Consider the following 114158-nt stretch of genomic DNA (forward strand, 5'->3'; position numbering starts at 1 on the left):
CAACTTTGGCGAGTTCGAGTTCTGGTTCGCCATCCTCAAAGTAGCCGTGATCGTCCTATTCCTCGGAGTTGGTGCAGCGCTGCTCCTGGGCATGCTCCCCGGCGTCGAGTCTCCCGGCGCGCAGAATCTCACCGGGAACTTTGCGCCGCAGGGTCTGGGCGGCGTTGCTGCTGCCCTGTTCGTGGTGATCTTCGCGTTTGGCGGAACGGAGATTGTGTCGGTGGCGGCAGCCGAAACCGAGGACCCGGAGCGCAGTGTGGGCAAGGCCATCCGCACGGTGGTGTGGCGGATCCTCGTGTTCTACATCGGCTCCGTCTTCGTCATCGCCGCCGTCCTTCCCGCCACCTCCAAGAGCCTTGCCTCCCCCTTTGCCGGCGTCCTGGACGCGGCCCGGATCCCTGGTGCGTCCACCGCCATCACCCTGGTGGCCGTCGTCGCGCTTCTCTCCGCCCTCAATGCCAATCTTTACGGCGCCTCCCGCATGGTTTACTCGCTGGCCCAGCGGGGCGAGGCTCCCCGTGTCCTGACCCGCCTCAACCGCGCAGGCGTGCCGCTGCCCGCGGTGGCCGTGTCCGTGGCCTTCGGCTTCGTGGCCACTGTCCTGGAACTCCTGTTCCCGGACCGTATCCTGCCTGCGCTGTTCCAGCTGGTGGGATCGACGTGCCTGGTGGTCTGGGGCAGCGCCCTGATCTCCCAGCTGATCCTCCGACGGCGGGCAGACCGCGACGGCACCCCGCTGCCCCTGCGGATGAAGGGCTTTCCCGGCCTGACCATCCTGGGCCTGGTGCTGCTGGGACTCATCTTCGCCGTCGGGTTCAGCGCCGACGCCAGCCGCGTGCAGCTCTTCAGCACTTTCGCCCTGATCGCCGGCATCGCACTGGCGTGCGCCGTTGGCGCCCGGCTGACCGGCGGGAGGCAGCCCACCAACCGGTAGAGTGGTGCGTACCTTTCCAAGGAAGTCGCACCGACGCGCCGGGCCCGCCCAGGCGCCGTACCTGATTGGGGAACTGACACCATGAGCGGCAGGCACAGCGGCCAGCAGCAGGCGCACACCGTTGAGGGCACCGACCCGCAGATGTATGTGGCGGTCCACGAACCCGCGGCCGACGCAGGGCTTCGGCCCGTCTTGCTGCTGCATGGCTTCTCCTCCTCATCCAAGCTCAACTGGGAGGACACAGGCTGGGTCTCGGCCCTGCTCGACGCCGGCCGACGGGTGATCACGGTGGACCTGCCCGGTCACGGCCGCAGTGGTGCGCCCGAGGACATGGACTCCTACTCCCCCAGCCGTATCCGTGCGGACCTGCTGCAGGCAGCGTTCGACGCCGGCGCCCGGCCCTTGCAGGACGGCGATCCTTCCAGCGGGCTGGACGTGGTGGGCTATTCCCTGGGCTCCCGGCTCGCCTGGGAGTTTGCGGCAACCCAGCCCGAGCTGGTGCACCGGCTGGTGCTTGGCGGCCCCAACGACTCCGACCCCCTGGCGGCCTTCGACCTCGTAGCCGCCCAGGACTATCTGGCAGACGGCACGCCGATCAAGGACGAGTCCACCGCCCAGCTGCTCAAGATGGCGCTGCTGCTGCCCAGCAACAACATCTTCGCGCTCCTGTCGCTCGTGGAGGCCATCAAGGCGGAGCCCTATGACCCGGCCGAAGCGGTCCCCCACGTTCCCATGCTGCTGGTGGCTGGAGACAAGGACGAACGGGCGGCGACGTTGCCCAAGCTTGCCGAACTCGCCGGCAGCGCGGGGTCCATGGCCGAACAGGTGATCCTTCCGGGCCGGAACCACACCAACGCCATCACCAGCAGGGCCTTCAAGCAGGCCGCCATTTCGTTCCTGGCCGTCTGAGCGATACCAGTCTGCTGCCGCCGGAAACCAGACAGCAGCCCTTGAACGTTTGCTGACGACGGGCCGCGGCGGTCAGCGACAGAGCGCCGGGAAGGAAACATGGGGACGCGTTTCGAGGACCGCACGGAGGGCGGACAACGCCTTGCCGCTGCCCTGGCCCAGTTCCGGGAGCGCCCGGACACCGTGGTCCTGGGCCTGGCCCGCGGGGGCATCGCGGTCGCGGCGGCTGCGGCAACGGCGCTGGGCCTGCCCCTGGGCACCGTCCTGGTGCGCAAGCTGGGGATCCCCGGGCACGAGGAAACCGCGTACGGCGCCCTGGCCCTGGCCCGGGGCCGCACGGTCCGGCTGATCAATAAACCGCTGCTGGAGCGGGTCCTGGAACATGGGGTTTCCCGGGAATCGCTGAACGCCGTGGAAGACCGCGAACGGGCCGAACTGCTCCGCCGGGCGGGGCTTTACCCGGGGGCCGGTATGGACGTAGCGGACAAGACCGTACTCCTGGTGGATGACGGCCTGGCCACCGGCGCCACGATGCGCGCCGCCGTCGAGGCCGTGCGGGAAGGTGGCGCTGCTGCGGTGATTGCCGCCGCCCCCGTGGGTTCGGTTGATGCCCAGGCGTTACTGGAGCGGGTATGCGACGCGGTGGTCTGCCTGCACCTGCCCGGCAAGTTCCGGGCCGTGGGGAGCCACTACCGGCGCTTTCCGCAACTGAGCGACGACGACGCAGTCAGGCTGCTGGCACAGTAGCAACACCTGGACAAACAGCAGGCCCGGACCAAGCGGTCCGGGCCTGCTGTTTGCGCGCTTGGCGGCGGGTGGGCGGGCCCACGCCGTCCGGGTTCCCTGGCCGAAGCGAAGCAAGGCTAGGGTGACGGTGGCTGGGCCCACGCCGTCCGGGTTCCCTGGCCGAAGCGAAGCGAGGTTAGGGGGACGGTGGGGACTAGTGGTGGCTGCTGACGCCCAGCGGACGGCCCTTGGTTTCTTTGGCCAGCACCACGCCGACGGCGGAGATGACGCAGAGGACCATGATGTAGATGCCGATTGAGCCTGTCCACTTAGTGGACTGCAGCAGCGATTCCGCGATGGTGGCTGCAAAGGCTCCGCCCAGGATGGCGCCGAAGGCGTACCCGATGGAGATGCCTGAGTAGCGGACGTTTGCGGGGAACATCTCGGCGTACATGGCGGACATGGGTCCGTAGGACAGGCCCAGGCCAATGGTCAGGACGAAAAGGGCGACGCCGTAGAGCATGATGTCCTTGGTGTCGATCAGGGCAAACATGGGGATCATCCATGCGAAGACGATGGCGTAGCCGATCAGGAACGTCTTGACGCGGCCAATGCGGTCGGAGAGCCAGCCGCCCACCAGGGTGAAGATCAGCCAGCCGAAGGAGGCCAGAGTGGTGGCCAGGAGAATCTGCGGCGTGGGCATCTTCAGCGTCTTGGTGGCGTAGGAGATGAAGAACGCAATCAGCAGATAACCGGCTGCGTTGTTGCCGATGAAGATCAGGGTGGAGTACAGCACCGGCAGCTTGTGGTTCCGGATCAGTTCGCCCAGGGGCGCCTTGCTCTCCTTCTTGCGCAGCGCCATCTCCTGGAAGACCGGGCTTTCGGCGACGGCCCGGCGGATCAGGTAGCCCACCACGATCAGGACGATGGAGAGCAGGAACGGCACGCGCCAGCCCCAGGCAGCGAAGTCTTCCTTGGACATGCTGGTGTTGAGGAAGAACAGCAGGCCGGTGGCCAGGATCATGCCCACGGGCACGCCGATCTGCGGGTAGGCGCCGAACAGTCCGCGGCGGTTGACCGGCGCGTGCTCGACGGCCATGAGGGCGGCACCGCCCCACTCGCCGCCGGCGGAGAAGCCCTGGATGACCCTCAGCAGGATCAGCAGCACGGGAGCCCAGGCGCCGATCTGCGCGTAAGTGGGCAGCATGCCGATCAGGGCGGTGGCCGCGCCCATCATCACCAGGGTGAAGACCAGCATGGCCTTCCGGCCCAGGCGGTCGCCCAGGTGACCGGCGATGACGGCGCCGAGCGGACGGAACAGGAAGCTGATGCCGATGAGGGCAAAGGAGAGAATCTGGGCCAGGCCGGGGTTGGATTCGTTCAAGGGTGCGAGGAACAGCGGTGACAGCAGCGTTGCGGTCAGCTGGGCAAAGATGAAGAAGTCGTACCACTCGATTGTGGTGCCGACCAGGGTGCCGGCGAGGACCTTGCGCTCCTCGCGCCGACTGCTGGGACCAGCGAGGGTGTCCACCTTGGAAGGTGTGGTCATTGAAACTCCATTGTTTATTGGGCAGCAAGCCACCCGGACGCCTTCAGAATTACCGACAGAACGGTCAGTTAGTTAGTAGGGTACTACGAAAACGTGATGCGGAACACGGACTTTGGGGATTTTTAGCGGCCAAGCAGCCGCGGAAGACATGTTCTATATTTGAACTGCAAGTTCGTATTGAGGACAATACCGCCTCCCGGGGAGCGAGACAAGGGTCACGGATGGGGCGGCCTGCAACCTAGGATGGACAACATGACTCCTCCAGCAGCGGCAGCCCAAGCCGGAGCTGCGCCGCAGGCTTCGCCTTCCCAGACCCTGTCGCGCGGCATCCGTGCGCTCGAGATCCTTGCGGCCGCACCCGGCCCGCTGACCATCGCCGAACTGGCCGAGGCCATGGGTGTCCACCGTTCGGTGGCGTACCGGATCCTGCGCACCTTGGAAGACCATTCCCTCCTGGTGCGGGACGACGCCGGACGGGTCCAGCCCGGGCCTGGCCTGGCGGTCCTGGCGCGCGGCGTATCCCGCAACCTTCAGAGCGCCGCCCTCCCGGAGCTCACCCAGCTGGCAAACTCGCTGGACATGACGGCTTTCGTGGCGGTCTGGGACCACCACGACTGCATCACGCTCGTTACTGTCGAACCGAGGCATTCGGGAGCCAGCGTGGCCCAGCGTCCCGGCACGCGCCACCCCATCAATGCGGGGGCGCCGGGTATTGCCATCCAGTCGGCCCTCACCGAACCGGAGTGGGACCGGCTGGACACCGGTATCCCCTACCGGCCGGAGGCGTTGGAAGCCCGGAGGAGGGGCTACTCAGCCAGCCATGACGAGGTCATCGCCGGGGTCTCCTCGCTGGCAGCCCCGGTCCGGGTGCCTGGCGGACGTCCGGCAGCCCTCGCGGTCGTCTACATCCGTTCCGCCCAAGACCCGGAAGCCGTGGGGGCCGCCATCGCCCAGAGCGCGGCACGGATCGAGAGCCAGCTCGCCTAGCAGTACACGCCACGGCAAAACAGCGGCCGGACAGGCGGTCCAGGGTGCGCCGTGCAGGCTGCGCTGTCAGTCCTTTCGGCGGAGCACGACGGCGGCTCCCCCGCCAAGCAGCGCAAGCGTCACCGCAGCACCGACCGGGACAAGGAACGCGGCGCCGGGCCCGTACAGCTGCGCCAGCTGTCCCCCAACAGAGGACCCGAGGGCCGTTCCGGCGACAATCCCGCTGGCGAGCGCAGTCATGACCGTGCCCAGCCTGCCGGCGGGTGCCACCCTCCCGCCCACGGCGAAGACGGTGACCATCACCGGGCCCACCGGCAGCCCGAGGAGCAGCAGGACCGCCGCCATCGTGGGCAGCGACGACGGCACCAGCAGCAGGACGGCCAGTGCTGCCATCAGGACAGCACACAACACCCAGCGCAGCGGCAGGCCCGCGCGGCGGGGCCAATAGGCAACTGAGAGGGCCGCGGCAGCCGAGCTGAGGCCCATGACGGCGTACAGCAGCCCCGCTATTTCGGTGCCGGCGAGCCCGGCGGCGAATGCGCTCAGGGCAGCCTGGGTGGAGCCGAAGAATGTCCCCATGCAGCCCATGGCAAAGACCGGCAGGGCCACCACCCACGGCAGCTTTGCAGGGCCGCCCGCACGGCGACTCCTGCCCGGGGAACGACGGGCGGCCGGAACCGCCCGGTGGGTGGGATGGACGGCGAAGCCGGGCACCAGCGTGATGGTCAGGGCCGCGGCCAGTGCCAGCGGCAGCCACGGTGCAACAAGGCTGGCCAGGATTCCCACCAGGGCCGGCCCCAGGACGAAGGTCACCTCATCCGCGGTGCTCTCGTAGGAGAGTGCCGTATCCAGGTCGCGGGCAGGATCGGAGGGCGGAGCCGTACCATCCGCGTTGCCCGTCAGGGACATCCACCGTACGCGCGCCAGGGGTCCCACCTGCGGGCTGGTGGCGCCGGCTGCGAAGGCAACCGCCAGGACAGCAAGCGGGAAATCCCCGGCTGCAGCAGTGGCGTTGGCGGTGAGCACCAGGGCCAGTACGGCCAGGGTATTGAGCACGGCGGAGAGCAGCAGGATTGGCCGCTGTCCGCTCCAATCCGCCAGGGATCCCAGCAGCGGGGCGCCAAGGGCCGAGCCGATGCCCACCGCGCCGGCGGCTGTTCCGCCGGCGGCAAAGGACCCGCTGACGGAAGTGACCAGGGTAAGCGTGCCCATGGTCAGCATGGCCAGCGGAAGTCTCGCGAAGAGCCCCAGGGGGATGAAGCTCCGGCCTGCGAGCTGCGGGAGGCGCGAAAAGCGTCCGGGCGCCGGCCCTGGCACCGGGTTCGAGGCGGAGACGCGGGCGGGGGTGTCGCTGGTGCTTGAAGGAGAAATTTGTGGAGTCAATTCCGGGCTCGCTCAGTAAGTGCGCATCGTCCCTCCTCCCGATGCGCGCAACCCGGTAACGCGTAACAGTATATCGGCCACGGTCAGACGAGCGCGTCCAGGCTTTCGGAGATCCGCAGCGTGGAACCGTTCCGGCTCTTGTGTACCTGCAGCTGCGTGCCGATCCGCTGTTTCATCTCGGCCACATGGCTGACAAGCCCCACTACCCTGCCGCCGTCGCGGAGCCCCTCAAGGGCATCCATCACCTGTTCCAGCGACTGTTCGTCCAGGCTTCCAAAACCCTCATCCACGAACAGGGTCTCGATCTCGACTCCTCCGGCCTCCTGCTGGACAACGTCCGCCAGGCCCAGGGCCAGGGAGAGCGACGCCATGAAGGATTCGCCGCCGGACAGGGTGGACGTGTCCCGGTGGTAGCCGGTCCACTGGTCCACCACTTCGAGTCCCAGCCCTGACTTCGCACCCCGGGCGGCTTTGGCGTCCGTGTGCTGGAGCAGGTAACGGCCATCGCTCATAGCCACCAGCCGTTCGGACGCGGCGAGGGCCACCTGTTCCAGCCGGGCGGCCAGCACGTAGCTGTTGAGGCTCATCCGGTAGGTGTTCTCGCCCCGGCCGGACGCGGCATCAGCCAATCCCGTGAGCATTTGTGCCTTCTCCGCAGGCTGCCGTGACGAGCAGGCCAGCGCCCCGTATTCGGCAGCAATCGACGTCAGCGAGGCCACGCAGCGGGCGGCCAGGCCAGCAGCCAAATCGGCCTCCCGGGCTTCGTTCTGGGCAGCCGCCGCTCCGGCGCGCAGTCCTGTCAGCCGTTCCTCGTCCACTTGGAAGCCCTCCGCGGCCTCAGCCAGTGCCAGCACGATGTCCTCGGACTCGAACAATCCGGCCACCCGGGCGGCCTCGTCCTGGGCAGCACGGATTGCGGCGTCCAGGGCCGCGGCCTCAGAGGCTCCAAGGAGCTGGCCGCGGACGTCGGCGACAGTGGCGAAGCCAGCTTCCGGCAGGGCACGTTCAAGGTGTTCCTGCGCTTCGCCGGCCTGCAGCAATGCAGCATCCAGGCGTGACTGGGCTTCGACCGCTTTACCCAGGACCGCCACGGCTTCCTCAAGTGCCCGCAGGCGGCGGTCCAGGCTCCGGTGGCCGCCGCGCAGGCCTGCCAAACCTTTGTCCAGGGAACCAGCCTGTTCAGCCAGCTCGGCAAGGGAAGCGGCAACCCGGGACCGGTCCGCCTCCGCTTCTGCCACGCCGGACCGGGCCTGCCCGAGGCCAGCATCCAACGCTTCGAGCCGCTGCCGCCTGCTCCGGAGTTCCTCCATTGCCTGCTCGGCATCGTTTGCGGCGGCGAGGGCAGCATCCGCTGCAGCGCGCGCTTCTGCCGCAGGGGTGTTCCCGCCTTGTCCGGCGAGAACAGCCACCGCCTGCTCAGCCTTGGCAAGTTCAGCCGTAACCGCGGCGTGCGCTGCCTCTGTGGCCTCGAAAATGCCGTGGGCTTGTTCCTCTTCCTGGGCCAGGCCCGGCCCTCCGCTGCCTGCATCTGCGGGACTGGGATGGTGCCCGCTGCCGCATACGGCACAGGGTTCTCCGTCAACCAGCTTCGCGGCCAGTTCGGATGCGGCATTGGCCAGGCGTTCCTCCCGCACGTCCAGCCAGCGGCGCTTGGCCTCCAACAGGTTTTCCCGCGAGTCTGAGTGGCGGGCTTTGACGAGGCCCAGGGCTTTGACGGCGGAACCGTGGCGCCGGACCACATCCAGCAGTTCCGCGGCGGCGGCAGCTTCCTTGCGGCGCAGCGCGGCGTCGGTGGACCGGGTTTCCAGCCGGTCCATGCCGTCCACCAGCTGTTCGCGTTCCACCAGCAGCTGCGAGACGGTGTTGCCCAGCGTCTCCATGTCCTGCTGGAGTTCCTCCTGCTTCCCGGACAGAACCCCGTGCCGCATTCGGAGGTCCCGGAGCCTGTCCTCGTCCGGCAGCCGTGCCTCGACTACCGCCAACAGCGACCGCAGCCGGCCCAGTTCTTCCGCGGCCCCTGGCACGCTGCCCTTGGCGGCAGCGCCATGTTCACCGGCTGCGGCGGTTCCGGCGGAAGTTACGGACTCCAATCCCGCACCGGCAGCTTCCGCCGCCGGTTCCAGGCTGAGCTGTGCCAGTTCCCCGCCATCGCCGGCGGCCAGCCGGAGCAGCGTCATGGCGGATTCGGCCGCGGCCGCGGCACTGCGCACCTTGGCCGATGCGGCGTCCACGGCTTGCAGCTGTCCCTGGAGGACTTCGGCCTGGCGGTGGCGCCCGAGCCGGGACAGAAGCTCCTCCAGCCGTTGGGCCCCTTCTTCCACGGCCTGCTGCCGCTCGATGGCGGCCTGGAGTTTCCGGTTCCTCCCATCCCGCGCGGCCTCCTGTTCCGCCTCGTTGCGGCGGTCCTGGCTGGCGGCCTCGGCGGCAGCGGCGCGGTCCCTGAGTTCGGCGAGGCGCAGCGCGGCGGAATCCTGCAGCCATGCGAGGCGGCGGGGGACGTCGGCGGCGGCCGGGGCGCCTTCCTCCGGGAGCTGCAGCGGAGCGGCTTCAGTTTCGGCCCGCGAGGCCAGGAGTCCGAGTTGCCCGGACAGGACCGCCACGTCCTCCCGGGCTGCAGCGGACTGCCGGGACAGTTCCTGTTCCAGGGCCTCAAACCGCTGGGTGCCGAAAAGCTTCTGCAGCAGGTCCAGGCGGTCCGAAGCCTTGGAGCGGAGGAAGGCAGCGAAGTCACCCTGGGGCAGCATCACCACGCGGGTGAACTGTTCGCGGTCCATGCCCAGCAGCGCCATGATTTCGGCACCGGCTTCATCATTGCGGGCCGACTTTTCCACCCAGGCCCCGTCCACCCGCTCCCGGAGCAGTGTTTTGGCCTGTTGAACTGTGAAGCCGTTCTTACCCCTGGCACTGGGCTTCTCCCAGGCCGGGGAGCGTGTCACCTCGAAGCGGCGGCCCTGCGCGGAAAACTCACAGGTGACGGCAGGTTCCTGCCCGGGCTCCGCGTGATCGCTGCGCAGCCGCTTGCCGTCCTGCCGGGCTCCCGGGACAGACCCGTAGAGGGCAAAGCAGATGGCGTCCAGCACACTGGTCTTTCCCGCACCTGTGGGCCCGTTCAGCAGGAAGAGACCGTGGGCGCTGAGCCGGTCAAAGTCGATGTCCTCGGTGCCTGCGAAAGGGCCGAACCCCGAGATGCGCAAATGGTGGATCCTCACCGCGATGCCTCCAGCAGCCTGATGTTTTCCAGCGCAGCGGCGAGCGCGGCCTTTTCCGCCTGGTCCGCGCTCCGACCCCTCACGTGTTCCAGGAAGCCACAGCAGACAGCCAGGTCGTCCGGTGCACCGGCAAGCCTGCTGCTGTAGCTCGCCTGCGCAGCGGCTGACGCGCCCTGGGGATCGAATGCCAGGACCAGGGTGTCCGGAAACCGGGTGCGGAGCCGTTCCATGGCACGGGCGGGACGCTGGGCGTCCGTGAGGGTGATTTGGCAATAGGCGGCTTCGGCCCAGGTGTGGGCGGGTTCCGCCAGGAGGTCCTCCAGCTCTCCCCGCAGTACGGCCAGGGCACGTGGGGCTTCCCATTGGACCGCTGACACCGAGGTGAGGCCCTCCGGACCGATGTCCACGAGCCAGGCCCCTTTCTGGTGCGTTGACTCCGAGAAGGAATAGGCCAGCGGCGAGCCTGAATACCTGACGCCTTCCGAGAGCTGCTGCCGGCCGTGCAGGTGGCCCAGCGCCGTGTAGGTGAAGCCGTCAAACAGGTCCAGCGGCACCGCGCCGACCCCACCGATGCTGAGGTCCCGCTCGCTGTCCGAACTGATGCCCCCGCTGGCGAACGTGTGGGCCAGGACCACCGAATGGACGGTGGCGGACTCCGACCTGCGTGCGATGTCCTCCCGGATCAGGCCGGTTGCTGCGCGGGTGACCTCGAAATGGCTCGCCGTTGCCACCCCGAGCTGCTCACTGACGAGCCGGGGCTCAAGCCACGGGATGCCGTAAAGCGCCAGCACGGCTTCCCCACCGGCCGCATCCCTTCCCATCGGAAGCAGGAGAGGCTGGGCCAGGTCTTCCACCCTGGTGCGCAGGTGTACTCCCCCGCGCTCCAGCAGCCGGGAGGCGAAGCCGAGCCGGATGGCGGAGTCGTGGTTGCCGCTGGTGAGGACCACTTTGGCCCCCGCGGCAGTGAGCCGGACCAGGGCGTCGTCAAGCAGGTGGACCACGTCCACGCCCGGCAGTGCGCGGTCGTAGACGTCCCCGGCAATCAGGACGACGTCAACGCCGTCCCGCTGGACCGCTGCCACCAACTGGTCGACAAAGGCGCGCTGGGCGTCCAGCATGCCGACGCCGTGGAACGAACGGCCAAGATGCCAGTCCGAGGTGTGAAGTAACCGCATATTCCTAAGCTATCGGCAGCCACTGACACTTCAGAAAAACGCCGCGGTGCAGAGTATCGGTGGAGTGTCAGGACCGTTTGCCGTCGAAGAACTCCTGGGCCTCGCTGACACGGGACTTCTCCCGCCGCCCAGCCGTGGCTGGCGTACCGGCACCGGCCCTGGGGGCCGCGGCGCCGTCGTCGTCATTGCCCAGGTTGGCCCCGTCCAGGCTGTCCGCGCCGGCACCGTCCGCATCAAGGCCGTCGGCGTCGCCGTCGCCCGCCTCCGGGGCGTCCGGGCCCCGCCGGTTCCCACCAGCCTCGTCGTCCTCGGAAGCTGCGGGCGCCGCGCCTGCAGCAGGCTCAGCGCCCGCGGTGATGCGGAATGCCAGGCCGGCGATGGCGGCCCCTGCCAGCGGCGCCACCAGGAAGACCCACAGCTGCCCCAAGGCCCAGCCGGAGCTGAAGACGGCGGAGGCCAAGGCGCGGGCGGGGTTGAAGGGCAGGTTTCCCACTGACTGGCCCACCTGGAGAAGGGCCGCGAAGGACAGTCCCACGGCAACGGCAGCCACGGTGCGGTTGCCGCCGCGGCCGGCTGCGCCGAGGAAGACTGCCACGATGATCGCGGCGCCGAGCAGTTCCAGGAGCACGACGGCGGCGAGGGGCGCCTGGATGATGGAGTGGTCAGCAAAACCTGCTGCCACGGTGTCGAAGGCCGTGCGGCTGTCCGGAATGCTGGGCAGGGTCCGGAGGATGCCGAACAGGGCGAGGGCACCCACCAGGGCGCCCACCACCTGCGCGGCGGCGTAGGCTGCGGCAGCACCGGCACGGATCCGCCCGGCGAGAAGGTGTCCCAGGGTGATGGCGGGGTTGAAGTGGCCGCCGGAGACATGTCCGAAGGCGAGCATCGCGGCGGTGGTGGCCAGCCCGGCAGCAAGCGCGGCGGGCACAGGGCTGGACTGCGGAATGCTGAACAGGGGCACACCCAGCCCGGCCACGGCCAGGAAGAGGCTGCCGAAGGCCTCGGCCACCAGGCGGGGCAGCAGGCCGCCGGGGGCGGTGTCAGTACCGCCGGGCTGCAGTGCGTCGCGGGCTGGGACGGGGGTGCTCATGGGGAAACCTTACGTGTGGGAGTCAGGTGGTTGCTGGCGGACTGGCCACGGCAACCCGAGCAGTATTCCAGCCAAGGCTGTGCGTTTGCTGGACATCAGCTGTTGACGGTGCGCCAGAGCCAGGGGTTGACCGGCGCCCGTGCGGAGGACGGTACATTGACAGCATGAGCACTGACCCCGGCATTCCCGCGCCCACCCTCAAGTCCCGGATCCACGGCTGCCTGTTGGGCGGAGCGCTGGGAGATGCGCTGGGCTACGCGGTGGAGTCTGATTCGATCGCCGAAATCCGGGAACGCTTCGGTGCCCAGGGCCTGACCGGGCTTGGGGACCTGTCCGGCCCCCGCCACTTTTCCGATGACACCCAACTGACCCTGTATACCGTTGACGGCCTGGTGGAGGCACTGGAATGGGCCAACGAGGGAGTGGGCGCGGACGTAAACGCCTGCCTTTGGCTGGCCTACCTGCGCTGGCTGGCCACCCAGGGCGAGGACGCCGGGCCGTCCGCACCGGTACCCCAGCCCCGTTGGATCGACGGCAACGAGGTGCTCCGGCAGCGGCGGCACCCGGACAAGGACTGCATCAGCGGGCTGGCCACCGGCGAAATGGGAACCAGTATCCGCCCCGTCAACCCCGGCGCAAAAGGCCCCGGTACGGTGATGCGGTCAGCCCCGTTTGGGCTGATTCCACATATCACGCCCGACGCCGTCTACAAGCTGAGTGCCGACGCCGCCGCCCTGACGCACGGGCATCCCGCGGCCCACCAAAGTGCCGGAATCTTCAGCCTTCTGATCCATCGGCTGGTGTCCGGGGAGGCGCTGCGGGACGCTGCGGCCGCAGTCGCTGCCCACGCCGGCACCCTTCCGGAGGCCGCGCCGGAACTGCCGGAGCGGCTGCAGGCCGCCATCCGCCTCGCGGAGACGCCGACTGTTGCCCCGGAGGAACTGGTGCAGGCACTGGGCGAAGGATGGCTGGCGGAGGAGGCCCTCGCCGTCGCGCTTTACGCCGTGCTTGCCACGGTTCCGGCCGGCGCTGCGGACGCGCAGCCGGACAAGCATTTCCGGGACGCCTTGGCGGTGGCCGTGAACCACAGCGGCGGCAGCGATACGCCAGGCTCGCTGGCGGGAAACATCCTGGGCGCCCTGTACGGGGAGGACTGCCTGCCCGCGGAATGGGTTGAGGTCCTCGAAGCTCCGGAGGTCATCCGGGGCATGGCAGATCAGCTGGTGAAGGTTACGACCGGCGAAGGCTGATGTTGTTGCAGGCCTCGCAGACGTCCTCCGGGATCAGTCCACGGCGCTGCAGGAACCCGAAGATGGTGCAGCCCAGGCAGAATCCTGCGAAGGCCTCCAGTGACGCCGCGACCACCAGGACGCCCAGGAGCGTCCAGGCCGCCGGTGCCGCGCCTGCAGCGAACAGGAGCAGCGCTGCGGTGGACACTGCTGCGCCGATCCCCTGTGCAAAGCGCTTGGGCGGCCCGGAAACAAGCCGCACCTTTCCCAGCCGGGGAGTGATGACCTTCACCGAGAGCAGCGCCAGGGGCGAAATCCGCGGGCCGAAAAGCAGCCGGAGCCAGAACCCGACGGCAATGGCCAGCAGCCCCCACCCGGAACCTGCCACGGCGGTGACGACGGCGAGCAGCACCACGAGCGCGGCGGTGACACGGGCAGCGTACTCATTGACGGGATTGGGAAACGCGAACAGGGAGGACATGACGCAAGAGTAGGAGGCTGCCGTCAGGCGGCCAAGCTTTGTTGCGCCGGATTACCGTGGGCGCCCCGGCCCATGCCGGGTCAGGGCGAACCGGTCAGTGCATGGGGCTCAGGCGCTGACCGCAGGTGCCAGTGCACCGTTCCAGCTATCCGCACCCGCAGCCTGCGGACTTCCGGGGACGTCCCCGCCCACCATCTGCAGGAACTCGCCCTCGGACAGCACCTCGATGGCCTGTCCCCGCTCGTGCAGTTCCAGGACGCGGCGCGCCTTTCCGGTGAGCCTGCCCGAGCGCAGGTCGGAGGCAACAAACCCGTCCCCCACCACCAGGACCGTGGTGCGGGCCGTGACCCGGCTTTCCGTCCGGGCGCCGCACCGGGCCGAGCGGAGCTTCGCCTCCGGGCGGTCGATGGAAAGTTGCCCGGTGAACACAACTGTCTGGGCGTACAGCGGGTGGCTGGCTTCGGCGTCCGCATTGGGCTCGGGGTTGGCCCCTTCCTCGGGCCAGCCGGACTCGAACCGTCGGACCAGCGCGGCGCCGTTGCCCGAAGCGCCGGCGACCGCCGCGAGGGTGGGCTTGGACAGCCCGCCCCTGGCGGGATCGAAGGCGTGCTGGCGCGGTACGGCCAGGCCCAGCGAAAGATAGAGCTCGGCGATGCTGTTGGCACCGTTGCGGGCGGCGATGTCAATGAGGATGCCGGCGCAGGCACGGGCATCCTCCGTGGCGTCGTGATGGTTCACCAGCGGGACGCCTGCTTCCTCGGCGGCAAACGGGAGCGAGTTGGAGACCAGTGAGTAGCAGCGCCGGGACAGCATGACGGTGCAGACATAGTCATAGGCGGGGCCGGGCAGGCCGGATACTTCCAGTGCCGAGCGGATCACGCCCAGGTCGAACGCGGCGTTATGGGCCGCCAGTACGTCGTCTCCGATGAAGGCACCAATTTCAGGGAACAGCTCACCGAAGCGGGGCATGCCGGCAACGTCGGCTGGAGTGATCCCGTGGATCCTGACATTGTGGTGGTCGAAGTGGTCGTACCCGGACGGTGGACGCATCAGCCAGGAGGCCTCTTCGACGATCCTGCCGCCCCTGACCTTCGTCAGCCCCACGGAGCACGGGGAGCCGCGGAAGCCGTTGGCCGTTTCGAAGTCGATCGCCGTAAAGTCCAAACCCACGGCCCCTACCTTACCGCCGCGGATGTCCCACCCGGGGAGGGACAGGCCCGTCAAGTACCCTTGAGGGGTGAACTTTCCTGTGATGAATGACCTCGCGGTGTCCATGCTGGCCGGCGCGGGACCGGTCCAGCCAAGAATGGCTTCCTTCCTGCCCGATTGGCTGAACCCCCAGGTCTTCCTGGCCGATCCGGCGCTCGCCCCCTGGGTGGTCCTGCTGGTGTGCGGAATCATCTTCGCCGAGACAGGCCTGCTGGTGGGATTCTTCCTGCCGGGCGACTCCATGCTGTTCACCGCCGGCCTGCTGGTGGCCACGGACACCATCAAGTTCAACATCTGGCTCCTGGCCCTGCTGATCGTGGTCTCGGCGATCATCGGCAACCAGACCGGCTACCTCATCGGGTCCAAGGCGGGGCCCGCCATCTTCAACAAGCCCAACTCCAAGCTGTTCAAGCGGGAGAATGTGGAGAACGCCCACGCATTCTTTGAAAAGCACGGCGGCAAGGCCCTGATCCTGGCCCGCTTCGTGCCCATCATCCGCACGTTCGTTCCCGTCATTGTCGGCGTTGCACAGATGAGCAGGCGGAAGTTCTTCCTGTACAACGTCATCGGCGCCGTGCTCTGGGGCGGCGGTGTCACGCTGCTCGGCTACCTGCTGGGCGACAAGGTGCCGTGGGTCCGCGACAACCTGGACATCATCTTCATTGCCATCGTGCTGGTCTCGGTGATTCCCATCGGCATCGAGGTCCTGCGCGGCCTGTCCGCCAAGCGCCAGGCACAGGCCTATGGCACCGACGCCGTGGACGAGTTCATTGAGGAGCACGGACCGGAAGAGGACCAGAAGACGCCCCGCAACATCCACGGCAGCCGGCCGGAGTAGCAACGCTCCACCCTCCAGTGGCAGCAAAAAAGGTGCGCACCCCATGCGGGTGCGCACCTTTTTTATTCTCCTAGCCCGCCGCTTCCAGGGCTGCCACGATCGACGGCAGCAGGGCCCGGAACGCCTTGCCGCGGTGGCTGATGGCGTTCTTTTCCTCCGCGGACAGCTCGGCGCAGCTGCGGTCCTCCCCGGCCGGCTGCAGCACCGGATCGTAGCCGAATCCGCCGGCTCCCCGCGGTTCGCGCAGGAGGATCCCCTCAAGCTGCCCGTACTCCACCACTTCCCTGCCCGGGCCGTCGCCATCGGCCGGCAGGGCGAGGGCGGCAGCGCACACGAACGCCGCCCCGCGGTGTTCGTCCGGGACATCGGACAGCTGGTTCAGCAGCAGTTCCAGGTTGGCGGCATCGTCTCCGTGCCGTCCGGCCCAGCGGGCAGAGAAGATACCCGGAGCACCGCCCATGACGTCCACGGCCAGCCCGGAGTCGTCGGCAATGGCCACCAGGCCGGTGGCACCGGCCACTGCCCGCGCCTTAAGCAGCGAGTTCTCGGCGAACGTCACGCCGGTTTCGACGACGTCCGGCGCACCCGCCGCAGCGGCGTCCACCACCTGTGTATCGACGTCGAGCCCGGGCACCTGCCCGCGCAGCAGTTCGCGGAGCTCCCGGAGTTTGCCTTTGTTGTGCGTGGCGAGCACCAGCCGGGGCGCCGCGCCGCTCACAGGGTGTCCGCCAGGGTCTCGCGCTGGATGGCGGCCAGCTGGGCCGTTCCCAGCAGCGCCAGGTCCAGCAGCTGGTTCAGCTCGTCCCGGTCGAACGGGGCACCCTCTGCGGTTCCCTGCACCTCAACGAACTTGCCCGAGCCCGTGACCACCACGTTCATGTCGGTTTCGGCCCGGACGTCCTCCACGTACGGCAGGTCCAGCATGGGGACGCCGTCGATGATGCCCACGGACACGGCCGCGATGGTATCGATGAGCGGCTGGGCATTCCGGGCGATGAGCTTGTTGTCGCGGGCAAACCGGATGGAATCGGCCAGGGCTACATACGCGCCGGTAATGGCTGCGGTGCGCGTGCCGCCGTCGGCCTGGAGGACGTCGCAGTCCAGCACGATGGTGTTCTCGCCCAGGGCCTTGGTGTCGATGATGGAGCGCAGCGAGCGTCCGATCAGCCGCGAGATCTCGTGGGTGCGGCCGCCGATCTTGCCCTTGACGGATTCGCGGTCGGACCGGGTGTTGGTGGCGCGGGGCAGCATGGCGTACTCCGCCGTGACCCAGCCGCGGCCCTCGCCTTTGAGCCAGCGCGGAACGCCGGCCGTCAGCGAGGCCGTGCACAGCACCCTGGTGTTGCCGAACTCGATCAGTGCGGATCCTTCAGCCTGGTTGGACCATCCGCGGGTGATGCTGATGGGCCGTAGCTGGTCGGGGGCACGGCCGTCGGCGCGCACAATGGGCACTGCAGTTGCTTCAGATGTCATGGCTCTAGCTTATCGAGTGCCGGTGCGGCCGGTGGCGGTGCAGTGGGTGCCGGCAAGGACAACGCCGCACAGCAACGCATGCCGGCTAGATGGTGTAGTGCACGCCTGCCACTGCCACGGCAACGTCGCCCGGGAACACCGGGCGGGCTTCGGCCATGACGGTGGTCTGGGAGGTCCACACCGGGATGTGGGTCAGCAGGAGCCGCCGTGCACCGGCAGCTGCTGCCGCTTCCCCGGCCCGTTTGCCCGTGAGGTGGACGTCTTTGATGCCGTCATCCCGGCCTTCTTCGAAGGCTGCCTCGCACAGGAACAGGTCCGCGTCCTTGGCAGCTTCCTCGAGGCCGGCGCAGGAATCGGTATCACCGGAATAGGTCAGGACGCGGGATACCGGGGCGCCGTCCTTGCCCGGTTCCACCACTTCCACCCGGAGGGCGTAGGCCTCCTCGATGGGATGGTTGACGGTGAACGGGGTGACGGTGAAGGGGCCCACAGTCACCGGCTTGCGTTCGGCCCAGTAGGTGAAGTCGAACTCCTCATGCATGCCCGGGTCCAGGTCCAGCCCGTAGGCGGTGGCCATGCGGTCCGCCGTGGCGGCGGGGCCCCACACGGGAATCCGGCCGCGGCCCCAGCCTCCGGGCTTCCAGCGGATGGCCACGTGCAGGCCGCACAGGTCCATGCAGTGGTCCGGGTGCAGGTGGGTGAGGAAGATCGCGTCGATGTCCTCCAGGTCCGTGTACCGCTGGATGGCCCCCAAGGCACCGCTGCCGAGGTCCATCACCACCTTCCAGGTCCGCTCGCCGTCAGTGGCGGTCAGGAGGTAGCACGACGCCGGCGAGCCGGGCCCGGGGAACGAGCCCGTGCACCCCACGATGGTCAGCTTCACTGGGCGGAACCCCCACCGCGGCGCGCCCCGGCGAACCCGCCGCCCACGAAGTTGGAGATCCTGGGGCGGTTGCGTGCGCTTTGCGCGGCGGCGATCATCTCAGGAGTAATGCGCGCCAGGCTCCCTGTGGGGTACTGGGCGGCCACATGGTCCACGTGCCGGACCGAGAGTACTTCCGGGCCCAGGAACCGCCGGGCGAGCGCCTCGAACTGCCCGGCGTCGCCGGTGGCTACGAAGTGGTGCTCGGGCGGGGCCTCGGAGATCCGCTGCAAATTGTGGGTGGCGAGGGCCCGGTAGACGTCTTTGGCGGTCTCTTCGGCGCTGGACACCAGCGTGACGTCGGCGCCCATGACGTAGGAGATGACGCCTGTCAGCAGCGGGTAGTGGGTGCAGCCCAGCACCACGGTGTCCACGCCGGCTGCCTTGAGCGGGGCAAGGTATTCCTCCGCGACGGCCAGCAGGCCGGGACCGGTGGTGATGCCGGCCTCCACGTAGCTGACGAACTCGGGACAGGCCGCGGAGGTGATCTCCAGGTCCGGTGCCGCGGCAAACGTATCGTCATAGGCGCGCGAACCAATGGTTGCGGAGGTCCCGATCACGCCGACCTTCCCACTGCGGGTGGCGGCAACGGCGCGCCGCACCGCGGGCTGGATGACCTCGATGACCGGGATGCCGTACTTGGCGGTGTACCGCTCACGGGCGTCCCGCAGGACAGCGGCCGACGCCGAATTGCAGGCGATGGTGAGCAGCTTGACGCCGGAGTCCACCAGTTCGTCCATTACGCCCAGGGCGTTGGCCCGCACCTCCGCGATGGGCAGCGGCCCGTATGGGCCGTGCGCGGTGTCCCCCACATAGAGAATTGACTCGTTGGGCAGTTGGTCGATGATGGACCGGGCGACGGTGAGGCCGCCAACGCCGGAGTCGAAGACGCCGATGGGCCGGGCTTCAGGGGCGGCGTCCGCCAGGTCGCTTGCGGCGGCCGCGGGCTCTGTTTCCGCCGGTGGTTCCGCGCTGGAGGCTGTTGTCATGGTTATTCGAGGATAGGTGGTCCCGGAAGCGTCAGTCATCATCTTGTGTCCGGCGACTCGTGTCTGCTGTATCACAGCGGACGGCCTCCCCCTGGCCGCCGAGGCTCACCGGCGGGATTCCATGGACTGCAGCATGGCCTGGACCAGGGACTCCTGCAGCCAGGTGGTGAAGTTGTACACCAGCGCCAGGTAGCTCTCCACGTCCTCGGCCTGGGACCAGTCCTGCATGCGGTGGACATGCTCGGCGTCGGCTTCGTCCCTGATGTCCAGCCGCTCTGCCAGCACAAGGCGCACATCGTTCAGCGCCATGGACCAGTGCTTTGCGCCCTCGGGCGTCAGCACGATCTCGTCCTTGTCCAGGTCCAGCGCCGCCGCACGCAGCGCGCCGATCTTTGTTTCCCGCAGTGAACGCTCGGTGAGTTGGCGGAACTCAAGGGACGCGCCGCCGTCGTCCTTGGCCACGTTGGGCAGCAGCCGCTTAACGGCACGGTCCGTTGGCTCGGCCACGTCCATGTCGAGTCCGATCAGCGCCGCAAGCGGGTCCTGCCCGGCGCGGTCCTCCGGCTGGAGCATGGAAATGACATCGTCAATCAGGCTGCGCAGCAGGTCCCGTTCGGCCGGTTCCAGGAAGCCGGTGATGCCTTTGAGTCCGTATTTGAATGCCTTAGCCACGCTTCCCCTTACCCTGGCCCGGACCGCCGGACTTGCCCGAATTGCCGCCGGGGCCGCCGCTGGCCTTCTCCACCGTGGCCCAGAGCCCAAAACCATGCATGGCCACGGCGTGGCGCTCCACCTGTTCCTTGCTGCCCGACGCAACGATGGACCGGCCCTTCTTGTGGACCTCCATCATCAGCTTGTTCGCCTTGGTCTCCGAGTAGCCAAAGTAGCTTTGGAACACGTAACTGACGTAGCTCATGAGATTGACGGGATCGTTCCAGATCACCAGGTTCCAGGGGATGTCCGGCGCGGTCAGGGAGTCGGTGGACTCTGCTGTGCCGGTCCGGATGCCCTCCTGTGTATCAGGGCCGGGCGCAACGCTTATGGTCATCTGTCCATTCTATGGGGCTGGCTACTAGAGTGACTGTCGTGAGCACCTCAGCCGGCTGGGACCATCCCCGCACGTCCTTTTACACCGACCACTACGAGCTGACCATGCTGCAGGCAGCCCTCCATTCGGGGGCCGCGCACCGCAGGTCGGTTTTCGAGGCGTTCGCGCGGCGGCTGCCCGACGGACGGCGCTACGGCATCGTTGCCGGCACCGGACGGCTCCTGGAGGGCATTGCGAACTTCCGCTTCGGCGAGGCCGAACTGGAGTTCCTGGAGCGCACGCACGTGGTCAACCGCGAGACGCTCGAATACCTGGCCAGCTACAAATTCTCCGGGGACATTTGGGGCTACGCCGAAGGCGACGCGTACTTCCCCAACTCCCCCATCCTGATCGTGGAGGCGTCGTTCGCGGAGGCCTGCATGCTGGAGACCTACCTGCTCTCGGTGCTCAACCACGATACCGCCATCGCCTCCGCCGCCTCGCGCATGGTGAGCGCGGCGGGCGGCCGGCCCTGCATTGAAATGGGCTCACGGCGCACCCATGAGGAAGCCGCCACAGCCTCGGCGCGGGCCGCCATCATCGCCGGCTTCGACAGCACCTCCAACCTCGAGGCGGGCATCCGCTACGGCGTGAAGACCGTGGGCACCGCCGCCCACTCCTTCACCCTGCTGCACGACACGGAGCGGGAGGCCTTCGAGGCCCAGATTGCCTCGCTGGGCGAGGGCACGTCCCTGCTGGTGGACACGTACGACGTTGAAAAGGCCGTCCGCACGGCCGTTGACCTGGCAGGGCCCCGGCTGGGCGCCGTCCGGCTGGACTCGGGCGACCTGGTGGCCCAGGCGCAATGGGTGCGCCGGCTGCTGGACGACCTCGGCAACGAGCACACGAAGATCGTGGTCACCTCCGACCTGGATGAGTACGCCATCGCAGCGTTGCAGTCAGCCCCCGTGGACTCCTATGGGGTGGGCACCTCGCTGGTGACCGGCTCGGGCGCACCCACGGCCAGCATGGTCTACAAACTGGTCAGCCGCACGGACGATGACGGCAACTTCGTGTCTGTGGCCAAGGCTGCCAAGAACAAGGCCAGCGTGGGCGGCCGCAAGTACGCGCTGCGGAAGCTGGACGAACGCGGCCGCGCCACCGCCGAGGTGGTGGGCGTGGGCCACCGGCCGGAGGACGACGGAAACGACCGGCCGCTGCTGCAGCAGTTCATGAAGAACGGCGAACTGCTTCCGGGCTGGACCGGACACGAAGGCGTGCTGCGCGCGCGGCAGCGCCATGCGGACTCCATGGCGGAACTGCCGCCCGTGGTCAACCGCCTGCAGCGCGGCGAGCCCGCAATCCCTACTCTCTACGAAGACAACTGAGGAGCACTGATGGCCCGCGCTTTGATCATCGTGGACGTCCAGAACGATTTCTGCGAGGGTGGCTCGCTCGCCGTTCCGGGCGGGGCGGCGGTGGCCGGGGCCATCAGCGAGTACCTGGACGCCCATCACCGGGAGTTCGATTACGTGGTGGCCACCCAGGACTGGCACATCGATCCCGGCAGCCACTTTTCGGAGACGCCGGATTACAAGGACAGCTGGCCGCGGCACTGCGTTGCCGGCACCCGCGGGGCTGAGCTGCACCCGGACCTGGACACCGAATATGTGGACGCGTACTTCCGGAAAGGCCAGTTCGCCGCCGCCTACTCCGGCTTCGAGGGCCTGCTGGCGCCGGAGGACGCCGTCCCCACGGGCGAACGCCAGGCCGGCGGGCTGCCCGGCGGCGATGCCCTCGAATCCGACGAGGACGCCATCGGCCTCGACGACTGGCTGCAGAGCCACGACGTGGAGGACCTGGTGGTGGTTGGCATCGCCACCGACTACTGCGTGAAGGCCACGGCACTGGATGCCGTCCAGGCAGGGTACGGCGTCACGGTGGTGCGGTCGCTGACCGCCGGGATCGCCGAGGACCTGGAAGACACCGTGGCCGAGCTGGAACTCGGCGGGGCCGATATCGCCTGAGCCGCTACTTGCGGCCGACGAACCAGTCCTGGAGCTTGCGCAGCCGGGACTTCAGCTGTTCCTCGTTGGCCTGTGCCACGGGAGGGCCGCCGCAGACGGTCCGCAGCTTGGTGTGGACTACGCCGTGGGGCGTGCCGGTCCGCGCAGACCAGGCCGCCACGTTCTTGGCCAGCTCGTTGCGCAGGTCCATCAGCATCCGGTGGTCGGGCACTGCCGGTGCGGCACTTTCAGTGGACGCGGCAGGAGCCTTCCGGTTCCGCCGGTTTAGCTGCTCGTGCTGGCGTTGGCGCAGGAGCATGCCCACCTGCTCTGCATCCAGGAGCCCGGGGATGCCCAGGAAGTCCATCTCGTCGTCGGACCCCACTTCCCCGCCGGTGCCGAACTCGCCGCCGTCGAACAGGACCCGGTCAAAGGAGGCCTGGGAGTCCAGCGCCTCGAACTTGCCCTTGGTCAGGCTGTCCGAGGCTTTCTCCTCCCGGTTGGCCTCTTCCATCAGCGAGTCTTCCGGATTGAAGAGGCCGTCGCCGTCTTCCTTTTCCGGCCGGTCCAGCGCGTGGTCCCGCTCCATCTCCATGGAGTTGGCCAGCGCCATCAGCTGCGGGACGGAAGGCAGGAAGACCGACGCCGTCTCGCCCCGTTTGCGGGCACGCACGAAGCGTCCCACGGCCTGGGCGAAGAACAGCGGGGTTGACGTGGAGGTTGCGTAAACGCCCACGGAGAGCCGGGGCACGTCAACGCCTTCGGACACCATGCGGACGGCCACCATCCAGCGCTTGTCGCCGGCCGAAAATTCCTCAATCTTGCTGGAGGCCTTGGCGTCATCGGAGAGGATGACGGTGGGTGATTCGCCGGTGATCCTCTTCAGCTGGCCGGCATAGGCGCGGGCGTCCTCGTGATCGGTGGCAATGACCAGGCCGCCGGCGTCGGGCACGGTGCGGCGGACTTCGCTGAGCCGTCTGTCGGCACCGGCCAGGACGGCAGGAATCCATTCCCCCGCCGGGTTAAGCGCCGTGCGCCAGGCGTGAGACGTGATGTCCTTCGTCACCGCAGCCTCGCCAAGCGACGCAGCCATTTCCTCGCCGGCGCTGGTACGCCAGCGCATCTGGCCGGAGTAGGCCATGAACATCACGGGTCGCACCACGTGGTCCCGGAGCGCGTTGCCGTAGCCGTAGGTGTAGTCAGCCTTGGAGCGCCGGATGCCGTCCCGGTCCTCCGCGTACTCCACGAACGGGATGGGCGAGGTGTCCGAACGGAACGGGGTACCCGTCAGGGACAGCCGGCGCACGGCGGGATCGAACGCTTCGCGCAGCCCGTCACCCCAGGAGAGCGCTTCGCCGCCATGGTGGATCTCGTCCAGGATCACCAGGGTGCGGGCAGCCTCTGTCTTGGCGCGGTGCAGCATTGGCTTGCTGGCTACCTGGGCATACGTGACGGCAACGCCGATGAAGCCACGGCCGTGCTGGCCGTCGGAGTTCTTGAAGTTGGGGTCGATGGCAATGCCCACCTTCGCGGCCGCGTCCGCCCACTGGCGCTTCAGGTGGTCCGTGGGCGCAACGATGGTCACGCGGTTCACGGCACCTGAATCGATCAGGGTGGAGGCGATCCGGAGCGCAAAGGTGGTCTTACCGGCACCGGGGGTTGCCACTGCGAGGAAGTCGCGGGGGCTGTTCTTCAGGTAGAGGTCGAGGGCTTCCTGCTGCCAGGCACGGAGTTTTGGGGCGGTTCCCCAGGCTGCACGTTCCGGGTAGGCCGGAGGCAGGGTGGGACCGCCAAAGAGCGTCTCCGTCACTACTTGTTATTGCCCGAGCCGCCCGGACCCTTCCCGCCGTCGTTGCCCGGGCGGAGGCCATCATAGACCTCCTTGCACTCGGGGCAAACGGGGAATTTCTTCGGATCCCGGCCCGGGGTCCAAACCTTGCCGCACAGGGCAATGACGGGCTCCCCGGTCATGGCGGACTCCATGATCTTTTCCTTCCGCACATAGTGCGCGAAGCGCTCCCGGTCCCCCGGTTCCACTTCCTGGCGCAGTTCCTCGCGCTCAATGGTGGCCGTGGACGTTCCAGCCCCGGAAAGCTCGCGCATGGGGTCGTTTTCGAGAGGGTCCGTCATGCTAGTCATGCCATCCATCTTAGCCGTTCCGCCGGCCGGGCGTTCGACGGCGGCACGCCCACGCCGGACTCCGGCACCGCCCGCCGTCGTACTTTTTGCTCCCTGGCGAGGCACCCGCAGGCCTTGTTACAGCCCCTGCCAGGCGGGCTTGTTTTCGTAGGTATGGCGGTAGAAATCCGCCAGTTTCAGGGCCGAGGCAGCGGCCTCGTCCAGCAGGACAGTGGCGTGCGGATGGAACTGCAGCACGGACGCGGGGCAGATGGCGGCCACGGGACCCTCCACGAAATCGCGGACGGCCTGGGCCTTCTGCGCGCCCGTGGCCACGAGGACCACGTGGCGTGCTGCCATGATGGTGGCCAGGCCTTGGGTGATGACGTGGTGCGGAACCTCCGCGAGGCTGTCGAAGAACCGGGCGTTGTCCCGGCGCGTCTGTTCGATCAGGCTTTTGATCCGCGTTCGGGAGGCGAAGGAAGAGCCTGGTTCGTTGAAGCCGATGTGCCCGTCGGTGCCCACGCCCAGCAGCTGCAGGTCCACACCGCCGGCGGCAGTGATGGCTTGTTCGTAGCCTTCGCAGGCAGCGGGGACGTCAGCGGCCATTCCGTCGGGGCCATGGACGTTCTCCGGCTTGATGTTCACCCGGTTGGTGAATTCCCGGCGGACCACCTCACGGTAGGACTCGGGGTGGCCGGCGGGCAGGCCCACGTACTCGTCCAGCGCAAAAGCGGAGGCCCTGCTGAAGTCCAGGCCCTGTTCATGCCGGGCGGCGAGCTCGTCGTAGACGGGCAGCGGCGAGGAGCCCGTGGCCAGGCCCAGGACAGCGTCGGGCTTGCGCCGGATCAGCTGTTCAATAGCGTCGGCAGCGAGCTTTCCGATCTGCCTGCTGCCGCCAAGGATCACTATCTCCATGGAGTTCCTTTCCTTGAGCTGTCATCGGTTGACGGTGACCTGTGCCAGAAGCTCGGGTCCGCGCGTGTCGAGCCACTTGCCGCCCAGCCGGACACCGGCCAGGAAGAGGATCAGGCCCAGGACAATGCCCGCCGCCAGGGTGAGCCAGCCGAACAGGATGTTCCCGGTCACTGCGTTTGCTATCAGCAGCGCGGCCTCGGGCAGGACCAAAACGAACAGGACCAGCATTCCGACGAACTGCACGGCCATGGTCTGCCCAACGTTGCCGGGGGGCTTCTTGAACGGGCTGTCCCCGGGCAGCGGGACAATGACCGTATAACGGGCGGACACCACCGAGGACAGGCCCAGGCCGGTGAAGAGAATTCCCAAGCTGAGCCCCAGCTGCCCGGGCAACGACACCCAGTTGCCGGTGAACGCCGCGTAGCCCACCGAGAACACCAGCACCACCGGCAGGGCGAACGTCAGGCACGCCAATGCCCTGCCCAGCCTGTCAGCCACGCCGCGAACGCCGGTGGCGAGGTGCAGCGCAAACGCCGTGTTGTCATAGGAGACGTCGGCGGAGATTGACCAGGCCAGGATGAAGGCGGCCAGCGGGGCCAGGAAGGCCAGGCTGCCGTAGCTTCCGGTTTGTGTCCCTTGGAACGCCAGCACCACTGGCAGCAGCGGGATTACCACCAGGGAGCCGGAGTAGCGCGGGTCCCGGAGCCAGTAAGTGAGCGACCTTGCCATCACGGCACCGGCGGGTGTGGCAGGCAGCACGCCGAACAGCCCCAGCCTTCCGCGCCTGCGCTTCCCGGCGCCGGCGTAGGGCGGCATGACCAGCGCGCGCTCAAGCAGCAGCTTCCAGCACCAGGCAAGGGCGCCCAGGACAGCCACCGAAAGCAGCAGCTTCACTCCGGCCTCCGCAGGCCGCCCCGACGCGATGTCACCGCCGAGGGCCCAAGGGGCGCCAAGCGGTGTCCAGGACAGGGTCCGCGCGAACTCGGGCAGGAATCCGGTGGAGGCGGAGATGCCCCGGCCAACGCCTGCCACGATCGGGCCCAGCAGGACCAGTGGCACCATGAACGCGATGGCACTGATGTCCTTGAACCGCCGGGAAGCGGCAAGGCTTGCCGTAGCTGTGGTGACCACCTTGGCGAGGACCACGCAGGTCACGACGCCAAGGAATGCGCCGATCAGGGCTGCGAGCGCGGGCAGCAGCCCGCGGGACCAGGTGGCCACCGTGGACAGGGCCACGAGCATGGTGGCCAGCCCCGGAATGCCGATCAACCCGCCGAGCGCCAGGCCGGCGAGCATCTGCTTCATGGGTATGGCGAAGGTGGTGAAGCGGGCCGGGTCGAGGGTCATGTCCGTGGCCGAGGCCACCACCGGAACCACTCCCCAGCCCAGCACGGCGGCGGAACCGCCCAGGACCACCGCCGTATGGGCGGTCACGGGTCCGGCCGCCCTGAGCAGCACGAGCGCAATGACCAGTGTTGCCACGACTCCCAGCGCGTAGAGCCCCGCGATGGCCATGCCCACCAGCTGCCAGGGGCTCCGGCGCAGTCCGTTGCGCAGCAGCGTGAGCTTGAGCCTCAGAAGGTGCGCAACCATTCCAGCCCTTCCGTGTGGCTGTGGCCGCCCACAAGCTGCACAAACCGGTCCTCGAGGGACATGCCGGCACGCACTTCATCCACGGTTCCCGCTGCCAGGATCCGGCCCCCGGCCACCACGGCGACGTGGTCGCACATGCGCTGCACCAGGTCCATCACGTGGCTGGAGACGATGACGGTTCCACCGGAGGCGACGTACCGGTCCAGGATGGAACGGATGTTCGCTGCCGACACCGGATCGACGGCTTCGAAGGGCTCATCCAGTACCAGGAGCCGCGGGGCGTGGATCAGGGCGGACGCCAGGGCGATCTTCTTGGTCATGCCGGCGGAGTAGTCCACCACCAGCGTGCCGGCATCCTGGGTAAGGTCCATGGCTGCCAGCAGCTCCCCCACCCGGGCGGCCACCACCGCCTTGTCCATGCCGCGCAGCAGCCCGGCATACGTGATCAGCTGCTCTCCGCTGAGCCGGTCGAACAAGCGGACACCGTCGGGCAGGATGCCCATGAGCCGCTTGGCTTCCAGCGGGTGCTGCCAGACGTCCACACCGTGCACCACGGCGGTGCCGACATCGGGGCGCAGGAGGCCGGTGGCCATGGAGAGCGTGGTGGTCTTGCCTGCACCGTTGGGTCCCACGATGCCGAAAAACGAGCCCGCCGGGACTTCCAGGCTGATGCCGTCCACCGCGATTTTCCCGCCAAACCTTTTGGCCAGCCCGCGGATGGAAAGGGCCACCGTTGGCCCGGGATTCGGCGCCTGGCCGGGGATGGGAGCAGTCATGAGGCCAGCCTAGTCGGCGGACCACCGCCGCGGGGGTGCGAAACTTACGGAATGGACATCGCGTTGGGTTTGCTGGTGATCGTTGCCGTGGTGTGCGCCGGCAGCGCCCTGGGCCGCAAACTGAATATCCCCGTTCCCCTGCTGCTGGTGCTGGCCGGGGTGGCGGGATCGTTCCTGCCGCTCATTCCGCCGGTTGAGCTGAACCCGGAGCTGGTGTTGGTTGGCCTGCTCCCGCCATTGCTGTATGCGGCGGCATTCCGCACGTCGCTGTTCGACTTCAAGACCAACCAGCGTTCCATCGGACTCCTGTCCGTGGGATACGTCATCTTCGGAACCCTGGGCGTGGGGATGGTGGTGTGGTGGCTGTTTCCGGAGATCCCATTGGCGGCCGCCTTCGCCCTGGGCGCCGTGGTGGCGCCTCCAGACGCGGTGGCCGCCACGGCCATTGCCCGGAAAGTGGGAATGCCCCGCCGGATCGTCAACATCCTGGAAGGCGAATCGCTGGTCAACGACGCCACGGCGCTGGTGTGCCTGCGGGCTGCGGTGGCGGCCATCGCGGGCTCGGTCTCCGCGCTGGACGTCGCCGGCGGGTTCGTGGTGGCCGCCGGCGGCGGCCTGGCGGTGGGCCTCGCCGTCGCGTATATCCTGACTGAAATCCGGAAACGGATCAGCAACGTGGCCATCAACACCTCCACGTCGCTGATGGCCCCTTTCGTTGCGTACCTCCCGGCCGAGGCCATCCACGCGTCCGGTGTGCTCGCCGTCGTCGTCACCGGCCTGGTGATGGGAACCAAGGCACCGTCCATGCCCAACGGCGCCGCGCGGCAGAGTGCCAGGAGCAACTGGGACACCATCCAGTTCCTGCTGGAGAACGCCGTGTTCCTGCTCATCGGCCTGCAGGTACGGACCATCATCGAAAGCGTCCAGGACGATTCACTGGGCGCGGGCAGGGTGTGGCTTGGCTGCGCGGTGATCCTGCTGACGGTGCTGGTGCTGCGGCCCGTCTGGGTCTTCCCGGCCACCTACGTGCCCCGCCTGATCCCTTCCGTGCAGCGGGCGGACCCGGCACCGCCCTGGCAGTTCCCGGCCATCGTGTCCTGGGCCGGCATGCGCGGCGTGGTCACCCTGGCCGCCGTCCTGACCCTCCCCGATGATTTGGAGCACCGCAACGTGCTGGTCCTGGCGGCCATGGTGGTGGTGGGTGGCACGCTGGTGCTGCAGGGATTCACGCTGCCCGCCCTGGTGCGGGCGCTGGGGATGCCGGGGCCGGACCGGCGGGAGGATGCCCTGAACCAGGCCTCGCTGATGCAGCTGGCCACGGCGGCGGGAATGGAGCGGCTGGAACAGCTGCGGCGCGAGAGCGACCCGCCGGAGGTCATGGACATGCTCCGGCGCCGGACGCAGGAACGCGGGCTGGCAGCCTGGGAGCGCCTGGGCCGGCCGACGGCCGAGGCCACCACCCCCAGCCAGCGCTACGCCCAGCTGCGGATGGCCATGCTGGAGGCTGAGCGGGAAAAGGTGCTGGAGCTCAGGCGGGGCGGGGACTTTGCCCATGAAGTGCTCAGCGAAGCCCTGGAACGGCTGGATGTGGAGGAGTCCATGCTCGATGCCTCCCTCAATGAGCTCGATTCCGCCGCCGAGGGGGGCGGCGGCGAGGGGTTGTCCCAGCCGGGCGGCGTGTGCGACCACCTGACGGCGGCCATGCCGGCGCCGGTCCCCGACAGCCCGGCCTGCGCAGGGTGCGAACGGGAGGGCACCTCGCCGGTGCACCTGCGCATGTGCCTGGCCTGCGGGACCATTGGCTGCTGCGACTCCTCCGCGGGCCGCCACGCCAGCCGCCACTTCAAGGAAACGGGCCACCCAGTCATGCGCAGCGCAGAGCCGGGCGAAGACTGGCGCTGGTGCTACGTGGACGAGCTGCTGGGCTGACCGGGTGCAGTTGCTCTCATCCCGTGCCGATGCGGGCTATTGACTCCTGGTTCAGCGTGCCTTGCGGATCCGGATGGGGCCTTTTGCCGTGGCGGGATCGACGACGGATCCGCCCTGGGTGATGTGCACCTGGCCTTCGTCAACCAGGCGCCGGGCAGCCTCCCGCGCCGGTTCCATGAGGTGGCGCCAGTCGTCGCCGCCCACGGCCCTGGCGGCATCGGATGGGCAGATGGTGGAGGTTGCCGCCCTTGCCGCCAGGAGTTCCAGGATCTTCGCTTCCAGCTGCCCTTCAACCGGGTTTTGCTGATCATTCCCGCCGCTGCGCGCCATGCCGGTCTCCCTGGGTCAACAGATACGGCTTAGAAGGTGCGCCGCGGGACAGCCCGCTCGTACTGGGGCGGCCACGGTAGGTCGTGGCCCAGCTCGAAGGCGGCGCGGAGCCACCAGTGCGGATCGCGCAGCGCGGCCCGGGCGATGAAGACGCCGTCGGCCTGCCCGGTGGCAACGGCGTGCTCCGCCTGGCCGGGCGTGGTCACCAGGCCCACCGTGCCGGTGGCGATGCCGGCCTCTTCACGGATGGCGGCCGAGAAACCGGTTTGGTAGCCGAGCCCCGGCTTGATCTGCTGGTGGGCAACAGCTCCCCCGCTGGAGACATCCACCAGATCCACACCGTGGGCAGCTGCCTCCCGGGCCAGCCGGACCGACGCCGCCTGGTCCACGCCGCCCGGCGCCCAGTCGGTGGCCGAGACCCGGAGCAGCAGCGGCATGGAATCCGGAATTACTGCCCTGACGGCATCAACCACGGCCAGCATCAGCCGGTTCCGTCCTGCCTCATCCCCGCCCCATTCGTCCTCACGCTGGTTGATCAGCGGACTCTGGAACTGGTGCAGGAGGTAGCCGTGCGCCCCGTGGATCTCCATGGTGTCAAAACCGGCATCCACCGCACGGACAGCGGCGGCGGCAAAGTCGTCGATGACGCCGCGGATCTGCTCCACCGTCATGGCCGCGGGCGCCGCGTAGCCCTCAAAGGACGTGGTGGACGGGCCCACAGTCTCCCAGCCGCCCTCGGACGCCGGAACGCTGCCGTGCTTGCCGGAAAAAGGCCAGTACGTGGAGGCTTTCCGGCCGGCATGCGCCAGTTGCACGCCGATTTTGGTGCCGGCCACGCCGTTCCGGTGGACGAAGGAAATGATCCGCTCCCACGCCGCCGCCTGCTCGTCGTTGTAGAGGCCGGCGTCGCGGGGACTGATCCGGCCCTCGGCGTTCACTGCCGCGGCTTCGGTGAGGATCATTGCCGCGCCGCCCACGGCAAAGCCGCCCAGGTGCACCAAGTGCCAGTCGTGTGGAACGCCGGGGGCGTCGTCGGGATCGCAGCTGTACTGGCACATGGGCGACACCCAGCCCCGGTGCTGCAGCTCCATGGAGCGCAGGGTCAGCGGCTGGAACAGGGCCGGCATTAGAACAGCACCCGTGCGAGCGCCTGGCGCGCCTTTGCCACGCGCTCGTCACCGGCACCCACCACGTCGAAGAGTTCCAGCAGCCGGACGCGGGCGGCCTCGCGTTCGGGACCAAAGTTCCTGCCAATGAAGGCCACCAGGCGGTTCAAGGCGTCCTCCACGTGCCCGCCGGCCACGTCCAGGTCGGCCACGCCAAGCTGCGCGTCCAGGTTGTCCGGCTCATTCGCGGCGAGTGCGCGCACCGCGTCGCTGTCCTGGGCGGACACCGACTGCAGCCGGTCCATCAGCTCCACCTGCGCCAACCCCGCCTTGGCTTCATGGTCCGACGGCATCTCCTTCAAGGCCTGGCGGTAGGCTTCGGCGGCCGCTGCGTAGTCGCCGGCTTCGATGGCGTCGAACGCGGCCTGGTGCAGCGGTGGCAGCGGCGCAGGCTCCTGGGCGCCGGACGCACCGGCGTCCAGGCTTCCGTTGACCCCGTTTGCTGCGGCGACCTTGAGGAGTTCGTCGAAGAGGCTCCGCACCTGCTGCTCGTCCGCCGCGCCCTGGAAGAGCGGCACCGGCTGTCCCTTGAGGACGGCAACGGCGGTGGGAACGGCCTGCACCTGGAAGGCCTGGGCAAGCTGCGGGAAGGCTTCGATGTCGGCCGCGCCAAGGACCAGGCGGCCGCCGTAGGAGGCCACCACGCGGTCAAGGGTGTCAAGCATCCTGCTGGACTCCGGCGAGTAGGGGGCCCACAGGGCAAACACCACCGGCACCTGCGCGGACAGCTCAACCAACTGCTGGAAGTTCGCTTCGGTGACGTTGACCTTGAGTTCCGGTCCTTCGTCAGGGCCGCCAGGCTGCGCCCCCTGGGGAGTCCCGGCCGCGGGCCCGGAAGGAGCCGGGCCGGACGGAGCTGCGGGGCGCTTCAGCGAAGAAAGGTCGACGGCGCCGCGCAGGTTAAGCAGGTTGGCAGCGGCAGGAGGGACTGGGCGGGAAGCTGGCGAACTCATGTTTCCCACTCTAGCCACTCCGGCCGCTGCCGGTGGTAATACGGCCAGGCCCTACTTGAAGCTGGCGCCGACCAGGCCGCGGGTGGCGGCAATGAGCTTCATGGGGTCCGTGGATCCTGCCGGGGGCACGTAGACCGCCATGGATTCGGCGAAGCTTAGGACCATCCCCGTGGTGGTTTCCTTGCCGCCGGCCAGGGCTGCGGCGTCGTCACCGATGCTCAGCTTGTCGCCGGCTGCCTTCGGGGTGCCCTCGAAGCCGAAGTTGATCCGGCCCAGCACCAGGGCGCCGCCGTCAGCAGTGCGGAAAACCACGGTGCTGTCCGGAGCCACCTTGTGCGTGAAGGAAAAGTTGCCGTTTTCGCCGGACTTCACCACCTCAGCCTGGTAGGACAGGGTGTCGGCGATGTACGGCGAGGACTGGCCTTCGACGAGCTTGTCCTTGAAGGGCGAGTCCGCCGAGGTCAGGCGGTCTGCAAGTCCGGACATCGCTTCCTCCCCGCTGTAGAGCAGGCCGGACTTGTCTGACGCGGCAAGGGTCTCAGTGCCGCCGCGGTTGATGTTCGGGAATGTCGTTCCCGGCTGCAGCGGAGTGGTTTCCGTCAGCTTGTAGTTCTCGCGCGGCGACTGCTGGACCAGCGTCAGGATCTGCGGAACCACGTTGCCTTCACCCTGGGTGACGGCCAGCACCGAACGCGGCCAGTCCCGGTCGCTAGTAACCACGTAGGTCAGCAGCTTGGTGGAGCGCACCGGCATCCGCGGTTCATAGGAGCCAACCTGGGAGCGGATCTTGTAATTCTGCGTGCGGATCTCCAGTTCGGGTCCGCCCACCCGGCCGGCAAGTTTCGCCGCGTCCTTGGCTGCGTCCCCGGCATCGGTGGCGCTGGAGACCTGCTCCAGGATCCGCCGGAACTGGGCGTCGAGCAGCACCGGCACACCGGCTGATTCCTTGGCCGATGACGAGGCACTGCCGGAAGGCTGCGGGCTGGGGCTGGCCGCCTGGGCGGCGGTGGCGGAACCTGCCAGCACGGCGGCAGCAACGGCGGCTGCCACCATGGTGGCCTTGGAGGAGGAAGAGGACGACGACGGCGCCTGGTTTTGGCTGCCGGCGTTCGGTGTCCCCGGGTTCAGTGCGCCTTCGTTCTGTGAGCCGGCATCGGCGGACTTGGCATTGCGTGCACGGGCACGGCGGGCGTAGCTGCTGCTGCCGCCGTCGCTGTTGTGATCATCGCTGCCGTGACCGTCGCTTGCGCCGTTCTTCCGGCGGCCTGCCAGCAGCGCCAGGACGATTCCGGCCACGATCAGCAGGCTGCCCAGGACCATCAGCGGCACAGCCCAGGGGGTGGAGGTGTCATTCGGGAACGTCATGGACACGGAGGCAGGCGCCGGCTTGGTGCCGTCGGAGGCGAGCAGGAGGGTCCACTCGCCGTCGGCCGGCGGGGTCCAGGTGTACTCAAGCTCACCGCTGGCGTTCTCGTTGGTCACCCACAGGTCCGAGCCGGCCGGGTTTGGGGCGGCAGCCTCGCCGTCGGCGTGGTCAACCTGGAGGGACTTTTCGTCCTCGGAAACCCCGGTGATGGTGTTGTGGGCCGTCTTCCCAACCCAGGCGCTGACGTCGTCGGGCCGGCCTGATGCCAGCACGAAGTTTCCGTCACCCTGGATGTTGATCTTGACGGTTCCGCCATGCAGGGTGCGCAGCTTCTGGTCAATGACCGTCAGCGGTGCGGCGGCGGCATCGGCCGGCGCGGAGGCGGTGAACGTCTCGGATGGAGCCCAGATGGTTCTCTGGCCGATACCGGCCAAAAGTGTCAGGAGGCCGAGCAGCACAAGTGCGGCTGCAGTCTTTAAACGCAAGGGAAACACCTATCATCAGCGGGGGTTTGCCTTCAATAGTAACCTTTTTGTTACCAGGGGCCCCTTTCCGGATCTTCCACGCCTTTCCCTGCAGGTCCCCGCGCAGCGCCTTCGGCGGGTGGTGGCAAGCCTGCTGATAGTGTTTGCGATGATCATCACACCGGCCCGCGCAGGCGGAGCCACGCACGGAACAGGCCCCTAGAACCAGTGACTGACAAGACGGACCCGTCCTCGGCGGCAGCCGCAAATCCCGGGGAACCCAAGGGCCCTGCCCCCGCTCCGGCGCCTCCCCTCGGCATGGCGGCAACCGCCCGACGCAGGGGTACTGCCGCGGCCGCCCTTGGCCAGGTGGTCCGCCGGCTTCGGCAGCCCCTGCCCGGGGCGCAGCCCAGGCTCCGGTTCGAGATGCCCCCCGAATACACGGGGCAGGTTCCGGAGGCGGAGCACGGCGGTGACGAGGAGCCGCAGTTCGGCCACCCCGGTCCACGCATGTCACCGCAGCATCCGCTGTACATGGGCTTCATGGGGACTGTCGGCGTGGGCCTGGCACTGCTGGTCTACTGGATCGGCTCCCACACCACCCAGCTGCTGCTGTGGATCGTGGCGGCGCTGTTCATCGCCCTGGGCCTGGAGCCCGTGGTGGGCTGGCTGGAGAACCGTAAGATTCCCCGGCCCGCCGGGATCCTGGTCTCGGTGGCGGTCCTGATGGGCGCCGTCGTCGGATTCTTCGCCACCCTGATTCCCACCATCGTTGAACAGGTCTCGGAAATTGTGCGGCAGGCACCGGACTGGATGCACAACTTCATGGATTCGGATTTCTTCCGCAGCCTCGATGACCAGTTCGGCGTACGGGACCGCATTACCGAGGAGGTCAACAAGTTCGTCAACGACCCCGCCGCGATGGGCGGCATTTTCGGCGGCGTGCTGGGCTTCGGATCCACCGTGGCCAACGGGCTCTTCGGCGCCCTCATCGTCCTGGTACTGAGCCTGTACTTCCTGGCAGCGCTGCCGGCCATGAAGAAGTGGGGCTACCGCCTGGCGCCGCGCTCACGCCGCAAGCGCGTCGCTGCCCTCTCGGAGGAAATCACCCGTTCAGTGGGCAACTACGTGATCGGCCAGGCCTGCGTGGCCCTGCTCAACGCCACCTTCGCCTTCGTGGTGATGTCCATCGTGGGCGTCCCCTTCGCGCTGCTCCTGGCGTTCGTGGTGGTCCTGCTGGCCTTCATCCCGCTGGTGGGCGGCATGATCGCAGGCATCGTGGTGACCCTCGTATCCCTCACGGAGGGCTGGCAGGTGGCAGCCATCTACGCCATCTGCTACTTCGCTTACCTGCAGTTCGAGGCGTACTTCATCTCACCCCGCATCATGCAGAAGGCAGTCGCCGTGCCCGGTGCGGTGGCGGTGATCTCGGTGATCGCCGGCGGCAGCCTCCTAGGCGTCCTCGGGGCCCTGATCGCCATCCCCACCGCCGCCGCCGTCCTGCTGCTGGTCCGGGAAATCTACATCGTCCGGCAGGACCAGCACTAAGGGTTCGGCAAAACCAGTACTGAAACGCGGTGTCCCCTGACGCTGGCCGTGGAGCTGTCCTGGGGCGTGCGGGCTAGGCCCCGGCAGTCGCCGTCGGTCCGTCCCATTCCTGCGGCAGCTCCGCTCCGGCCTGGCCGGGACTGACCTGGGCCACGATGTCGTTCAGGACCCGGGCAGCGTACTTCTCCCCCACCCACAGGTGCTTGGCCCCGGCCACGCCCACCACCCGGGCCTGCGGCACCATGCTGAAGCGGGCAGTGGCCTCCGCAGGCTGCAGGAAGTCATCGTGCTCCGGCACCAGGACAGTGAGCGGCTTGCCCGATTCCGCCCACAGCTGCAGGTGCTTGTCCGTTGCGCGGTGCAGCGGCGGCGACAACAGCACCGCACCCTCGATCTGGGCCGCCACGGGTTCAATGGCGCCGTACATCAGCGCCAGTTCCGTGCCGAAGGACCATCCCACCAGCCAGCGGTTGGGCAGGCCGCGTTCGACGGCGAAACGGACCGCCGCCTCCACGTCATGGCGTTCGCCGATCCCTTCCTCAAAGCCGCCGCTGCTGGTGCCGCGGGGAGAAGCGGTACCGCGGGTGTTGAAGCGCAGCACCGCGATGCCGGCCAGCGCCGGCAGCCGGTAGGAGGCCTTGCGGTACACATGGGAATCCATGAAGCCGCCGTGCGTCGGCAGCGGGTGGAGCGTGATCAGCGTGGCTTTTACCGGGCCCGATTCGGGCAGCGCCAACTCCCCCACCAGGGTGTGGCCGTCCTCGGTCTGCAGCTCGATGTTCTCGCGCCGGGCAGGCAGGACCGTGGAGGCACGGATGGGAACGGGGCCCTGGGCCTGGGTGAACTGGTACGACGCCGGATCAAAAGTCATGCCTGCCAGCTTAGCGACAGCGGGGGCATCCGACGTTCCGGCCACGTCAGCGGTAGCGGTAGCTTCTCGTCAGCCAGCAGTTGGTGTGCCAGTGCCGGCGTTCGGCCAGGCCTGCGGCGGCGCCAAAGAGGTGGTCGTCCTTCCAGACCACGAGGTGCGCGACACCGGGCAGCACCGCTGTGGAGCACTCCGGGCAGATGTAGGTCTTCTCGGCGTTCTTTGCGGTCATGGTGCGCACCATCCACTCACCGTCCGGGGCGCTTTCCCGGCGGGCTATTCCCGCCCGCGCACGTTCCAGGTCCAGTTCGGGGACGTCGCTGTTGCTTTTCCGCCCTGCGCCCTTGCCGGAAACGGGCCCCCGGCCGGAAGCGGGACGGCGGGGACGGTTGGAGCGCGGCATGTATCTATTCTGCCCCAGCCGCGCCACTGATCCTGGACCGCTTCCCGCAAGCTGCGTCCCGCCGTCGGGCACCACCTGCCGGACCCCACGCGATAGTCTGTACGGCGTGCGTCTTGTCATAGCCCATTGCTCCGTTGATTACGTCGGCCGGCTCAAAGCCCATCTCCCCCTCGCCACCCGGCTCCTGCTGGTCAAGGCGGACGGCTCCGTGCTGGTGCATTCGGACGGCGGTTCCTACAAGCCGCTGAACTGGATGAGCCCGCCGGCTTCGCTCCGGGTATCATCCCCGGACGAGGTGGACTTGGAGCTCGGGGTGGTGGAGCAGTGGACCGTGCAGTCGGCCAAGACAGATGACCGGCTCATCATCAACATCCACGAAAAGATCAGCGAGTCCTCGCACGACCTCGGGGTGGACCCCGGGCTGATCAAGGACGGCGTCGAAGCGGACCTGCAGCGGCTGCTGGCCGAGCAGATTGAAACGCTGGGCCAGGGCTATTCCCTGATCAGGCGCGAGTACTTTACCGCGATTGGCCCGGTGGACATCCTGGCCCGGGACGCCGATGGTGCCACGGTGGCCATTGAACTCAAGCGCAGGGGGGACATCGACGGCGTGGAGCAGCTCACCAGGTATCTGGAACTGCTCAACCGCGACCCCCTGCTGGCACCGGTGCGCGGCATCTTTGCCGCCCAGCAGATCAAACCGCAGGCAAAGGTGCTGGCCAATGACCGCGGGATCGACTGCGTAACGCTTGACTACGACGTGATGCGCGGAGTTGACGACAGCGAATCGCGGCTCTTCTAGCCATTTCCTTTGTTGCTTCAGGCACCTAAATAGCAGCATCCGAAGCAGGTCTCTTCGTCACCTGTTTTTTACCTAAATTTTCGCCTTTTTGCTGTTCGGGCCGTTGACCTGCGGGAACAGGCATGAAATTCTTATCTCAGTCTTTGTGTAGGTGTTTTTCATGCTCGCAAGACATGTTGCGAGCGCGAAGCTCCTGCAGCGCCGGGCCCCTTTCCGGGCGAGGCAATCCAGGATTCTTCTCGCGGAGTGACCAAGGGCGGCACGAGGTGTGCCGGTCTTAAAAAGTTCCATAATGAGGAGAAATAAATGGCACAGGGAACCGTCAAGTGGTTCAACGCTGAAAAGGGCTTCGGCTTCATCACCCCGGATGACTCCGATGGCGATGTCTTCGTTCACTACTCCGAAATCCAGACCGGCGGCTTCAAGACCCTCGACGAGAACCAGCGCGTTCAGTTCGAAATCGGCCAGGGCGCCAAGGGCCCCCAGGCCACTGGCGTAACTGTCGTCTAAGTAATCCGCCCGGCCGCTTTCCGCGGCTGTCAGCGACAAATGGTCCCCGGCAATTCTGCCGGGGACCATTTTGCATTTGCGGAAATACCGCGGCGGAAATGCCACATTACTGCCGGGCACTTTCCGGCCGGGCATTTGCAGGCCGGGCATTTGCAGGCCGGCTGGACGGCCTCAGGTGACCAATTTGCGGACCAGGCGGGCGCCCTGTGCCAGGGACAGGCCCGGGAGGTAGGCCCGGGTCAGCGCGCGGCCGATGGCGGGCAGGTGCAGCGGGTCCTGGTAATACAGGTAGAGCGCCCGATACTCCGGCTTGAATCTCGATTTGAACGCCGCCAGGGAGCGGAAGCCATAGACCGGTTCAAGCGCGTGGCCTACCAGGTCCAGGATCCTGACGAGGTTCTGCGCGCCCTCGTCGGTGGCGCCCGCTTCCGTGCTTTCGTCCGCCGTCCCCGTATCGTCCACGGCGTCTCCCGTCCCCGGCTGCATGTCCGGGCGGCTGGCCAGCGGGGAGCCGGACAAGGAGATCATGTCCACCGAGTCCCGTAGCTCGAGGACAGCCGAGGCGATCAGGAACTCCATCACGCCCGGGAATCCCTCGCTGCCGCGGCGCATGACGTCCAGCGTCCGGCTGACCAGCCGCCCGCCGTCGTACACGGGCAGCCAACTGGTCACGCCGTGGACCGTGCCGTTGCCGTCCACAGCCAGGCAGCAGAGGACTTCCTCGTCATCGACCTCGTCCACTCCCCCAAGCGTGAAGCCCATTTCCGGAACCGATTTGGTGGCCGCCCACTCCTCGGACACTTCGTTCAGCCGCGACCGCAGCGCCGGCGGCAGCGAGTGGTACGAGCCCCAGACCGCGTGGACGCCCAGCTTCGCCGCGCGGTTCAGGGCGGTCCGGACGTTCTGCCACTCTTTGCCCTTGAACTCGAGCTCATCCAGCGCCAGCCGGGTCTCCTGGGCAACGGCCACGCGGGAAAAACCACGTTCCCGGAGCGCCGGCCACATGGTGTCGTCGCAGGAGTAGAGCGCCGGCACCAGTGCCTGGCTGCGGCAGTAGTCCAGGAATCCCTCGGTCACTCTCTGCTCAGCCCCGCGGTCGCCGATCGCACCGCCCAGGGTCAACGCCACGGTCCCATGCTGTTGGAACGCCATTCCACCTGCACCGTCGGGGCTGAACCAGTAGGTGTTGGGCTCCCAGAGTGCCATCCATGACAGCGGGCCGCCGCCCTGGTGGAGCAGGTCCCGGGCGCGGTCCCGGTCCTGCCGCCCGAAGTTGAGGCCGTGGTGCCGGCCCACCAGAACCCACCACACGGCCACCAGGGCTACCAGCCAGAACACCGGACCCGAGTAGGCGAACAACAAGGCTTCTGCGCTGTCCTGCTCGGGGAAGACCCGCCGGAAATGCTGGGGAATGGGCACCGGAACGTACTGCCGGGCCAGCTCGGCGAAGAGCCCCAGCAAGCCTCCGTCGCGGGCCAGTCCCCCGGACCAGAACCAGGCCACGGTGTAGGAGCCGGCCAGGGCAAGCCAGGTTCCGCAGACCACGGCACCGAGCACGCGCCGGGCGCCGGGACGGGTCTGCACGCGGAACTGCCTCCGGTTCAGCCACAGGACGACCGCCAGCAGCAGCGGGACAACCACCAGGGGAAGCACGTGCGCGAAGGCCGAGGACAGCGGCGTGGCATGCGTGCCCTGCAGGCGGGACGGGACAAGGGCGAACAGGGCAAGGTAGACGGCGGCCAGGGCCGTAACGGCCAACTGGATGGCCAGGGCGATGTTGAGGGCAAGCCGGCGGCCGCGGCGCATGCCGTCCGCGCAGATCAGCAGCAGGATGACCGGCACCACCGCCAGCGCCAAACCGAACGGTCCGGCAAATCCCGCCCGCCCTGTTTCCAGGCAGGACGCGTCAACTGTGGCGCCGCAGTTGAACACCAGCTGGCTGAGGGTGGGCATCGGACTCAGCACAACGTCGCGCAGCAGGGCCAACGGTCCCGTGGGCGCCCGCGTAATGCCGGTCAGGATCGGTCCCACGGCAAAGACCGCAACGGTGAGGGCCAACAGGTTCCTGGTCTCACGGCCCGTGGACCGGTGGCGGTGCAGGCGCCCCTGGTCCCCCTGGATCCACCAGCCGGCCAGGAGGCCAAGGAGCGCGCCGATAAGGCCGATCACCGTCTCGGCATGTCCCACGTAAAGAACCAGGAGGATCGAAATGGACAGCACCACGGTGCGGAGCCGGCGCTGCCACAGCAGGGTGATACGGGCGCTGGCAGCCAGGCCGGCGGTCAACACCGGGGCGTAGGGGCCAATCAGGTTGTCATCGGCCATGGCGTCCAGCCAGCCGTCCCCCACATATCCCGCCAGCTGGGTCACCAGGAGGAACACGGTGACGGCCGCGAACTGGCCGCCGAAGAACAGACCGACGGCGGCCCGCCAGCCCAGCTTGCGCTCGGCAAGTCCCAGCAGCAGGACCATCATCAGCGACGCCGCGATGTAAGCCAGCGGGTTGGTGGCGAAGAAGAGGCTGGTGAACAGCGACCACCACTGCCCGCCGCGCAGGCCGGGGCCGCTGACGGAGGCAAGCCCCAGGAGCTGCTCCGGCGGGCCGTCCAGGAAGCTTCCGGTCAGGGCGGCGGTGGCGAGGAAGGCAACAACCACCCCAAGCGTGAACGGCATGGACTTCAGCGTGCGCAGCGTCTGCTGCACCGCAGGGCGTCCGACGGCGGCCCACATCAGGGCGGCCGTGCGGTTGGGGTTCCTGGTGGTCACCACTGCATCCCCCACTGGCTGCCAAGGAACTGCAGGGCGTCGGCAAAGCGCTTGGATGAAGTGTCCCAGGAGTGGCCGGTGTGCTCCACCACGTGTGCCTGCACTGTGAAGCCGGCGCCCTGCGCTGCCGCGGCAAGCGTCTGGAGGTTGGCCACGAACTCCGGATCGTTCTGGCCTGCGGTGAGGTACATGCCGTGGGACTCGAACCGTTGGTGTTTCATAATCTCCAGTGGAGTCTGCCGGGTGAATTCGTCGGGGGTTCCGGGGAAGGCTGCGTCGATGGTCTTCTGGCGTTCCTTGGCAATTGCCGGCTCCGCTTCGCTGGAGAAGGCCAGCACGTCCGCGTAGATCTCAGGATGCCTGGTTCCCATTTGCACCGCGCAGGTGCCGCCGAAGGAGAAGCCGCCGATGGCCCAGTGGCTGTGGTTGGTGTCCACCGCCAGGGTGGAACCTATCCACTGTGGCACGTCCTGTGAAAGGTACGTGTCCGCTTTGGCGATGCGGCTGTCCATGCACATGGTGTTGGCGGACTGCGAGCCATTGGGATCCGGGATGACCACCACCGGTGACACCCCGCCATGGGCGGCGGCAAAGGAGTCCATATGGCCGCGAATTGCGCCGCCGGTGAGCCAGTCGGCGGGACCGCCGGGCTGCCCTGCCACCAGGACCAGCACGGGCAGGGCGGGGCGGTTGGCTGCAAAGTAGGCCGGCGGAAGATAGATGTAGGCGTCGCGGGTGTTCATTCCGGACAACGTTCCTGGAATCGTGGACTTGCGCAGTTCGCCTCCGGCAGGCAGCTCCCCCTGCGGCTTCCAGCCCTGCAGCGGCACGCCGTCGGGCCCCCCGGGGTGGCGCATGAGGTCCTGCTCCAGCACGGGAATACGCGCCAGTGCCGTGCCCAGCAGGTCACTGACGGTCCTGTTGAGGCCGAAGTAGGCGTTGATCTGGATCGCGGACAGCAGCACCACCAGCAGCGCGGCGAGGACCCCTCCCCCGCGGCCGCCCCAACTCGTCCGGGGCAGCCGGAGCAGGCACAGGAGCAGTGCCGCCACACCCGGAACCAGCCACAGCAGGACGGGGTCGGGCAGGTCCTCGGGGAAGATGGTGAAGATGTTGATCAGCGCCCAGTGCACCGTACCAACCAGGGCGAAGGCGGCTGCCGCGGCGATGAGGATGCGGACAGCCCAAGCCCGGACGCGATGGACCGGAACCATGGCGGCGCGCCAGGGTGGCACCAGGAGATAGGCGGCGCCGCCCATTCCCAATACCAGCACGGTTCCGTAGAGTGGACCGTCGGTGAGCCGGATGTCTAAAAGCCAGTCCACGTTGGCTAGCGCCAGGTCCCCACGCCAATGACAGGACCTGCTTCCAGCCAGGATGACAGTCCCGTGTAGGCGTCGAACTTCATGGCCAGGTGCAGGTCCTGCCCCTCGTAGCGGAGTTCGACGATCACCACGTCCGGCTGGACCTTCACCGCCTCCGCTTCGGTAGGCTTCCGGCGGCCCAGCAGCTCCAGTGAGCTGCGTTTAAATGTGTACTTGGGGCGGACGCTCAAGGAGATGAGCCTGAACCACTCGAGGTCATTGTCCTGATAACGACAAACCCCCATCTGCCAGCTGTTTCCAGCTACGCAAATGGAGGCGTCCACCGTGCCGAGGGCACGCCGCAAGTTGAAGCGGCGTACCCCCGAAAGGCACAGTGCAAAAATCAGCAATCCGAACGCGATTGCCAGTGCGATGAACGAAATACCCGGTGCGTCCATCAAGGTCGTGCTAGCGGATCCCAGCGGTAGCCGAGCCGCCCAACTGGGCGTTGTCAGCAACGATCACCACGCGGTTGTTGTCGACGGAGAAGAACCCGCCGTCGACGTCCACCGCAATACGGTCCCCGGAAACCGGCTGGATTGCCAGTTCACCCTCGGCCAGGATCGCCAGCAGGGGCGAGTGGCCGGGCAGGATTCCGATTTCACCATCGCTGGTGCGGGCCTTGACCATCTTGGCCGCTCCGGACCACACAAAGTGGTCCGCTGCGACAATCTCAACCTCAAGCTCAGCCATATTACTTGGTCTGTTCCTGGATCTTGGCCCACTGGCGCTCGACGTCGTCGAGGCCGCCGACGTTGAAGAACGCCTGCTCCGCGATGTGGTCGAGTTCGCCGTCGCAGATCGCCGCGAAGCCTTCAACGGTGTCCTTGATGGAAACCGTGGAGCCTTCAACACCGGTGAACTGCTTTGCGGTGTAGGTGTTCTGCGAGAGGAACTGCTGGATGCGGCGTGCACGCGACACGACGATCTTGTCTTCTTCGGAGAGTTCATCGACACCGAGGATGGCGATGATGTCCTGGAGTTCCTTGTTCTTCTGCAGGATCTGCTTCACACGGACGGCCGTGTTGTAGTGGTCCTTGCCGATGTACTGGGGGTCCAGGATGCGGGAGGTGGACGTCAGCGGGTCGACGGCCGGGTACAGGCCACGGGAGGCGATTTCACGGGAAAGTTCCGTGGTGGCATCCAGGTGCGCGAAGGTGGTGGCCGGCGCGGGGTCGGTGTAGTCATCTGCGGGAACGTAGATGGCCTGCATCGAGGTGATGGAGTGGCCCTTGGTGGAGGTGATGCGCTCCTGCAGGAGGCCCATCTCGTCCGCCAGGTTGGGCTGGTAGCCCACGGCCGAAGGCATACGGCCGAGGAGGGTGGAAACCTCGGAACCTGCCTGGGTGAACCGGAAGATGTTGTCGATGAAGAGCAGCACGTCCTGGTTCTGCACATCGCGGAAGTACTCTGCCATGGTCAGCGCGGACAGGGCCACGCGGAGGCGCGTTCCCGGCGGCTCATCCATCTGGCCGAAGACAAGGGCGGTGTCCTTGAGGACGCCTGCCTCTTCCATCTCAACCCAGAGGTCGTTGCCCTCGCGGGTACGCTCGCCAACACCGGCGAACACGGAAGTACCACCGAAGTTGCGGGCAACACGGGTGATCATTTCCTGGATCAGAACGGTCTTGCCTACGCCGGCGCCGCCGAAGAGGCCGATCTTTCCACCCTTGATGTACGGGGTGAGGAGGTCGATGACCTTGATGCCGGTCTCCAGCATCTCGGTGGAGCCTTCCAGCGAAGCGAAGCTGGGAGCCTTGCGGTGGATGGGCCAGCGTTCGCTGACATCCAGCTCCGACTCGGCAACGTCCAGGGGCTGGCCCAGCACGTTGAAGATGTGGCCCTTGACGCCGTCGCCGACGGGAACGGAGATGGGGGCGCCGGTGTCCACCACGGAGGTGCCGCGGACAAGGCCGTCGGTTGCCTGCAGGGAGATGGCGCGGACGAGGTTGTCACCCAGGTGCTGGGAGGTCTCGAACGTGATGGTCTTGGTCTCACCGTTGAGAGTAATCTCGGTGGTGAGGGCGTTGTAGATCGACGGGATTGCGTCAGCCGGGAATTCGACGTCGACAACCGGGCCGATTACGCGCGCAATACGGCCGGTGGCACCGGCCGTTGCGGCTACGCGTTCGGTAGCAGTGGCAGTCATCTCTCTCACTTCACTCAGTAGATGGCGTGGGGTTAAGTTTATCTGTGGTGGTGCTGGTTCCGCGTAAACCGGGGCGTTGGAGGCTACGACGCAAGGGCGTCGGCACCGGCAACAATCTCGGAGAGTTCCTGCGTGATTTCGGCCTGGCGGGCCGTGTTGCGCAGACGCGTGTACTTCTTGATCAGTTCCGTTGCGTTGTCGCCTGCCGACTTCATCGCCCGCTGGCGGGCGGCCAGCTCCGATGCAGCGGCCTGCAGCATCGCGGCAAACAGTCGCGATTCGATGTAGCGCGGCAGCAGTGCGTCAAGGACCCGCTCGGTTTCCGGCTCGAACTCGTACAGCGGCAGCAGCTCCGATTCGGAGGCGGCTTGCTCTTCCACTACCTCCAGCGGCAGGAGGCGGATGACCGTGGGCTCCTGCGTAACCATCGACTTGAAGCGCGTGTACACAACGTGGATCTCGTCCACGCCGCCCTCAGCGAAATCGGTGGCGAAATCGTGGAGCAGTGCCTCGCCGATTTCACGGGCGGTGCTGAACTCGGGGGCGTCGGTTCCTCCGGTCCAGACCCGCGCGTACTCGCGGTTCCGGAAATCGAAGTAGGCCTGGGCCTTGCGGCCCACGAGGTAGGTCTTGACTTCCTTGCCTTCGGCGTGGAGCAGCTCGTTGAGACCTTCCGCCTGCTTGAGGACACCGGCAGAGTAGGAACCAGCCAAGCCACGGTCCGAGGTGATTACCAGGACGGCGGCACGGCGGATCTGCTCCGGCTCAGTGGTCAGCGGGTGGTCGATTTCGCTTTGGCTGGCGACAGCAGAAACGGCGCGCGTGATCGCGTTCGCGTAAGGCAGTGAAGCTGCTACGCGCGCACGGGCCTTCCCGATGCGCGAGGTAGCGATCAGTTCCATCGCCTTGAAGATCTTGCGCATCGACGTGGTCGAGCTGATCTTCTGGCGGTAGACCCGGATCTGGGCTCCCATACTTATCCTTTCCTAACATTCCGTAGCCGGTGTGCCGGACCCTGGGGCCCGGCACACCGGCGGTGCGGAATTAGCGCTTCTGCTTGACGATCTTTTCCTGGTCGACTTCGCCCTCGGAGATAGCGTCATGCTCCTCGTGGCCGGCGCCTACCAGGTGGTTGTCACCCTCGCCGAAGAAGCCCTTCTTGAAGTCCACGATCGAGGACTTCAGAGCGGCAACGGTGTCGTCGTCCAGCACGTTGGTCTGGGCCAGCGTGGTCAGGATCGAGGACTTGTGGCGCAGGTGCTCCAGGAACTCGGCCTCGAAGCGGCTGATGTCCTCGACGGGAACGTCATCCAGGTAGCCGTTGGTGCCGGCCCAGATGGAGACGACCTGGTCCTCGACCGGGAACGGCGAGTACTGGCCCTGCTTGAGCAGTTCCATCAGGCGGGCGCCACGGGTCAGCTGCTGGCGGGACGCTGCATCCAGGTCGGACGCGAACATCGCGAACGCCTGCATGTCGCGGTACTGTGCAAGGTCCAGCTTCAAGGTGCCGGAGACCTTCTTCATGGACTTCACCTGGGCGGCACCGCCAACGCGGGAAACCGACACACCCACGTCAACAGCGGGACGCTGGTTGGCGTTGAAGAGGTCGGACTGCAGGAAGATCTGGCCGTCGGTGATGGAGATGACGTTGGTCGGGATGTAGGCGGACACGTCGTTCGCCTTGGTCTCGATCAGCGGCAGGCCCGTCATGGAGCCGGCACCGAGCTCGTCGGAGAGCTTGGCACAACGCTCCAGCAGGCGGGAGTGCAGGTAGAAGACGTCGCCCGGGTAGGCTTCGCGTCCCGGCGGACGGCGCAGGAGCAGCGACACGGCGCGGTAGGCTTCGGCCTGCTTGGACAGGTCATCGAACACGATCAGGACGTGCTTGCCGCCGTACATCCAGTGCTGACCGATGGCCGAGCCGGCGTACGGTGCCAGGTACTTGAAGCCTGCGGGGTCGGACGCGGGAGAAGCCACGATGGTGGTGTACTCCAGCGCGCCGTTGTCCTCAAGGGTCTGGCGGATGGCGGCAATCGTGGACGCCTTCTGGCCGATGGCAACGTAGATGCAGCGGACCTGCTTGTTGACATCGCCCGAAGCCCAGTTGGCCTTCTGGTTGATGATGGTGTCGATCGCAATGGCGGACTTGCCCGTCTGGCGGTCGCCAATGATCAGCTGGCGCTGGCCGCGGCCGATCGGGATCATCGCGTCGATGGCCTTGAGGCCGGTCTGCATCGGCTCGTGGACCGACTTGCGCTGGGTCACGCCGGGGGCCTGAAGCTCCAGTGCGCGGGTGGTCTCGGCCTTGATCTCGCCGAGGTCGTCGATGGGCACGCCCAGCGGGTCGACAACGCGGCCAAGGAAGGCATCGCCAACGGGAACGGACAGAACCTGCCCGGTCCGGTGGACTTCCTGGCCTTCTTCGATGCCGGTGAAGTCGCCGAGGATGATGACGCCGATTTCACGGACGTCGAGGTTCTGGGCCAGGCCCAGGGTGCCGTCCTCAAAGCGCAGCAGCTCGTTCGCCATGACCGAGGGAAGGCCCTCAACACGGGCGATGCCGTCACTAGCGGTGGTTACGCGGCCGACCTCTACGCGCTCTGCGTTCCCGGGTTCGTAGGACGCCGCGAACTCGTTCAGCGCATTACGGACGTCGTCGGCGTTGATGGTCAATTCGGCCATCTGCAGTCCCTGCTCTCCTGTTTGTGATCACCGCAAACGGTGACCGGGGTTTCTATCAGTTGTGTTGTGCTTGTCCGGCTAGCCGGCCAGCTGGCGTTGCAGTTCGCCCAGCCGGGTGAGGACCGAAGCGTCGAGCACCTCGTCACCTACCTGGACGCGGATGCCGCCAATGAGCGCCGGGTCAACGTTGATGTTGACCTTCAGTTCCCGCCCGTACAGATTGTTCAGGCCTGCCTGGAGGCGTGCCAGCTGCGTCTGCGACAAAGGACGGGTCACACTGACCGTTGCAATCCAGCGCTGCTGCCGCTTGGCCGCCAGTTCGGCAAACCGTTCCACAAGCCGGGTGGGCTTGATCCCGCGGGGCTGGCTGACTGCCTGCGTGATGAGGACTTTGGCTTCCTCACTGACGCCGGGCACCAGCTTCTCGGCGAGGGCAGACTTGGCTGCTGCGCTTGCCTGCGGTTCGGACAGAGCACGTTGTACCTCGTGGCTGGAGGCAACAGCCTGGTTGAAGGAAAACAGATCGTTTTCCAGTTCTTCCAGGCCAGTGATTCCGGAGGCAGAAACGGCCGACTTGTTTTCAGCAACGGAAATGACCACCGTTGCGGCAAGAGTCTCGAGTGCATCGCCGATGTCACGCGCCGATGCCCAGCGTGAGCTGGCCAGTCCGCCCGCGATCTCAGCAGCATCAGCGGAGACTTTTCCGCCAACCAGCTGCCTGACCAGCGCCGACTTTTCGTCACCGCTGCGGGAGGGGTCAGTCAGGGCACGGCGCAAGCCAGCCGAGCTGTCCACCATTCCCAGAATTCCGAAGAGTTCCTTTGCCAGCTGCAGCGACGCCGTAGGAAGCTTCGCTTCCAACGCGGCCAGGGCTGTTGCCAGCGATTCGCTCGATACGCCTGCCATTACTTAGCTGCACCTGCGTTCTGGGACTCCAGATCTGCCAGGAAGCGGTCCACTACCCGTGCTGCCCGTGCGTCGTCGTCGAGGGACTCGCCCACGATGCGGCCGGCAAGGGTGGTGGCCAGGGTGCCTACCTCAGAGCGCAGGGACACAACGGCCGCCTGGCGTTCGGATTCGATCTGCGCGTGGGCCTGTGCGGTGATGCGGGCAGACTCTGCTGCCGCCTTCTCCTTGAGATCCGCGAGGATCTGGGCACCTTCGGCGCGGGCTTCCTCACGGATGCGGTTGGCTTCGGTGCGGGCGTCGGTCAGCTGCTGCTTGTACTCTTCGAGTGCAGCAGACGCCTCAGCCTGGGCCTTTTCAGCCTTGGCGATGCCGCCTTCAATGGCCTCGGCACGCTCGGCGAAGGTCTTCTCGAACATCGGGACAACGTACTTGACCACGATGAAGAAGAGGATGGCAAAGCCCACGAAGACAACCAGCATTTCCCAGGCATTGGGAACAAGGGGGTTGACGTCGCCTTCAGCGGCGGCTGAGATGATCAGCTGATGCATATTTCACCCGTCCTTATCTACTCGGTTCTGAATGTTCGCTGAAGTTCTGAAGGTTTACTTGAGAACGAAAGCGAAGACCAGGCCCAGGATGGCGAGTGCTTCGGTCAGCGCCAGGCCAAGGAATGCGATCGGCTGCAGGACGCGCTGGGCTTCCGGCTGGCGTGCAACGCCGTTGATGTAGGCAGCGAACACGAGACCCACACCGATACCACCGCCGATAGCCGAGAGGCCATAGCCGATGAGGTTGAGGGAGCCGTTGATGGAGCCTTCCATTTTTTTTCCTTTCAAGATGCCGCTTTGTGCGGCAGGTTGTTTGGGTTGCTTCATCCCCGCGAGGGGAAGACTGTGGTGTGCCGGCGGAGCATGGCTCCCCCGGCGGGGTGCCTAGTGGCTGTCGGCGTGCAGCGCGCCTTCGATGTAGATCGCGGTCAGCAGCGTGAAGACGTAGGCCTGCAGGACCATGATCAGGGCCTCGAGCATGTACATGGCGATGGCACCGGCCAGGACCAGGACCGAGGTGCCCTTCAGCAGGACGTTCTCCTGCATGATCAGGTACTCGATGCCGGAACCGGCGATCATCACGATCAGGTGGCCTGCGAGCATCGTGGCGAACAGACGGAGGCTGTGCGTGACGGGCCGGACCACGAAGTTGGAGATGATCTCAATGGGGATGACGATCGGCAGGATGTACCACGGAACGCCCGACGGGACGGTGGCCAGCTTGAAGTAGCGCAGGCCGTTCTTCTTGATGCCGATGGCGATCCAGGTGATGTAGACCAGGCCGGCCAGCACGTACGCTCCACCCACGTGCGAGAACGTGGGGAGCTGGAACACCGGGATGGCGCCGTAGATGTTGTTGACAAGGATGAAGAAGAACAGGCTGAAAAGCAGCGGGACGTACTTGATGAAGTCCCTGCCGCCGATGATGTCCTTGGCAATGCCGTTGCGGACGAAGCCGTAAGCGGCCTCGCCGGCGAACTGGAGCTTGCCGGGTACCAGCTGCTGCTTGCGTGCGGCCAGCACGAAGAAGACGGCGATAAAGACGACAGAGAGGAGGACCAGCAGCATCTGCTTGGAGAATCCTTCTGCGGCACCCCACGGCAGGATTGCCGGCAAATGCATTTCGTTAATACCAGGAGGAGTGAACTCTCCTGAATCTTGGGCCGGGAGCGCAAGCGCGATCAACGCGTTTCCTCTCTGCAGTGTCCATCATTGGGCGTTGGGCGGGGTCCGGCAGCCTGACAGCCTGCTGTTCCCCCTGTGAAATTATTTGGCATTATCTTCTCCGTCCTGGGACGGTGCGCCGGGAGCATGGCGCTCATCAGCATTTTTGCGGGAACTGGTGAGGCCGTGCATGTGGGAAAGGTAGAAACCTCCGACGGCTCCGAGCAGAGCGCCTGCGAGCACAATCCAGCGCGTTCCCCACAGATAATCCAGTCCCCACCCTATCAAACTCCAGACGATGATTCCGCCAATGATGTAGCTGAATACAGCCATTCCAGCGTTGTAGCCGCCATCGTTGGAAGGGTCGGAAGCAGCGGGAGCGGAGCCTTTGGATCCCCGTCTGCCGTGAGCGCCGCCCGCGGACTTCTTCGGGTCACGCATCGGCTGCTCCCCTGTCTTCTGGATCGTTGTAGATCTGGAGGCGGGCCCGGCTGAAGCCATGGATCTCCGCAGCCTGCCAAAGGACGACGGCAACCACCGCGCCGATGATGAACCACCGGCCGTGGAGCCATACCGGAGCGCCAATGGCGAACAGGACCACCGCAAAGCCCACTACCTTGATGAAGTAGGTGGCGACGAACACACCGATCGCCCCCGACGGGTTGCTGCGTCCCACGAAGTGCCCCACCAGCAGGCTGATACCAAAGAACAGCATCACCAGCAGGCCACCGAGGACGCTCGATATGGCGCCGGCGAACCCGTTAAGGAGTGCGGCCGGGATGGCACACAGCACAAGCCCCACCGACGCGGCAATGGAACTGCGCTTGAGCAGGTTCAGCCACAGTGAGGGCGTGGGACCGGAGGCGCCAACGGGACCATTGCCGGATGCAGGTCCGGACTCGGCGTTGGAGGTCATTCGATCCCAATCGTCGGCACCACATGGCACATCGCCAGGAGGCAGGGGGTGGAGTGGCAGCTTGGGCTGCCCCTAAATTCTACATGAGATAGAAATAATTCAGAACCGGCGTTACGCCGTCGTTTCCGCATTTCCCCGCGACAGGTAGGGCCACGCCGTGACCAGTCCCATGACGAGCGTGGCAAAGATGTCCACCGCGAGCACGATTTGCCAAGGGAAGATTGCGAAGGCCAGGCCGCCGAACGAGAGCACTGCCGTCCACAGGTACATCAGGATGACGGCGGTGCGGTGCGAATAGCCGATGTCCAGCAGCTTATGGTGCAGGTGGCCGCGGTCCGCCGACCACGGGGAACGTCCACGGGCCGTCCTGCGCACCACGGCAAGTCCCAGGTCCAGCAGCGGAAGGAACAAGACGGCGAACGGAAGCAGGATGGGGATCACCGTTGAGATGCCGTTGGCGCGGTCGTAGAGGCCCGAGGAGATCTGCCCCGTGGACACCACACCGGCCGAGGCCATGAGCAGTCCGATCAGCATGGCGCCGGAATCGCCCATGAAGATCTTTGACGGAAACCAGTTGTGCGGCAGGAACCCCAGGCAGCCGCCCACCAGTACGGCCGTGATGAGGGTTGCCAGGTCCGAGTAGTCCAGCAGTACCGCGTTCCGGTGCACCCAGTAGGCGGTGAAGAAGAATGCCGTGCCGCCGATAATAGCCACCCCGGCGGCGAGGCCGTCCAGTCCGTCGATGAAGTTGAAGGCATTCATGGTGGTGACGATCAGCCCCGCTGTCAGCACCACGCGGAGCGTTTCGTTTTGCAGGTAGATGGGCTCCGGAACCCACGGAACGATGGTCATCCGGACACCCCAGAGGGCCACCGTCAGGCCGGCTGCGCTTTGCCCGATCAGCTTGACCCACCACCGGATGTCCAGCAGGTCGTCCGCCACGCCCACCAGGACGATCACGGCCGCGCCGGCCAGGACACCCCAGGGGGAGAAATTGTTCCGGTAGATGTCCTTGACGAAGAACGACTGGCTGGCCACGACCAGCGCCACCATGATGCCCAGGAAGATCGCGACGCCGCCGAGCCTGGAGACGGGGATGGAGTGCATGTCCCGGCTGCGGATTGGCAGGTGCAGCTCAAGCCTGTGGCCCACCACCCGGGCGCCCCATGTGGCGGCGTAGGACACGATGGCAGCCGTCAGCCCCATAAGCAGGTACATGATCATGCGGCAGGCACCGTCTTGGGATTATTGGTGTCGAAGCCGTTCAGCTGCGCCGGCAGCCGGTCCATGGTGGAAGGGCTCACTGGCCGGGAATCTGTTCTTCGATAAATGAAACTTCTCCGTCGCCGAGCGCGCAGCAGGCAGTGCGCCAGACTTACGCGCAGCGCCTTACAGGGCTGTATTACAGTGGACTCTAGTCAAAGATACTAGTGCCACCGGCACCATGGCTCCGCGCCACACGGGCGCACAACAGGTGGGGAACTCCCTGGCGGCCATGCGGAAAGGACCCCCATGACCCCCCGCATTGCGGTAGCCGCCGTGACGTTTGACCGGCCCAAGGAACTGTCCGTCCTGCTGGATTCGATCAACGCCCAGAGCCGGCAGGTGGACACCATTTGCCTTGTGGACAGCGGCACCACCCCTGCTGCGGAGGTTGCGGCGGCGCACCCCAACGTTGACTATGTCCGTTCGGAGGCCAACCTGGGCGGCGCCGGGGGGTTTGCGCTGGCAGCGCTCAAGGCGGTCGCCAGCGGTGCCCGCTGGGTTTGGATGATGGACGACGACGCCGAGCCCACCGATCCGGAATGCCTCGCCACGCTGCTTCGTGAGGCTGAGGCCCGCGACCTGGAAGCGGTGGTCCCCTTGGTGACAGCGCCCGGGCATCCCGAGCGGCTGTCCTTTTTCTTCCGCCTTGACGGCAAAGTCACGCACGACCGCGCAGAGGTTGAAATGCTCGGCTTCCTGCCGGACGACGGGCACTTCTTCAACGGCGCGCTGATCCGCTCGGACGTGTTCTTCAAAGTGGGACTGCCGGATATGCGGCTGTTCATCCGCGGCGACGAGGTGGATTTCACCATTCGGCTCCGCAAGGCGGGGATCCGTTTCGGCACGGTGACAACCACCGCCATTACGCACCCCCACGCCTTCTCGGAAACCCAGCACGTCTACGGCGCCCGCTGGCATGTGATCGTTCCCGACTCCGCCTTCAAGCGCTTCTACTACTACCGGAACCGCGGCTACTTGATCCGTCGGTACTTCCGGGTGCGCTCGTTCGTGGCTGACGTGGGCGGCTACCTGGGCTACTTCCTGCAGCGCCGCGACCTGCGGGGCTTTTTGGGTTGGGCGCGTTCGTTCAGTACCGGCCTCCGAGGCAAGGGTTTTGCCCCGCTGGAGGACCAGAAGTTCTAGGCCGGGCCCCGGTTTTTGATCCGCCGGGCAACCAGGAGCCACAGCAGGACCCAGGGCTCCCCCAGCACGCGGTAGGCAACACGGCGGGGATGCAGGAGCAGGCGCCAGGCCCACTCCAGCCCCATCCTGCCCAGCCACCGCGGAGCCAGTTTCTGGACTCCCGCCAGCTGTTCGATAGCGCCGCCCACGGCACAGTAGACGGAGGGCGGCATGTCGCGCAGCCGCCGCTGCAGGACCTCTTCCTGGAGCGGCATGCCGAGGCCGAGCAGGACCAGCTGGGGCTGTTCGCGGTGCAGCCACGCCACCGCCGCGTCCTCAAGGGCAGGATCCCAGCCCTCCCCCGGGAAGCCGGCAACATGGGCGTTCGGAACGATGTCCTTCAGCCTGCTGACAGCACCCGCATTAGCATCGGTGCCGGCGCCGATTACGGCGATACGTTCAAGGCCGCGCACCTGGTGAAGGGCGGGCAGCCAGTCGGTGGAACCAAGCCGGTAATCCATCACCGGGCCCTCGGCGTTGCCGGTCCTCCCCCAGAGCCACAGCACCGGGGCGCCGTCCAGGAGCACCACGTCGCTTTCCTCATACAGCCGACGGAAGCCGTCGTCGGACAGGGTGAGCGTGACGCTGTGCAGGTTGTGGCCCAGGACGGTCCGGGTCCGGCCGTCCTCGATGAACCGGTTGAGCTCCTCGACCAGCTCGGAAACGCGCAGGGGCGTCGCGTGGACGTCCAGGACCGGGATCTGCTGGCGGTCCAGCGCCATCAAGGCTGCTGGTTCCCGGCCGGCGTGGTGGGCTCTGCGTCGGCAGCCGGCACAGCGGAGGAGCCGGAGGCGGCAGGTGCGTGACCGGCGTCGTCCACCGTCTCCCCTGCGCCCGCCTGATCCGCTGCGGGTTCCTCTTCAGCCATGGGGATTTCCCCGAGGCCCAGGATTCCCGGGACGTGTTCGCGCAGCCGGTCAAGGCTCACGGCGCCGTTGCGGACCACGCGGAGGACGGGCCCGGTGGCGTCAACGATGGTTGAGGGCACGCCGGCTTCACCTTCCAGCGGGCGTGCGCCGCCTTCCAGGTACACCTCCACCGAGTCGGCAAGCTGTTCACGGGCTGCTGCGGCCGTCTGGGCGGGAGCCTGGCCGGTGCGGTTGGCGGAGGAAACCGCAAGCGGACCGGTCAGGGTCAGCAGTTCCAGGGCAACTTCGTCGGCGGGCATCCGCAGCGCCACGGTTCCCTTGGTTTCGCCAAGGTCCCAGTCCAGCGATGGCTGCGCGTGCAGGATGAGGGTCAGTCCGCCGGGCCAGAAGGCCTCGGCCAGCTTCCGGGCGTCCGCCGAAACCTCGGTGGCCAGGCCGTCCAGGGCGTTGATGCGCGGGATCAGGACGGGCGGCGGCATGGTGCGGCTGCGTCCCTTCGATACCAGCAGCATGGTGACGGCCTGCGGCGAGAATGCGTCCGCGCCGATGCCGTAAACCGTGTCCGTGGGGAGCACGACGCACTTCTTTTCGCTGATGGCACGCTGCGCGTGTTCCAGGCCCCGGGCCCGCTCGTCGTCAATGGTGCAGTCATAAGTTGTGGTCACTGGCCCATTCTTTCATTCCGTGTGGACTGGTCTGCGAGCACGGCACTGGTGGCGCGCTCCTTGCCGTTCAGGTCCAGGTGCGTGGTGATGGCTGTCCAGGTCCCGCTCCTGCCAAGCATGGCGGCAGTCCAGCCGGCCTGGACTTCGGCGTGTTCCATGACGAAGTAGCCCCCGGGACGCAGCAGCCGGGCAGCTGAGGCGGCGGCCGCCGTCGGAAGTTCCATGCCGTCCGCTCCCCCGCCGTACAAGGCCTCGGGCGGATCGTGCAGGGCTACTTCGGGTTCGTTGGGGATGGCTTCGGCGGGGATGTACGGCGGGTTGGAAATGACGACGTCGACAGTTCCGTTGAGTTCCGCGAAAGCGTCGCGCAGGTCCCCCAGGATGAGGTTGACACCCAGCGGCGCCAGGTTCTTCGCCGCCCAGGCGTGCGCGAAGGGGCTGTACTCGACGGCGTGGACCTCTGCGCCGGGTACTTCATGGGCCATGGAGCCCGCGATGGCACCGGATCCGGTCCCCAGGTCCACGATCCGTGGGTGCGGCATTCCCTTGACATGGTCAATGGCCAGCTGCACCACTGTTTCGGTCTCCGGCCGAGGAATGAACACGCCAGGTCCCACGGCCAGCTCCAGGTAGCGGAAATGCGCCACCCCGGTGATGTGCTGCAGCGGGATGCGGCTGGCACGTTCGGCCACGAGTTCGGCATAACCCTCCGGCACGGGAGTGTCACCCAGCATCAACGAGCGAAGGGGCCCCAGCCCAATGTTGAGCAGGTGGTCTGCCAGCAGTTCGGCGTCGGCCCGGGGACTGGGCACTCCGGCTTCCGCCAGGAGGGCCGCAGCCTCACGGACCGCTGCCGCCAGGGTCCGGGACGGCGCCGCGGAGGAGGGCTCGGTCATGGGCATGGATTCCGGTCAGTCGCCGATGGCGTCCAGGCGGGCCTGCTCGTCCATCTCGATGGCGGACTGGATGACCGGTTCCAGATCGCCGTTCATGACCTGGTCCAGGTTGTACGCCTTGTAGCCGGTGCGGTGGTCTGCGATCCGGTTTTCGGGGTAGTTGTAGGTACGGATGCGCTCCGAGCGGTCCATGGTGCGGATCTGCGACTTGCGCTGGGCCGAGTTTTCGGCGTCGATCTGCTCCTGCTGGTGCGCCAGGATGCGTGCCCGCAGCACGCGCATGCCGGCTTCGCGGTTCTGCAGCTGCGACTTCTCGTTCTGCATGGCCACCACGATGCCGGTGGGAAGGTGCGTGATGCGGACGGCGGAGTCAGTGGTGTTCACGGACTGCCCGCCCGGACCCGAGGACCGGTACACGTCGATCTTGAGGTCATTCTGGTTGATCTCGAGTTCTTCGGGCTCGTCCACTTCGGGCAGGACAAGTACGCCAGCGGCGGACGTGTGGATGCGGCCCTGGGATTCGGTGACGGGCACGCGCTGGACGCGGTGCACGCCGCCCTCGAACTTGAGGCGGGCGTAAACACCTTCGGCGGGGTCGTTGGAGTTGCCCTTGACCGCCACCTGGACGTCCTTGTACCCGCCAAGGTCCGATTCGGTGGCGGAGATGATTTCAGTCTTCCAGCCGCGGGACTCCGCGTACCGGGTGTACATGCGCAGCAGGTCGCCGGCGAACAGGGCGGCCTCGTCGCCGCCTTCACCGCCCTTGACCTCAAGGATCACATTGCGGGCATCGTCAGGATCGCGGGGAATGAGCAGGCGGCGAAGCTTGGCCGCGGCCGTCTCAAGTGAGGCCTCCAGCTCGGGCACCTCGGCAGCAAACTCGGGATCCTCGGCAGCCATCTCCTTGGCAGCGGCAAGATCATCCCGAAGGCCCTCCCACTTGTGATAGGCCTCCACAATGCCATTAAGCTGAGCCGACCGCCGCCCGAGCTTCCGGGCAAGCCGCTGGTCAGCATAAACAGCAGGATCCCCGAGCTGCGCCTGGATGGAGTCATGCTCATCAAGCAGGCCCTGTACGGACTCAAACATCTATAAACCTCTTTCGACTTGTACAAGTCTAGTAACGCGACGGCTAGGGCACGAAGCGGGACGGTGGCGGGACTACCAAGCCGCGCGGGTTTTCCGCCCCGGGAGTGGCATCGGGCCTGCCGGAGCGTGGCGGCTCACGTCCGTCAGGACTGAGCCGCCACGCGAAGGGGCGGGGGCGGAAAACCCGCGCGGCGAACCACGCAAGGCACCGACACCCCGCCCCTGTAACTCAGCTACTTGTCGTTATCCGACTTCGCACCAAGCGTCGTCTTCTGCACCTGCATGAGGAACTCGACGTTGCTCTGGGTTTCCCGGATCTTGTTGGTGAGCAGTTCAAGGCTCTGCTGGGTTTCGAGTCCGGAGAGGACGCGGCGCAGCTTCCACATGATCTTGACTTCTTCGGGGGAGAGCAGGTTCTCTTCGCGGCGGGTGCCGGAGGCGTTGACGTCCACCGCGGGGAAGATGCGCTTGTCGGCCAGCTGGCGGGACAGGCGGAGCTCCATGTTGCCGGTGCCCTTGAACTCTTCGAAGATGACCTCGTCCATCTTGGAACCGGTCTCAACGAGGGCGGTGGCCAGGATGGTGAGCGAGCCGCCGTTTTCGATGTTGCGGGCGGCGCCGAAGAAGCGCTTGGGCGGGTAGAGGGCTGCGGAGTCGACGCCGCCGGACAGGATGCGGCCGGACGCCGGTGCTGCCAGGTTGTAGGCACGGCCCAGGCGGGTCATGGAGTCGAGAAGGACCACCACGTCCATGCCCATTTCCACGAGGCGCTTGGCGCGTTCGATGGAAAGTTCGGCCACGGTGGTGTGGTCGTCGGCGGGACGGTCGAAGGTGGAGGCAATGACCTCGCCCTTGACGGTGCGCTGCATGTCCGTGACTTCTTCGGGGCGTTCGTCAACCAGCACCATCATGAGGTGGACCTCAGGGTTGTTGGTGGTGATTGCGTTGGCAATGGACTGCAGGATGAGCGTCTTGCCGGCCTTGGGCGGGGAGACGATCAGGCCACGCTGGCCCTTGCCGATGGGTGCCACGAGGTCGATGACGCGGGGACCGATCTTCTTGGGATCGGTCTCCAGGCGCAGGCGCTCGGACGGGTAAAGCGGAACGAGCTTGGCGAACTCGACGCGGTCCTTCAGCTCTTCCGGCGTCTTGCCGTTGACGGAGGTGACGCGGACCAGGGCGTTGAACTTCTGGCGGTTGGACTGCTGGCTGCGGTCCTCACCTTCACGGGGTGCACGGATGGCGCCGACTACGGCGTCGCCCTTGCGCAGGTTGTACTTCTTGACCTGGGCCAGGGAGACGTAGACGTCGTTGGGGCCGGGCAGGTAGCCGGAGGTGCGGATGAATGCGTAGTTCTCCAGGACGTCCAGGATGCCGGCAACCGGCAGCAGGACGTCGTCTTCGGTGACCTCGACGTCATCCACGTCAGGGCCCTGGTTGCGGCCGCGGCGGCGGTCGTTGCGGTCGCGGAAGCGGTCGTTGCGCGAGTTGTCCCGGTCCTGGCCGCCGGAGCGGTCGTTCCGGTCGCGGCGGTTGCGGCGGTTGCGGCGGCTTCCGCCGTCTGAATCGTCGTTGTCGCGGTTGTCACGGCCGCCTTCGCGCTGGCCTGCCTCACGGCTGCCTTGGTTGTCGCGGCCGCCGTCGGAATCGCGGTCGCGGCCGCGGGTGCGACCGCCTTCGCGGCGTTCGGTGCGCTGGCCGGCGTCGCCCGCTTCAGTTGCGGGGGCTTCGGTGCGCTGCTCGCCGGAACGCTGTTCCGCGGCCGGCTGCTCTGCCGGGGTTTCCACCGGGGCTTCCTGGACGGAGGCGGCAGCGGCTTCGCTGCGGCGGCGGTTGCGGGTGCGCGGCTGGCGGCGCTCGGCAGCACCTTCCGTTGCCTCGGGTGCTTCCGCAGGAGCGGCCGACGGCGCCTCGACAGTTGCGGGGGCGGGTGCGGCGGTCTCCACGACGGGAGCTTCGGCTGCGGGGGCAACCACCCCATCGCTGACGGCGCGGCGGCTGCGGCCGCGTCCACGGGCACGGGTGCCTTCTGCTGCAGGAGCCTCTGCGGCAGGGGCCTCCGGAGCGGAAGCAGGTGCGGTTGCAGCCGGAGCCACGGTGCTTTCCGGAGCCTTTTCCGCTGACTTTGCGGGGGCCTTGGCGGTGAGGGTCCCTGCGCGATGGGCGGAGATGGCCGAAACCAGGTCCCCCTTGCGCATGCGGGAACCGCCGGAGATACCGAGCTGGCTGGCAAGGGCCTGCAGCTGGGCGAGCTTCAGGCCGGCGAGGCCGCTGCTCTTGGCGGGTGCGGCCGTTGATTCGGCAGCAGAAGTTGTGTGTTCCACAGCTGGTGACAGCTCAGTGGTTTCGGTCACGAAGGATCCTTCCCCCTCGACGGCGTCCAGACTGGGAGCTGGACGCGATGATTTGATCTGGGCTGCAGTTCAGATCTGCAGCCGGGATTGTTCGGCCTTGCCGGTTGGATTTCGGCCAGCAGGGCCGGATACTGATTCACCTTGCGCTGCGCCCATGGCACAACGCCGGGCTGACGGTTCAGGGGCAGTTGGATGCTGCAGATTCCTGCGACAGACCAAGCAGGCGGCACCGGAATACATTCACAGTGGTAGATCAAACAGCAACTGAATGCAGGAGCAGATCAGATAGGCGGAATTACCGCCGGTGCAAGTCCACCTTAGCACCTTCGACGTCCACTGCGAGCTTCAGCACGCGCCAGCCGATGTCCGGCGTGTTCTCTGCCGTAAAGGCCTGGATGAAGGCCAGTGCATCAGCAGCCTGGAGCTCACCGTTGGCCAGGACCAGGACGGTGGGCCCGGCCCCGGAAACCACCGCCGCGTAGCCCGCCCGGCGCAACGCGCCGATCAGGGCTGCGCTGGGCCGCATGGCTTCTGCACGGTAGCTCTGGTGCAGGTAGTCTTCCGTGCCCGGCAGCAGGAATTCAGGCTTTTGCGTGAGCGCATGGATCAGCAGCGCTGCCCGGCCGGAATTCATCGCCGCGGCGTGGTGTCCCACCGATGCGGGCAGCAGGGCGCGGGCAGCTTCAGTGGAGAGTTCGAAATCCGGGACCGCCACGATGGGGATAACGGACCCGGCGACGGTGGCGCTGGTGCTGCTGTACTGCTCACTGTCCTGCCATGACAGCGCCAGTCCGCCGAAAATCGCCGGTGCCACGTTGTCCGGGTGGCCCTCGAGTTCGCTGGTGAGCTGGAGGATCCACTCCTTTCCGCGTTGGCTTTCGGCGGGCACCATGGCGTTGGCGGCCGAAACTGCGGCCACCACGGCGGAAGCAGAGGAACCCAGCCCACGCCCGTGCGGGTTGACGTTCCGGGCGGTCACCTTCAGTCCGCCGTGGCGGTAGCCCAGGCGTTCGAAAGCGGCATCCATGGCGCGTATTACCAGGTGACTGGCGTCCCGCGGCAGGGTATCGGCACCCTCGCCGCTGAGCTCGAACACGAGTTCGTCCGTGTCCAGGCTCTCCACCGTCAGTGTGTCGTGCAGTGCAAGTGCCAGCCCGAGGCTGTCGTAGCCGGGCCCAAGGTTGGCCGTGGTAGCGGGAACGCGGACGGTGACGCGCTGGCCCGGTTCAATCAGTTGCAGTCCGATGGCGGCCTGCGAGGTGGTGTCCAAGGCTATTTTTCTTCCAGTCCCAGCTCAGCAGCAACGGTGACGACGTCGTTCGGAACCTTGACCGGCTGGACGTCGCTGCCGTCTTCGGTACGGAGGGCCCACTGGGGGTCCTTGAGTCCGTGTCCGGTAACGGTGATGACGATCTTCTTTCCGCTTGGAACTTCACCGGCGGCATGCTTCTTGAGCAGGCCTGCCACGCCGGCGGCGGAACCGGGCTCCACGAAGACGCCTTCCTTGGCTGACAGCCAGCGGTGGGCGTTCAGGATCTCTTCATCGGTGACGGCATCGATCAGCCCGCCGGACTCGTCACGGGCGCCCACGGCCCCGTCCCAGGAGGCGGGGTTTCCGATGCGGATAGCGGTGGCGATGGTATCCGGTTCGGTGATGGGGTGGCCCGCAACGAATGGTGCAGCCCCGGCGGCCTGGAAACCCCACATGGCCGGGGTCTTGGTGGACACGGCGGGCAGGGTGCCGGCGGTATCTGACTCGAAGGGCGCGGAGTATTCCTTGTAGCCCTTCCAGTACGCGGTGATGTTGCCGGCGTTCCCGACGGGCAGGACGTGGATGTCGGGTGCGTCGCCCAGGGCGTCCACCACTTCAAAGGCGCCGGTCTTCTGGCCCTGGATGCGGGCAGGGTTGACGGAGTTCACCAGGAAAACGGGGTAGGACTCCCCCAGCTTGCGGGCGATGTCCAGGCAGTTATCGAAGTTGCCGTCCACCTGCAGAAGAGTGGCGCCGTGGGCAATCGCCTGGCTGAGCTTGCCCATGGAGATCTTGCCTTCCGGCACCAGGACGGCGCACTTCAGGCCGGCAGCGGTTGCGTAGGCGGCGGCGGATGCGGACGTATTGCCGGTGGAAGCGCAAACCACTGCCTTGGCTCCTGAAGCGACGGCTGCAGTCATGGCCATGGTCATGCCGCGGTCCTTGAAGGAGCCGGTGGGGTTCATGCCCTCCACCTTGAGGTAGACCTCGGAACCGGTCAGTTCGGAGAGCTTCTGTGCGTGCACCAGGGGGGTGCCGCCCTCGCCCAGGGTGATGACCCTGGTGGACTCCGTCACGGGCAGACGGTCAGCGTATTCGCGGATGACACCGCGCCATTGGTGAGCCACTTAGACTCCTTCTACCCGCAAAACGGATGTAACTGAATTGATGACGTCCAGGCCCTTCACTGCCTCAACGGTGGCTGCAAGGGCAGCCTCTGACGCACGGTGGGTGACGATCCGCAGTTCGGCCGACTCCACCTTGGAGCCGGCGTCGCGGTGGATTGTCTGCCGCATGATCTCAATGGAGACGCCATGCTCTGCGAAGAGCTGGGCGATCTTAGCCAGCACGCCGGGCTGGTCGGCAACGTCCAGGCCGATGTAGTAACTGGTGGTAGCAGCGTCGATAGGCAGTGCGGGGACGTGTCCGGTAGTGGTTTCGGTGCGTCCGGGACCGCCCAGGACCAGGCGCCGCGCTGCTGACACGAGGTCGCCCAGGACAGCGGAGGCGGTGGGGGTTCCGCCGGCACCCTGTCCGTAGAACATCAGCTCACCGGCGTTCTCGGCCTCGATGAATACCGCGTTGAAGGCACCGCGGACGGCGGCCAGCGGGTGTTCGCGCGGCAGGAGCGTGGGGTGCACGCGGACCGACACACCTTCCTTGCCGTCTGCATCAACGAGTTTTTCCGCGATGGCCAGCAGCTTGATGACGAAGCCGGCGTCCTTGGCCGCGGCAATGTCGGAGGCGCTGACGGAAGTGATGCCTTCGCAGTGGACATCGTCCAGGGAGAAGCGGGTGTGGAAGGACAGCGAGGCGAGGATCGCGGCCTTCGCGGCGGCGTCGTGGCCTTCGACGTCGGCGGTGGGGTCAGCCTCCGCGTAGCCAAGCCGCTGGGCTTCGGCGAGGGCGTCGGCGAATTGCGCGCCGGTGGTGTCCATCTGGTCAAGGATGAAGTTGGTGGTGCCGTTGACGATGCCCAGGACCCGGGTGATCCGGTCGCCGGAGAGGCTGTCGCGGATGGGCCGGAGGATGGGGATGGCTCCGGCGACGGCGGCCTCGTAGGAAAGCTGGACGCCTGCTTTGTCGGCCTCTTCGTAGAGCGTGGGGCCGTCCTGGGCCAGGAGCGCCTTGTTGCCGGTGACCACGCAGGCGCCGTTGCGCAGAGCGGACAGGATCAGCGTGCGGGCAGGTTCGATGCCGCCCATCAGCTCGATGACCAGGTCTGCGTCCTTGACCAGGGTGTCGGCGTCAGTGGTGAAGAGCTCCTGGGGCAGGTCCACGTCGCGGGGGGCGTTGACGTTGCGCACGGCAATCCCGCTGAGCTGCAACCGGGCCCCGGTGCGGGCGGCAAGGGCATCGGCGTCCTCAATCAGGATCCGCGCAACCTGGGCCCCCACGTTGCCACAGCCCAGCAGGGCTACTTTCAGCGTTCGCATTTCCGTCATTCAGGCTCCCATGTCGCGGCTCAGCAAATCTTCTTCGGTTTCCCCGCGGACAATCAGCCGGGCAGATCCGTCGCGCACCGCGACAACGCCCGGCCGGGCCAGATAGTTGTAGTTGCTCGAAAGGGCCCAGCAGTAGGCGCCGGTTCCCGGGACAGCAAGCAGATCACCGGCTGCCACGTCCTCGGGCAGATATACATCTCTAACAACTATGTCGCCGCTCTCGCAATGTTTGCCCACCACGCGGGACAGCTGCGGGGCCGCGCCGGACGCGCGGGAAGCCAGGACAGCCGAATAATCCGCGTCGTACAGCACCGGACGGGCGTTGTCGCTCATGCCGCCGTCCACCGAAACATAGCGGCGGGGATACGTAACGTTGTTGCCCGCGTCACCGTCGCCGGAAGCCTCGGGAGCGTCCACGCGGACGGTCTTCAGCGTGCCGACTTCGTACAGCGTGAACGTGGTGCTGCCCACGATGGCGCGTCCGGGCTCTATGGAGATGCGCGGCGCGTCGATGCCAAGCTCCGCGCAGGTGGAACGCACGACGGCGGCCATCGCGTTGGCGATCTCGGCTGCGGGGCGGGGCGTGTCCACCGGGGTGTAGGCGATGCCGTAGCCGCCGCCGAGGTCCAGTTCCGGCATGGTGATGGAGTACTTTTCCTGCATGGCGGCCAGGAAGCGCAGCAGCTTCTCGGCGGCCATGGCGAAGCCGTCCGGCTCGAATATCTGTGAGCCGATGTGGCAGTGCAGGCCCAGCAACTCGATGCCGGGGTGCGCCGCTGCCGCTGCCACCGCTTCCTCGGCGGCGGAGACACCGGCTTCGTCCGTGGTGTCGGCGGCCATGGAGAGGCCGAACTTCTGGTCCTCGTGGGCGGTGGCGATGAATTCGTGCGTGTGGGCGTGGACGCCGGGGGTGAGCCGCAGCATGACCTTCGCCTGCTCACCGCGGGCCTGCGCCAGGGCGCCGACGCGGTCCAGTTCAGCCAGGCTGTCCACCACGATCCGGCCCAGCTTCATGTCCAGCGCGCGGTTCAGTTCGGCGTCGGACTTGTTGTTGCCGTGCAGGGCCACCCGCTCCCCCGGAATGCCGGCGCGTTCGGCCACGGCCAGCTCGCCGCCGGACGCGGTGTCCAGGCGCAGGCCTTCCTCTTCCACCCACTTCACCACTGCGGTGCACAGGAAGGATTTCCCGGCGTAGTAGACGTCCACGCCGCCGCAGATATCGGCGAAGGCGGCGTCGAAAGAGTCCTTGAAGGCGCGGGCACGGGAACGGAAGTCGGCCTCGTCCATGACGAACAGGGGCGTGCCGAACTGCTCCTTGAGTGCCTGCACGTCCATGCCGCCGACGGTCAGGGCACCGGAGTGATCGCGGGCCACGCTGCCGGCCCACATGGGCTGGTGCAGTTCATTCAGGTCTGCCGGGACCTGCAGCCATTCCGGGGCAAGCGGGGAGGCGGCAGTGCTTGGGGATACTGGCATGGTGCTTACATCCGTTCCGGCGCGGACACGCCAAGCAAGTCAAGGCCGTTGGCCAGTACCTGGCTGGTGGCGTCGTTGAGCCACAGCCGGGTGCGGTTGAGGTCGGTGACGGGTTCTTCACCCATGGGGGCGATCCGGCACGCGTCATACCAGCGGTGGTATGCACCGGCAATGGCCTCGAGGTGCCGTGCCACCCGGTGGGGTTCGCGCAGTTCCGCGGCCTTGGCCACAATCGACGGGTAGCTGCCCAGGTGGGACAGCAGTTCGTTCTCGGTTGCGTGGTCCAGGAGTGCAGCGTCGAAGCTGTCCTGGCCGTCCACCTGCCGTTCGACGCCGGCAGCCACGGCGTTGCGGGCTGCGCCGCGCGAGCGGGCGTGGGCGTACTGGACGTAGAACACCGGGTTCTCGTTGCTGTGCTTTTTCAGCAGTTCCGGATCGAGCGTCAACGGCGAATCAGCGGGGAACCGGGCCAGCGAGTAGCGCACCGCGTCCTTGCCAAGCCAGTTGATCAGGTCCTTGAGCTCGATGATGTTGCCGGCCCGCTTGGACAGCTTGGCGCCGTTGACGGACACCAGCTGGCCGATGAGCACCTCGATGTTGACTTCGGGATCGTCGCCGGCGGCGGCAGCGATGGCCTTCAGCCGGTTGATGTAGCCGTGGTGGTCGGCACCCAGGAGGTAGATCTTTTCCGTAAACCCGCGGTCCTTCTTGGACAGGTAGTAGGCGGCGTCGGCGGCGAAGTAGGTGGGCTCGCCGTTGGCGCGGATCATCACGCGGTCCTTGTCATCGCCAAAGTCCGTGGTCCGCAGCCAGACCGCCCCGCCGTCGTCGAACACGTGGCCCTGTTCTCGCAGGCGCGCCACGGCACTTTCGATGGCGCCGGCGTCGTGCAGCTCCTGCTCGGAAAAGAAGACGTCGAACGCAACGCCGAAGTCTGCCAGGGTGGCCTTGATGTCCTTCATCTGGGCTTCGTAGGCGGCGGCGCGGATCACCGGCAGGGCGGCAACCTCGGTGAGTTCCCGGATGTCCGGATGCGCCGAAAGTACCTCATGCCCCAGGTCGGCGATGTACTGCCCGGGGTAGCCGCCGTCGGGCACGGGAAGGCCGTGCAGCCGGGAGTACACGGAGTTGGCGAAGGTGTTCATCTGCGAGCCGGCGTCGTTGATGTAGTACTCGGCCGTGACGTCGGCGCCGGAAGCACGCAGCACGCGGGCAATCGAGTCGCCCAGTGCGGCCCAGCGGGTGTGCCCGATGTGCAGCGGACCGGTGGGGTTGGCGGAGACGAACTCCATGTTGACCGTGTGCCCGGCGAGCGCGGTGTTGGTGCCGTAATCCGTGCCCGCCTCAACAATGGCTTTGGCGAGGGCACCGGCGGCTGCGGCGTCCACGGTGATGTTCAGGAAGCCCGGGCCGGCGATGTCAACGGCAGAAACACCGTCGATGGCCTTGAGGCGGCTGCTGAGGATGGAGGCGAACTCGCGCGGGTTGGTGCCTGCCTGCTTGGCGAGCTGCAGGGCAATGTTGGTGGCCCAGTCCCCGTGCTCCCGGTTCTTGGGTCGCTCCACGCGCACGTCGGCCGGAATAGCTGACACAGCAAGGGCAATATCGCCGGCGGCGACGGCGTCCTTGAGGCAGGCGGATATGGCGAGGGAAAGTTCTTCGGGAGTCACCCCTCTAGCGTACCGGGGGCCAGTGACAGCAAAGAATTTGGCGGCAGCGGCCCGGCCCGGCGTCACGGAAGGGAGTGAGCCCCGCCATACGGTGAACCATTCGCGTGCATCCGGCGTTGACTAATCCGTAGCCACTGCCGCACGGCATCCCTCATCCGGTACCGCCCCGAAAGTGAAATGAGAGCCTTCATGAGACCCTCCAGCCCTAAGAGCCTTTCCCTGTCAAAGGATGCCTTCCGCAACGGTCTCTTTGCCGGTATTGCCGGCCTGTCGCTGGCGGGGACCGTGGCCGGCTGCGCACCGTCATCCGCCGACAACACACCCGGCACCGCAGGTGCCCCACCGGCCCCCTCTGCGGGATCTTCCTCGCTGGCCGCCAGCGGCACCGGTTACAAGGACGGCACCTACAGCGCCGACGGGAACTACGTCTCGCCCAACGGCACCGAAACCGTGGGTGTCCAGCTGACCCTTGCCGCGGGAAAGGTTTCGGATGTGCAGATCACCCAACACCCGTCCAATCCGAACACCCGCAAGTTCCAGGGCCAGTTTGCCGGTGGTATCGCAGCCCAGGTGGTGGGCAGGAACATCGATGAACTGAACGTTTCGAAGGTTGCCGGTTCCTCGCTGACCAGCGGTGGCTTCAACCAGGCGGTGGCGAAGATCAAGTCCGAGGCACGGTAGGCGGTGCCCGTGTCGGACTGGGAGGAGTTTTCATTCCAGGGGATCGGCACTGACTGGGCAGTCAGCACTCCCCTGCCGTTGCCGGCGCCCCTGCGCACGCACCTGCTGGACCGGGTTGAGAAGTTCGACGGCGACTGGTCACGTTTCCGCTCCGACTCGCTGGTCGCAGAACTTGCAAGGGAGCCGGGGCGCTACGAATTTCCGGACGAGGCCGCCCCGCTTGGCGAGCTGTATCGGCTGCTCTACCGGATCACCGGCGGGGCCATGACGCCCTTGATTGGCGGCAGCCTTGAGCGCCTGGGCTACGACGCAGCGTATTCGCTCCAACCGGCCGGGCCGCCGCTCCCGGCGCCGGAGTGGGAGTCGGCCCTTGCCTGGTCCGGGACAGTAGTGGCGGCCGGCGCCCCCGTGGTGCTGGACATCGGCGCCGCCGGCAAGGGCCTGCTGGTGGATCTGGTCGCGGCGGAACTGGAGGCCGCCGGCGTGGGCGGATTCGTCATCGATGCCAGCGGGGACCTCCTGGTCCGCGGGGCAGGACCCGTCAGCGTGGCGCTTGAACATCCCTACAACCCGGAGCAGGCAATCGGCATTATCCACCTGGACGGCCGGGCCCTGTGTGCCTCCGCTGCCAACCGCCGTGCCTGGGGCGACGGACTTCACCATGTGCTGGACGGAACCACCGGGCAGCCGGTGCGGACCGCCGTCGCCACCTGGACGCTGGCAGACACCGCCATGGTGGCCGATGCGCTGGCCACGGCGCTTTTCTTCGTTCCCGGCGCCACGCTTCAGGAAACGTTCGATTTCTCGTGGTTGACCGTCTTTTCGAATGGCAGCGCCGCCTATTCCGCCGAGTTCGAAGGGACGCTGTTCACATGAGCCCCGTGGAGACGCCAAGAACCCGCCTGGTCCGCCCGCTGGCGGGGCGCATGGAAACCGTCGTTGGCAGGTTCACCATGTACCGGCTTGTCCTGCTGGCCCTGGCGGCCCTTGCCGCTTACAGCCTGCTGCTCAATGTGTTGGGCTGGCTGACGTTCGGCATCCCGGAAATGCTGGCGCACCTGGCGTTATGCCTGGCCCTGACCTATGCCTCAAACCGTGCCCTTGCGGCGCTCTTCCGGGTCAAGCCCCACACCGAGTCCTCGCTCATCACCGGGCTGCTGCTTTATTTCCTTTTCTGGCCGCCCCTGCAACCCATGGACCTGGCAGGGGTGGCGCTGGCATGCCTCCTTGCGTCCGCGTCCAAGTACGCGTTGGCTTGGCGTGGACGGCATATCTTCAACCCGGCTGCGGCGGGCGCCTTTATTACCGGGCTTACCGGTTTGAACATCGCCACATGGTGGGCAGCGACACCGGCCATGCTGTGGCTGCTGGTCCCCGCCGTGCTGCTGGTGGTCTACCGGATGCGGAAGGCCCTGATGGCGTCGGTGTTCACCGTGGTGGCAACGGCCATCACTACCCTGGTACTGGTTCGGGCGGGAATGCCGGCCGCGGCCGGCATCTGGCAGGCCCTGGCCCAGCGGCCGGTGCTCTTTTTTGTGGGATTCATGCTCACCGAGCCCCTGACATTGCCGCCGCGGGGGCTGGCAGCAACTGGCCCTCGCAACGGTGGTGGGCGTGCTCTTTGCGGTCCCCTGGAACCTGGGAATCTTTGCCAACTCACCGGAGGCGGCGCTGCTGGCGGGCAACCTGCTGGCCTTCCTGGCGGGCCAGCGCGGAGCCGTGAAGCTCCGGTTCGCCGGCGCCCGCCCGCTGACGCCCGCCACCACCGAGTTCTCCTTTGAACCTGCCCGCCCGGTGCGCTTCCTTCCCGGGCAGTACATGGAGCTGGACCTTCCGCAGGCCAAGCCGGACGGAAAAGGACGACGCCGGGTGTTCAGCCTTGCGGGCGGCCCCGGCGAGCGCCTGGTGAAGTTCGGCGTGCGGACGGATGGTCCATTGTCCGCCGCTAAGGCGGCCCTCCTGGCGCTGCGGCCGGGTGACGAGCTGTCGGCCACAGCCGTGGGCGGGGAGTTCGTCCTGCCGCGAGACCCGCGCCGGCCGGTGCTTCTGATTGCGGCGGGAATCGGCATCACACCGTTCGTTTCGTATCTGGCCTCGGGCGCCCTCCGGGAACGGGACGCGGTTCTCCTGGTCCTGGCCAGGAGCGCCGATGAGTTGGCCTACGCGGAGGAATTGCGGAGGTCCGGTGTGCAGGTGCTGGTGCGGCTTGCAGACGGGTCCGTGCCGCCGTCGGGCTTGGCCTCTGCCGCCGGGCGTCCCCCTGGCGTCCGAAGCTTCGGTGCGGACGGCCGGCTGGACGGACCGGACGGCCGGCTGGACGGACCGGACGGCCGGCTGGACGGACCGGCCCTGGCAGCTCTCGTTCCAGACATCTCCCGGCGGGACGTTTACGTCTCCGGCTCTCCGGCAAGCGTTGCGGCACTCCGCCGTGCAGCGAAGCGTTCCGGGGCGCGCCGGGTGCGGACGGACTCCTTTTCGGGCTACTGACGCTGCTTCCCCGCCCTTCCGGGGCCGGCTCCGGTGGCGGTTTTCCCTTGCGGGCCACCTTCCTGCTAAGCTCTAGGACGTCCCGCCGGGAACGGCAGGATATCCGGATTGCCCTCGTAGCTCAGGGGATAGAGCGTCTGCCTCCGGAGCAGAAGGCCGTAGGTTCGAATCCTACCGAGGGCACCAAGAACCCCGCCGCTTCATTGAAGCGGCGGGGTTTTCGTTTGTTGTCCGGGACCAGCTGTCAGAAACGCAGCGCTGCCTCGTCCATCGTGGCCAGGGTGAGCACGGCTTCCTCCACCGTTTCGTGGTCCTCCAGCTCACGCTCGATCCGCCGCAGGACCACCGCGACCTCGTGCTCCGGATGGTCCCCCTGGAGATCCACGGCCGCGACGAGGTACAGCTTGCGCGGGCCCACGAATTCCAAATGAAGATAGGTGAGCCGGGCGATGTCCTGGTGCTCCAGTACCCGGCGGGCCATGGACCGCTCAATATCAGGTGTGACGCCCTGCCCCACCAGGAAGCGCCGGTTGCGGTCGATCAGGATGACGGCGACGACGGCGAGCAGCACGCCCACGGCGATCGAACCGATTGCATCCGGCAACGGGGACCCGGTGACCTGGTGCAGGAACACGCCCACGAACGCCACGACGAGGCCGATCAACGCCGCCGCGTCCTCGGCGAAGACTGCCCTCAGGGTGGGATCAGAACTGATGAGGACCTGTTCAAGGGTGTGCCGTTCCAGTTCATGCGCCGCTTTCCGGGTCTGCCTGAAAGCCTGCGCGAATGAAATCCCTTCCAGGACAAAGGCCACGCCCAGGACCACGTAGGCCACCACGAAGTCCGATGCGGGTTCCGGCTCAATAATCTGCTGGACGCCGTGCATAATCGACACCACCGCGCCGGCGGTGAACAGACCGAAAGCGGCAAACATCGACCAGACATAGGCTTCCCGGCCGTAACCCATGGGATGGCTCTTGTCCCGAGGGCGGGCAGACCGGCGCTCAGCAAGGAACAGGAAGACCTGGTTACCGGTGTCTGCCCAGGAGTGTGCCGCCTCCGCGGCCATCGAGGCTGAACCGGAGAGGACAGCCGCCACCGACTTCGCCGCGGCCACCAGCGTGTTCGCCGCAAAGGCGACGATGACCGTCAGCAGCGTTGAGCCGGATTTTTTTCGCTTTTCGGTTTCAGCCATGCGCCTACCGTACCCACCAGGACAGGTATCAGTACCCGGGAGGGTGCACAATTCCCGAAGCGGGGTCCCGACGATTGTCAGTGGCCCCTCATAGGCTGAAACCACCTAGCTGAGGGAGTACGCCATGCACGTTCAGTTCTGTTCCATCGTTCCGCCCTACCTGCTGCGGCGGCTCGCGCAGCAGGATGCGCCCGGATTCTCATCGGCGGCAAGCGCCGCCAGGAACGCCCTGGGCCACGTCCAGTCGTTCCAGGCCGCCCGTGCACAGGCCGTGCCGGTCCTCCCGCCGGGCCTGCGCCAGGTAAAACCGGGGCCCGTCAACCGCACCATCTACGATGCCGGCGGCGAGGAGGCGCTGCCGGGCAGGCTGGTGCGCGACGAAGGCGGGCAAGCCACCGGCGATGCCGCCGCGGATGAAGCCTACGACGGGCTGGGGCACACCCACCGCCTCTACGCCGACGCCTTCGGACGGGATTCGGTTGACGGGCGCGGGCTGAAGCTGGACGCAACCGTGCACTTCGGCAAGCTTTACGACAACGCTTTCTGGAACGGCAGCCAAATGGTGTTCGGCGATGGTGACGGGGACGTCTTCCAGCGCTTCACAAAGTCGGTCAGCGTCATCGGACACGAACTGGCACACGGGGTAACCCAGTACTCGGCCGGACTTGCCTACCGGAACCAGGCCGGAGCCCTGAACGAATCGATGTCTGACGTCTTCGGCGCGCTCGTGGAGCAATTTGTGAAGAACCAGTCCGCTGCAGAGGCAAGCTGGCTGATCGGCGAAGGCCTGTTCACGCCCAAGGTCCAGGGGCTCGCTTTGCGGTCCATGAAGGCCCCCGGAACTGCTTACGACGACGACGTGCTGGGCAAGGACCCGCAGCCCGATTCCATGGACTCCTATGTCCGGACCAGCGCCGACAACGGCGGTGTCCACATCAACTCGGGCATCCCCAACCGTGCCTTTTACCTCGTGGCGGATGCCCTGGGCGGCTACGCCTGGGAGGCGCCGGGCAGGATCTGGTACGAAACCCTGACCAACGGCTCGTTGCCGGCCGCAGCCACCTTCACGGTCTTTGCACGCGCCACGGCGCGAGCCGCCGCCGATCTTTTCGGCGCCGACTCGCCGGAGCATGACGCCGTAGGGGCCGCGTGGGAAACTGTAAAGGTCAAGGTTTAACCACTGCCCTGCTGCCCGCCCATGGCCGCGGGGCCAATTGGAAGCCCAGGGGCCAGGCCATGAAGATCAAGGTGGAGCGCACCGGCGGGATCGCGGCGATGACAAGGGTGTGGATGGTTGACGCCCGGACAGACAGCGACCTGAGCCAATGGCAGCCCATTCTGGAGGCCTGCCCGTGGGATGCTGTTCCCAGCACCCGGCGGGCAGCGGCCGCCGCCTTCGAGGCGCCGCAGCCGGACCGCTTCATCTACTCCATTACGGCGGGGCAGCGGAGGGCTGCCCTCCCCGAACAGGCCCTCACGGGCCCGTGGCGCGTCCTGGTGGACACCGCACGGGCTGCCTCCGAACAATCTGCCGGTGCGTTCCGTCCCGGGCCGGACGACGATGCGGAGGCCGACGGCCCAGGCTGAAGGGCGGGCTGCAGGCAGACGCCGCATAAAGCCCCCTTGGTGACGGCAGTAGACTGTCTGCAGCCATGACTTTTCATATCTCCTATCCCGCCGAGCTGCCGGTTTCCGAGCGCCGCGAGGACCTGATGGCCGCCATCGCCGCCAACCAGGTGACCATCATCGCCGGCGAGACCGGCTCCGGAAAGACCACCCAGATCCCCAAGATGTGCCTGGAACTGGGCCTGGGCGAAAAGGGCCTTATCGGGCACACCCAGCCCCGGCGGCTGGCCGCCCGGACGGTGGCCGAGCGCATCGCGGAGGAGCTCGGCGTCGAGATCGGCCAGGAGATCGGCTTCCAGGTCCGGTTCACGGGCGAGGTCAGCAAGGCGACCAAGGTCAAACTGATGACCGACGGCATCCTGCTCGCCGAGATCCAGCGGGACAGGCTGCTGCGCAAGTACAGCACCATCATCATTGACGAAGCGCACGAACGCAGCCTCAACATCGACTTCATCCTGGGCTACCTCAAGCGGATCCTGCCGCAGCGGCCGGACCTGAAAGTCATCATCACCTCGGCCACCATCGATCCGGAACGGTTCGCCAACCACTTCGGCACCTCCGCAAATCCGGCACCCATCATCGAAGTCTCCGGCCGGACCTACCCCGTGGAAATCCGCTACCGCCCCCTCACGCAGCCGGCCGCGGACGATGAGGACGCCTCGGACGATGAACTCGAAGAGGCCCGCGACCCCCTGGATGCCGTTTGCGACGCCGTGGACGAGCTGGCAACCGAAGCGCCCGGGGACATCCTGGTTTTCTTCTCGGGCGAGCGCGAAATCCGCGACGCCGCGGAAGCGTTGCAGGCCCGCATCCAGTCCAACCGCCGGCTGGCCAACACCGAGATCCTCCCCTTGTTCGCCCGGCTGAGCCTGCAGGAGCAGCACAAGGTGTTCCACCCCGGTACTAAGCGCAGGATCGTGCTGGCCACCAACGTGGCGGAAACCTCCCTAACTGTGCCGGGCATCAAGTACGTCGTCGATACCGGTACGGCGCGCATCTCGCGGTATTCGCACCGCACCAAGGTCCAGCGCCTGCCCATTGAACGCGTCTCCCAGGCATCGGCCAACCAGCGCTCAGGCCGCTGCGGCCGCGTGTCCGACGGCATCGCCATCCGGCTGTATTCGGAGGAGGACTTCGAGTCCCGGCCCCGGTTCACGGATCCGGAAATCCTGCGCACCAACCTCGCCGCCGTCATCCTCCAGATGACGGCGATGGGCGTGGCGAAAGGCCCCAAGGACGTCGAGGAATTCCCCTTCGTCGAACCGCCGGAAACCCGCGCCATCAACGACGGCGTCACCCTCCTTCGCGAGCTGGGCGCCCTGGCTCCGCCACGCCCGCAGGGCAAAGGCGGCAGGACTGAAGCAGCCGAGGACCGGGGCGGACAAAAGGGTGGGGGCCTCACCGCCGTCGGACAGAAACTCGCCCAGCTGCCCGTGGATCCCCGCCTGGGCCGGATGATCGTGGAAGCCGGGAAACGTGGCTGCGTCCGGGAAGTGATGGTCCTGGCTGCCGCGCTCACCATCCAGGACCCGCGCGAACGGCCCACGGACAAGCAACAGCTGGCCGCGGAAAAGCACAACCGCTTCCGCGATGAGAATTCAGACTTCACCGGCTACCTCAACCTCTGGAACTACCTGCAGGAGAAGCAGCAGGAACTGTCGTCGTCAGCCTTCCGCAGGTTGTGCCGCGCCGAATTCATCAACTACCTGCGCGTGCGGGAGTGGCAGGACCTCTTTACCCAACTGCGCCAGCTCGCCCGGCCGCTGGGCATCACGCTGGACAACAAGAGGCTGGCCGATCCCGTGGGCAACCATGACGGCATCCATATCAGCCTGCTCTCCGGGCTCCTGAGCCATATCGGCATCCTGGATGAACGCAAGCGCGAATACGCCGGCGCCCGGGGCAGCCGGTTCGCCATCTTCCCGGGTTCCTCGCTGTTCAAGAAATCCCCCACGTTCGTCATGGCCGCGGAGCTGGTGGAAACCAGCAGGCTCTGGGCCCGGGTGGCCGCAAAGTTCGATCCCCTGTGGGCCGAACAGGTGGCTCCGGACCTGGTCAAGCGCAGCTACAGCGAACCGCACTGGTCCACCAAACAGGGCGCCGTGATGGCCTACGAAAAGGTCACCCTTTACGGCGTGCCGATCATCGCGCAGCGGCGCATCAATTACGGCCGGGTGGATCCGGTGGTGGCCAGGGAACTGTTCATCCGGCATGCCCTGGTGGAAGGCGACTGGCGCACCCACCACAAGTTCTTCCACCGCAACCGGGCCCTCCTGCACGAGGTGGAGGAACTCGAGGCCCGCATGCGCCGCCGCGACCTGCTGGTGGATGACGAGACGCTGTTCGAGTTCTATGACGCCAGGATCGGACCCGATGTGGTCTCCGAGCGCCACTTCGACAAGTGGTGGAAGGATGCCCGCAGGGAGCACCCGGACCTCCTGGATTACGACAAATCGCTGCTCCTGAGCGACGACGCCGACGACCTGGACGAGTCCGCGTACCCGAAAACCTGGCTGCACAAGGGTTTCGAGCTCCCGCTGACGTATGAATTCCATCCCGTGGCGCCGGGCTCCGCCCCCGACCCGTCCGACGGTGTCACCGCCGAAGTGCCGGTGCTGTTCCTGAACCAACTCGACGACGCGCCGTTCCGGTGGCTGATTCCGGGCCAGCGGGTAGAGCTGGTGACCGCCCTGATCAAGTCGCTGCCCAAACAGGTCCGGAAGAACTTCGTTCCCGCCCCCGATGTCGCCCGGCAGGCGGTGGCCCTCCTCGAATCAGACTTTGATCCGGCCAGGGACGAGCTGGAACCGTCGCTGGAACTTGCGCTGCGGCGGATCCGCGGCGCCATCATCCCGCCCGGCTCCTGGAACTGGGACGCCGTGCCCCCGCACCTGCGGGTGAGTTTCAAAGTGGTGGACAGCAAGGGCAAAGTCCTGGGCGAAGGCAAGGACCTTGCGGAACTGCAGGAGCGGCTTGCCCCCGCCACCCGCCGGGCCATCGCCGAATCGCTCGGCGCCACCCCGGCCTCCGCAGCTGCCGGCACGTCCAAGCGGCGCAACGGCAAGGTGTCCGACGGCGGGCCGGCCGCACGCCAGCAGCCCGCCGGGGTGCCGGGAGCCGCTGCCGGGGCCGGATTCGTGGAGCAGGATGGTCTGACGGAGTGGGTTGTCGGCACCATCGAGCGCCAGGTGAGCAGCATGGTCAAGGGCCACACTGTCACCGGTTATCCGGCGCTGGTGGACCAGGGCACCGCGGTGTCACTGCGCGTGTTCCAAACCGCCGAGGAACAGCTCGAAGCGATGCGGGGCGGGGTGATCCGGCTCCTGGCGCTGCGCGTTCCGGCCCCTGACCGGTACGTCCTGGAGCACCTGAGCAACACCGAGAAGCTCACCTTCAGCCAGAACCCGCATGGTTCGGTGTCCGCCCTCATCGCAGACTGCGCGCTGGCGGCCATCGACAAGCTCATGCCCGCGGAACTTCCCTGGGACCGCAAAGCGTTCGATGCGTTGTATGAGGTGGTGCGCGCCGAGCTCATCGACACGGTCTTTTCGGTCACTGCCGTCGTCGAGCGCATCCTGTCCAGTACCCGGCGGATCGAGAAGCAACTCAAGGGCACCACCAGCCTGGCCCTGATCAGCGCACTGAACGACATCAAAAGCCAACTGGAGCAGCTGGTGTATCCCGGCTTTGTAGCACGGACGGGCTACGCCCAGTTGAGCCAGCTGCCGCGCTACCTGGCCGCGATCGAGAAGCGGCTGGAGCGCCTCCCCGGAAACGTGCAGCGGGATGCCTTGAACATGGCGGTGGTACAGCGGCTTGAGGATGATTACGACGACGCCGTGTCGGCGTTGCTGCCGGGGCGGGGTGCCGGACGGGAGTTAACCCAGGTGCGCTGGATGATCGAGGAACTTCGGGTGAGCCTGTTTGCCGTCGAACTCGGCACGGCCTATTCCGTTTCCGAGAAACGTATCCGCACCGTACTCAACAAGGCCCTGGCACCCGCCTAGCAGCGGCACCTACGAGAGGAACACATGAAGCTCACGCTTGCCCAAGGACCTGCAGGGACAGAGATCGCCGGGCTCGGCCATGCCCAGCCGGCGCGCATCATGGACAACCATGAGCTCGAAGGCATGATGGACACGAGCGACGAGTGGATCCGCCAGCGCACCGGCATCGTCACCAGGCACATCGTCGATGAGCAGGAAACGGTAGTGGACCTCGCCATCTCCGCCGCCCGGATGGCCTTGGCCGATTCGGCGCTTGCGGCCACGGACATCGACCTCGTGGTGGTGGCCACCACCACGGCGGCCGAGCGTACCCCCAACACTGCCGGCCGCGTGGCCCAGGCGCTCGGCCTGGGCGCGGATGGCCGGGGACCGGCAATCATGGATGTCAACACCGCGTGTTCAGGCTTCGAGTATGCCCTCGGCGTGGCCGACCAGGCGATCCGCAGCGGAAGCGCCTCCCACGCGATCGTTGTCGGCGCCGAGACCCTTTCGGCAGTCACGGACTGGACGGACCGCGCGACGGCGGTACTCACCGCAGACGGTGCCGGGGCCGCCGTCGTGCGCCCGTCCGAAACGCCCCGCATCGGCCCGGTGGTCTGGGGTTCGGAGGGCGGCATGGCTGATGCTGTCACCATCTCCCCGCCCTCGGGCCGCTTTTCACAAAACGGCCGTGAAGTGCTGCGGTGGGCCCTCACCAAGGCGCCGGAGCGCGCCCGTGAAATCGTAGCCCGCGCCGGGCTGGGGCTGGACGACATCCAGGTCCTCGCCGCCCACCAGGCCAACCTGCGCATCATCGAGCCGCTCGCGGAAGCCCTGGGCCTGACCGACCGGATCGTCATCACCGACATCACCGAGTCGGGAAACACTTCCGCGGCCAGCGTGCCCCTCGGTTTGAGCAAGTGGTGGCACGCGGGGAAGATCCCGGCAGACGTCCCCGCGCTGTTGTTCGGGTTCGGCGGCGGCTTCACTTACGCGGGCATGGTGGCCATGACGCCGCGCATGCACTAAGACTCCAAGCGCCGGCGGCGCCCGTGCCCGCCGCAGCAGCAGCGGGCACGGAACTGGTCAGGACGCCGGAACGAACTCCCCGTAGCCGGCTGCGCGCAGCCCGTCACGCAGCTTCTCCGCGTTGGCGTCCAGGACCTCAGGATCCGGGTTCTGGTCCGCGGATCCGAAGTCGAAGTCGGCCATGCTGCGCGATGGCCAAACGTGCACGTGCAGGTGGTTGATCTCGTAGCCCGCCACGATCAGGCCTGCACGCCGGGCCCCGAAGATATCCACTTGCACGGCCCCGATACGCCGTGCCACTTCCATGACTTTGGCGAGGGTCTCCGGCGGGGCGTCCGTCCAGCGGTCCACTTCCTCGGTGGGAACCACCAGTGTATGGCCGTCGGCGAGCGGGCCCGTGGTCAGGAAGGCCGACACATCGTCCTCGCGCCAAACGAACCGGCCGGGAATCTCGCCCTTCAGGATCTTCGTGAACAGCGTGCTCATGCGTTTGCCTCCTCGGCGGCTGCCTGCAGCGTGCTGGTATCCAGCACGAACCGGTACTTTACGTCTCCAGCGACCATCCGGTCGTAGGCATCATTCAGCTGGCCGGCGGACACCATCTCGATATCGGCCACCACGCCGTGCTCCGCACAGAAATCCAGCATCTCCTGGGTTTCGGCGATGCCGCCGATCAGTGATCCCGCGTAGGCAATCCGGCGGCGGATCAGGGAGCCCGGGTTGACCGGCGGCATGGCTTCCGACGGCAGGCCCAGCTGGAACAAGGCGCCGTCCACGCGCAGCGTACGGAAGAACGGGTTCAGGTCGTGCGGGGCGGCAACGGTGTCGATGATGAGGTCGATGGTGCGGTCCGCGGCAGCCATGGCGGCCTCGTCCCGCGACAGGACCACTTCGTCGGCCCCCAGCTCCAACGCTGCAGCAACCTTGGACTCCGAGGTGGTGAAGACCACCACCTTTGCGCCCATGGCCTTGGCCAGCTTGACCGCCATGTGCCCCAGTCCCCCAAGGCCCACGACGCCCACCACGTCCCCGTCCTCGACCTCGAAGTGCCGCAGCGGCGAGAACGTGGTGACACCGGCACACAGCAGGGGTGCGACGGCGGCCGGGTCCAGTGAGTCGGGTACGTGGAGGACATAGCGCCGATCCACCACGATCGACGAGGAATAGCCGCCCTGGGTGATGGCGCCGCCGTTCCTGCGGTCCTTTGCCCCGTAAGTGCCGGTCATACCCTTTTCGCAGTACTGCTCCAGGCCGTCCAGGCAGCTGTCACACTCGCGGCAGGAGTCAACCATGCAGCCGACGCCCACCCTGTCACCGACGGCGAAGTCGGTGACGTCTGACCCGATCCTCCTGACCGTTCCCACAATTTCGTGGCCTGGCACCAGGGGGTAGGTCTGGCCGCCCCACTCCCCACGGGTGGCGTGCACGTCCGAGTGGCACAGACCGCAAAACTCGATGGCGATTTCGACGTCGTCCGGTTTGGGCGCGCGCCGGGCCACCGTCAGCGGTACCAGCCCGCTGCCTCCGGACACGGCACCGTAGGCCGCGGCGAGCACACCGGCTTCGGCTGCGGCCCCGTCTTCAGGGGTGGGGGCGATTTCAGGGGCCGGGACAATAGGGGTGGCAAGGGGCGGTGGTACGGGGCGTCCTGGTGTCATAGTGCGACGCTACCCCCGCTTCCCGCGGAGTTTCCAGCCGGGCCCCCAACGTCGCCGGCATCAAGCCCGCCACCGCCGGGCTCCGGGCCGACGGCCACCGGCAGTTCAGGGCGGTTGGACCACTCCGAGAAAGAGCCTGGATACAACACGGCCCGGAACCCGGCAAGCTCCAATGCGGCAGCCTCATGGGCTGCCGTAACGCCGGATCCGCAGTAGACCGCCACCGGCGTTCCGTCCCGGACACCCAGGTCTTCAAACCTCCGCCGCAACTGCGTTGCCGGCAGGAACCGCCCATCGGCGTCCACGTTGTCCGTCGTGGGGGCACTGACCGCCCCGGGAATGTGGCCGGCGCGGGGATCCACGGGCTCAACCTCGCCCCGGTACCTCTCCCCTGCCCTCGCGTCGAGCAAAAGTCCGCTGTCCGCCCAGCCTGCGGCAGCACCGGCGTCGGCCACGGGCATGTGTCCGCTGCCCAACTCGACGTCGCCGGGGCCGGGCGCGACGGGGCCGGATTCGAGCGGAAGCCCGGCCGCGCGCCAGGCGGCCAGGCCGCCGTCGAGCAGGCAGACCCCGGCGAGGCCGGCATCACGAAGCATCCACCACAGCCTGGCCGCTGCCATGTTGGCGCTGTCATCGTAGGCGACCACTACGTCGCCGTTACGGATTCCCCATCGCCGTGCCGACTCCTGGAAACGCTCCGGAGATGGCAGCGGGTGCCGCCCGCGGTCCGGAACTGCAGGATCGGAGAGTTCGGTGGCGAGGTCTACAAAGACCGCGCCCGGCAGGTGCTCCGCGAGATAGTGTTCGTGCCCGTGCGGATCGCCCAGCGCCCAGCGCACGTCCAGGAGCACCGTCCGCCGCCCGGCGGCAAGCCTGTCCTCAAGTTCCGCCACGTCGATCAACGGCTTCATTGCACTCCTTACGCCTTGTACTGCCAACGCGTCCCACTCTAGACGGACGGCTCCCAGGCCCCGGGTAGTCTGGATTGGTGACGATTGAGGGCAGCACCGGCAAGGGCAGCGGCGGAACAGACAGGGACTGGGCCGACCAGGCCATCCGCACCATCAAAGGGGAAAACAACCGCTCCGCGGACACCCACCTCTATGCGGTACCGCTGCCGGAGCACTGGGGCATCCAGCTGTATCTCAAGGACGAGTCGACGCACCGTTCCGGCAGCCTTAAGCACCGGCTGGCAAGGTCGCTCTTCCTGTTCGGGCTGGTCAATGGCTGGATCCGGCAGGACACCACCATCGTGGAGGCTTCCAGCGGCAGCACGGCGGTATCGGAAGCGTATTTTGCCCAGCTCCTGGGACTTCCCTTCATAGCCGTCATGGCCCGCACCACCAGCCAGGAAAAAATCGCCCTGATTGAGCAGTTCGGCGGCTCCTGCCTCCTGGTGGAGAACGCATCGGACGTGTATGCCGTGGCAGAAGACGTAGCCGCCACCTGCAACGGGCATTACATGGACCAGTTCACCTACGCGGAGCGGGCCACGGACTGGCGCGGGAACAACAACATTGCCGAATCGATCTTCGGCCAGCTCAGCCAGGAGCCGCACCCCGTGCCGGAGTGGGTGGTGGTGGGCGCGGGCACGGGCGGAACCAGCGCCACCATCGGCCGGTACCTGCGCTACCACTCACATCCAACCAAGCTGCTGGTGGTGGACCCCGAAAACTCCGCGTTCTACCCCGGCTGGCTGGGTGAGGCGGACGGGCAGCCCACCGGCCCGCCCTCGCGGATCGAAGGCATTGGCCGGGCCCGGATGGAGCCCAGCTTCATCCCCACCGTTATCGACCGGATGGTCCGGGTCCCGGACGCGGCTTCGGTTGCCGCGATGCGGCACCTGGACTCCTACGCGGGCCTGCATGCGGGCCCGTCGACGGGCACCAACCTTTGGGGCGTCTGGGAAACAGTCGCGCGCCTCCTGTCTGAAGGCCGCCGGGGCAGCGTCGTTTCCTTGATGTGCGACGGCGGCGACCGGTATGCGGGCACGCACTGGAACCAGGAGTGGCTGGCTTCCCAGGGGTTGGATCCGGCGCCCTGCGAAGCGGTAATCGCGCGCTTCCTGGACACCGGGGAATGGACCGGGGCGCCGGCCTAGACTTCCACGGACTCCCGCGGGGTCAGGTGACGGTATTCCGTGCCGTACTTGGCACCGATCCGCTTGACGTGCCCTTCGACGATGCCAAGACCGTTGTCGTTGAGCAGCCCGTCGTGGATCTGGAAGGCGCGCGGCGCGCGCACTCCAATCACGAAGTCAACCACTTCCGCGGACTTGCTCCACGGTGCGTGCAGCGGGACCAGGAGGGTCTGGACCTCGAGGCCGTCGGGGATGACGAACGAGTCCCCCGGGTGGTACACGTTGCCGTCCACCAGGAAGCCGATGTTGGCCACCATGGGAATCTGGGGGTGGATCAGGGCGTGCTGGCCGCCGAAGCTGCGGATGTCGAAGCCTGCAGCCTGGAACGACGATCCAGGTTCCACGGTGTGGATCCTGTCCGCTGCGTCCGGAGCTTCCCCGCGCAGCTGGCCGGCGACGCCCTCGGGAGCATACAGCGCCAGGTCCTTGGCCTTTTCCAGCGCTTCCACCACCGCCTTGGTGTCAAGGTGGTCTGCGTGTTCGTGGGTCACCAGGACGGCCTGGGCCCCCGCCAGTGCCTCGGCGGATTCGGAAAAGGTGCCCGGATCAAGGACCAGGACGCCGCCTTCCTTCTCGAGCCGGACACAGGCATGGGTGTATTTGGTCAGCTTCATAGCGCCAGCCTAGGGTCCGTTCCGGAATGGTGTCCACGCATACGGCCGGCAAATCCGGCTGCCAGACGCCGACTGGTAATCTTGATGTCTGCCCCCCACGGAAGCGAGTTCGTCCATGCCGATCGGCGTCAAGGCTGATTCCGCCGCCCCATCCCCGGCAGGAGGAGGCAAGGAACAGCGCGTTACCAAACAGCGGAAAGCCGTCAGCGCAGCCCTGGACAGCCTCGATGACTTTGTCAGCACCCAGGAGCTTTACCGGATCCTGCAGAACCAGGGCGTCTCCGTTTCACTCGCCACTGCCTACCGGATCCTGCAGTCCCTGGCAGACGAAGGCCTGGTGGACGTGCTGCGCAACGGCGACGGCGAGGCGGTGTACCGGCGCTGCGCCGTGACCGGCCACCACCATCACCTGCTGTGCAGGAACTGCGGGAAGGCAGTGGAGGTGGAAGCACCCGCCGTGGAAACGTGGGCGGTGCGCGTGGCGGCTGAACACGGTTTCACCGAGGTGGACCACACCGTGGAAATTTTCGGCCTCTGTCCCGACTGCACCGCCCTTAGGGCTGCCGGGAAACTGTAAGGACCCGGCCGTTGATCCCCCGGGCGTCGCGTACGGAGCCGACGATGCGGCACACCACATAAATCAGGAACGACAACGTGGTGACGTAGGGGCTGATCGGGATGCGTCCGCCCAGGGCCAGCAGGATGCCGCCCACGGTCGCCGTCACTGCGAACACCACGCTCAGGACGACCACCGGCACCGGTGACGACGTTACCCGCAGCGCTGCTGCTGCCGGCGTAATCAGCAGGGCAAGCACCAGCAGGGCCCCCACAACCTGGATGGACAGGGCCACACTGACGCCCAGCACAATCATGAACACGATCCCCAGCGTTCGGACGGGGACTCCCCTGGCCTCGGCGAGCTCGGGATCCACGCTGGCGAAGTTCAGCGGACGCCATACGGCCACCAGCACAAGCACAACCACGACGGCGGTCCCCGCCAGCGCCTGCAGCTGGACAGTGTCCACGGAGACGATCTGGCCGGTCAGCAGGCCGAATTTGTTTGCGGCACGGCCCTGGTACAGGGATAGGAAGAGGATTCCAAGTCCCAGGCCGAACGGCATGATGACCCCGATGATCGAGTTCTTATCCCTGGCCCGGACCCCCATCAGGCCCAGCAGCAGGGCAGCCGCCACCGATCCAATGAGCGAGCCGAACACCACGTCCGCCCCGACCAGCAGGGCAAAGGCGGCCCCTGCGAAGGAAAGTTCGGAAATGCCGTGGACCGCGAAGGCAAGGTCCCGCTTCATGACGAACGTCCCCACCAGGCCGCCGAGGAGGCCCAGGATGGCGCCTGCCCAGATGGAGTTCTGGACCAGGACCAACAGTTCGCCATAGTTGTCGAAGTTGAAGATGGCACCCAAGATGCTGTCGGCGTCCATCAGGCCACCTCCCCTGCCAGCGAGTCTGCCTCGTGGTGGTGGTGGGTGGTGGCGTCCGGCAGGCCGACCACGACGATCCTGCCGTTGGCATGGATCACCTCCACGTGGCTGCCGTATAGGTCTGAAAGTACTTCCGTGGTCATGACCTCTTCCGGCGCCCCCACCCGGAAACGTCCCCCCGCCAGGTACAGCACCCGGTCCACGTAGTCGATGATCGGATTGATTTCATGGGTCACGAAGACAACGGCACTGTCGTGCTCCCGGCTTTGTTGGTGGATCAGGGCACTGACTGCCTGCTGGTGGTGGAGGTCAAGGGACAGCAACGGTTCGTCGCAGAGCAGCACCTTTGGATCCGTTGCCAGTGCCTGGGCCACCCTGAGCCGCTGCTGTTCTCCGCCGGAGAGCTGGCCCACCGGGACTTTGGCGTAGTCGGAGGCTCCCACGAGTTCCAGCAACTCGTCCACCCTGCGGTTGGTTTTGCGGGCTGACAGCCGGATCCCGAACTTATGGCCGTCCACGCCGAGGGCCACAAGGTCGCGGGCGCGCATGGGGGTATCCGGCGCGAACGACTTCTGCTGGGGAATGTAGCCGATCAGGCTGCTGCCGCGTTCAACCGGGTGGCCGTCCAGCTTTGCCTGTCCGGACTGCAGCTTCTGCAGGCCCAGCAGGACTTTGAGGAAACTTGTCTTGCCGCTGCCGTTGGGACCCAGCACGGCGAAAAACTCTCCGGGCCTGATGTCCAGGTCCAGGTCCTCCCAAAGCGTTCGCTGGCCGAATGCGAGGCCCGCCCCTTTGAGGCTTACGACGGATTTCACCTAGTTTGTCTCCAAAACCTTGCTGATGTTGTTCACATTGTCCGTCATCCACTGCAGGTAGGTCCTGCCTTCAGGCAGGGTCTCGGTGAAGTCGACCACCGGAACACCAGCGGATTCGGCGGCCTTTTTCAGTGCCTCCGTCTGCGGGCCTTCCGTTTGGGCGTTGTAGGCCAGGAGGCGTACGGACTTGGAGCCAACCAGGTCCGTGGCCGCCTTCAGCACCGCGGGAGGAACGTCGCTGCCCTCTTCGATGGCAGCGGTGTATTGCTCAGGCGTGGCGTTCACCAGTCCCGCCTCCTCCAACAGGTACAGGGGGACAGGCTCCGTGACTGCAACGCGGCTGCCCGGCGTGGCCGCCTTCATGGCGTCCACCTTGGACTGAAGCTGTGACAGGGAGGACTTGAAGGAGTCCGCGTTGGCGGTGAAGGAGGCGGCCGAGGCAGGATCCAGCGACGCCAGCTTGCCCGCAATGGCGTCGGCCACGCGCTCCATTGCCGGCAGGCTGTACCAGACATGCTCATTCAGGCCGCCGTGATCGTGTGCATCGTGTCCGGCGGATTCCTCCGCGGGTGTTGCCGACGCGCCGGCCGTGGCGTCCTCCGGGTGGGCAAGGCCGGAAATTTCGACGGCGGTCAGCACGTTTGCACTGTCGATCCTGCTGCTCTCCACAAGGGTATGGATGAAGTCGTCGTAGCCGCCCCCGTTTTCGATGACCAGCTTCGACTTGGACACGGCCAGCCGGTCCTGGGCGTTCGCTTCGTAGGAGTGCGGATCCTGCCCGGCACTGTTGATGATCGAGGTGACCTTGACCCTGTCACCGCCGATGGTCCGTGCAATGTCGCCATATACGTTCGTTGAGGCCACCACATTGATGCCCTGCGCCTCGTCCGGAGCCTGCGACGGCTGGGGGCTGCATGCACTGAGCAGGAGCCCGACGCCTGTCAGGGCGGCAAGGAAGGAGCTGGCAGTGGCTGTACGGCGCACGAAAAACCTCGGTTCACACAGAAAGGGAAGGCGACTCAGCCAAGCCTATACCTAAATGCGAATGATTCCTATTTAGGTTGTGAAACCGGACCCGGCCGCCCCGAAGTGCCCCCCACAGCGGAGGGGCACCACGGGACGTCAGCCCCCGTTCGGCTGTCCCAACCGGCGGATGCCGGTGGCCTGGGTTGCGTCCCGGATTTCGCCGACGAGCTGTTCGATGACGTCCTCCAAAAAGAGGACGCCCCTGGTGTTGCCGTCAGGGCCGATCACCCGCGCCAGGTGGGATCCGGTACGCTGCATGACGGACATCGCCTTTTCGATCTCGTCACCCAGGGCAAGGTTGGCCAGCGACCGGATCCGGCTCTCGCCAATAGGCAGCTCGTAGCCCGACTCCGGAATGGACAGCACGTCCTTGACATGCAAGTAGCCGTACAGCATATCTTCGTCATCCAGCATGGGGAACCGCGAGAAGCCGGTTCTGCTGACGGCCTTCTCAAACTCCACCGGAGTGGTAGAGGCCCCCAGCATGACGAGCTTCTCGAGCGGCACCATGATGTCCTCCGCCGTGTGCTCCGAGAACTCAAGTGCACCGGTGATCAGCCCGGCGTCGTCGTCCACCAGTCCGTGACGGGTGGACTCCTGCACGATCGACTGCACCTCCTCCAGGGTGAAGGAGGATGTGACCTCGTCCTTGGGCTCGATCCGCATCAGCTTCAAAATGTGGTTGGCGGACCAGTTGAGGGCGGAAATCACAGGGTGGACCAGTCGTGAGATGAACAGCAGCGGCGGGGCCAGGAACAGGGCCGCCTTGTCGGCCACGGACACCGAAATGTTCTTGGGCACCATCTCGCCGAACGTCACGTGCAGGAACGTCACCACCATAAGGGCCACAGCGAAGGCCGCCACGTCGGCCACTTCCGCCGGCAGGCCCACGGTCTCGATGGGGACAGCCAGCAGGTGGTGGATCGCCGGCTCGGCCACCAGCAGGATCAGCAGTGAACAGACGGTGATGCCCAGCTGTGCGCAGGCCAGCATCAGGGAGACGTTTTCCATGGCGCGCAGGGTGGTCTGGGCGCGTTTGGATCCGGTGTCAGCCAGAGGCTCGATCTGGCTGCGGCGCGCTGACATGATGGCGAATTCAGCGGCCACGAAAAAGGCGTTGCCCAGCAGGAGGAACCCCAGCCAGAGTATTCCGGCCCAGTCGCTCATGGCTTGCTCCTGTCATTGGCATCCTGCGCAGCCGGTTCCGCCACTGGGTGGAAGCAGATGCGGTCGATCCTGCGGCCGTCCATCCTGGTGACGCTGAGGGTTCCGCCGTTGACGTCTACTGTGTCGCCGACAACGGCAATCCTGCCCAGCTTGCTCATCACGTACCCGCCCACGGTTTCGTAGGCCGCTTCGTCCGGAACGCTCAGGCCCGGGATCTGCTCGGACAGTTCGTCGGGCCGGAGGAGCCCCGGAAAATACCAGTCGCCGGAGGCGCTTTGCAGGAGTCCCGGGCGGACCCTGTCGTGCTCGTCCGCCACTTCCCCCACGATCTCCTCCACCAGGTCCTCCAGGGTGGCGATGCCTGCGGTTCCGCCATACTCGTCCAGCACCACAGCCAACTGCAGGTTTCCTTCCCGCAGTTCGGCCAGCAGCGCATCCAGGTGGATGGTTTCCGGAACGCGCAGCACCTCGGTCATGATGGCGCCGGCTTCGAGGTTTTGGCGGCGTTCCCATGGAACGGCAACCGCCTTCTTGACGTGCACCAGGCCGCGGATGTCGTCGGCGGAGTCACCGATGACGGGGAACCGCGAGTACCCGGTCCGGCGTGCCGCGTCCACCACGTCGGAAACCGGTTGGTCGGCGTCGATCGTCTCCAGCCGGATGCGCGGGGTCATGACGTCCGCCGCTGTCCGTGAGGAGAAATTCAACGTGCGGGCAATGAAGTTGGCCGTCCCGGCGTCGAGCGTTCCCATCGCCGCTGACCTGCGGACCAGCGAGGCAAGCTCCGCGGGTGTCCGCGCGCCCGAAATTTCCTCTTTGGCTTCCAGCCCAAAGATGTGAAGGATCCTGTTGGAGAAACCGTTGAGGACCAGGATGGCCGGCTTGAAGATCGTGGTGAAGACCAGCTGCGGCCCCGCCAGGGCCCGGCCCACGGGGAAGGCCAGCGCGATCGCCATGTTTTTCGGCACCAGTTCACCCAGGAGCATGGACAGCAGCGTCGCCAGGACCATCGCCAGGATGAGCGAGACGGACTGCACCGCCACAGCGGGAAGTCCGACGGCGGCCAGCGGCGCCTCAAGGAGGCGGCCCACGGACGGTTCCATGACGTAACCGGTGAGCAGCGTGGTCAAGGTAATGCCGAGCTGGCAACTGGACAACTGGGTCGATAGGGACTTAAGGCAGGTGAGCAGGGGCACTGCCCCTGTGTCGCCGTCGTCGATTGCGCGCTGGACAGTGGGCTGGTCCAGCGCGATGAGGGAGAATTCGACGGCAACAAAGAACCCGGTGCCGGCGATCAGCAGCAAGCCTGCTGCGAGGAGAAGCCACTCCATTCAGCATCCCGCCTGAGGTGCGAAAGTTGCAGTATGCGTGCTGAATGGGGGTTTGGAGAAGCTGTTTCGTCCCGGCGGAGGATGGTCGGCTGATACCGATGCCTGGTCCGTGCGGGTTGCGGCGAGCTCGGCCGTTGGCTGGTGATGGGCGCGTTGTCGGGGTTTGCCGGCTCTGTGGGCGGACTGCGCGGTGCTTCTCTTCATGCTCCGCTGACAGCGCCCAGGCCGGCACCTAGATTTACTGTCCATAAGAATTTCAGTCTACAGGAGCGGCCTTTGCCGGAGGGGCCGCACAAGGGCGGAAGACCGCCCGTTTCCGGCCCCCGGCAACCGTCGCGGTGATGGCCCGGGGCCTGCCGGCGTAAACGGAATAGCCGGTATATTTCGGGCCCCGTTCGCCACGTCATGATTTGGGTCACCCTTATTGGCAGTTAACACGGAATGCTCACTAGACTTGCAAAGGTCCGGGTTCAGAGGACAGAGACTGGTTCGAACGTAGTGCTGAAGCACCGGGGGGCCAAAGAGAAATCAAACTCATGGAAGAGGCGTATTTCAAGTGCCAGAGCAGCCAAGCCACCGTCTACCAGAGGAATTTGGCGGGAACGAGTGGCTCGTTGACGAACTGTACGAGCAGTACCAACAGGACAAGAACGCGGTGGACGCCAAGTGGTGGCCCCTGTTTGAATCCTTCGACTCGGGCAACGGTTCTTCTTCCAACGGAAATTCCGCGCACACTGCCAACCCTCCCACCAGGGAACTCCCCGTCGTAAAATCGGCTCCCGCCGCGCCGGCACCGTCGCCGGCAGCTGCCCCTGCCGCTCCCCCGGCGGCACCGGCCGCCGCTGCCCCTGCAGCAGCCCCCGCGCCCGTCAAGAAGGCCCCGGCAACCGAGGCCCGCGACGGCGGCAAGAAGACTGAGGCCGGCACCGGCTCGCAGCCCATCCCGGCCCAGCTGCCCAAGAACGTCAAGGCCCCCACCGCACCCGAGGAAGACGTCGTCTCCGTCCTCCGCGGCCCTGCCAAGGCCATCGCCACCAACATGGTCACCAGCCTCCAGGTGCCCACGGCCACCAGCGTGCGCGCCATCCCCGCCAAGTTGCTCATCGACAACCGCGTGGTCATCAACTCCAACCTGGCCCGCGCCCGCGGCGGCAAGGTGTCCTTCACCCACCTCATCGGCTATGCCGTGATCCGGGCGCTTTCCCAGTTCCCGTCGATGAACGTGTACTACGACGAGGTGGACGGCAAGCCCGTCGCCGTCCAGCCGGCACACGTCAACTTCGGCATCGCCATCGACATGCCCAAGCCCGACGGCACCCGCCTGCTCATGGTCCCGAACATCAAGAAGGCCGAGACCCTCAACTTCGCCGAGTTCTGGCACACCTACGAGGACCTCATCAAGCGGGCCCGCAACGGTAAGCTCACCGCCGAGGACCACCAGGGCACCACCGTGTCCCTGACCAACCCCGGCGGCATCGGAACCGTGCACTCGGTACCGCGCCTCTCCAAGGGCCAGGCTGCCATCATCGGCGTCGGCGCCCTCGACTACCCCGCTGAGTTCCAGGGCGCCAGCGAGAAAATCATCGCCCAGAACGCCATCAGCAAGGTCCTCACCCTGACCTCGACCTACGACCACCGCGTCATCCAGGGCGCCGGCAGCGGCGAGTTCCTGAAGCTGGTCCACCAGCTCCTGCTGGGTGCACAGAACTTCTACGACGAGATCTTCGAAGCACTGCGCATCCCCTACGAGCCCGTCCGCTGGAGCCCCGACCTGCAAGTCGACCCCGCGGACGAGATCAACAAGGTGGCCCGGATCCAGCAGCTGATCCACTCCTTCCGCGTGCGCGGGCACCTCATGGCTGACACCGATCCGCTGGAATACGTGCAGCGCAAGCACCCGGACCTTGACGTCCTCACGTACGGCCTGACCCTTTGGGACCTGGACCGCGAATGGCCCACCGGCGGCTTCGGCGGCAAGCCGATGCTCAAGTTCCGCGACATCCTCGGCGTCCTGCGCGATGCCTACTGCCGCACCACCGGCATCGAGTACATGCACATCCAGGAACCTGCCGAGCGCAAGTGGTTCCAGGACCAGCTGGAACACCCCTACTCCAAGCCCAGCCGGGAAGAGCAGCTGCGGATCGTCTCCAAGCTCAACGCTGCCGAGGCATTCGAGACCTTCCTGCAGACCAAGTTCGTGGGCCAGAAGCGCTTCTCCCTTGAGGGCGGCGAATCCCTGATCCCGCTGCTGGACGCGATCATGTCCGATGCCGCCGACGACGGCCTGGACGAGGTTGCCATCGGCATGGCCCACCGTGGCCGCCTCAACGTCCTGACCAACATCGCCGGCAAGACCTACGCACAGGTGTTCCGCGAATTCGAGGGTACCCAGGATCCCCGCTCCGTACAGGGATCCGGCGACGTCAAGTACCACCTGGGCACCGAAGGTACGTTCACCTCGGACAACGGCAAGGAAACCAAGGTATACCTCGCCGCCAACCCGTCGCACCTGGAAGCCGTGGACTCCGTCCTTGAGGGCATCGTCCGGGCCAAGCAGGACCGCCTGGACCAGGGCGAATCGTTCCCCGTCCTGCCCATCATGGTGCACGGTGACGCAGCCTTCGCCGGACAGGGAGTTGTGGCCGAGACCCTCAACCTGTCCCAGCTCCGCGGCTACCGCACCGGTGGCACCATCCACATCGTGGTCAACAACCAGGTGGGCTTCACCACCGCCCCGTCGTCGTCACGTTCGTCCACGTACTCCACCGACGTCGCCAAGATGATCCAGGCGCCGGTCTTCCACGTGAACGGCGACGACCCTGAGGCCGTTGTCCGCATCGGCCAGCTGGCCTACGAGTTCCGGCAGCGCTTCCACAAGGACGTTGTCATCGACATGGTGTGCTACCGCCGCCGGGGCCACAACGAGGGTGACGACCCCTCGATGACCCAGCCGCTGATGTACAACCTGATCGAAGCCAAGCGCTCCGTCCGCAAGCTGTACACCGAATCGCTCATCGGCCGCGGGGACATCACCGAGGAAGAAGCGGAGCAGCTGCTCCGCGACTACCAGGAACGGCTGGAACGGGTCTTCGCCGAGACCCACGCCGCCCAGACCTCTCCGATCCCGATCGTGACCGCGGATTCCGCCGCAGTGTCCGACATCGAACGGCCCAAGGCCCAGCAGTCCGATTCCAACGTCAGCGCGCCGGCCTCCACGGCCATCAGCGCCGAAACGCTGGCCCGGATCGGCAAGGCACACGTGGAGATCCCCGACGGCTTCACGGTCCACCCCAAGCTGAAGCAGCTGCTTGAAAAGCGCGAGCAGATGTCCCGCCAGGGCGGCATCGACTGGGGCTTCGGCGAGATCGCTGCCTTCGGTTCCCTGATCATGGAAGGCGTCCCCGTACGCCTGGCCGGCCAGGACTCCCGCCGCGGTACGTTCGTCCAGCGCCACGCCGTCTTCCACGACCGCGCCAACGGCAAGGAATGGCTGCCCCTGGGCAACCTCTCCGACGACCAGGCCAAGCTGTGGATCTACGACTCCCTGCTGTCCGAATACGCGGCCATGGGCTTCGAGTACGGCTACTCCGTGGAGCGCCCGGATGCCCTGGTCCTCTGGGAGGCCCAGTTCGGCGACTTCGTCAACGGTGCACAGACCATCATTGATGAGTTCATCTCCTCGGCGGAGCAGAAGTGGGGACAGCGCTCCTCGCTGGTCCTGATGCTCCCGCACGGCTACGAAGGCCAGGGCCCGGACCACTCCTCGGCAAGGATCGAGCGCTTCCTGCAGCTGTGCGCGGAGGACAACATGATCGTGGCGAACCCCACCACCGCCGCCTCGCACTTCCACCTGCTGCGCCGCCAGGCGTACAGCCGCCCGCGCAAGCCGCTGATCATCTTCACCCCCAAGCAGCTGCTTCGCCTGAAGGCCGCCGCCTCGTCGGTGGAAGACTTCACCAACGGCACCTTCCGCCCGGTCATCGGCGAGCATGAGCAGCTGCCGGCCACCGCCGTCGAACGCGTGCTCCTGGTCTCCGGCCGCCTGTACTACGATCTCCTGTCCACCCGGCAGAAGACCGGCGACCAGACCACTGCCATCGTCCGCGTGGAGCAGCTGTACCCGCTGCCGCACCAGGAGATCGCAGCGGAACTCGCCAAGTACCCCAACGCCGAAGTGGTGTGGGCACAGGACGAGCCCGCAAACCAGGGACCGTGGCCGTTCGTCGGCCTGCACCTGCCGGAGATCCTTGACCGCCGCGTGCGGCTGGTGTCCCGGCCGGCATCCGCCTCCACGGCTGCCGGTTCCATGAAGCGCCACGCCGCGGAACAGGATGCCCTCCTGAAGCAGGCATTTGAGCGGAAGTAGCAGTAAGGCTGCCCGGCCGGACGTCGAAATACCAGACTCCGGCCGGGCAGTTCTGTTTAATGGACTGACAGCGCCGCCTTCAACCACCGCAGCCGCGGCGGCGGCGGTGGCAGCGGCCGTCCGAAGTAGACCCGTACCGAAGTAAAGAGGAACGCGTGGAAGACAGGAAGCTGCGGATCGCAGCTGTAGGAGATGAATTGCTGGCCGGACTGGGTGATCCCCGGGCGCTTGGCTGGCTGGGCCGCGTGCTGGCCCGCACTCCCCAGGACGGCATGCTGCTGGAAAGCTACGCGCTCCCCTGCCCGCAGGAAGGTACCGAGGGGCTGGCGGCACGCTGGCTGGACGAAGCCGGCCGCCGTTTCAGCGCCCAGGCGGAGAACCGGCTGGTGATCGGCCTGTCAGGACGTGACATCGAGTTTGGCCTGTCCACCGCGCGGAGCAGGCTGAACCTGGCCAACATCCTGGACTCGGCTTCCCAGAACCGCATCGAGGTTTTCGTGGTGGGACCGCCCCCCACGCTCGATCCGGCCCAGAACCGGCGGCTTGACGAGTTGAATACCGCCTTCGCTGATGTCACCACCCGCCGCAAGCACCTTTACGTCGACACCTTCTCACCGCTCCTGAACCACGAACAGTGGCGCCAGGACCTGGCGGCCAACGGTGGTACGCCGGGCCAGGCCGGTTACGGCCTCATGGCCTGGCTGGTGCTGCACCGCGGCTGGTTCCAGTGGCTGGGCCTGGAAGCGCCGCAGTAGCTTCGAGATATATCTTGACCCTGCCCAGGGGCGGCGATAGGTTGTAGTGGCAGCGCGATATATCGCCTTTGGAGGGGACCGTGGCCGAGGAAACCTGGACTGTTGAGAGCCCGCAGACCATTGTCGTAGGGGACGTGGCGTCCCTCAAGCTGGGGATGGTCCGCGGCAGCTTCCACGTCGTGGCGCACACCGAACCCGAGGTCCGGTTGGAGGTGTCGGAGGTCCACGGCGACCCCGTGTCCGTCTCCCTCAGTGGCGGCAGGTTGGAGGTGCGGCACCAGCTGCACGGCGCCCAGGGGTGGTTCAAGAACCTGATGGAGACGGTCAACCACAACAGCGGGAATTCAGCCGTCATCACCATCGCAATTCCCGGCAGCGTCGAGGTCGAAGCGGGAACCGTCAGCGGTGATGGACTGGTTTCCGGTACCTCCGCCCACGTACGCCTCAATACCGTCTCCGGTACGGTCGCCGCAGAGGGCACGTCCGGCGAACTGCAGGTCAACACCGTCAGCGGAAGCGTGGCCGTCCGGGACCACCGCGGCGTACTCACCGCCAAGAGCGTCTCCGGCGAGATTACGGCGTCTGGCCACTTATCCAATGTGCGTACCAACACGGTCAGCGGCCACCTCAGCTTCGACCTGCTCGACTTCACCCGGGACTTCGGCTCGAACTCGGTTTCGGGCGACCTCACCATCCGGCTGCCCCATGACGTAGGTGTGGACATTGTGGCCAAGTCCGCCGGCGGTGCGGTGGTTCTTGACGGCCAGCAGTGCCTCCTGGCCAACGGCAAGGTGGAGACCATTGCCGGGCCGGATGGGCAACTGATGCTGGTGCGGACCAACTCCGTGTCCGGCAAGACCTCCATCTTCCACGCTCCGGCACCGGTTGGCGGCGGCGAACGGGAACGCTGATGCCGCCCGTCTTCGCACATGGAGCGTTGCGCCTCTACCTCCTGGCCCTGCTCGAAAGCGGACCCAAACACGGTTACGAGCTCATCAAGGCGCTCAAGGACCGGTTCGGCGGAACCTATGCGCCCAGCGCCGGAACCATCTATCCACGGCTGGGCAAGCTTGAGGAGGACGGCTTGGTGTCCACCGAGCCGGCCGGGCGGCGCACCAACTACCGCATCACCGCCGCCGGCCTCGCAGAGCTGGACCGGCGCAGGGATGACGTGGCGGGGGTAGAAAACGGCATCGCAGTCTCGATGCAACGGCGTGACGTGGAATTGATGCTGCAGCAGTTCGGTGACGACCTCCGTGCAGAGTTGCGCCGGTACGCCCTGCGCGAGCCGATAGGCCCGGTGACCCTGGAAACTGTCCGTACAGTCCTGGAAGACGCCCGGACAGCCATCCGCAGCACCCTGCGGCACTGAGGCAGGGGCCGAACGCACTGCCGCAGGTCATCCACCGTTTCCCGGTTCGCGGGGCGCCACATCATGTGGGAGACTGGAGGGCAGCTCTTTTGAGTACCAACAGTAAGGAGGCCAGCTATGAGCAAGCGTGCACGCAAGCGTCGTGACCGTAAGCGTGGCGGCGCGAACCACGGGAAGCGCCCCAACACCTAGGCACATGCCAGGAACCACGGTTCAAGCGAAGGACCCCGCAAGCCACTCGGCTTACGGGGTCCTTTGCTGTCTGCGGCCCTGATCCGCACGCCGGCAGCTTATGCCTACGCCTCCACAGGGCGGATCGTGTGGATCCTGTCCAGGATGGCGTTCTTCAGGTTGTCCGGAGCGGACTCCGTGCACGAACGCTTGACCAAGTTGCGGATGACGCACTCGAGGTCATACTGCTGCGTGCACTCCGGGCACTCATCCAGGTGGTTCTTGATCTCGGTCAAGTCCTCACGGGTCAACGCCCCGTCAAGGTATTCGTAGATGCGTTGCATCCGGGTGTCGTCGCAGTCGCCCAATCCCTGGCAGTCGCTCATTTCCTGTTCTCCTGTGCTTTGCTTCCTGCCGCTTCCGACGCATCCGCGGCTGTTTTGAATCCCCGCTCGGCGGCGTATTCCGCGAGCATGTCCCGCAACATTCGCCGGCCGCGGTGCAGCCGGGACATCACCGTGCCGATAGGCGTGTTCATGATGTCTGAAATTTCCTTGTAGGCGAAGCCCTCCACGTCGGCGAAGTAGACCGCCAGGCGGAACTCTTCAGGGATATCCTGCAGGGCCCGCTTCACGTCCGAATCCGGAAGGTGGTCCAACGCCTCAGCCTCGGCGGAACGCAGTCCGCTCGACGTATGCGACTCCGCCCGTGCCAGCTGCCAGTCCTCAATGCTGTCCGAGTTGGACTGCAACGGCTCGCGCTGCCGTTTGCGGTACAGGTTGATGTACGTGTTGGTGAGGATCCGGTACAGCCAGGCCTTCAGGTTGGTTCCCGGCTTGTACTGGTGGAACGCCGAGAACGCCTTGGTGTAGGCCTCCTGGACCAGGTCCTCCGCGTCCGACGGATTCCGTGCCATGCGCATCGCGGCCGAGTACAACTGGTCCACGTACTGCATGGCGTCCCGCTCGAAGCGAAGGCGGCGCTGCTCCATGGTCTCCGTGGAGACGTCCAGGCCGGTGCCGTCATTTGGGTTGGCTTCGGCGGCCCGGGAATCAGGACCTGCCTGGCCGGACGGCAGGGGCGCCGCTCCCGCCTTGCCGTTCACATCGGCGGGGGTAGCCTCATACATGGCCGCGACGGCCGGATCCAAGGTGCTCATTGCCTTCAAGTCTACTGTCCGGCTTTCCGCCCCGGGCATGCCGTACTCCAGCGGCTCCGCGGCAAGCGTATCGACTGCCACCGGCCCCGCCGGTCTGGTTCCGTCCAACACCTTCCCCAAGGCCCAACTCCGCTCTGTATCGGGTGAATGATCGCTTGGGTCCCTGTCACGAACCCGACATCCATAACCGCCCCCCGCAGGCAAATATTCCCCAAAAGTGCAAGACTAGGACCGACTCCGCCGCTTGCCGCGGCTCGTCCATCCAGGAGGAAATTCATGTCCTTTGTCCGCACGCTCGCCCGCCCCATGCTTGCCTCCAGTTTCGTTCTTGCCGGACTGGACAAGCTCAAGAACTCCGACGACACCGCCCAGCAGCTCTCGCCGCTCCTGCGCAAGGCGGCGGCCTCACTCCCCTTCCAGGCGAGCGAGAAGACACTGGCGCGCGTGATCGGCGGAACCCAGGTGGGGGCCGGCGTGCTGTTCGGCCTTGGCAAGTTCTCCAGGCTCTCGGCCGGCCTTCTGACCGTGGTCTCGCTCCTCAACACCTTTGTTGAGTGGCGCAGTGCGGACATCAGCAGCAAGGAAGGGCGCGAAAACCGCCGGAACCAGCTGCTTAAGAACCTCTCGCTGAGCGGCGGGGCGCTGCTGGCTTCCGTGGACACAGCAGGCAAGCCGGGCCTGGCGTGGCGCGCCGAGCACCTGGCCGCCGATGCCCGCAGGAACGCCTCGCACCTCGCCGCCGACGCGCGGCGGACCACCACCAAGAAGCTGGACAAGGCGGACAAAGCCGTACGCCGCGCAGTACACGCCACGGGAGCATAAGCACGAATGACCGCAACAGCTGCCACCAGTGACGGGTCCGGAACACCTGTTGAGCACTGGGCCGCACCCTTTGCGTCCCGGCCCGTCGATGCCACCGTTACGGTGCCCGGATCAAAGTCCCTGACCAACAGGTACTTGGTCCTGGCAGCCTTGGCGGAGGGGCCGTCCCGGCTGCGTGCGCCCCTGCACTCCAGGGATTCCGCACTGATGATCGACGCGCTCCGGCAGCTGGGCGCCACTATTACCGAGGTGCCCGGGGACGGCGACTTTGGCCCTGACCTGGAGGTGCTCCCGCTGCCGGCAGCCGCCGGGGCGTCCGTCACCAGGATCGACTGCGGGCTGGCGGGCACGGTCATGCGGTTCGTTCCGCCGCTGGCGGCGCTCCGCAACGGAGCCAGCGTCTTCGACGGCGACCCGCACGCCCGGAAGCGTCCCATGGGGACCATCATCGAGGCCCTCAAGGCCCTGGGTGTGGCCGTCGCCTCCGAAGATGGCTCCGCGCCGTCGTCGCTCCCGTTCGTGGTGGAAGGCAAGGGCACTGTGCGGGGCGGCCATCTGGTGATCGACGCCAGCGCATCGTCCCAGTTCGTTTCCGCCCTCCTCCTGGTGGGGGCGAGGTTCGACGAGGGGCTGCACCTGGAGCACGTGGGGAAACCGGTGCCCAGCCTGGACCACATCAACATGACCGTGGCCGTCCTGCGCGGTGCGGGCGTGACCGTGGACAACTCCGTTCCCAATCATTGGGTGGTGGCGCCCGGGCCCATCCGTGCCTTCGACCAGCGGATCGAGCAGGACCTTTCCAACGCCGGGCCGTTCCTGGCGGCCGCACTGGCTTCGAAAGGTACGGTGCGGATACCCAACTGGCCCGCGGAGACCCAGCAGGTGGGAGACCTGTGGCGTGACATCCTCGCGAAAATGGGCGCACAGGTCACCCTGGCCGACGGCGTCCTGACCGTCACCGGCGGCCAGGAGATCAAGGGCGGCAACTTCGCCGACACCAGCGAACTCGCCCCCACTGTGGCAGCCCTGTGCGCGCTGGCCACCGGCCCGTCGCGGCTCACGGGGATCGCACACCTGCGCGGACACGAGACGGACAGGCTCGCGGCCCTGGTGGCGGAAATCAACCGGCTCGGCGGAGACGCAGAGGAAACCAGCGACGGCCTCGTGATCCGTCCCGCCCGGCTGCATGGCGGCGTCGTCCGCAGTTACGCCGACCACCGCATGGCCACTGCCGGCGCTATCCTGGGCCTGGCAGTGGAGGGCGTGCAGGTGGAGGACATCGCCACCACCGCCAAGACCATGCCCGATTTCCCCCAGCTGTGGGCAGGCATGCTGGCCCAGGACGCCGCTGCGGCATCCGGACCGGAGGAGCCCAGCGGTGGCGCGGCGCACTGACTCCTGGGACGAATCCGACGTCCGCATCCGGCCGAACAAGAAGGGTTCCAGGCCCCGCACCAAGGATCGGCCCAGCCACGACGACGCCGTGACGGGACGGATCATCACGGTGGACCGTGGCCGGTACACGGCAGTGGTGGGTGAGGACTCGAAGAACGAACGCGTGGTCATCGCGGCACGCGCCCGCGAACTTCGCCGCTCGCCGGTGGTTGCCGGCGACTTCGTCTCGCTTGTGGGGGACGTGTCGGGCGCGCCGGACACGCTGGCCCGCCTGGTGAAGATCCAGGACCGCAAAACGCTCCTGCGCCGCAGCGCCGACGACACGGACCCGATCGAACGTGCCGTAGTGGCCAACGCCGACCAGCTGGTGATCGTGGTGGCGGCGGCCAACCCCGAGCCGCGGACCGGGTTCATCGACCGTGCCCTGGTGGCCGCATACGACGCCGGCATCGATCCGATCCTGCTGGTCACCAAGGCCGACGTCAAGGACCCCGCGGAACTGTTGTCCAACTACACCCACCTGGATTTCCCGGTGATCATCAGCCGGACTGCTGACGCCCTGGCCTCGGGCATCGACGCGCGCTCCGACGACGGCCTTTCGGCCCGGCTGGACAGCGCCGCCGTGGCCGGGCTCCGCGCGCACCTGGACGGCAAGGTCACGGTCATGCTCGGACACTCAGGCGTGGGCAAATCCACCATGGTGAACGCGCTGACCGGGGCCGAGCGGGCCACCGGCGGAGTCAACGCGGTGACCGGCCGGGGCCGGCATACATCGTCGTCGGCCCTGGCGCTGCGCCTGGCGGACTCGCCGGCCGGCAGCTGGATCATTGATACTCCGGGTATCAGGTCCTTCGGCCTGGCCCACGTGGACCCTGACCGGATCCTGCGCTCCTTCCCGGACCTCTCCCCCGGCATCGAGAACTGCGAACGGGGCTGCAAGCACACGGCGACCGCAGTGGACTGCGGCCTTGACGACTGGGTGGCTGACGGACACGCAGGTCCCACCGGTCCCGCACGGCTCGCGTCGCTGCGGCGGCTGCTCGGCACGGATCCAAGGCTGGAAGCACAGGAAACCAAGGAGCTTGGCAGCGTCAACTGACGCGTTCTCCCCGGAAGAAGCGCGGGCAGACGGTAGTTTGGAACCATGATCCAACCCGCTTCGAGCTACAACGATGACCTGCGCCTGGCACATGTCCTGGCCGACTCCGTGGATGACCAGACCATGAGCCGCTTCAAGGCCCTGGATCTCCACGTTGAGACCAAGCCGGACCTGACGCCGGTCACCGATGCGGACAAGGCCGCCGAGGAAGCCATCCGCGGGCAACTCTCGCGTTCCCGCCCACGTGACGCGGTCCTGGGCGAGGAGTTCGGCAGCACGGGCCACGGTTCGCGGCGCTGGATCATCGACCCCATTGACGGGACCAAGAACTTTGTCCGCGGCGTTCCGGTCTGGGCCACGCTGATCGCCCTGGTGGATGAAGGCGAACCCGTGGTGGGGGTGGTCAGCGCACCGGCCCTGGGCAAGCGCTGGTGGGCGGCAAAGGGCATGGGCGCGTACATGGGCAGGTCCCTGGCGGCTGCCACCCGGCTCCGCGTCTCCAACGTCTCCAGCCTCGCCGATGCCTCCCTCTCCTACTCCAGCCTCACCGGTTGGAAGGAACGGGGGAACCTTGATGAGTTCCTGGGCCTCACCGAGGACGTATGGCGGACCCGGGCCTACGGCGACTTCTGGTCGTACTGCATGGTGGCCGAGGGCTCGGTGGACATCGCCTGCGAACCGGAGCTGAACCTCTATGACATGGCCGCCCTGGTGCCGATCGTGGTGGAGGCCGGGGGGCGTTTTACCTCCCTCGAAGGCGAGGACGGACCGTTCGGCGGGAACGCCCTGGCCACCAACTCCATCCTGCACTCAGAGGTCCTGCACCGGCTGAACCCTTACCTGGATGATTTGCTGTAACGGTTGACGTTCTCCCGGCAAAACGAATAAAGCGACGGCGGACACCTCCCAAAGGAGGTGTCCGCCGTCGTTTATTCGGACGAGCGTAACAAAGGGCTTAACAATTGCCGCGGGTTCAGCCTGGGCCGCCGCATGTCCTACGCTTTTATCCAGGTCACGAGTGCCAGCGCTAAACCCCGGTTTGCTGGCCGGCAACCCTCCATTCGCGGTGGGGTGCCCCGGGTGACGACCAGGCCGGTCCGGAGTGGATGCGGCAAGCGCGGATTCCACTATGCCGGAGTCCTGTAGTCAAGTGAGGTCTCTGTGACAACTGCCACCGTCTCCCCCCAGCCCGCCATCACCGAAGCCGCCGCTGCTGCTGAACTCCACGCCATTGCCGGCCGGCCCCTCGCGGCGGTCACCGGCGCGGAAATCCAGGCACCGCTGATCACCGGCGGGCACGTCCGGTACGCGAACCTCGACTGTGGCGCATCGGCCCCGGCGCTCTCCGTGGTATCCGCCTACCTCAACGAGATCCTGCCCTACTACGCCAGCGTCCACCGCGGGGCAGGCTACGCCTCCCAGATCAGCACCTCGGTCTACGAAAATGCACGCAGCATCGTCCGGGACTTCGTGGGCGGCCGGCCGGACGATTCGGTCATCTTCACCCGCAACACCACGGACTCGCTGAACCTCCTGGCAGGTTGCCTCCCCCTCACCGACGGCCGCCCCGACGGCGATGTGCTCTACCTGGACATCGAACACCATGCCAACCTGCTGCCCTGGCAGGGCGTACCGCACCGGAGCATCGTCGCCGCAGAGACGATCACCGGCACCCTTGACACCGTCCGCGCGGAGCTGGAGCAGGGCGGGGTCAGCCTGCTGGCAGTCACCGGCGCTTCAAACGTCACCGGCGAGATCCTTCCCATCCGGGCCCTGGCCGCGCTGGCCCACCAGCACGGCGCACGGATCGTGGTGGATGCTGCCCAACTCGCACCGCACCGCCGGGTGGACATCAGCGCCGACGGCATCGACTACCTCGCGTTTTCCGGCCACAAGCTGTACGCACCGTTCGGCGCCGGCGTCCTGGTGGGACGCCCTGACTGGTTGGACGCGGGCGTCCCGCACCTTGCCGGCGGCGGCGCGGTGAAGGAAGCAAGGCTCGACGGCGTCAGCTGGGCCAGTGGCCCGGCCCGCCATGAGGGGGGCTCACCGAACGTCCTCGGAGCCGCCACCCTGGCCCGAGCCACGCAGGTCCTCGCCGGGCTGGACCAGGACCGGTGGCACGCCCACGAATCGGCCATCCGCTCCTTCCTGGTGGAGGGCCTGCAGGACATCGACGGGGTCACGGTCCACCAGATCTTCAAGGACAGCAACCCGGAAACGGACACCATCGGCGTGGTCAACTTCTCCGTGGAGGGCTATGACGCAGGACTGGTGGCCGCCTACCTCGCAGCCGAGCACGGCGTGGGGCTGCGCGATGGACGCTTCTGCGCCCATCCCCTGCTGAAGCGCCTGGGCCTGCCGTCAGGCTCGCTTCGGGCAAGCTTCGGCGTCGGCTCACGGCTGGAGGATGCCGAACGCCTCCTCGCGGGCATCCGAGCGCTGCGCAGCAAGGGCTTGGGCTGGGACTACGTAGTGGACGCAGGCCGGTGGGTGCCCGCAAACGACGCCCGCACCTACCCGCACTGGGCACCCAACACCCCGGGAACGGCCGGCGCAGCGCCCTGCATCGACGACTAGGCAGCCTGGCGGGAAGAAGGCTGCTTCCCGGACGGCTGGAGGTGGTCCCATGCGGTAAATTCGAGGGGCAATCACCGGCAACAAACAGAAGGAGGCCACGCGTGGTTCGGGGTGGCCCCAGGCTCGATCACGGACGGCGCCGGGAGCTCGGGCAGAGCTTCCAGGATGGCGGCAGGCACTACCATCGCATCCGCCCGGGATACCCGGAAGAATCGGTCCGCTGGCTGGTGCCCACCGATGCCCATGACGCCCTGGACGTCGGTGCGGGTACCGGGAAATTCACCGCGTTGCTGCTGGACCTGGGACTGGACGTCACCGCCGTCGACCCCTCAGCGGACATGCTTGCCCAACTGAAGGCCCACTGCCCGGCCGCCAGGGCTGTGGTGGGCACCGCCGAGGCGACCGGCCTTCCCGCCGCGGCCTTCGACGTCGTCACCGTTGCCCAGGCCTGGCACTGGTGCGACCCGCTGGCCGCAAGCACCGAACTCGCGCGGGTACTGCGTCCGCATGGAACCCTGGGCCTGGTCTGGAACCAGCTGGACACCTCCGTGCCCTGGGTACACCGCCTTTCCCGGATCATGCACGCAGGTGACGTGTACCGGCCAGGCCACAAACCCGTGGTGGGGCCTGAGTTCCACGGGGTCGAAGGACACGTCAGCCACTGGCAGGACACGGTGACCACCACGGACCTGATGGAGCTCACCAAGTCGCGCAGCTACTACCTCCGGGCCGGCGAGGCCACGCGGGCGAAAGTCCTGGGAAACCTGGACTGGTACCTGCACGAGCATCTTGCGTACGCCCCTGACCAGCAGCTCGAACTCCCCTACCTCACATTGGCCTGGCGCGCCGTCAAGGCATGACCGGCGCAGCACACGCTGCCGCCGCTGCCCAACCGGTAGGCTTGGACCTGTGAAGACCAGCGCGCCCTCCTCCTCGATCGAGGATTACGTCAAGGTCATCTATTCGTTCACCGAATGGCAGGACAAACCCATCACGTCCTCGCAGCTGGCACAGCGGCTGGGAGTGGCCAATTCCTCGGTTTCCGAGATGGTCCGCAAGCTCAAGGACCAGGGCTTGGTGGACCACAAGCCATACAGCGCCGTCACCCTCACCGAGTCCGGCTTGCGGCTGGCGCTGGCCATGGTCCGCCGCCACCGGCTGATCGAGACCTACCTTGTCCAGCGCCTCGGCTACAGCTGGGACGAAGTCCACGATGAAGCCGAACAGCTGGAGCACGCGGTCTCGGACACCTTCATTGAACGCGTCGCGGCCAAGCTCGGAGACCCGAAGCGGGATCCGCACGGCGACCCCATCCCCACTGCCGATGGCCAGGTGCTGATGCCGCGTGCCCACCTGCTCGCCGAACTGGACGAAGGCCACAGTGGCCGGATCACCCGGATCAGCGATGACAACCCCGAGCTGCTGCGGTACCTCGCCGCCCAGGACATCGATCTCGACGCTGACGTGGAAGTGGTGGGACGGCGCCCGTTCGGCGGCGCCCTGGTGGTGCGGATCGGCAGCTCCGACGCACCCCGGGACTACGACCTTGCCGATGAAATCGCCTCGGCACTGTGGGTCTCCAGCGACACTCCGCACGCCGGCTGCCTCCTGGACGGACCCTAACGCGGCGATGCCACCGGCTCCGCCTGGCGATTTGGCCGCCTCCCGTATGGTTGGAGGTGATGATCAGCAGACGCGACGCGGCAATAACCCTTGATGTTCCCCTTGAAATGGCACAGCGCCACGGCCTGCCCAAGTGGATGACGGAGGCCGAACTCCGCGCCATTCTGGACAATCCCCCGCCCTGGCTTGTGCAGTCGCGCGCCAACCGGACGGGAAAGCGGCCCGTTTGGGTGCACCTGGAATGCGCCGTCTGCGGCTATGAGGAAGCGGCGCGCCCCAAGAAGTGGTGGCCAGACTTTACGTATGTGGTGTGCGGACACCACCCGCCGTCGGAAATTCCGCCCGTCCGCGCCGGCTGCGTCCGCAGCGAGTACGACGGCGTGGGGACGCGTTTCGTGGGCATCGCGGACGTGGAAGCGCCCCCGGTTCGCCTATAGGTCACCGGGGTGCCTGCGCAAGGTGCCGGACCGCCGTCGAACCCTATGCCGTTCCTTTGGCTGTCATTTCCTCCGGAACAGGGGTCAGGTGCAGTTCGGCGCCGTCGCGCAGCACTGCCACGTCGAGCGGCTGGCCGATGGCGTCTGCAAACAAGAGCCGCTGCAGGCTCTCGGCATTGTTAACGGGGCGGCCCCCGGCCGTTACGATGATGTCCCCTGCGGACAGGCCCGCCGCATCTGCGGGTGAACCGGGCAGCACCTCTACGACGCGAAGGCCTTCGCGCAGCCCCGTCCGGATCACCGCACTGGGGGTGAGCTGCATCGGAGTGCTGACCAGGCCCAGGTAGGCGCGGCGCACCCGCCCGTCCGCCAGCAGCGCGGAGATGATCCTGCGGGTGGTGGCGTTGATCGGGATGGCCAGCCCCAGGCCGGCACCCGCCACCGCGGTGTTGATGCCCACGATCCTGGCGTGGGTGTCTGCCAGCGCACCGCCGGAGTTTCCAGGGTTCAGGGCTGCGTCCGTCTGGATGACATCTTCAATCACACGCCTGTTACCACCTGACCAGACAGGGATGGCACGGCCCAGGCCGCTGACGACCCCTGCAGTCACGGAACCCGCCAGCCCCAGCGGGTTCCCCACCGCCACCACAAGCTGCCCCACACGCAGGGACTCGGCCGCGCCGAACTCGGCGGGCCGGACCTTGGGCCGGGAACCGTGGACCACCGCGAGGTCGGACAGTGGATCTGCACCCACCAGCTCGAGTTCCATCCTGCTGCCGTCGCCAAAGACCGCATAGCCCTGCCTGGTTCCGGCCACGACGTGCGAATTCGTGAGCAGGTAGCCGTCCTCCGTGAAGAGCACCGCCGAACCCGCTCCCACCCTGACCCGGCCATTGTGGCGCTGGGCAGTCATCTCGATGGCCGCCACATGCGGGGTCACCGCTGCCGCTACCCGCATGACAGTCCGGGAGTAGGCGTCGAGGACGTCGTCGTCCTCCGGTTGTTGGGATTCCGGCGCCTGTTCCATGGCGCACCTCCTGCCTTCGTTCTGCCCTGTTCCGCTTCGATCAACCGGGGCGGTGGCTTGCCCTACAGGGGCCTTATGAAAACAACGACGGCCGGGACGGGTCCAGTCCCGGCTTCGCTACGCCTTGGGTGAACGGGACGTCGAGGGCGGGTTGTTTTCCAGCCTCAAAATTCCATCAAGTCGAGGAATTCGCTATTCGGGCGCTGCTAGCTTGATGCAATGTCACGGGGAAGTCACGGTTCAGCGCCAGTTCAGCCGGAAGCAAAAGCGCGCATCGAGTGGATCGACGCGGCACGCGGGCTTTGCGTCGCAGCGGTGGTCCTGTTCCACGTTGGGCTGTGGCATTTCCTGAGGTTTGAGCACGACAGCAGCGTGGCCTTCACGTTCTGGGACGCCGTGGCAACAGGACTTGGATCTGTGCGGATGCCGCTCCTTCTCGCGGTTTCCGGAATCCTTGCCGCTTCCAAGGTCCGCAACGGGTTCGGCAACGGAAAGGCGTGGAGCTCCAGCCTGAGCAACTACTACCTGTATGCCGTCTGGCTGCTTGTCTATGCGCTCCTCAGCATTGTCCTGGCTGATTCCCCGCGGCCCCAGCGGGTGGTGTCCGTCGGTGACTTCTTCCTGCAGCTGATAGCCCCGGATACTCCCCTGTGGTTTATTTTTGCCCTGGCCGTCTACGTACCACTACTGACCTTCTGCAGGAAGCTTCCGCCGTCGGTGGTGCTGGCCGCGCTTGCCGTCCTGAGCATCCTCACTGCCCTGTTCCTGGACACCACCGCGGGGCAGTGGGGCAAGGTGCCGGAGTTGGCCGTTTTCTTCGCGGCAGGAGTGTACGGAAAGAACCTCTTCCTGCACATCGCCGAAGCCCGCACGGTGCTCTGTTTCGCTGTGGCCGCCCCAGTCTTCGTCGCCCTGATGGCGCTGCCGGAGATACATCCCGGCATCGACCAGGCCGTCTACATCCTGCAGGGACTGGCGGCGGCCGCGGCACTTGTGGCCTTCATCAGTGCCATCACCAGGTACCGGCACATTGCCGCGGTGGGGTCCTGGGTCGGCCGCCGCACCCTTGGCATTTACCTCCTGCACACGCCGATCGTGGACTTCCTTGTCCTGGCTTTCCATGGGCCCTTGTCACCGGTTGCGCCGGCCATCTCGAACTCGGTGCCCATGGCCCTGCTGTACCCCCTTGTGCTGACCTGTGCGGTCATCGCAGCCTGCGTAGGGTCCGAATACCTCCTCAGGAAGTGCGGGCTCACTTTCCTCTTCCAGCGTCCCGGCTCGGCTCCGGGCCGGGTCCCCTCCGGTGCGCGGCTGCTGTCCAGGCTCTAGGATCGGACCATGACTGATTCCCCTGCAGGGTCTCAAACGGAAATCCTGGCCGCCGATGAGTGCTGGAAGTATCTTCGGTCCTCCTACATCGGCAGGCTGGCGGTCATCAACGGTGACGTTCCGGAGATCTTTCCCGTGAATTTCTCCGTAGCTGGGGAAATTCTGGTGTTCCGCACCGCGCCGGGCACAAAGCTTCGCGCCCTGCTCAGCGGTGCAGTTGCCGCCTTCGAGGTGGACGGGCTCAATCCGTATGCCACGGAGGTCTGGAGCGTGGTGGCGAAGGGCAGGCCCGAACCCTTCGATGAAACCCGGATGTCCCTGCCGGACGCGGACGCCGACCGGGAACCGTGGCAGCCGGGTATCAAGGACCACCTGGTGGCCCTTACGCCTACGGACCTCAGCGGGCGCAGGTTCGCGGTCAGGTCACGGACGCGGTGGTGGCCGCCGGTGGATTTTTCCGCCGACTGGCTGTAGGGATTGGCTGTCGTCCCCGGCCTGCTTTGGAACTGAACGCTGCCGTTTGGGCTGGACGCTTCAGGGCTGGAGGACCACCTTGAGCGCTTTGGTCTCGGCGGCGCGGGAGAAGGTGTCGTAGGCGTCGAGGAACTGGTCGAAGCCAAAATGGTGTGTGGCGAACTTTTCCGCCCGGATTTTTCCCTGTGACACCAGCTTGAGCAGCATGGGCGTGGTGTTGGTATTCACCAGTCCCATGCTGATGTTGATGTTCTGGATCCAAAGATCCTCGAGGTGCAGTTCCACCGGTTTTCCATGCACTCCCACGTTGGCCACCGAACCGCCCGGCCGGACAATGTCGGTGCACATCGCGAACGTCGCCGGCACGCCCACCGCTTCGATGGCCACGTCGACGCCGTGTCCGCCTGTGAGAGCCAGGACCTGTTCCTTCCAGTCAGCGCTGCCGGAGAGGACCGTATCCGTGGCCCCGAACTCCTTCGCCTTGTGGAGGCGGTTGGCGTCCAGGTCGATGGCCACCACAGTGGCGGCGCCATAAAGCCCTGCCGTGGTGATTGCCGCCAGACCCACCGGCCCTGCACCCACCACCGCGACGCTGTCGCCGGGCTTGACCCTGCCGTACTGGACCCCGATTTCGAAGCCGGTGGGAAGGATGTCCGAGAGCATGACAGCCTGTTCATCGCTCACGCCCGCAGGCAACAGGTGCAGAGAGTTGTCAGCGTAGGGCACGCGGACGTATTCGGCCTGGGTGCCGTCGATCAGGTGGCCGAAGATCCATCCAGTGCCTTGCTGGCCTTCTGCTCCAAGGCAGTGTGAGTACAGGCCCGACTTGCAGTTGGCACAGTGCCCGCAGGATTTGATGCAGGAGATGATGACGCGGTCGTTGACCTTGAGGCCGGTCACGGAAGGGCCGGTCTCCACCACCGTGCCCACTCCCTCGTGGCCCAGGATCCGGCCCTGCTGTACGGCGGGCACGTCACCTTTGAGGATGTGCAGGTCGGTACCGCAGATGGTGGTGGTATCGACTTGGACGATTGCGTCGCCGGGTTGCTGGATCCGGGGGTCGGGGACGTCGGTCCAGGACTTTTCGCCGGGTCCGCCATAAACGAGGGCTTTCATGGGCTGTTTCCTTAAGGTGAGGGCCGGCGCTGGGTTCGCCGGCCGGCTGTTGATGTCTGGCGATGGGCTGGCTGCATTTCCGCGGGCTGGAGAACGGGAAGGCCTTCCCCTGGTGGCCATTCGGTCCGGAGTTTTGCAAGGTGCAAAGTCGCAAGCACCAGGAACAGCGCCGAGAGACCAAGTGCCTGCAGGAGTGCCGCCCCGTCCGGCACTGCCCCAAACAGGGGCGTAACCAGCCCACCCGCTGCAGATGCGTCAGCATGGCCACCTTTCGCAGGGAAGATCAGCTTCCCGGGTGTCTCCCCAGCGTCCCATCGGCCCTCCCGGCGTCCAAGGGCCTTAGGTCCTTCCCTTGAGGCCGGGCCTTTGTGCCCTTTTCGGAGGCAGGAGGGTTGCCTACGCTTTGGCGTATGACTGACAACACGAACGTACCGGCGCCGGAAATCCTTGACGCGGAGGAATGCTGGGCACTCCTCTCCCAAACCGGGGTGGGACGGCTGGCCGTCATCGCCGATGGCCATCCCGACGTCTTTCCCGTCAACTACAAGTTGGACGGCCAATCGCTGGTTTTCCGCACGGGCAGCGGCACCAAGCAGCAGGCAATCCAGTCGGATGCCGTTGTTGCACTGGAAGCGGACGCGGTCAGCTCACAATTCGGTCTTGCCTGGAGCGTCGTCATCAAGGGCAAGGCACAGGAGACGACGCCCACGGGCCCTGACCTGGATGAGATCCGCCGTGCCTTGTTTCCGTGGCAGGGCGTCGGGCAGGAGCACTTCATCCGCATCACGCCGGAGTCCATCACGGGGAGGCGCTTTACGGTAAGCGCGCCGCTGCTGTGGCAGACCCCGCTGGATGATGCAACCCGGGCGGGCTTCGAATAAGGAGCCGGCGGGGCGGAGGCACCGGCAGGCCAACGGAGCGGGAGGCGCTGTGCGCGCATGGTGGGTGAACGAGCCCGGACCCATATCCACCCGTCCCCTGGTGCTGGGACACAGGGACACCCCCAGTCCTGCCGCCCGCGAACTCCTGGTGGAGGTTACCGTCTGCGGTGTCTGCCGCACAGACCTCCATCTCGCTGAAGGAGACCTGGCACCGCAGCATCCGCACGTGGTGCCCGGCCACGAAGCAGTCGGCGTCGTCATTGAAACGGGGGCGGACTGCTCCCGTTTCAGGCCAGGAGACAGGGTTGGGGTGGCCTGGCTTGGCGGGACCTGCGGCAAATGCCCCTACTGCCGCCGAGGTGACGAGAACCTTTGCTCGTCACCGGTCTTTACCGGTTGGGACCGGGATGGCGGCTACGCGGAGCACCTGACGGTGGCGGAGGACTTCGCCTACCCTGTGCCCGCCCCGTTCACCGACGAACAGGCTGCACCGTTGCTGTGTTCCGGGATCATTGGGTACCGCGCCCTGAAACGCGCCGCGCTGCCGGTCGGCGGGCGCCTGGGCATCTACGGATTTGGCAGTTCAGCCCACATCACGGCCCAGTTGGCGCTCAAACAGGGCGCCTCCGTGTTCGTGATGACGCGTTCTGCGAGCGCGAGGTCACTGGCACTGGAGTTGGGAGCGGAGTATGCAGGCGACGCGTACGCCGAACCGCCAGTACCGCTCGATTCCGCTATCCTCTTTGCCCCGGCAGGCAACCTGGTTCCCGTCGCACTGCGTGCCCTCGACCGTGGCGGGACGCTGGCCATTGCCGGGATCCACCTGACCGACATCCCGGCCCTGGGTTACGCCAGGGAACTCTTTTTTGAACGGCAAGTGCGGAGCGTGACCGCCAACACCAGGGCGGACGGGCACGAGTTCCTCACCCTCGCAGCCCGGCTGTCCCTGGCCCTCACCACCACGGTCTACCCGTTTGACGCTGCGGACAAAGCCCTGGAAGACCTGGCGGCGGACAGGGTTACCGGATCGGCGGTCCTGCGGGTCCGACCGGAACATGATGCGCCATAGTTTTTGCAGAGCGCTTTATTCAGAAATCCCCGCACCCAGGAAGCCCAGGAAGCCCGCCCGGGAACACGCGGGCTTCCCGTGACCGGGGCAATTCAGCCGAACAGGACGGCAGCTTCCTGATAGCGCGCCTCCGGCACCACTTTCAGTTCCCCCAGCGCCTCCTCCAGCCCGACGTTCACGATGTCCGTGCCACGCAGCGACACCATGGTTCCCCATCTGCCCGCTGCTGCGGATTCGACGGCGGCCAGGCCCAGGCGGGTGGCAAGGACACGGTCGAAGGCCGTGGGTTCGCCGCCGCGCTGGATATGCCCCAGGACGGTGGCCCGGGTTTCGATGCCGGTCCTGATCTGCAGTTCCCCTTCAAGCAGCAGTCCAATGCCGCCCAGGCGTGGCCTGCCAAAAGTATCCAGGCCGCGGGGCGCGTAAGGCGCCGCGTGCCCCTCGGGTGCGAAGGCTTCGGCCACCACCACAAGGGGCGCCCTGCCCCGGTCCCGGGCGGACAGCACCCACGAGCAGACCTGGTCCAGGGATACGGGATGCTCCGGTATCAGGATGGCGTGCGCGCCTGAGGCCATTCCGGAATGCAGCGCTATCCACCCGGCGTTGCGGCCCATCACTTCCGCGACCATGCAGCGGTGATGGGATTCCCCCGTGGTCCGCAGGCGGTCTATCGCTTCCGTGGCAGTCTGGACTGCGGTGTCAAAGCCAAAGGTGTAGTCCGTGGCGCCAAGGTCGTTGTCGATGGTCTTGGGCACCCCCACCACGTTGATGCCTTGCGCGCACAGTTCCCGGGCAGCCGCCAGCGTCCCCTCTCCCCCGATGGCAATCAGGCCCTCCAGTCCGTTTCGCCGAAAACAGGCCCGTACCCCTTCGATTCCATTGCCCACCAGCGGGTTGGTCCGGGACGTGCCCAGGATGGTTCCGCCCAGGCGTGAGATCCCACGGACGCCCGTCCGGGGCAAGGGAATAGCGTCCTGTTCCAGGACACCCCGCCACCCGTCCCTGAATCCGACGAATTCGTACCCGTGGGCGACGTCCCCGCCCAGTACTGCTCCCCGGATGACGGCGTTGACCCCCGGGCAGTCACCACCACTGGTGAGGATCCCCAGCCGCTTCACGACGCCACCAGTCCGGGTTCCCGGGCAGGTATCGGAAAGTGCCGGGTCCGGCCGGGAGTCAGGACAACATCGGTGCCGTACACATGCACCTTGATGGGGCCGGCGTCGCCGGGGGCGGAGGCGATGCTCATCCGGCCGTCCTTGAGGTGCACCCGAAGCCGATGCCCCCTGTACAGGACCTCGAAGGCCACGGCGCGAAGACCCGTGGGCAGGTTGGGAGCGAATACGATCGTCTCCCCGCTGAACCGAAGGCCCGCGAAGCTGCGCTGCACCACGTCGATCGTGCCGCCCATCGCGCCCAAATGGATCCCCGCGCGCGTGGTGCCGTGCTGGGTGTCGTCCAGATCGGCGTCGAGCGCTTCCCGGAAGCTGTCCCAGGCCCTGTCCGCGTCCAGGCCTGCCAGGACGGATGCGTGCGCAACCCTGCTCAGTGTGGACCCGTGGGCAGTCCTGGCCAGGTAATACTCGATGGTCCGGTTGAGTTGTTCCTGCGTGAATCCGTAGTGCAGCCGCTGGAGGATGGTGACCAGTCCTTCGTGGCCCAGCAGGTACGGCAGCATGAGGACATCCGCCTGTTTTGCCAGCTTGTAGCAGTTGGTCGCGTCGTTCTCTGCTTCCAGGATCAGGTCCAGGCGTTCAATGTCGCCGTACTTGTCCCGGTAATGCTCCCAATCAAGCTCCTTCAAGTCCCCGTAGCCTTCGAACTGGCTAATGACGCCGTCACTGTGAAAGGGGACGTACATCGCGCTTGCCATGTGCGACCACCCGGCTGTTTCCTCATCGGTGACACCGAGGCGTTCCATGAGCCCGGCACGCTCGCTGCCATGCAGGAAGGACATGATGCCCGCCGCCTCGGAGCAGACCCACGCCGCCATGACATTGGTGTAGGCATTATCGTCCAGGCCCGGTTTGTCCCGGCCAAGGTACCCCGTGTGGTATTCGTCCGGTCCCACCACGTCGCGCAGGTGGTACCGGCCGCCTTGCTCGTCGTAGCAGGCCAGGGAACGGAAGAACCTGGCGACCTCAATTACCAGCTCAGCCCCCTTTTGGAGGAGCCAAATCTTGTTGCCGGTGGCCTGGAAGTACTGCCAGGCGTTAAAGGCAACGGCCAGGCCCGAGTGGACCTGAAGATGCGAGTGGTCCTCCACCCACCTTCCGGATCTTTCGTTGTACAACCATTTCGGTGTCTCCTCGGTCCCGTCACTGCCGCTCTGCCATGGAAACTTAGCCCCCGCCAACCCCGCCACAGCTGCAGCATGCCGGGCAGCGGGAAGCCGCCGCCACCGGTAATCGAGCACAGAGCGGGCAATGTCGGGCGTCCTCGAGGTGAGTACAGGCAGGACGAACAGCTCATCCCAAAAGACGTGGCCACGGTAGCCTTCGCCGTGCAGGCCGCGCGCGGTGACGCCGGCATCGAGTTCGGCAGTGTGGTGCGTCAAGGTCTGCAGCAGATGGAAGATATGCAGGTTAAGGACCAGTTGCACCTGGACCGGGGCGTCGATGTCCACCAGGAACGGCCGGAGTTCGCGCCGCCAGGCCTCCTCGTGCGCCGCCAGCAGCGCATCATAGTCTCCGCCCGTGCGCTCCAGCACGGCCCTGGCCCCCGTCTCCGGGGAGGAGATGGCGCGGTCGCGGGAGGTTACCACTGCCACTGTCTTGGTGATCCGCGCCGCCTTGCCCGCCTCAAGGGAAAGCAGGAAGGTGTGGAAGTGGTACGCACCTTTCCTGCCCTCGATTCCGGCCGCCTCGCGGCGAAAGAATGTTCGGTAGGCTGCAGCGATGCGGATCAGGCTTTGGGTTGTTTCGACTTCGACGACGGAGGTTGCGTCGGGTGGCACCTCCGGGCTGGAGCCGCGCAGGGCGGTCCTGTCGGCGAGATGGACGTCGGAGCCCTGGGCGCGTTCAGGCAGGTTGGCGTTACGCACGGCGGCATTTATTCCGCTGCGGACTTCCACGTCACCGTTCCAGCCCAGGGCAGTGATTACCGTTTCGAGGACCAGCAGGTGGGGTTCGGCCATGGATGCAAAGCGGGTTTGCACCACTTCCAGCCGCCGGTGGTCCGCGCCCTCCAACAGCAGCCTGCGCTCAAGCAGCGCCTTTTTGAGGTCCAGGACACGGCGCTCCCGGATTACGGTCATCCCGCCCTCCGACCACCACGGCTGGCCGGACAGGCGCAGATCGAGCGGCAGGCAGTCCGGTGCGTTGACCATGTGTTCTTCCAGCAGCGTCTCTCCGGCTGCCGTGGCCAGGACCCGGTTGTACACGCCCGCAAGATACATTCCTGCGTAGCTGAAGGGGCCGCCCTCGGGTGCCGCCCCCCGGACGCCCATGTAGCCGTTACCGAGGGTAGTCAGGGCTTCCCGGTGTCCCTCGTGCGCGGCGTCGAACCCTTCGTAAACGAGGTGCCAGGCGTTACCGATGACTTGTCCCAGGTCCAGCTCTCCCACGTCGTTGAGGACTATTCCCGCACCGGCCGCTTCGAGCTGGCGGCGGTTACCCGTGCGGTCGATTCCCACTACGAGGCCGAACCCGCCCCGCCGGCCGGCTTCAACCCCCGCCGCCGAATCCTCCACCACCACGGCGTGCGCCGGGGCCACCCCGAGCCGTGACGCGGCCGCGAGAAACACGTCCGGTGCAGGCTTTCCGCGCAAACCCAGCCCGGCCGCCGTCGTTCCGTCCATCACTACGTGGAACAGATCGTGGATGCCTGCCGCCTGCAGGACCAACGCGGCGTTGCGGCTTGACGTGACCACGGCGGTTGGAACCGCCGCGCCCTCAAGCCGCTGCAAAAGTTCGAGCGTCCCGGGGTAGCTCTGGACGCCGTCGTCCCGGAGGTGTTGCAGGAAGTATTCGTTCTTCCAGGCGCCCAAGCCGAATCCCGTCCAGGCTCCGGCTTCGTCAGTATCTTTCCCCTTTTCAATCTGCACCCCGCGGGCGGCCAGGAACCGCACCACCCCTTCCTCACGCGGCATCCCGTCAATGAAGGTGAGGTAGTCCGCCCTGCTGAGGGTGGCACGGTTGGCGCCCGCGGGAACCCGGGGGTCGTGCAGGATCCGGTCAAACGCATCTTTCCATGCAGCCTGGTGGACCAGCGCCGTGTTGGTGACCACCCCGTCGAGGTCGAAAATGACGGCGTCGAATGGTGGCTTGGCGGCAGCGGCGGTGGGCGACCCGATCATAGGTCAGTGGTACCAGCAAGAGCACGTTCCGGAAAGGGCCGATGGGCCCGGCGCCGGCTACGCAGTGCCCCTGCCTGCGGCGTGTCCCACGTGGTTCCACCAGGTCAGCGGCGACGTGATGGTGAAACGCCTTCCGCTGACGGCGGTGGGGACAATGCGGACGAAGTGGTCCTTTTCGCCCGCCTGCCAGGGAAAGAGTGTCAGTCCGGCCCCGGTCAAGAGTTCCTCTGAAGGGTCCAGGATGACGGCCCTGCCTTTGACCAGCACGCTCCACGCCTGGGACGTGTCATGGCCGTCGGCTTCAAGCGCGACGGCGAGTGGTCCCCCGGCTGCGCGCAGTTTGGTTCCTTCCCCGGTGCGGAACACAACTGACTGTTGGTCCACCTTGAAGTTGACCGGAAAGACTTCCGGATACCCGTCCACCAGTACGGCCAGGTGGCCGACGGACACTCCCCGGAGGAGGTCCCAGCACGTTCCGGCATCCAGGACTTCGGTGGGCGTTTGCGGGGCGTCATTGTGCATGATCCGAACTTAGCGGCGCGCCGGCCCGGGGACTAGAGCATTTCGTCCCAGCCGAGGAGTCGCGTTTCAGTGCAGACTCCCGGCAGGCAATCACCGGCGCAGGGCAAAGAAAAACACCCCGGTCCGAAGACCGGGGTGTTTTCGATGACTCGAGCCATCCGTGAAGGATGGCCCGAACCGTGGGGTGGAGATGGGGGGAATTGAACCCCCGTCCGATGTCGTGTTGTCAGGGCTTCTCCGGGCGCAGTTTGCGTCGGATTTTCTCGGCCCCAGCCATGCTGCAAACAGCTAGCTGATCCGGGCCCAGTCATCTAAAAGTCCCGTTTACTCCGATGACGGGAGCAAACAGCAGTGGCTATCTAAATGACGCCAGGATCCGGGGCGATAGCAACCCCGGGCTGACGGACTGTCTTACTGCTTAGGCAGCGAGAGCGAAGTCAGTGCGCTTAGATTCGGCACTTATTGGTTTGCAGAAAGCGTTTACGAGATAATTCTGCATCCTCGGCCCGCTTCACCTGTCGCGACTAACACCGTCGAAACCGATCATCCCCGTATTTTGTTACCAAACCGGCTGGCAAGCCTGCCGGACTATTCATACTAACGTATGCCTCGGCGAAATAATTCCTACCGGCGCCGGTTGCGTTCGCGCATCTCGCGCTGGGCCTCGCGGTTGTCCTGCTGCTCCCGCAGCGTCTGCCGCTTGTCGTACTCCCGTTTACCGCGGGCAACGGCGATTTCCACCTTGGCGCGGCCGTCCACGAAGTAGAGCTGCAGTGGCACGATGGTGTAGCCGGCTTCCTGAACCTTGCGGGAGATCTTGATGAGCTCCTCGCGGTGCAGCAGCAGCTTACGGCGCCGGCGGGCAGCATGGTTGGTCCAGCTGCCCTGGTTGTACTCGGGAATGTGGATGGCTTCCATCCACAGTTCGT

At 66.5% G+C, this 114158-nt stretch carries 104 protein-coding genes, 1 tRNA gene, 1 other RNA gene, 1 pseudogene and 1 riboswitch (2 of these 108 cut by a window edge); of the genes and pseudogenes, 40 read left to right on the top strand and 67 right to left on the bottom strand.

Features of this window, described 5'->3' with window-relative positions; genetic code table 11:
* The 3 genes from ACFO0G_RS00485 to ACFO0G_RS00495 form a co-directional block, all read left to right on the top strand.
* Positions 1–934, top strand: partial view of an amino acid permease gene (locus tag ACFO0G_RS00485; RefSeq protein ID WP_376976042.1) — the 3' portion only. Its footprint begins 461 nt before the window's first position; 934 of the gene's 1395 nt are visible here — the last part of the coding sequence; the start codon falls outside the window, past its left edge; it ends in the stop codon at positions 932–934.
* Positions 935–1015: 81 nt separating this feature from the next.
* Positions 1016–1843: an alpha/beta fold hydrolase gene (locus ACFO0G_RS00490; protein ID WP_286397715.1), complete on the top strand. Its 828-nt coding sequence runs from the start codon at positions 1016–1018 to the stop codon at positions 1841–1843.
* A gap of 99 nt (positions 1844–1942) precedes the next feature.
* Positions 1943–2590, top strand: coding sequence for a phosphoribosyltransferase (locus ACFO0G_RS00495; RefSeq protein WP_286397716.1), 648 nt, complete (start codon positions 1943–1945; stop codon positions 2588–2590).
* Positions 2591–2783: 193 nt separating this feature from the next.
* Here the strand turns inward: ACFO0G_RS00495 and ACFO0G_RS00500 are convergent, their stop codons facing one another.
* Positions 2784–4118 (bottom strand): MFS transporter, encoded by a 1335-nt coding sequence (locus ACFO0G_RS00500; RefSeq protein ID WP_376976044.1) that lies wholly within the window; start codon positions 4116–4118, stop codon positions 2784–2786.
* A gap of 252 nt (positions 4119–4370) precedes the next feature.
* Between ACFO0G_RS00500 and ACFO0G_RS00505 the strand changes: the two genes are divergently transcribed.
* Complete coding sequence (locus tag ACFO0G_RS00505; protein WP_286397719.1) at positions 4371–5105, top strand: IclR family transcriptional regulator; 735 nt, start codon at positions 4371–4373, stop codon at positions 5103–5105.
* A 66-nt stretch (positions 5106–5171) separates the two neighbouring features.
* Here the strand turns inward: ACFO0G_RS00505 and ACFO0G_RS00510 are convergent, their stop codons facing one another.
* The 4 genes from ACFO0G_RS00510 to ACFO0G_RS00525 form a co-directional block, all read right to left on the bottom strand.
* A complete protein-coding gene (locus ACFO0G_RS00510) occupies positions 5172–6488 on the bottom strand; it encodes an MFS transporter (protein WP_376976046.1) in 1317 nt (438 codons plus the stop codon).
* Between the two features lie 83 nt (positions 6489–6571).
* Positions 6572–9697: an AAA family ATPase gene (locus ACFO0G_RS00515; RefSeq protein WP_376976048.1), complete on the bottom strand. Its 3126-nt coding sequence runs from the start codon at positions 9695–9697 to the stop codon at positions 6572–6574.
* Complete coding sequence (locus ACFO0G_RS00520; RefSeq protein ID WP_286397722.1) at positions 9694–10872, bottom strand: exonuclease SbcCD subunit D; 1179 nt, start codon at positions 10870–10872, stop codon at positions 9694–9696. Before ACFO0G_RS00520 ends, ACFO0G_RS00515 begins: the two co-directional genes overlap by 4 nt.
* 67 nt (positions 10873–10939) lie before the next feature.
* Positions 10940–11962 (bottom strand): aquaporin, encoded by a 1023-nt coding sequence (locus ACFO0G_RS00525; protein WP_286397724.1) that lies wholly within the window; start codon positions 11960–11962, stop codon positions 10940–10942.
* A 164-nt stretch (positions 11963–12126) separates the two neighbouring features.
* Between ACFO0G_RS00525 and ACFO0G_RS00530 the strand changes: the two genes are divergently transcribed.
* Positions 12127–13212 carry an ADP-ribosylglycohydrolase family protein gene (locus ACFO0G_RS00530; protein ID WP_376976049.1) on the top strand — a complete coding sequence of 362 codons (1086 nt, stop codon included), beginning with the start codon at positions 12127–12129 and terminating at the stop codon, positions 13210–13212.
* Here ACFO0G_RS00530 and ACFO0G_RS00535 read toward each other — a convergent pair.
* Positions 13193–13672, bottom strand: coding sequence for a DUF4395 domain-containing protein (locus ACFO0G_RS00535; RefSeq protein WP_142133459.1), 480 nt, complete (start codon positions 13670–13672; stop codon positions 13193–13195). The two genes, ACFO0G_RS00530 and ACFO0G_RS00535, sit on opposite strands and share 20 nt — an antisense overlap.
* Before the next feature lie 108 nt (positions 13673–13780).
* Positions 13781–14842, bottom strand: coding sequence for a 3'-5' exonuclease (locus ACFO0G_RS00540; protein ID WP_286397729.1), 1062 nt, complete (start codon positions 14840–14842; stop codon positions 13781–13783).
* Between the two features lie 82 nt (positions 14843–14924).
* Here ACFO0G_RS00540 and ACFO0G_RS00545 point away from each other — a divergent pair, with 82 nt between their 5' ends.
* A complete protein-coding gene (locus tag ACFO0G_RS00545; protein WP_286404468.1) occupies positions 14925–15719 on the top strand; it encodes a VTT domain-containing protein in 795 nt (264 codons plus the stop codon).
* A 70-nt stretch (positions 15720–15789) separates the two neighbouring features.
* Here ACFO0G_RS00545 and rdgB read toward each other — a convergent pair whose 3' ends face one another.
* The 6 genes from rdgB to clpS all read right to left on the bottom strand — a co-directional run bounded on the left by rdgB (position 15790) and on the right by clpS (position 20151).
* Positions 15790–16437: an RdgB/HAM1 family non-canonical purine NTP pyrophosphatase gene (gene rdgB / locus ACFO0G_RS00550; RefSeq protein ID WP_286397732.1), complete on the bottom strand. Its 648-nt coding sequence runs from the start codon at positions 16435–16437 to the stop codon at positions 15790–15792.
* Positions 16434–17192 (bottom strand): ribonuclease PH, encoded by a 759-nt coding sequence (rph, locus tag ACFO0G_RS00555; protein WP_142133456.1) that lies wholly within the window; start codon positions 17190–17192, stop codon positions 16434–16436. The genes rdgB and rph overlap by 4 nt, the downstream gene beginning before the upstream one ends.
* Before the next feature lie 85 nt (positions 17193–17277).
* Entirely contained in the window at positions 17278–18075 is a 798-nt protein-coding gene (locus ACFO0G_RS00560; protein ID WP_376976052.1) for an MBL fold metallo-hydrolase, read from the bottom strand.
* Positions 18072–19142: a glutamate racemase gene (murI, locus tag ACFO0G_RS00565; protein ID WP_376976053.1), complete on the bottom strand. Its 1071-nt coding sequence runs from the start codon at positions 19140–19142 to the stop codon at positions 18072–18074. Before murI ends, ACFO0G_RS00560 begins: the two co-directional genes overlap by 4 nt.
* Before the next feature lie 66 nt (positions 19143–19208).
* Complete coding sequence (locus ACFO0G_RS00570) at positions 19209–19775, bottom strand: DUF2017 domain-containing protein (protein ID WP_286397739.1); 567 nt, start codon at positions 19773–19775, stop codon at positions 19209–19211.
* Positions 19768–20151: an ATP-dependent Clp protease adapter ClpS gene (gene clpS / locus ACFO0G_RS00575; RefSeq protein WP_286397741.1), complete on the bottom strand. Its 384-nt coding sequence runs from the start codon at positions 20149–20151 to the stop codon at positions 19768–19770. Before clpS ends, ACFO0G_RS00570 begins: the two co-directional genes overlap by 8 nt.
* Positions 20152–20189: 38 nt before the next feature.
* Between clpS and ACFO0G_RS00580 the strand changes: the two genes are divergently transcribed.
* Complete coding sequence (locus tag ACFO0G_RS00580) at positions 20190–21518, top strand: nicotinate phosphoribosyltransferase (RefSeq protein ID WP_376976055.1); 1329 nt, start codon at positions 20190–20192, stop codon at positions 21516–21518.
* Between the two features lie 9 nt (positions 21519–21527).
* A complete protein-coding gene (locus tag ACFO0G_RS00585) occupies positions 21528–22157 on the top strand; it encodes an isochorismatase family protein (protein ID WP_376976057.1) in 630 nt (209 codons plus the stop codon).
* A 4-nt stretch (positions 22158–22161) separates the two neighbouring features.
* On the opposite strand, the gene ACFO0G_RS00590 is transcribed toward ACFO0G_RS00585, so the two are convergent.
* The 5 genes from ACFO0G_RS00590 to ACFO0G_RS00610 all read right to left on the bottom strand — a co-directional run bounded on the left by ACFO0G_RS00590 (position 22162) and on the right by ACFO0G_RS00610 (position 27541).
* Positions 22162–23946, bottom strand: a complete 1785-nt coding sequence (locus ACFO0G_RS00590) for a DEAD/DEAH box helicase (protein WP_376976058.1) — start codon at positions 23944–23946, stop codon at positions 22162–22164.
* The gene (locus ACFO0G_RS00595; RefSeq protein WP_142133448.1) at positions 23946–24284 is read right to left on the bottom strand and encodes a DUF3039 domain-containing protein; all 339 of its coding nucleotides are present in this window, start codon (positions 24282–24284) and stop codon (positions 23946–23948) included. Before ACFO0G_RS00595 ends, ACFO0G_RS00590 begins: the two co-directional genes overlap by 1 nt.
* A 108-nt stretch (positions 24285–24392) precedes the next feature.
* Complete coding sequence (gene nagB / locus ACFO0G_RS00600) at positions 24393–25172, bottom strand: glucosamine-6-phosphate deaminase (RefSeq protein WP_286397748.1); 780 nt, start codon at positions 25170–25172, stop codon at positions 24393–24395.
* A gap of 21 nt (positions 25173–25193) precedes the next feature.
* Entirely contained in the window at positions 25194–26765 is a 1572-nt protein-coding gene (locus ACFO0G_RS00605) for a transporter (RefSeq protein ID WP_286397750.1), read from the bottom strand.
* Positions 26747–27541 (bottom strand): ABC transporter ATP-binding protein, encoded by a 795-nt coding sequence (locus tag ACFO0G_RS00610; RefSeq protein WP_376976060.1) that lies wholly within the window; start codon positions 27539–27541, stop codon positions 26747–26749. The genes ACFO0G_RS00605 and ACFO0G_RS00610 overlap by 19 nt, the downstream gene beginning before the upstream one ends.
* Positions 27542–27592: 51 nt before the next feature.
* On the opposite strand from ACFO0G_RS00610, the gene ACFO0G_RS00615 reads away from it, so the two are divergent.
* Positions 27593–29470: a Na+/H+ antiporter gene (locus tag ACFO0G_RS00615; RefSeq protein WP_376976061.1), complete on the top strand. Its 1878-nt coding sequence runs from the start codon at positions 27593–27595 to the stop codon at positions 29468–29470.
* A gap of 51 nt (positions 29471–29521) precedes the next feature.
* Here ACFO0G_RS00615 and ACFO0G_RS00620 read toward each other — a convergent pair whose 3' ends face one another.
* The 4 genes from ACFO0G_RS00620 to ACFO0G_RS00635 are packed head-to-tail and all read right to left on the bottom strand — an operon-like array spanning position 29522 to position 33743.
* Entirely contained in the window at positions 29522–29800 is a 279-nt protein-coding gene (locus tag ACFO0G_RS00620; protein WP_286397754.1) for a DUF3253 domain-containing protein, read from the bottom strand.
* 29 nt (positions 29801–29829) lie between these two features.
* Positions 29830–30927, bottom strand: a complete 1098-nt coding sequence (locus ACFO0G_RS00625) for an NADH:flavin oxidoreductase/NADH oxidase (protein WP_286397756.1) — start codon at positions 30925–30927, stop codon at positions 29830–29832.
* On the bottom strand, positions 30927–31919 hold the full coding sequence (locus tag ACFO0G_RS00630) for a tetratricopeptide repeat protein (protein ID WP_286397758.1): 993 nt from the start codon (positions 31917–31919) through the stop codon (positions 30927–30929). Before ACFO0G_RS00630 ends, ACFO0G_RS00625 begins: the two co-directional genes overlap by 1 nt.
* A 51-nt stretch (positions 31920–31970) precedes the next feature.
* On the bottom strand, positions 31971–33743 hold the full coding sequence (locus ACFO0G_RS00635; protein WP_376976654.1) for a DUF8094 domain-containing protein: 1773 nt from the start codon (positions 33741–33743) through the stop codon (positions 31971–31973).
* A 234-nt stretch (positions 33744–33977) separates the two neighbouring features.
* Between ACFO0G_RS00635 and ACFO0G_RS00640 the strand changes: the two genes are divergently transcribed.
* Positions 33978–35297, top strand: coding sequence for an AI-2E family transporter (locus ACFO0G_RS00640; RefSeq protein ID WP_376976064.1), 1320 nt, complete (start codon positions 33978–33980; stop codon positions 35295–35297).
* A 73-nt stretch (positions 35298–35370) separates the two neighbouring features.
* On the opposite strand, the gene ACFO0G_RS00645 is transcribed toward ACFO0G_RS00640, so the two are convergent.
* Both ACFO0G_RS00645 and ACFO0G_RS00650 read right to left on the bottom strand, forming a co-directional pair.
* Positions 35371–36168: an alpha/beta hydrolase gene (locus tag ACFO0G_RS00645; protein ID WP_286397760.1), complete on the bottom strand. Its 798-nt coding sequence runs from the start codon at positions 36166–36168 to the stop codon at positions 35371–35373.
* Between the two features lie 46 nt (positions 36169–36214).
* Positions 36215–36568 carry an ATP/GTP-binding protein gene (locus ACFO0G_RS00650; protein ID WP_286397762.1) on the bottom strand — a complete coding sequence of 118 codons (354 nt, stop codon included), beginning with the start codon at positions 36566–36568 and terminating at the stop codon, positions 36215–36217.
* A 106-nt stretch (positions 36569–36674) separates the two neighbouring features.
* Between ACFO0G_RS00650 and nucS the strand changes: the two genes are divergently transcribed.
* The gene (gene nucS, locus ACFO0G_RS00655; protein ID WP_376976066.1) at positions 36675–37370 is read left to right on the top strand and encodes an endonuclease NucS; all 696 of its coding nucleotides are present in this window, start codon (positions 36675–36677) and stop codon (positions 37368–37370) included.
* Between the two features lie 306 nt (positions 37371–37676).
* Entirely contained in the window at positions 37677–37880 is a 204-nt protein-coding gene (locus ACFO0G_RS00660) for a cold-shock protein (protein ID WP_003804766.1), read from the top strand.
* A gap of 171 nt (positions 37881–38051) precedes the next feature.
* Here the strand turns inward: ACFO0G_RS00660 and ACFO0G_RS00665 are convergent, their stop codons facing one another.
* The 14 genes from ACFO0G_RS00665 to ACFO0G_RS00730 form a co-directional block, all read right to left on the bottom strand.
* On the bottom strand, positions 38052–40610 hold the full coding sequence (locus ACFO0G_RS00665; RefSeq protein ID WP_376976655.1) for a bifunctional lysylphosphatidylglycerol flippase/synthetase MprF: 2559 nt from the start codon (positions 40608–40610) through the stop codon (positions 38052–38054).
* 32 nt (positions 40611–40642) lie between these two features.
* Positions 40643–41971, bottom strand: coding sequence for an alpha/beta hydrolase (locus ACFO0G_RS00670; protein WP_286397764.1), 1329 nt, complete (start codon positions 41969–41971; stop codon positions 40643–40645).
* A gap of 5 nt (positions 41972–41976) precedes the next feature.
* On the bottom strand, positions 41977–42408 hold the full coding sequence (locus ACFO0G_RS00675; RefSeq protein ID WP_142133435.1) for a DUF2550 domain-containing protein: 432 nt from the start codon (positions 42406–42408) through the stop codon (positions 41977–41979).
* Positions 42409–42418: 10 nt separating this feature from the next.
* A complete protein-coding gene (locus ACFO0G_RS00680; RefSeq protein ID WP_018760117.1) occupies positions 42419–42703 on the bottom strand; it encodes a F0F1 ATP synthase subunit epsilon in 285 nt (94 codons plus the stop codon).
* 1 nt (position 42704) lies between these two features.
* Positions 42705–44159 carry a F0F1 ATP synthase subunit beta gene (gene atpD / locus ACFO0G_RS00685; protein WP_286397765.1) on the bottom strand — a complete coding sequence of 485 codons (1455 nt, stop codon included), beginning with the start codon at positions 44157–44159 and terminating at the stop codon, positions 42705–42707.
* An 83-nt stretch (positions 44160–44242) separates the two neighbouring features.
* On the bottom strand, positions 44243–45133 hold the full coding sequence (locus ACFO0G_RS00690) for a F0F1 ATP synthase subunit gamma (protein WP_286397767.1): 891 nt from the start codon (positions 45131–45133) through the stop codon (positions 44243–44245).
* 70 nt (positions 45134–45203) lie between these two features.
* Positions 45204–46841, bottom strand: coding sequence for a F0F1 ATP synthase subunit alpha (atpA, locus tag ACFO0G_RS00695; RefSeq protein ID WP_286397768.1), 1638 nt, complete (start codon positions 46839–46841; stop codon positions 45204–45206).
* A 78-nt stretch (positions 46842–46919) separates the two neighbouring features.
* On the bottom strand, positions 46920–47747 hold the full coding sequence (locus ACFO0G_RS00700; RefSeq protein ID WP_142133431.1) for a F0F1 ATP synthase subunit delta: 828 nt from the start codon (positions 47745–47747) through the stop codon (positions 46920–46922).
* Entirely contained in the window at positions 47747–48298 is a 552-nt protein-coding gene (locus tag ACFO0G_RS00705) for a F0F1 ATP synthase subunit B (RefSeq protein ID WP_142133430.1), read from the bottom strand. The genes ACFO0G_RS00700 and ACFO0G_RS00705 overlap by 1 nt, the downstream gene beginning before the upstream one ends.
* Before the next feature lie 54 nt (positions 48299–48352).
* Positions 48353–48571: an ATP synthase F0 subunit C gene (gene atpE / locus ACFO0G_RS00710; RefSeq protein WP_003804776.1), complete on the bottom strand. Its 219-nt coding sequence runs from the start codon at positions 48569–48571 to the stop codon at positions 48353–48355.
* A 111-nt stretch (positions 48572–48682) separates the two neighbouring features.
* Complete coding sequence (atpB, locus tag ACFO0G_RS00715) at positions 48683–49483, bottom strand: F0F1 ATP synthase subunit A (protein WP_142133429.1); 801 nt, start codon at positions 49481–49483, stop codon at positions 48683–48685.
* An 81-nt stretch (positions 49484–49564) separates the two neighbouring features.
* A complete protein-coding gene (locus ACFO0G_RS00720; protein WP_286397769.1) occupies positions 49565–49903 on the bottom strand; it encodes an AtpZ/AtpI family protein in 339 nt (112 codons plus the stop codon).
* On the bottom strand, positions 49896–50378 hold the full coding sequence (locus tag ACFO0G_RS00725) for a hypothetical protein (protein ID WP_286397771.1): 483 nt from the start codon (positions 50376–50378) through the stop codon (positions 49896–49898). The genes ACFO0G_RS00720 and ACFO0G_RS00725 overlap by 8 nt, the downstream gene beginning before the upstream one ends.
* A gap of 111 nt (positions 50379–50489) precedes the next feature.
* Positions 50490–51602 (bottom strand): MraY family glycosyltransferase, encoded by a 1113-nt coding sequence (locus tag ACFO0G_RS00730; RefSeq protein WP_286397772.1) that lies wholly within the window; start codon positions 51600–51602, stop codon positions 50490–50492.
* A 288-nt stretch (positions 51603–51890) separates the two neighbouring features.
* Between ACFO0G_RS00730 and ACFO0G_RS00735 the strand changes: the two genes are divergently transcribed.
* A complete protein-coding gene (locus ACFO0G_RS00735) occupies positions 51891–52787 on the top strand; it encodes a glycosyltransferase (RefSeq protein WP_376976071.1) in 897 nt (298 codons plus the stop codon).
* Here ACFO0G_RS00735 and ACFO0G_RS00740 read toward each other — a convergent pair.
* From ACFO0G_RS00740 to argS, 10 genes are all read right to left on the bottom strand, one after another.
* Positions 52784–53548 (bottom strand): WecB/TagA/CpsF family glycosyltransferase, encoded by a 765-nt coding sequence (locus tag ACFO0G_RS00740; protein ID WP_286397774.1) that lies wholly within the window; start codon positions 53546–53548, stop codon positions 52784–52786. The genes ACFO0G_RS00735 and ACFO0G_RS00740 overlap by 4 nt on opposite strands.
* On the bottom strand, positions 53548–54360 hold the full coding sequence (locus tag ACFO0G_RS00745; protein ID WP_286397776.1) for an L-threonylcarbamoyladenylate synthase: 813 nt from the start codon (positions 54358–54360) through the stop codon (positions 53548–53550). The genes ACFO0G_RS00740 and ACFO0G_RS00745 overlap by 1 nt, the downstream gene beginning before the upstream one ends.
* Positions 54357–55256 (bottom strand): peptide chain release factor N(5)-glutamine methyltransferase, encoded by a 900-nt coding sequence (prmC, locus tag ACFO0G_RS00750; RefSeq protein WP_286397778.1) that lies wholly within the window; start codon positions 55254–55256, stop codon positions 54357–54359. The genes ACFO0G_RS00745 and prmC overlap by 4 nt, the downstream gene beginning before the upstream one ends.
* Before the next feature lie 15 nt (positions 55257–55271).
* A complete protein-coding gene (prfA, locus tag ACFO0G_RS00755; protein ID WP_286397780.1) occupies positions 55272–56345 on the bottom strand; it encodes a peptide chain release factor 1 in 1074 nt (357 codons plus the stop codon).
* A 233-nt stretch (positions 56346–56578) separates the two neighbouring features.
* The gene (rho, locus tag ACFO0G_RS00760) at positions 56579–58699 is read right to left on the bottom strand and encodes a transcription termination factor Rho (protein WP_286397781.1); all 2121 of its coding nucleotides are present in this window, start codon (positions 58697–58699) and stop codon (positions 56579–56581) included.
* 295 nt (positions 58700–58994) lie between these two features.
* The gene (gene thrB / locus ACFO0G_RS00765) at positions 58995–59969 is read right to left on the bottom strand and encodes a homoserine kinase (RefSeq protein WP_286397783.1); all 975 of its coding nucleotides are present in this window, start codon (positions 59967–59969) and stop codon (positions 58995–58997) included.
* A 2-nt stretch (positions 59970–59971) separates the two neighbouring features.
* The gene (gene thrC / locus ACFO0G_RS00770) at positions 59972–61078 is read right to left on the bottom strand and encodes a threonine synthase (RefSeq protein WP_286397785.1); all 1107 of its coding nucleotides are present in this window, start codon (positions 61076–61078) and stop codon (positions 59972–59974) included.
* Entirely contained in the window at positions 61079–62395 is a 1317-nt protein-coding gene (locus ACFO0G_RS00775) for a homoserine dehydrogenase (protein WP_142133417.1), read from the bottom strand.
* A complete protein-coding gene (gene lysA / locus ACFO0G_RS00780; RefSeq protein WP_286397788.1) occupies positions 62396–63871 on the bottom strand; it encodes a diaminopimelate decarboxylase in 1476 nt (491 codons plus the stop codon).
* 5 nt (positions 63872–63876) lie between these two features.
* Positions 63877–65541 carry an arginine--tRNA ligase gene (gene argS, locus ACFO0G_RS00785; protein ID WP_286397790.1) on the bottom strand — a complete coding sequence of 555 codons (1665 nt, stop codon included), beginning with the start codon at positions 65539–65541 and terminating at the stop codon, positions 63877–63879.
* Positions 65542–65730: 189 nt separating this feature from the next.
* Between argS and ACFO0G_RS00790 the strand changes: the two genes are divergently transcribed.
* The 4 genes and pseudogenes from ACFO0G_RS00790 to ACFO0G_RS00805 all read left to right on the top strand — a co-directional run bounded on the left by ACFO0G_RS00790 (position 65731) and on the right by ACFO0G_RS00805 (position 68895).
* Complete coding sequence (locus ACFO0G_RS00790) at positions 65731–66222, top strand: FMN-binding protein (RefSeq protein WP_286397792.1); 492 nt, start codon at positions 65731–65733, stop codon at positions 66220–66222.
* A gap of 3 nt (positions 66223–66225) precedes the next feature.
* Entirely contained in the window at positions 66226–67098 is an 873-nt protein-coding gene (locus tag ACFO0G_RS00795) for an FAD:protein FMN transferase (RefSeq protein ID WP_286397794.1), read from the top strand.
* Positions 67095–68709 (top strand): annotated as a pseudogene (locus ACFO0G_RS00800) (ferredoxin--NADP reductase). Before ACFO0G_RS00795 ends, ACFO0G_RS00800 begins: the two are co-directional and overlap by 4 nt.
* Positions 68710–68819: 110 nt before the next feature.
* Positions 68820–68895, top strand: a tRNA-Arg gene (locus ACFO0G_RS00805).
* Between the two features lie 58 nt (positions 68896–68953).
* On the opposite strand, the gene ACFO0G_RS00810 is transcribed toward ACFO0G_RS00805, so the two are convergent.
* A complete protein-coding gene (locus ACFO0G_RS00810) occupies positions 68954–69904 on the bottom strand; it encodes a cation diffusion facilitator family transporter (protein ID WP_286397798.1) in 951 nt (316 codons plus the stop codon).
* 124 nt (positions 69905–70028) lie between these two features.
* Between ACFO0G_RS00810 and ACFO0G_RS00815 the strand changes: the two genes are divergently transcribed.
* The 4 genes from ACFO0G_RS00815 (at position 70029) to ACFO0G_RS00830 (ending at position 76545) form a co-directional block, all read left to right on the top strand.
* Entirely contained in the window at positions 70029–71081 is a 1053-nt protein-coding gene (locus ACFO0G_RS00815; RefSeq protein ID WP_286397801.1) for a M4 family metallopeptidase, read from the top strand.
* Between the two features lie 59 nt (positions 71082–71140).
* Entirely contained in the window at positions 71141–71491 is a 351-nt protein-coding gene (locus tag ACFO0G_RS00820) for a protealysin inhibitor emfourin (protein WP_286397803.1), read from the top strand.
* Positions 71492–71556: 65 nt separating this feature from the next.
* Positions 71557–75537 (top strand): ATP-dependent RNA helicase HrpA, encoded by a 3981-nt coding sequence (gene hrpA, locus ACFO0G_RS00825; protein ID WP_376976076.1) that lies wholly within the window; start codon positions 71557–71559, stop codon positions 75535–75537.
* Positions 75538–75561: 24 nt separating this feature from the next.
* On the top strand, positions 75562–76545 hold the full coding sequence (locus ACFO0G_RS00830) for a beta-ketoacyl-ACP synthase III (RefSeq protein WP_286397807.1): 984 nt from the start codon (positions 75562–75564) through the stop codon (positions 76543–76545).
* Positions 76546–76602: 57 nt separating this feature from the next.
* Here the strand turns inward: ACFO0G_RS00830 and ACFO0G_RS00835 are convergent, their stop codons facing one another.
* From ACFO0G_RS00835 to ACFO0G_RS00845, 3 genes are read right to left on the bottom strand one after another with little or no spacing between them, the layout of a single operon-like run.
* Positions 76603–77031 (bottom strand): HIT family protein, encoded by a 429-nt coding sequence (locus ACFO0G_RS00835; RefSeq protein WP_286397809.1) that lies wholly within the window; start codon positions 77029–77031, stop codon positions 76603–76605.
* On the bottom strand, positions 77028–78203 hold the full coding sequence (locus ACFO0G_RS00840) for an NAD(P)-dependent alcohol dehydrogenase (RefSeq protein ID WP_376976077.1): 1176 nt from the start codon (positions 78201–78203) through the stop codon (positions 77028–77030). The genes ACFO0G_RS00835 and ACFO0G_RS00840 overlap by 4 nt, the downstream gene beginning before the upstream one ends.
* Positions 78200–79114, bottom strand: a complete 915-nt coding sequence (locus tag ACFO0G_RS00845) for a sulfurtransferase (protein WP_286397813.1) — start codon at positions 79112–79114, stop codon at positions 78200–78202. Before ACFO0G_RS00845 ends, ACFO0G_RS00840 begins: the two co-directional genes overlap by 4 nt.
* Positions 79115–79191: 77 nt before the next feature.
* Here ACFO0G_RS00845 and ACFO0G_RS00850 point away from each other — a divergent pair, with 77 nt between their 5' ends.
* Positions 79192–80304, top strand: coding sequence for a PLP-dependent cysteine synthase family protein (locus ACFO0G_RS00850; RefSeq protein ID WP_286397815.1), 1113 nt, complete (start codon positions 79192–79194; stop codon positions 80302–80304).
* Here the strand turns inward: ACFO0G_RS00850 and ACFO0G_RS00855 are convergent.
* Positions 80301–80957, bottom strand: coding sequence for an MBL fold metallo-hydrolase (locus ACFO0G_RS00855; RefSeq protein WP_376976079.1), 657 nt, complete (start codon positions 80955–80957; stop codon positions 80301–80303). The two genes, ACFO0G_RS00850 and ACFO0G_RS00855, sit on opposite strands and share 4 nt — an antisense overlap.
* 115 nt (positions 80958–81072) lie before the next feature.
* Here ACFO0G_RS00855 and ACFO0G_RS00860 point away from each other — a divergent pair, with 115 nt between their 5' ends.
* Entirely contained in the window at positions 81073–81534 is a 462-nt protein-coding gene (locus ACFO0G_RS00860; RefSeq protein ID WP_286397818.1) for a Fur family transcriptional regulator, read from the top strand.
* Here ACFO0G_RS00860 and ACFO0G_RS00865 read toward each other — a convergent pair.
* The 5 genes from ACFO0G_RS00865 to ACFO0G_RS00885 form a co-directional block, all read right to left on the bottom strand.
* Positions 81512–82396: a metal ABC transporter permease gene (locus ACFO0G_RS00865; RefSeq protein WP_286397820.1), complete on the bottom strand. Its 885-nt coding sequence runs from the start codon at positions 82394–82396 to the stop codon at positions 81512–81514. The genes ACFO0G_RS00860 and ACFO0G_RS00865 overlap by 23 nt on opposite strands.
* Entirely contained in the window at positions 82396–83211 is an 816-nt protein-coding gene (locus tag ACFO0G_RS00870) for a metal ABC transporter ATP-binding protein (protein ID WP_286397822.1), read from the bottom strand. Before ACFO0G_RS00870 ends, ACFO0G_RS00865 begins: the two co-directional genes overlap by 1 nt.
* Complete coding sequence (locus ACFO0G_RS00875; protein WP_286397824.1) at positions 83212–84195, bottom strand: metal ABC transporter solute-binding protein, Zn/Mn family; 984 nt, start codon at positions 84193–84195, stop codon at positions 83212–83214.
* 138 nt (positions 84196–84333) lie between these two features.
* On the bottom strand, positions 84334–85404 hold the full coding sequence (locus ACFO0G_RS00880; RefSeq protein ID WP_286397825.1) for a hemolysin family protein: 1071 nt from the start codon (positions 85402–85404) through the stop codon (positions 84334–84336).
* Positions 85401–86735 carry a hemolysin family protein gene (locus ACFO0G_RS00885; protein ID WP_286397827.1) on the bottom strand — a complete coding sequence of 445 codons (1335 nt, stop codon included), beginning with the start codon at positions 86733–86735 and terminating at the stop codon, positions 85401–85403. Before ACFO0G_RS00885 ends, ACFO0G_RS00880 begins: the two co-directional genes overlap by 4 nt.
* A 556-nt stretch (positions 86736–87291) precedes the next feature.
* Here ACFO0G_RS00885 and ACFO0G_RS00890 point away from each other — a divergent pair.
* From ACFO0G_RS00890 to ACFO0G_RS00910, 5 genes are all read left to right on the top strand, one after another.
* On the top strand, positions 87292–91101 hold the full coding sequence (locus ACFO0G_RS00890) for a multifunctional oxoglutarate decarboxylase/oxoglutarate dehydrogenase thiamine pyrophosphate-binding subunit/dihydrolipoyllysine-residue succinyltransferase subunit (RefSeq protein WP_286397829.1): 3810 nt from the start codon (positions 87292–87294) through the stop codon (positions 91099–91101).
* A gap of 155 nt (positions 91102–91256) precedes the next feature.
* On the top strand, positions 91257–91856 hold the full coding sequence (locus ACFO0G_RS00895; protein WP_236798827.1) for a GDSL-type esterase/lipase family protein: 600 nt from the start codon (positions 91257–91259) through the stop codon (positions 91854–91856).
* An 80-nt stretch (positions 91857–91936) separates the two neighbouring features.
* Positions 91937–92767 carry a DUF4097 family beta strand repeat-containing protein gene (locus ACFO0G_RS00900; RefSeq protein ID WP_286397831.1) on the top strand — a complete coding sequence of 277 codons (831 nt, stop codon included), beginning with the start codon at positions 91937–91939 and terminating at the stop codon, positions 92765–92767.
* Positions 92767–93228 (top strand): PadR family transcriptional regulator, encoded by a 462-nt coding sequence (locus tag ACFO0G_RS00905; RefSeq protein WP_286397833.1) that lies wholly within the window; start codon positions 92767–92769, stop codon positions 93226–93228. Before ACFO0G_RS00900 ends, ACFO0G_RS00905 begins: the two co-directional genes overlap by 1 nt.
* 117 nt (positions 93229–93345) lie before the next feature.
* Positions 93346–93420, top strand: coding sequence for a 50S ribosomal protein bL37 (locus tag ACFO0G_RS00910; protein ID WP_369299106.1), 75 nt, complete (start codon positions 93346–93348; stop codon positions 93418–93420).
* A 104-nt stretch (positions 93421–93524) separates the two neighbouring features.
* Here the strand turns inward: ACFO0G_RS00910 and rsrA are convergent, their stop codons facing one another.
* Both rsrA and ACFO0G_RS00920 read right to left on the bottom strand, forming a co-directional pair.
* Positions 93525–93785 carry a mycothiol system anti-sigma-R factor gene (rsrA, locus tag ACFO0G_RS00915; protein ID WP_142133391.1) on the bottom strand — a complete coding sequence of 87 codons (261 nt, stop codon included), beginning with the start codon at positions 93783–93785 and terminating at the stop codon, positions 93525–93527.
* On the bottom strand, positions 93782–94558 hold the full coding sequence (locus ACFO0G_RS00920) for a sigma-70 family RNA polymerase sigma factor (RefSeq protein ID WP_286397836.1): 777 nt from the start codon (positions 94556–94558) through the stop codon (positions 93782–93784). Before ACFO0G_RS00920 ends, rsrA begins: the two co-directional genes overlap by 4 nt.
* Before the next feature lie 276 nt (positions 94559–94834).
* On the opposite strand from ACFO0G_RS00920, the gene ACFO0G_RS00925 reads away from it, so the two are divergent.
* From ACFO0G_RS00925 to ACFO0G_RS00960, 8 genes are all read left to right on the top strand, one after another.
* The gene (locus tag ACFO0G_RS00925; protein ID WP_286397838.1) at positions 94835–95380 is read left to right on the top strand and encodes a DoxX family protein; all 546 of its coding nucleotides are present in this window, start codon (positions 94835–94837) and stop codon (positions 95378–95380) included.
* A 6-nt stretch (positions 95381–95386) separates the two neighbouring features.
* The gene (aroA, locus tag ACFO0G_RS00930) at positions 95387–96775 is read left to right on the top strand and encodes a 3-phosphoshikimate 1-carboxyvinyltransferase (protein ID WP_286397839.1); all 1389 of its coding nucleotides are present in this window, start codon (positions 95387–95389) and stop codon (positions 96773–96775) included.
* Positions 96759–97874 carry a ribosome small subunit-dependent GTPase A gene (gene rsgA, locus ACFO0G_RS00935; RefSeq protein WP_286397841.1) on the top strand — a complete coding sequence of 372 codons (1116 nt, stop codon included), beginning with the start codon at positions 96759–96761 and terminating at the stop codon, positions 97872–97874. The genes aroA and rsgA overlap by 17 nt, the downstream gene beginning before the upstream one ends.
* Positions 97875–97919: 45 nt before the next feature.
* Positions 97920–98732 (top strand): histidinol-phosphatase, encoded by an 813-nt coding sequence (gene hisN, locus ACFO0G_RS00940; protein ID WP_142133387.1) that lies wholly within the window; start codon positions 97920–97922, stop codon positions 98730–98732.
* Positions 98733–98884: 152 nt separating this feature from the next.
* A riboswitch (SAM riboswitch) is annotated at positions 98885–98998 on the top strand.
* A 37-nt stretch (positions 98999–99035) separates the two neighbouring features.
* On the top strand, positions 99036–100454 hold the full coding sequence (locus tag ACFO0G_RS00945) for an aminotransferase class V-fold PLP-dependent enzyme (protein WP_376976084.1): 1419 nt from the start codon (positions 99036–99038) through the stop codon (positions 100452–100454).
* A 101-nt stretch (positions 100455–100555) separates the two neighbouring features.
* Positions 100556–101314 carry a class I SAM-dependent methyltransferase gene (locus ACFO0G_RS00950; RefSeq protein WP_286397845.1) on the top strand — a complete coding sequence of 253 codons (759 nt, stop codon included), beginning with the start codon at positions 100556–100558 and terminating at the stop codon, positions 101312–101314.
* Positions 101315–101363: 49 nt separating this feature from the next.
* A complete protein-coding gene (locus ACFO0G_RS00955; protein WP_376976086.1) occupies positions 101364–102077 on the top strand; it encodes a metal-dependent transcriptional regulator in 714 nt (237 codons plus the stop codon).
* A 59-nt stretch (positions 102078–102136) separates the two neighbouring features.
* Entirely contained in the window at positions 102137–102514 is a 378-nt protein-coding gene (locus ACFO0G_RS00960) for a hypothetical protein (RefSeq protein ID WP_286397848.1), read from the top strand.
* Between the two features lie 43 nt (positions 102515–102557).
* Here ACFO0G_RS00960 and ACFO0G_RS00965 read toward each other — a convergent pair whose 3' ends face one another.
* Positions 102558–103541 (bottom strand): S1C family serine protease, encoded by a 984-nt coding sequence (locus ACFO0G_RS00965; protein WP_286397850.1) that lies wholly within the window; start codon positions 103539–103541, stop codon positions 102558–102560.
* Between the two features lie 219 nt (positions 103542–103760).
* On the opposite strand from ACFO0G_RS00965, the gene ACFO0G_RS00970 reads away from it, so the two are divergent.
* Together ACFO0G_RS00970 and ACFO0G_RS00975 are read left to right on the top strand one after the other, a co-directional pair.
* Positions 103761–104870, top strand: coding sequence for an acyltransferase family protein (locus tag ACFO0G_RS00970; RefSeq protein ID WP_376976088.1), 1110 nt, complete (start codon positions 103761–103763; stop codon positions 104868–104870).
* A 9-nt stretch (positions 104871–104879) separates the two neighbouring features.
* Positions 104880–105344, top strand: a complete 465-nt coding sequence (locus ACFO0G_RS00975; RefSeq protein WP_286397854.1) for a pyridoxamine 5'-phosphate oxidase family protein — start codon at positions 104880–104882, stop codon at positions 105342–105344.
* A gap of 60 nt (positions 105345–105404) precedes the next feature.
* Here ACFO0G_RS00975 and ACFO0G_RS00980 read toward each other — a convergent pair whose 3' ends face one another.
* Positions 105405–106460 carry a zinc-dependent alcohol dehydrogenase family protein gene (locus ACFO0G_RS00980; protein ID WP_286397855.1) on the bottom strand — a complete coding sequence of 352 codons (1056 nt, stop codon included), beginning with the start codon at positions 106458–106460 and terminating at the stop codon, positions 105405–105407.
* A 410-nt stretch (positions 106461–106870) separates the two neighbouring features.
* Here ACFO0G_RS00980 and ACFO0G_RS00985 point away from each other — a divergent pair, with 410 nt between their 5' ends.
* A complete protein-coding gene (locus tag ACFO0G_RS00985; protein ID WP_376976090.1) occupies positions 106871–107341 on the top strand; it encodes a pyridoxamine 5'-phosphate oxidase family protein in 471 nt (156 codons plus the stop codon).
* A 49-nt stretch (positions 107342–107390) separates the two neighbouring features.
* Positions 107391–108410, top strand: coding sequence for a zinc-dependent alcohol dehydrogenase family protein (locus ACFO0G_RS00990; protein ID WP_286397859.1), 1020 nt, complete (start codon positions 107391–107393; stop codon positions 108408–108410).
* 92 nt (positions 108411–108502) lie between these two features.
* On the opposite strand, the gene ACFO0G_RS00995 is transcribed toward ACFO0G_RS00990, so the two are convergent.
* The 5 genes from ACFO0G_RS00995 to smpB form a co-directional block, all read right to left on the bottom strand.
* Entirely contained in the window at positions 108503–109528 is a 1026-nt protein-coding gene (locus tag ACFO0G_RS00995; RefSeq protein ID WP_286397861.1) for an ATP-dependent 6-phosphofructokinase, read from the bottom strand.
* On the bottom strand, positions 109525–112707 hold the full coding sequence (locus ACFO0G_RS01000; RefSeq protein ID WP_376976093.1) for an HAD-IA family hydrolase: 3183 nt from the start codon (positions 112705–112707) through the stop codon (positions 109525–109527). Before ACFO0G_RS01000 ends, ACFO0G_RS00995 begins: the two co-directional genes overlap by 4 nt.
* A 57-nt stretch (positions 112708–112764) precedes the next feature.
* On the bottom strand, positions 112765–113229 hold the full coding sequence (locus ACFO0G_RS01005) for a pyridoxamine 5'-phosphate oxidase family protein (protein WP_286397865.1): 465 nt from the start codon (positions 113227–113229) through the stop codon (positions 112765–112767).
* Between the two features lie 182 nt (positions 113230–113411).
* Positions 113412–113780: a transfer-messenger RNA gene (gene ssrA, locus ACFO0G_RS01010) on the bottom strand.
* A gap of 73 nt (positions 113781–113853) precedes the next feature.
* Positions 113854–114158, bottom strand: the 3' portion of a protein-coding gene (gene smpB, locus ACFO0G_RS01015; protein WP_043453530.1) for an SsrA-binding protein SmpB. The gene runs 169 nt beyond the window's last position; only the last 305 of its 474 coding nucleotides appear in the window; its start codon lies beyond the right edge, outside the window — the gene reads right to left on this strand; its stop codon occupies positions 113854–113856.

Source organism: Arthrobacter sedimenti, assembly GCF_042652025.1.
Taxonomy (GTDB): Bacteria; Actinomycetota; Actinomycetes; order Actinomycetales; family Micrococcaceae; genus Arthrobacter; species Arthrobacter sedimenti.

Bases quoted from the DNA above. Each gene is read 5' to 3' on its own strand.
- ACFO0G_RS00730 (WP_286397772.1), bottom strand. From the start codon at position 51,602: ATGATCATGTACCTGCTTATGGGGCTGACGGCTGCCATCGTGTCCTAC.
- ACFO0G_RS00885 (WP_286397827.1), bottom strand. From the start codon at position 86,735: ATGGAGTGGCTTCTCCTCGCAGCAGGCTTGCTGCTGATCGCCGGCACC.
- ACFO0G_RS00520 (WP_286397722.1), bottom strand. From the start codon at position 10,872: ATGCGGTTACTTCACACCTCGGACTGGCATCTTGGCCGTTCGTTCCAC.
- atpE (WP_003804776.1), bottom strand. From the start codon at position 48,571: ATGGAAGGCTCCATCAACGGCTCCCTCAACCTCATCGGCTATGGCCTC.
- atpA (WP_286397768.1), bottom strand. From the start codon at position 46,841: ATGGCCGAATTGACCATCAACGCCGACGACGTCCGTAATGCGCTGAAC.
- ACFO0G_RS00860 (WP_286397818.1), top strand. From the start codon at position 81,073: ATGCCGATCGGCGTCAAGGCTGATTCCGCCGCCCCATCCCCGGCAGGA.
- ACFO0G_RS00675 (WP_142133435.1), bottom strand. From the start codon at position 42,408: ATGGACGCACCGGGTATTTCGTTCATCGCACTGGCAATCGCGTTCGGA.
- ACFO0G_RS00645 (WP_286397760.1), bottom strand. From the start codon at position 36,168: ATGACTTTTGATCCGGCGTCGTACCAGTTCACCCAGGCCCAGGGCCCC.
- ACFO0G_RS00665 (WP_376976655.1), bottom strand. From the start codon at position 40,610: ATGTGGGCCGCCGTCGGACGCCCTGCGGTGCAGCAGACGCTGCGCACG.
- hrpA (WP_376976076.1), top strand. From the start codon at position 71,557: ATGACTTTTCATATCTCCTATCCCGCCGAGCTGCCGGTTTCCGAGCGC.
- ACFO0G_RS00855 (WP_376976079.1), bottom strand. From the start codon at position 80,957: ATGAAGCTGACCAAATACACCCATGCCTGTGTCCGGCTCGAGAAGGAA.
- ACFO0G_RS00880 (WP_286397825.1), bottom strand. From the start codon at position 85,404: ATGAGCGACTGGGCCGGAATACTCTGGCTGGGGTTCCTCCTGCTGGGC.
- ACFO0G_RS00905 (WP_286397833.1), top strand. From the start codon at position 92,767: ATGCCGCCCGTCTTCGCACATGGAGCGTTGCGCCTCTACCTCCTGGCC.
- hisN (WP_142133387.1), top strand. From the start codon at position 97,920: ATGATCCAACCCGCTTCGAGCTACAACGATGACCTGCGCCTGGCACAT.
- ACFO0G_RS00815 (WP_286397801.1), top strand. From the start codon at position 70,029: ATGCACGTTCAGTTCTGTTCCATCGTTCCGCCCTACCTGCTGCGGCGG.
- ACFO0G_RS00830 (WP_286397807.1), top strand. From the start codon at position 75,562: ATGAAGCTCACGCTTGCCCAAGGACCTGCAGGGACAGAGATCGCCGGG.
- ACFO0G_RS00705 (WP_142133430.1), bottom strand. From the start codon at position 48,298: ATGCATCAGCTGATCATCTCAGCCGCCGCTGAAGGCGACGTCAACCCC.
- ACFO0G_RS00660 (WP_003804766.1), top strand. From the start codon at position 37,677: ATGGCACAGGGAACCGTCAAGTGGTTCAACGCTGAAAAGGGCTTCGGC.
- ACFO0G_RS00610 (WP_376976060.1), bottom strand. From the start codon at position 27,541: ATGACTGCTCCCATCCCCGGCCAGGCGCCGAATCCCGGGCCAACGGTG.
- ACFO0G_RS00690 (WP_286397767.1), bottom strand. From the start codon at position 45,133: ATGGGAGCCCAGATCCGGGTCTACCGCCAGAAGATCAGCTCGACCACG.
- ACFO0G_RS00630 (WP_286397758.1), bottom strand. From the start codon at position 31,919: ATGAGTTCGCCAGCTTCCCGCCCAGTCCCTCCTGCCGCTGCCAACCTG.
- ACFO0G_RS00700 (WP_142133431.1), bottom strand. From the start codon at position 47,747: ATGGCAGGCGTATCGAGCGAATCGCTGGCAACAGCCCTGGCCGCGTTG.
- ACFO0G_RS00865 (WP_286397820.1), bottom strand. From the start codon at position 82,396: ATGGACGCCGACAGCATCTTGGGTGCCATCTTCAACTTCGACAACTAT.
- ACFO0G_RS00965 (WP_286397850.1), bottom strand. From the start codon at position 103,541: ATGGAACAGGCGCCGGAATCCCAACAACCGGAGGACGACGACGTCCTC.
- ACFO0G_RS00720 (WP_286397769.1), bottom strand. From the start codon at position 49,903: ATGCGTGACCCGAAGAAGTCCGCGGGCGGCGCTCACGGCAGACGGGGA.
- prfA (WP_286397780.1), bottom strand. From the start codon at position 56,345: ATGTTTGAGTCCGTACAGGGCCTGCTTGATGAGCATGACTCCATCCAG.
- ACFO0G_RS00925 (WP_286397838.1), top strand. From the start codon at position 94,835: ATGTCCTTTGTCCGCACGCTCGCCCGCCCCATGCTTGCCTCCAGTTTC.
- ACFO0G_RS00505 (WP_286397719.1), top strand. From the start codon at position 4,371: ATGACTCCTCCAGCAGCGGCAGCCCAAGCCGGAGCTGCGCCGCAGGCT.
- ACFO0G_RS00650 (WP_286397762.1), bottom strand. From the start codon at position 36,568: ATGCCGCGCTCCAACCGTCCCCGCCGTCCCGCTTCCGGCCGGGGGCCC.
- ACFO0G_RS00625 (WP_286397756.1), bottom strand. From the start codon at position 30,927: ATGCCGGCCCTGTTCCAGCCGCTGACCCTGCGCTCCATGGAGCTGCAG.
- ACFO0G_RS00985 (WP_376976090.1), top strand. From the start codon at position 106,871: ATGACTGACAACACGAACGTACCGGCGCCGGAAATCCTTGACGCGGAG.
- ACFO0G_RS00790 (WP_286397792.1), top strand. From the start codon at position 65,731: ATGAGACCCTCCAGCCCTAAGAGCCTTTCCCTGTCAAAGGATGCCTTC.
- ACFO0G_RS00735 (WP_376976071.1), top strand. From the start codon at position 51,891: ATGACCCCCCGCATTGCGGTAGCCGCCGTGACGTTTGACCGGCCCAAG.
- ACFO0G_RS00810 (WP_286397798.1), bottom strand. From the start codon at position 69,904: ATGGCTGAAACCGAAAAGCGAAAAAAATCCGGCTCAACGCTGCTGACG.
- ACFO0G_RS00980 (WP_286397855.1), bottom strand. From the start codon at position 106,460: ATGAAAGCCCTCGTTTATGGCGGACCCGGCGAAAAGTCCTGGACCGAC.
- clpS (WP_286397741.1), bottom strand. From the start codon at position 20,151: ATGACCATAAGCGTTGCGCCCGGCCCTGATACACAGGAGGGCATCCGG.
- ACFO0G_RS00845 (WP_286397813.1), bottom strand. From the start codon at position 79,114: ATGAAGCCGTTGATCGACGTGGCGGAACTTGAGGACAGGCTTGCCGCC.
- ACFO0G_RS00775 (WP_142133417.1), bottom strand. From the start codon at position 62,395: ATGACGGAAATGCGAACGCTGAAAGTAGCCCTGCTGGGCTGTGGCAAC.
- ACFO0G_RS00835 (WP_286397809.1), bottom strand. From the start codon at position 77,031: ATGAGCACGCTGTTCACGAAGATCCTGAAGGGCGAGATTCCCGGCCGG.
- rph (WP_142133456.1), bottom strand. From the start codon at position 17,192: ATGACATCTGAAGCAACTGCAGTGCCCATTGTGCGCGCCGACGGCCGT.
- ACFO0G_RS00545 (WP_286404468.1), top strand. From the start codon at position 14,925: ATGAATGACCTCGCGGTGTCCATGCTGGCCGGCGCGGGACCGGTCCAG.
- ACFO0G_RS00820 (WP_286397803.1), top strand. From the start codon at position 71,141: ATGAAGATCAAGGTGGAGCGCACCGGCGGGATCGCGGCGATGACAAGG.
- murI (WP_376976053.1), bottom strand. From the start codon at position 19,142: ATGACTGACGCTTCCGGGACCACCTATCCTCGAATAACCATGACAACA.
- ACFO0G_RS00495 (WP_286397716.1), top strand. From the start codon at position 1,943: ATGGGGACGCGTTTCGAGGACCGCACGGAGGGCGGACAACGCCTTGCC.
- atpD (WP_286397765.1), bottom strand. From the start codon at position 44,159: ATGACTGCCACTGCTACCGAACGCGTAGCCGCAACGGCCGGTGCCACC.
- ACFO0G_RS00535 (WP_142133459.1), bottom strand. From the start codon at position 13,672: ATGTCCTCCCTGTTCGCGTTTCCCAATCCCGTCAATGAGTACGCTGCC.
- ACFO0G_RS00605 (WP_286397750.1), bottom strand. From the start codon at position 26,765: ATGGTTGCGCACCTTCTGAGGCTCAAGCTCACGCTGCTGCGCAACGGA.
- ACFO0G_RS00530 (WP_376976049.1), top strand. From the start codon at position 12,127: ATGAGCACTGACCCCGGCATTCCCGCGCCCACCCTCAAGTCCCGGATC.
- ACFO0G_RS00920 (WP_286397836.1), bottom strand. From the start codon at position 94,558: ATGAGCACCTTGGATCCGGCCGTCGCGGCCATGTATGAGGCTACCCCC.
- ACFO0G_RS00585 (WP_376976057.1), top strand. From the start codon at position 21,528: ATGGCCCGCGCTTTGATCATCGTGGACGTCCAGAACGATTTCTGCGAG.
- nagB (WP_286397748.1), bottom strand. From the start codon at position 25,172: ATGGAGATAGTGATCCTTGGCGGCAGCAGGCAGATCGGAAAGCTCGCT.
- ACFO0G_RS00500 (WP_376976044.1), bottom strand. From the start codon at position 4,118: ATGACCACACCTTCCAAGGTGGACACCCTCGCTGGTCCCAGCAGTCGG.
- lysA (WP_286397788.1), bottom strand. From the start codon at position 63,871: ATGCCAGTATCCCCAAGCACTGCCGCCTCCCCGCTTGCCCCGGAATGG.
- ACFO0G_RS01000 (WP_376976093.1), bottom strand. From the start codon at position 112,707: ATGATCGGGTCGCCCACCGCCGCTGCCGCCAAGCCACCATTCGACGCC.
- ACFO0G_RS01005 (WP_286397865.1), bottom strand. From the start codon at position 113,229: ATGCACAATGACGCCCCGCAAACGCCCACCGAAGTCCTGGATGCCGGA.
- ACFO0G_RS00960 (WP_286397848.1), top strand. From the start codon at position 102,137: ATGATCAGCAGACGCGACGCGGCAATAACCCTTGATGTTCCCCTTGAA.
- ACFO0G_RS00725 (WP_286397771.1), bottom strand. From the start codon at position 50,378: ATGACCTCCAACGCCGAGTCCGGACCTGCATCCGGCAATGGTCCCGTT.
- ACFO0G_RS00840 (WP_376976077.1), bottom strand. From the start codon at position 78,203: ATGACACCAGGACGCCCCGTACCACCGCCCCTTGCCACCCCTATTGTC.
- ACFO0G_RS00680 (WP_018760117.1), bottom strand. From the start codon at position 42,703: ATGGCTGAGCTTGAGGTTGAGATTGTCGCAGCGGACCACTTTGTGTGG.
- ACFO0G_RS00490 (WP_286397715.1), top strand. From the start codon at position 1,016: ATGAGCGGCAGGCACAGCGGCCAGCAGCAGGCGCACACCGTTGAGGGC.
- ACFO0G_RS00615 (WP_376976061.1), top strand. From the start codon at position 27,593: ATGGACATCGCGTTGGGTTTGCTGGTGATCGTTGCCGTGGTGTGCGCC.
- aroA (WP_286397839.1), top strand. From the start codon at position 95,387: ATGACCGCAACAGCTGCCACCAGTGACGGGTCCGGAACACCTGTTGAG.
- ACFO0G_RS00525 (WP_286397724.1), bottom strand. From the start codon at position 11,962: ATGAGCACCCCCGTCCCAGCCCGCGACGCACTGCAGCCCGGCGGTACT.
- ACFO0G_RS00970 (WP_376976088.1), top strand. From the start codon at position 103,761: ATGTCACGGGGAAGTCACGGTTCAGCGCCAGTTCAGCCGGAAGCAAAA.
- ACFO0G_RS00595 (WP_142133448.1), bottom strand. From the start codon at position 24,284: ATGGATGGCATGACTAGCATGACGGACCCTCTCGAAAACGACCCCATG.
- rsrA (WP_142133391.1), bottom strand. From the start codon at position 93,785: ATGAGCGACTGCCAGGGATTGGGCGACTGCGACGACACCCGGATGCAA.
- ACFO0G_RS00740 (WP_286397774.1), bottom strand. From the start codon at position 53,548: ATGGCGCTGGACCGCCAGCAGATCCCGGTCCTGGACGTCCACGCGACG.
- prmC (WP_286397778.1), bottom strand. From the start codon at position 55,256: ATGACCGAGCCCTCCTCCGCGGCGCCGTCCCGGACCCTGGCGGCAGCG.
- ACFO0G_RS00975 (WP_286397854.1), top strand. From the start codon at position 104,880: ATGACTGATTCCCCTGCAGGGTCTCAAACGGAAATCCTGGCCGCCGAT.
- ACFO0G_RS00620 (WP_286397754.1), bottom strand. From the start codon at position 29,800: ATGGCGCGCAGCGGCGGGAATGATCAGCAAAACCCGGTTGAAGGGCAG.